A 115,343-nucleotide genomic window follows, 5' to 3' on the forward strand; every position below is an offset into this window, starting at 1 on the left:
AAAAAAAGAGGAAATACCCATGGCAAAGGCCAAGTTTGAACGTCTAAAACCACATGTTAACGTCGGCACCATCGGACACGTTGACCACGGTAAAACCACCCTTACCGCTGCAATCGCAACCGTAGCTGCAATCACTTCAGGTGGCGAAGCCAAAGACTACGCGTCTATTGACTCAGCACCAGAAGAAAAAGCACGTGGCATCACCATCAACACCTCACACGTAGAATATGACACCCCATCACGTCATTACGCTCACGTTGATTGCCCAGGTCACGCCGATTATGTTAAAAACATGATCACTGGTGCGGCTCAGATGGATGGCGCAATCCTAGTTGTATCAGCAACTGACGGCCCTATGCCACAAACCCGTGAGCATATCCTGCTTTCACGTCAGGTTGGCGTACCGTACATCGTTGTATTCATGAACAAATGTGACGTTGTTGATGACGAAGAATTGCTTGAACTCGTAGAAATGGAAGTTCGTGAATTATTAAGCGACTATGACTTCCCAGGTGATGACACCCCAATCATCCATGGTTCTGCAACTGAAGCCCTAAAAGGCTCACAAGAAAAATATGGTCAACCAGCCGTTGTAGAACTATTAAACGTTCTTGACACCTACATCCCAGAGCCAGAGCGTGACATCGACAAAGCATTCCTAATGCCAATCGAAGACGTATTCTCAATCTCAGGTCGTGGTACTGTTGTAACTGGCCGTGTTGAATCTGGTATCGTACGCGTTGGCGACGAAATCGAAATCGTCGGTATCCGTGACACTCAAAAAACCACCTGTACGGGTGTAGAGATGTTCCGTAAACTGCTTGACGAAGGTCGTGCAGGCGAAAACTGTGGCGTACTACTACGTGGTACTAAGCGTGAAGACGTACAACGTGGCCAAGTACTTGCTAAGCCAGGTTCAATCACTCCTCATACCAAGTTTGACGCTGAAGTATATGTGTTGAGCAAAGAAGAGGGTGGTCGTCACACACCATTCCTAAACGGCTATCGTCCACAGTTCTACTTCCGTACCACTGACGTAACTGGCGCAATCCAATTACAAGACGGTACTGAAATGGTTATGCCTGGTGATAACGTTGAGATGGGCGTAGAGCTTATCCACCCAATCGCTATGGACAAAGGTCTTCGCTTCGCTATTCGTGAAGGTGGCCGTACTGTAGGCGCTGGTGTTGTTGCTAACGTATTAAACTAATACTTAACGCTGTCAGAGTAATCTGATTGTTGTTAATCATTAGTCAAAAGCCATCCTCGAAAGAGGGTGGCTTTTTTGTGGGTATGGTTTGCTAATAGAATGACAGTGTCGACAATCAACGATAATATGATTGATATTAAAGCCAACAAATAAAGGGGCGCTGATGTTCGATATAAAAATACTAGAAGATAAGCAAGTAACAACGATCCAAGCAGTTGCTACTATCGAAGCTATGATTCAGCGACAAGACCCTTGGACATCTCAAACAATAGGCGACCTGCTCGAACAGGATAGTATCAGTCTGATGGTTGTTACTGATAATTCTGCAAACGAATTGATTGGCTACTGCTTATACCAATTATTGTTTGAGCAAGCAGAGATTTTACGCATTGGCACTCATCCTGATTATCAGCGTCAAGGTATAGCATCACGAGTTTTTATTAGACTAGATGAGGCGTTAAAGGCCAATCAAGTAGAGAGTCTTTTATTAGAAGTGCGAGCAGACAATACTGCTGCGATCGCGTTATATGAGCAGCAAGGATTTACTGTGATTCATACACGTAAAAGCTACTATCAAGCAGCGCATCAACCGGCAGTCGACGCGCTAATCATGCAGCGTATTTATAATTAATCTTAAAAAATATTAGCAGCTTTTATTATTTGAGATTTAAAACAATAACAAATAATAAATGCGGTGTGGTATCGAGGTTTCCTTATCAGGATAAAGGCAGTGTCTTTTTACACACATCAATGTCGAGTTTATAATCACTATCAGACTTCATATGCTGAAGAATATCAATGCGTTCGGTCAACATCTCTATCATCAAACTGATGGTCGTTTGTTGTTTTCTGATTTGAATCAGTTTTTGCTGGGTAATGTTCAGCTGTAAGTCAATATCAAGCTGCCCATCATAATAATCATTGAGGCTGTCTTTGATTTCAGTCAGGGTAAAGCCAATTGCTTGTGCGCTTTTAATTAATTCGATACGTTCAACACATTCTGGATGAAACTCAGTATATAGCCGCGAACCTGCCTGACGCTTACGCGATTTTAGTAGTCCCAATTGATCATAGTGACGAATCGTATCTTTAGTGGTGTTGGCTTTGGTTGCCAGCTTACCTATTAATAAAAAAGAGGTATCAGGTGCCATAATGTACTCATGATCGTGATAGGTAAGTTACTGATTTATGAAAACATTGCTGATTAAACGTAATAGTAATAATCATACGTACTCAATCGAGTCGCGCTATTTTAACTCTCGATTAGCCAGATCAACTTTAGATTTTAAAATAAAGTAATAAACTAGAGGTTTAATTGCCAAGGTTGCAAACTCCCTAACAGCGATACCGCTAGAGGCTTATGCGAGTTTTTGTGCCAATTATCTGAACTATTAGATATTAATATATCTAGTTGAGCCAAAAACTCAGTACGTGACAAGGTGATAGCACCTAAACTCATGAGATGATCGTTAGGGAGTTGACAGTCGACAAGATTAACATTGCTTTGCTCACATAAGCGCATCAAGCCCCAAAATGCTAGCTTTGATGCATTAGAAGCGATATGGAACATCGATTCACCAAAATAAATACCACCTATTTTTAAGCCATATAAACCACCAACGAGCGCGCCTTTATCATCCCAAACTTCAATACTATGCGCAAAGCCTTGAGCATGTAGCTCGCTATAGGCTTCAATCATCTCATCATGAATCCAAGTATGTTCGCCTTCAGGCTGACTTTCATTAAGATCGTCATTAACGCCATTACTACGCGGTAAACTACAAGCGTGTATGACTTCAACAAAAGCTTGATTCAGCGTCAACTGCCAACGACTACGGTTTGCTTGCTTACGTAGCGATTTACTCGGCTGATAGTCTGTCGGCTGCATCACACATCTGGGTTCAGGGCACCACCAAGCAATTGGCTCATCGTCATTAAACCAAGGAAATAGACCCTGTGCGTAAGCAGAAATCAGCGTCTCAGGAGCTAAATCTCCCCCGATAGCCACAATACCCATGCCTTCAGGATCTACTATCGCTGGCTCTGGAAAGTCATAATGCCCAAGACTCTTGATATGTTGAACAAAAGCCTCAGGCGTTATGCGACTATCATTAACAAAATCGCTCATTTATGCTTCTTTGTCAGCTGTCAACGTTGAAGCATAAGTATGATCTTGAGCGACCGTTTCGCCTATTGCATCTAGGTACTTTTCAGCATCAAGTGCTGCCATACAGCCCGTACCAGCAGAGGTGATCGCTTGACGATAGACATGATCTGCGACGTCACCTGCGGCAAAGACACCTTCGATACTGGTTTGGGTAGCATTACCATTGAGACCGCTGTTGACGATCAGATAACCGTCTTTCATCTCTAACTGACCTTTAAATAAGTCAGTATTCGGCTTATGACCAATGGCGACAAACATACCAAACACGTCCAGTTGCTTGGTGCTGCCATCAATCATAGATTCAATAACAACGCCATTAACGCCCATCTCATCACCAACCACTTCTTTTACGCTGTGGTTCCACTCGATTTTGACATTACCATTTTTGGCTTTTTCAAATAGTTTATCTTGTAGGATTTTTTCTGAGCGTAAGCTATCACGACGATGGACTAAAGTGACTTCAGCGGCGATATTTGATAAATACAGCGCTTCTTCAACGGCCGTGTTACCACCACCGATAACTGCCACTTTTTGGTCTTTATAAAAGAAGCCATCACAAGTTGCACAAGCAGAAACGCCAAGACCACGGAATTTGGTTTCTGACTCTAGACCTAGATACTGTGCTGATGCGCCGGTTGAGATAATAAGAGCATCACAGGTGTAATTGCCGTTATTACCGGTTAGCTCAAAAGGACGCACATTTAAATTCACAGCATTAACATGATCATAAACCAGTTCAGTACCAAAGCGCTCGGCATGGGCTTTCATACGCTCCATTAATGCAGGACCAGTCAAATCATGTGCATCACCCGGCCAGTTATCGACTTCGGTCGTCGTCGTGAGCTGTCCGCCGACTTCCATACCGGTGACCATAACAGGCTTTAGGTTGGCGCGTGCTGCATACACAGCAGCAGAATAACCAGCAGGACCTGAACCTAAAATAATGAGTTTTTCGTGGCGTGGAGCAGTATTATCAGTTGCCATAAAATTTCCTTGCTAGAGCAATAAATGTGAAAAGGTTCAACGTTAAAATAATAAGTAGATATTATAAGTATTATAAAAGATAAGCGTAAAAATGACGACGTATCTGGTTATTATCGTTGCTATGTGATAATAACATAAGGGCTAAAAGCAAAAAGTGCAAGTTTGCTAAAACAAATATGGGTATCATTAGAACTAAAGTATCTGAAGCTTGAAATTTTAGTACCAAAAATGAGCCCATATTCAAATATAGTCAGTGAAATGTGATATATAAACGTCATGTACTGCTGGTATTAATTTGTCTTGCTTGCTGTACCTACGCAGACAGAGGCTATAAAAAATTTATATCAGCAGTAACGTAGAGCTTTAATATATTTTGGTTAGATGCTAATGCAAAAAGAACAGGCATCATTTTTTACTAGCTGCATTTTTGGCTAAATCACTACTGGATTGATTTTCTTATGCGCTTTATTGATAACACGGTCGCCATGGCAGCTATGTATTTGTTATTATAAGAAGTTGTATGCCGCGCACAAAACAAAAACAGCAATGCGGTCAATATTTTGTCGTAGTATTTTAGATAAAGTTTTTGTGTTATTACGCCACATCAGTCGTAACCTATTACAGCAGTTTCTATCAGGAATTTATGTCAGCATGATTAAGCTTAATCATGGTTTGACGACTATTGAGTATTCATGACGAGTATTAACAACAAGGCAGATCTTACGTGATATCAGCACCAATTATTGATTACTTAAAAAAGGGCATATTTACCCTACTGGGATTACTCCTCGCGGTTTATTTGTTCGTCATTTTGATGACTTATACCGGTAATGATCCTAGCTGGTCGCACATCAGTAGTGATATGACGACCATTAATAATATGGGCGGCGAGATGGGCGCATGGCTCTCAGATTTGCTGTATAGCTTCTTTGGTTTTGGTGCGTGGTGGTTACTGGCGTTTCTGGTTTATGAGTCAGTACTGATTTGGTGGGACAATAAACCGACGTTTTGGTTATTACGCTTGGTTGCTTATGTGTTTTTAATATTGAGCAGTAGTGCATTATTTGCCCAACTGATCGCATTGGTACAGCAGGTAGCAGATCCGATGTCGTCAGGTCTCAAAGGCGTTGCTGGCGGTATTATTGGTCTTGAGCTACAAGCGAGGCTAGCACAGCTATTATCGCAGTGGGGGAGTGTGACGTTTTTGGCAGTGTTTGTCGCTATTACGACCACCTTTGCCTTTAATATTCATTGGATGAGTATTTACGAAAAATTCAAAACTTTGTCTTGGTTTGGGTCAGGTGTCAAAAACCTTGATAGCAGCCTTGATGTTAGTCAAATAACACAAGAAGACAATGCTACTAGTGCTGCCGATAAACAAGGTCGTGATACAGCAATAAGTGAGACTGATACTCCAGAATATGAGCAATTGCCTCTTGAGTTGCAAGTGGATGAACAGGTTAAAAATAAACAGAAAGACAATAGAAGTGGTCGTTTTAATAGCGCATTGACAGACTTTTTATCGTCTTCAGGATTGGGTGCCAGTGTAAAAGCCTCTATGGTAGCCGCTGCGCAAGTTGCCAGTGAAAGTACCAAACGAGAAGAGCAGCTGCAAACTGCAGCCGCTACGACGACTAGCAATAGTGCTTTTAATCTAAATAAAACATCAGTACCTGCTACCAATGCTACGCCAATGCCTATCAGAAAGGTTGAGCCAAGTTTTGCATGGAATGATGCCAATACCGTCGATGATTTACTGGCAAATCAGATAGCAAATGAGCAAGATACGATCCCTTACGATGTCGTAAACGCTCCCTATTCGGATACGTCAGCAACTGCCTCTTTGGACAGCTCAAATACTGAAATTGCTTCTGCAAGTCCTGTTCTTGATATCATTCAAGAGGAGGCTCAGCAACAAGCAGCACATTCGTTAAACGATTATGCACCGAACATGTCAACTACGCAGCCAAATACTCCTGAATCAGCGCTTAGCGTCGATAGCTTAGTGGATGCGTGGTTGGCAGAACATGCGGCAGTGCCGGAAGCAACTGATTTTAGCCATGAACAAGAATTATCTGCCGTAGAGACATTAACAGAAACTGCCGCTGCACCTGTTCAGCAGCAAACTACTATCTCACCAAACGACACTACTGACGACATTCCTAATAATGCTGCAAATGACTTGTTGAACGATTTGGAGTCTTTTTCTGATGCTGATGTAGAGAATACATCAGAAATAATAAATATGACACCGACCAATACCCCGCCTGCAAATCCAAAAGCACTACCAATAGCAGAGAGTACGGCTACCATATCAAGTATCGAGTCAGCCACAGTAACCAAACCAACTATGAGTTTTGCAGTCCCAGAAGGTGATAGTAGCAATCATATTACGGATATGATGCCAGAAGACGACAATGTTTATGATAGCACTGACGAGATTGATGCTCCCGTTATGCCTCATATTAGTGATGATATTGCATTCAGTCAAAAATCACGCTCGATGCAAACGGCTGCCTATCGTAGTAGTCTGTCGCCGATTCCAGAGATGTCGATCTTAGATAAGCCAGACCCCAATCGTCAGCCAAGCTATACGCTTGCTGAGCTTGAGCAGTTATCAGAGCTACTGGAAATAAAATTACAAGAGTTCAATGTCAAAGCAAATGTTGTCAATGCGATTCCAGGACCTGTCGTCACTCGCTTTGAAGTAGACCTAGCGCCTGGGATAAAAGCCAGTAAAGTCACAGGGATTTCACGCGATTTGGCACGCTCATTATCAATGGCATCTTTACGTGTGGTTGAGGTTATTCCTGGTAAACCCTATATTGGCATTGAAGTGCCCAATAAACAGCGCGAAATGGTGCGTTTGATTGAGTTGTTGGATACCGAAAAATTTAAAGATCCTAAAGCACAAATCAGTATGGCGATGGGTAAAGATATTGGCGGTAAAGCTATTATTACGGATCTTGCACGAGCGCCGCATATGTTGGTCGCTGGTACGACGGGTTCTGGTAAATCAGTCTTGGTCAACGCGATGTTACTATCGATGCTGCTAAAATATACGCCGAACGAGCTGCGAATGATTCTTATCGATCCTAAGCAGCTTGAACTTGCCAACTATAATGATATTCCGCATTTGCTGACCCCAGTCGTTACCGATATGACTGAGGCGGCAAGTGCCTTGTCATGGTGCGTCGCAGAGATGGAACGTCGTTATCAGCTTATGAGCTTGCTAAAGGTGCGTAAACTAAATGAGTTTAACAAAAAAGTGATCGCTGCTGAAAAATCAGGCAATCCAATGCTTGACCCATTATGGCGACCCAATGACAGTGTAAGTATTAGCCAAGCACCAAAGCTAAAAACCTTACCGATGATTGTCATCGTTGCCGACGAGTTTGCCGATATGATTATGCAGGTCGGTAAGCAGGCAGAAGAGTTAATTACACGCTTGGCGCAAAAATCGCGGGCAGCAGGGATTCATTTAATCCTTGCGACTCAGCGTCCTTCAGTTGATGTGATTACTGGTTTGATTAAAGCCAATATTCCGGTACGAGCAGCGTTACGAGTCAACTCAAAAGTCGATTCACGGACTATTTTGGATAGCGGCGGCGCCGAAGATATGCTTGGTAATGGCGATATGCTGTTCTTAGGGCCTGGGCAGATTGAACCTGATCGTGTCCATGGCGCTTATGTCAGCGATGAAGAGGTCAATAGCGTCTGTGATGCATGGCGTGAGCGCGGTGCGCCTGATTATATCGACAATATGGCAGGCAATTTTGAGTTGTCTAGTCCTAGTGGCGGCTCTAGTGCTGCCAATGCTTCTGGCGAAGACGATGATCTTTATAATGAAGCCGTTGGTTTTATTATGGAGACTCGTAAAGTTTCCGCTTCTAGTATTCAGCGTAAATTTAGCATTGGCTATAACCGCGCCGCACGTATTGTTGACTCGATGGAAGAGGCTGGACTGGTCAGCTCAATGGGTAAGAGTGGTAAACGCGAGCTATTAATGTAAAAATTTTGTTTGACTGGATGGTAAAAAGACGATTTACGAAAGTAAATCGTCTTTTTTGTTGAAAATATTAAAGAATTTTATGTATTAAAAAGTGTTAAGAGCATGATTGTTAGGCTATCAATTGCCCCTATCAAATAGGATTATAAATATCGTAAATGACTAATGAGTTTGTTTATTCATTATAAACAGTAAGGTTTTATACTAAACTGGATACTGTCTATAAATCGGATACATATTAATCTTTTCAAAATTTTAATTTGATTATTCTCCAAGGAAGGTCGGTTATGTTTAAAGAATATACCCAATACGATGCATTAGCACTCGCGGCATTGGTCAATGCTGGGGAAGTCAGTGCCAAAGAGTTGCTGGATGCAGCAGTCTATCAAGCCAATCAGCTCAATCCTAAATTGAATGCTATAATTCATCGTTTTGACGAGCGCGCTTATGCTGCAGCGCAGGCGGGACTGCCAGCTGGTGTATTTAACGGCGTCCCTTATTTGTTAAAAGATTTGTCATTTAGCTTCGCTGATGAGCCGATTACGATGGGCAGTCGTAGCGTCAATATCATGTCAAAAAGCGATAGCGAAATCGTCAAGCGTATGAAAGCTACGGGTGTGAACACCTTTGGTAAGACCAATACCCCAGAATTTGGTTTGATTATCACCACTGAGCCAAAAGCGCATGGCGTGACACATAATCCTTTTAAAAAAGGCTATAGCTCTGGGGGCTCATCGGGTGGTAGTGCGGCGGCAGTGGCAAGCGGTATCGTACCGATGGCAGGCGCTGGTGATGGTGGTGGCTCTATTCGTTTTCCTGCCGCGTGGTGTGGTACGTTTGGACTCAAACCCAGTCGTGGACGTAACCCAATGGGTCCCTTATTTGGTGAAGGCTGGGAAGGGGCAGTAGCCGATCATGTAATTACACGTAGCGTGCGTGATAGTGCCGCGATGCTTGATGCGACTAGTGGTGCTGAGATTGGGGCGCCTTATGTCATAGCGCCGCCTAAAGGTACTTTCTTAGAAGCGGCGATGCGCGCTCCACGACAACTGACCATAGCCTTGCATCAACAGCCATTGGTCGCTAATACTATGGTCGATAAGGAAGTGCTTACCGTATTAGAGCAGACAGCTAAGCAGCTAGAAGCCATGGGTCACCGCGTAATACCGGCTGAACCTAATATTAATATTGAACAATTCTGGCATAATTTTTTAGTCGTTGTTTGCGCGCATACTGCGTTTACTATTGATAATATTGAGCGTTGCTATGGTGCGCAGCATATACAAAATCTTGAACCGCAAACGTATAATATGGCAATGTTAGGACGTTCATTATCGGCTGTTGATTTGGCGCACGCCAAGCATGGCTGGCATGATAGCCAATATCAAACCGGTCTTCTGCTAGAGACCTACGATATGATTTTGTGCCCAACCGTTCCAACACCGGCAGTAAAACATGGCATATTACCACCAAGTCTCATGGATGAAATGCTGATGCGCAGTGCTGGTTTGCTAAATAAAGGCATAGATATGGGCAAATACGCTTTTAGCTCAGGCATGATTGAAAAGTTAAGCTCGCCAGTGCTTGGGAAGATGGGTTTTACCTTATTGGGTAATATTACAGGCTTGCCAGCCATGTCGTTGCCTGTCGGTATGAGTAAAAAAGGTCTGCCGATCGGTATGCAATTGATTGGGCGTATGAATGATGAGACGACGTTATTGAGTGTAGCAGGCGAAATGGAGCGTGCAGGTTTATTTACTAAACTTGCTTTTGAAAAGTAGTGTGGTATACCCGCATATATCTGACGCTTTGATTGAGAGCCTTTAATCAAAGCGATAGATATCCATGCCTAAGCTATGATGCGCCATACTTTGATGCACGACTGAGACACGTTGACCGGCACCTAAGGCAAAAAATAGCGGCAGTAAATGCTCATCACTTGGATGGATATCTTTATAGTCAGGATATTGCTGCCAGTCTAAGGCGCTTGGGATGTCGGTTTTGAGCTGTTGTAGTAGCCAAACTTTAAAATCTTTTGCGGTTTGGTCGATACTGTCTGCTTGCCAGCGTAGCGCTTGCAAATTGTGGGTGATATTCCCTGAACCAATAATCAGAATTTGCTCATCACGCAGCCGTGCCAGTTGCGCGCCCAATTGATAGCAAGCGATACTGTCATAATACTGTGGCAAGGATACTTGTACGATAGGAATATCAGCCTGTGGATACAGGTGTAAAAGTGGCGCCCATACCCCATGGTCACTGACACGTAAGGGATTGACCCTACAAACAATACCACGGGCACTCAGTTGCTGCGCCAAGGTCTCAGCAAGTGCCGGATGACCAGCAGCAGGATATTGCAGCTCATATAGCTCTGGAGTAAAACCTGAAAAATCATGCCACGTTTTTGGCTCAGGATTGCTGCTGATCTCAAGTTTCGCTGACTGCCAATGCGCGGACATAATGACGATGGCACGAGGTTTGGGTAAGTTTTGTCCTATACGAGCTAGCGCGCTCGTCGTAGCAGATTGCTCGATAGCCAGCGTCGGTGCACCATGCGATATAAACAGCGCCGGTAACTTAGGGCGCTTTGCCGCGCTCGATATGATAGGCGTATCTGTCCAAGCCGCCGCCGCTGTAATTGTCGTCGGTATCAGTGGGCTATGCAAATCGTCGCGATTATCATCGCGTTGCGGATTGATACTTTGGGCATTGGGTGTTGCAGGTTTAGGATGTCTCATGTGGCATTTATTAGGGCGCGCGTTCATTTTTCAATCTGTTGTGTCACTGTGATTGATGATGTTTTCCTACTGGATAGTTTTCTATTGCTACTTTAATTACCACGGTGATAAGGATGGTTATGATTGATACTCATCGCGCGATATAGTTGCTCCATGAGGACAACGCGCACTAAAGGATGCGGTAGCGTAAGCGCCGATAAAGACCATTTTACATCAGCTTTCGCTAACACTTCGGGCGATACTCCGTCAGCACCACCAATAACCAAAGCGATATCATCACCTTGCTGCATACCCTCTGCCAATTTATCTGCCAAATTTTCGGTCGATAGCATCTTACCCTTGACATCAAGTACCCACAATTGCTCACGTCCTGCTACAGCATGAGCGGCTAAGATCGCCTGACCTTCTTGCTCACGGTATTGAGCTAAATTGGCATCTGATGGATTCTTAGCACGTTTTGCCGCCGCAATTTCAACGACTTCGGTAGTGAGCATAGGCTGAATACGCTTATGATATTCATCGAAACCGGTTTGTACCCACTTAGGCATTTTATTACCTACGGTCAAAATTCTTACTTTCATAACAGCTACCATTTTAAGAAGTGGTTAAATAAATGTAATAAGAAAACCTGTTAAATACTAGATTCTTTACTCAAGGCATGTTTGATAAATAATTATTCTGTATGATTTTAATGCTTTCAAAGCCCACTTACTTACTAATAGTCCAACAGCCACCTAAAAAGGATAGAGTAAGACAAAGAGAAGAGTCATGCTGCTCTATCCTTTTTAGAGCTGATTAAGTTTTTAGTAAAAATTTTATCAACTGTATTACATGAGCGGAGCAATCGTCTCTGATACTGTATCATCCGCTTCTTGATTATTGCTATAAGAAGGACTGGGCTTTGGAATAATAGTCAGTTTGGCATCGGACTCAAAAACCACCGCTTCAACCTCATCAAAATTGTGAATACCCTCAGAGCGCATGGCACATTCAATTTCTTGACGAGTCAGACGCTCATCACGCATGGCATCGGGCAAAAACTGACCTTGATAAAAGACAATACGCGGCTCAGATAAAATAAAGCTGCTAAATTGCGGCGAAATAGAGGCGTATTTGGTGACCAAAAACTGTAATAAATACAGTGAAAGAATAGCCGCCATACCTTCGATAATCGGAATGTCTTTGAGTAAAATCGTACTGGCACTTAATGACCCAATCATCACTGTGACAATCCAGTCAAAATTATTTAGCTGAGAGGTTGAGCGTTTGCCTGAAATTTTAGTAAACGTAACAATCAAAACGTAGACCACGACCGTAGTCAGAATAATACGTCCAAGCTTATCAACATTGTCAAAAAAAATCATTTCCATGGTCTTATCTCCTATTCATCAAAGTTCATCAGCGTAAATACAGCGTAACGGAATTTAGAGATGAATAGGGCAAAAACTTTGTAGTTGCTTGTTTATAACGTTCAATTGTTGAAAGTAAGCAATTAAGCGCCCTTGCGATTGGGATCAAGCAAGTGGTTAATTGCCCAAATGCTGATACGTGCGCTCACCAAACTCAGCACCAATATCATGATCAATGCAGAAATTAGCGGTAAAGGCTGCTGCATGCTCATCTCAAGCAGCACTTCACGGCTGATGGAATCGAATAGAAATACCCATATCCCCAAAAAGTAAACCATAGTGAGTAGCCAAACCACGATCACGCCGCCAAACATTAAGCGGTTGATCTCGTCTCTATCTAGTGCACGCTGTTGGTGCTTGATAAACTTATGCACGGCAATATAAGCGCCCAAGACAATAGACAGCACAGTGACCAATTGCGCATTGAGAGCAAGCTTGGTTTGAATCATCATAAATACAGCGCTGGCAAGCATATAGCCAACGGCAAAAAACCCAATATAGAGCATCAATTTGGGTTGAGTGGCAGTTGTATTTAAGTGTGATCCTTTACGTCCTGATGGGGTGATAGGTTTGCTAAGTGACGCGGGCTTACGTGACATAAAATGTCCTTTATAAAGTAAATAATCTGGCGTAAAAAATTAATGCTGCGCTGTCCAATCTAGCATGGCGTCCAGTACCGTTCTTGCTGTATAAGTATTTAGCGCTTGCTCATTATTGATCAGTCCCACTACCACATAATCCTGTCCTGATAAGCCTTTGACATAGCCTGCCATTGAAGTGACATTGTTTAAAGTGCCCGTTTTTATCCAAGCTCGACCAATGGCGTTTGATTTTGGTAAACGCTCGCTATGTGTCAAAATGGTGCCACTGACGCCAGCGATACCTAACGAGTTTACGTAAGCACCGAAGCTTGGGTGAGCGTAAGCATAAGTCAGCAGCTCGCTTAGATTAGCAGCGCTGATGGTACAATCACGGCACAACCCAGAACCATTGGTCAGATGTGGCGGCGGCGTACTTAGATGCGTTTGCCACCATTCGTTGATGGTTTGTAAGGCAGCAGGGTAGCTCGTTGTCGCAGGCTTACCAAATTGATATAAGCTGTGCTGACTATTAATAGCTTTATCGACGTTTTTATTAATGGTTGAATTAACGGTTTCATCTCTGGGTTTATGATAAGCACCTATTGATAACGCTACTTGCTCAGTCATCACATTATTAGAGAAATGATTGATATCATATATTTGCTGCGTTAAGTTTAGAGAAGGATAACTAACAATTGGTAAAGGCGACATTGGTAGAGCTGCCAAACCGCGCGCTGATATGGATTTCTTATTCTTATATGGTGTTTCTTGAGCGACAACGTTGCCCCTTAGCGTATTATCCAGTGCTTGCCATTTGGCTTTGATCACGCGCGCCGCAAAATCTTTGGCATCAGGATAAGCGACATAAAAAGCATGGTTGCCGCAGTTATCGGGTAAAGAGGTATCAAAGGTCAGCTGAGTTGCTTGCCACTGCGGCGCTAAACTATAACGTGCTTGACCACAGGCAGAGGGGCGTATATTTATCTTACGTGGCAACTTATAATCTGCCAGCTGCGGCATATAAGTCAGCTGTGCTTGGGCATTATCTAATGGATAGCTTTGGATACCAATAGTACTGAAATTTACCAAAAAACCATCGGGACTGGCGTTATAAGGACGTAAAGGCGCGTTATCAAATGCCGCAGGATCTTTAGTGACATGGTTAAAAATAGTGCTATCTACAATGATATCGCCATCGATATGACGGATGCCTGCTGCTTTCACTTTATAGAGCAATTGCTGTAAGCGCTCATGGGTCATTTTTGGGTCGCCACTGCCTTGAATTATCAAATCACCAAGCAATGTATTACCAATGATAATACCAGTATGATAAACGCGCGTATGCCAGACAAAGTCAGCGCCTAAGATATCTAAGGCAATAAAGCTAGGAACGAGTTTCATCGTGCTGGCGGGCGTACGTGCTATGTCAGGCTGATGATTGAGTAATGGCGAAAACGATATTTTTATTGAGGTCTCACTGTCAGATTTTTTATTGTCGCTGTTATTATTATCTGCGCCATTAGCACTGATATTGTCGTTCTGATGGGAAGAATAATTAGCAGTGTTTAATACGTTTTCTGGCAGTAATGACGGAGTACTCATCAAGCTTTGATGGGTATAAGGATCATCGGTATAAGCGTGTAATTGTCTGTCGTGCTGTCTGATGGTTTGCTTTTCGATGGTTACTAACGCGCTTTGGTAATTGACTAACGGCTTAGGGCTCGGCTTGTTTTGCACCAGTTTTTGCTTGCTGTTATTGGCATCAGTATTTATCTCGTCTGAGCTTGCAGGCTGCAATTGATTGACCGCCTTTTTACTATCGATAACCTGAACAACAGAGGGCAAGCGGCTGGCGTTTTTATCTCCCACAGGTGTGATAACGATACTGATGTCTGCTGCGCTTAAATGGGCTCGCGCTAATGCGGTCTCAATCTCTTGCGGTAAGGCAGCGTGCAGCGGTAATGGCGCTAAAGTAGGAGCAACAACTAGTACCAATAAAGATAGACGTTGACCGATATTTTTCGGCGTTTGCAAATATTGGCTAATGGCTGTTGTGCGTATAGAAGAATTATGAGTTCTAAGTAGAGTTGGTTTTACTAAGGAGCGCATGAGCAGCCTATCATCAGGTGGCAAAAACAGGATATGGTAACATGAGTTACTGTTTTCGCGTAGCTGTAGCATGTAGTTGTAAGCGTGCTTTTATCTTAAAGCCTTGTCTAAATAATGCATTTTAGCCATTATATTAGCGCATATGCAAAAATGCCATCGCCGTCATGATGGCATCATTATAAGCATCGTGGGTGCCAAGCTCCGGAATATGATAATGCGCCAAGATACTATTCAAATGCTGTGCTTGGCTTGAAAGCCCTTGGCTGCGACCCATCATACGCCGGCTATAAAGGGGGCGGATATCGATAATCTCATTGGGCAAATGAGTACCCATATAATGCTTTACTAAAGGGTTTAAGAACCCGACGTCTATTTGCGGACAAAACCCCACAAGCGGACGATTACCAATAAAGGGCAATAGTAATGCCAGCATCTCATCATAGCTCATCGCATGCTCAACATCGGCGGTGCGCAGTCCATGAATGACGATGGTATCGCCCTCAGGCATGACAGGCGGTCTGCAAAGCAGATGCAGCCCATTTCCTGTATCAATCTTGTCGCCATTGATATGAATGGCAGCTACCGATAATAGGTGATGCTTCTTTGGATTGAGTCCGGTCATCTCACAATCAATCGCAACCCATTGTTCATCGACAGGTGCCGTAAACATTGATGCCAGTTCAGGTCGCTGTAATTGGTTTTTTTGCCAAGCAGTAGACAGCTGTTTTAGCCAGTTCATAGTCATCTATCTCCAATGCTAACCGGTTTACCTTAACCAAATTCAAGCTGATAATATCGGCTTAATTGGTCTTTAAAGCTTTTTACTACCGCCAAACACTCTTTTAATAAATCACGCTCAAGGGCCGACAAGGTCGTTGGATTGACTTCTTTTGCATGCTTATTATCTGTCAATAAAGCAACCGATAGGCGCTGCGCCATAAAGAACTCTAATGCCTCAAGTAAGGTGTCGGCACGCTCTTGGGTTAAGGCCCGCGCTTGAACCAAAGCTTTCAGACGACCTTTGCTGCTAGGATCGGTAAAGAGATCGTTTTCTAACGCCAAGGTACGGATACCATGTACCAAGGGAAAGATACCCGCTTTTTTGAGGTCAATAGTATAAGCGCTTGGTTTACCACCTAATAACGGTACTAGCCTTTGCCACCATTGATTGATATCGCCAAACTGTAGGGCTGCTCGTGCAAATTGGCGCACGAACATCAAGTCTGACTGCCTATGGGCCGTCTTCAGATGTTCACGAACCTGCGTCAATAGCGTTTCATCACCGCAGACATATTCACCATCAAATATAGCGGATAAATAAATACTGTGCATCGGGTCAGTGTTTTTAAACCATAGACTAATCTGCGCTTTAAACGCTTTTAATGGTTGCCGCCACATGGGATTATTCATCATAATGTTGCCGTCGCATAGCGGATAGCCAAGTTCTGCTAAGTGCTGGTTAAAGGTATCGGCAAATTGTGCCAGCTTAGGGTGGTCATAACCATCACGCATGATGAGCGCATTGTCTTGATCGGTACGCATGATTTGCTCGCCGCGACCCTCTGAGCCCATGACGATAACACAGGTATTCTCCATTACTTCATCAGGAACGATGAGTTGCCAAAGTTTGGTAAATACTTGCGCGTTAAGGGTTTGTACCATGCGGCTGACGTTGCCCATTTTGATACCGTTTTGATGTTGCGCGCGAATATAGCGTCCGATGAGCTCAACGGCAGTCGCCAAACTTGGCAAATCTGTGGCTTGATTAATTTGAATACTAATCAGCTGAGAATGATGACCAATGTGAGCAAGCATATCGCCTTGTGCAAGCACACCGATGACCTTACCATTAGTATCTATCACTGGTAACCTGTGAATGCGATAGCGAGTCATGGTCAGTAACGCATCACCAATCTCATTATCAGCGTTAATGGTTCGCAGATTAAAACTTGCATAGTTTTGACAAGGCGTTGTAACAGTGTTTTGTTGGTCGCTGACGGCGCGGCAGATATCATTATCGCTGAGTATACCCAAGGTACGATCGGAGCTGTTTTTATCTTGTAAATGTCCTGGTGGGCGTATCAAAACATGCTTCAATCCAGCCTCAGTCATGGTACGTGCTGCTTGATATAGACTATCGTCTGCGTCAACGATATGGACTGGTAGTAAAGTAATATCAATCACCGGCTGTAGCATGATTTGCTGTACTTCCTGAGGATCGTCATAGCTGGTAGCGTCAAGTTTTTTTCCACCATGCCTCAGCTGTAAAGCTTTTAAACGCTCTGGCAGATTTTCTGACAATAATTGGCGTACGAAATGGTTTTGGGCACCGATTTTATCAATGGTTACCCCATTTACTTGCAGCAATAAAGTATCTTCGACAGCGCGAAACTGATAAGCAGCCGGCTGCGAATCAATGTTTTTATGTTCTTGCAGCCCATCTTCTATGAGCGACTCTGGTGAGCGTCTGCTATCAAACCAATCATTACTATTAAGATGGGCAGTATGGTTGTTGCCCAAATAAGAGGCGAAAAAATCACCATCTAACAACTGCTCGACATGACCTTTAAGCACCACATAAAAGTACTGCAAATCATCCGCTGGTAACATCTCATCTTTGGCAAGATAACGCACTTGGGTATTTTTTTTGATACTTTGGCGTTCAGCGGCACTTAATACATCAAATGGTGGTTGGGTAAAATCAAGATGGGGCATGGCATCATCCTTGATGGCATAAGCAATAAGAGGGATGTAAGTATGATAAATACAGCGTCAAATAACAGTGCTGTATTATCTGAATATAAGATTTACTATAGCATTCTTTAACAGAAAACCGCCAATAACCATAATATTATTGTGGTTATTGGCGGTTTGTTAAGCTTAATGCGTTTTAAATAGCGATTTTAAGCACCGAGTAATTGACGAATGCGCTTGATTGCCTCGCGACTTTCCTCGACGCTTGCCACCAAAGCAATACGCACATAGCCTTGCCCCGGATTTTTACCATTGACCTCGCGTGATAAGTAACGTCCGGCAAGCGCGTGAATATTAGCATCCTCATAGAGCGCTTTGACAAAACGCTCATCATCACCACCGAATTGCTCAGGCGCTTTTATCCAAAAGTAAAATCCTGCCTCAGGCATACGTAACTCCAGTAATTCTCCAAGCTCCGACATCCAGAGTGCAAACTTTTCTTGATACAGCGCTCGATTGTGTGCCACATGCTTCTCATCTTCCCAAGCGGCGATCGACGCCAGCTGATGAGGTATTGGCATCGCGCAACCCTGATAGGTGCGGTATTGTAAATAAGCCTGCAAGATAGCGGCATCGCCTGCCACAAAGCCTGAGCGCAAACCGGGTAGGTTTGAGCGCTTCGATAAAGAGTGAAACACCAGACAATTTTTGAAATCGTGTCGACCAAGGGCCGCGCAGGCTTGCAACAATCCTATTGGCGCTTTATCAAAATATAGCTCGCTATAACACTCGTCGCTGGCAATGATAAAGCCATATTGGTCTGATAGGCGCAACACTTGCTCCCAGTCATCCATCGTCATCACTGAACCGGTTGGGTTGTTTGGGCTACAGACAAATAAGAGCTGTGTACGCGTCCAGACGTCTTTTGGCACACTACGAAAATCACCCTTAAAGCTGTTGTCTGAGGTGCAAGGGATAAAATAAGGCGTTGCTTGCGCTAATATCGCCGCCCCTTCATATATCTGATAAAAGGGATTGGGCATAACTACTATAGGCGTAGGCGATTGGTTGAGCGTTGCCGTCTGACTAACAGTCTCTGGCTCGTGATTAATCACTGCCTGCACGATACTAAATATTGCCTCACGTGTGCCCATTACTGGCAATACTTGCGTATTAGGGTTGAGGTGATTTAAGAAAAAGCGCTTCTCAAGCCAATGAGCAATGGTTTGACGCAGCTCAAACAGTCCATTTGTGGTCGGATAATGACTTATTTTGTCCAAGTTTTCGCGTAGTACGTCCAGCACAAAGGCTGGCGGCGCGTGTTTTGGCTCACCAATACCCAGTTTGATTTCATCATAGCTATGGGCTGGAGTACTATCAGCCAGTAAAGTGGCCATCTTAGCGAAGGGATAAGGGTGTAGGGACGTCAAGTTGTGATTCATAGGCAGGCTAACTATAATAGACAGTTAATAATAAAGTTATAAAGAAAAATTACATTTAAGCAGTGTAGCACTTCTCTTATTTTTTGTCTTTTTCTTCTTATATTTCCTTATAGTGCTTTGTAAAGGCTTGGCTAGAGGATATTTAAGCATTGTTATTTTAACTATATGGCTGTGTAAATAGGTAATCATGTGACTATATCGTAACGCGTTATTATAAAAGCGATGTGATGTCTGTATTACTAAGTAAAGATAAATGCTGGCTTTTCTGACAGCGTATTTTAGGAATAATTTGATATGTCTAGTATGTTAAAAACGGACAGTCTCGATGCTAAGGATATCAATGAAAAATACTTTGATAATCATGAAAGCCTTGACATTTATAAGCAGTTAAAGCAGCGTGAACAGTCTTGGTGGAAATCACGCCAGCAGTTGACACTGTTACGAGAACGTCAAATGTTTTGGTTTGGCGATAACAGTTTTATGATGTGGCTGCTCTGGCAATTGGTCAGCTATATAGTCGTTGCCATGGTACTCATGCTGCTTAGCAAGTTGCTAGATATATCGTTACCTCTGTGGCAATACATCGCTTTATTTGTCATACAAACCTTAATTTTTATTGTCATGCTGAGTTTTAAAGACAGACTTGCTAGGCAGTTGCAATATAAGATCAATCAAGCCGATTTGTCGCGTGAAGAGATGCTTAATGAGATGACTATCTTGGCTTCTGATAGCTTGTATCGCGATGTCCACGCCAAAGCCCCTATTACTTTGAAGCAAATCTACCGATACTATAATGCAGAATTTCGTTTGGCCAGCTTGCACCGCCTCCTACAAAAGGAGGTCGATGCGGGACGCTTGATGTATGGTGACCAAAAGGTAGAAGCCGATATATTGCCTCTAGAGCTTGCCGATGATGCGCTGAAGGAATATGCACGTGGCATCATCTACAAAAGCTTGATATAGAAAATAAGCTAGACTCTATCATTACGGACACTAAGACTGTCTATCAGTGCCGTTTTTAATGTCTTAAGTTTATCAGCGCTCAGTGCTTGATCATTTTGATCGCTGATATAAAACATATCTTCTGCACGCTCGCCAAGCGTAGTAATACGCGCGGCATGTACCTCAATCTGCTGCTGCAAAAATACTTGTCCAACACGGGCAAGTAAACCTGGCTGATCAAGGGTCTCTAAGCTCATGATGTGCTGACTTGAGGCATCATTGAACTCAAAATTGATCGTCGTTGCTACATCAAAATGTTTGAGCTGGCGTGGAATCCGTTTGTGCGTCAGTTTGGGCGCGGTCGGATTTTTAAAGGCATCAATCAGTCGCTGCTTAAGCTCTTGTTGGCTGTCGCTATCGACCAGTAAAGTACCGCTACGGTCGAGTAGTACATAAGAATCCAACGCAAAATCACGGGTCGCTGTGATAATACGGGCATCCAATACATCAAGATTCATCTGATCGAATACGGCCATAGTAACCGCAAACAAATTGACCTGATCTTGGGTATAAACAAAAACCTGTACTGCATCAAGCGCCAGCTCTCGATGCTCACGTAGAACGACTAATGGCGGACTATCAGCATTTGACGCTCGACCTATAGGCGGATGATTCAAAATCGCTTCCGTATGCCATAAGATATCTTCTGCAATTTCACGCAAAAAATACTCATCGCCCAAATCATCCCACAATCTCAACACCTCATCGCGATTCATATGCTGATTGTCGACGTTATCTAGCATCACTAGTGCTTGCTTGCGTGTGGCACTAATCATATCTTGACGATTGGTTGGGGCATCAATATCCGCCCGCAAAATACGGCGCGTTTGCGAATATAGCTGCTTCATAAGTGTCGCACGCCAGCTGTTCCAAAGTTGTGGATTAGTGGCGTTCATATCAGCAACGGTTAAGACATACAGATGGTTTAGATGAGTGACGTTACCCACCAAATCTGCGAACAGCGTCACAACCTCTGGGTCTGAGATATCTTTTTTCTGAGCTGTCATTGACATCAGCAGATGATAACGGGTCAACCAGCCAACCAGATTGGCGTCGGCAGTACTCATACCATGAGCCAAACAAAACTCAATCGACTCAATTTCGCCAAGTTGACTATGGTTGCCGCCACGACCTTTGGCAATATCATGAAACATCGCCGCTAATACCAAAATCTCTTTGCGCTCGATGCGCTGAAAGATGGAGCTCACGAGCGGAAAATCTTCATAAAAATGCGGATCCGTAAAACGGTGCAGAATACGAATCAAAAATAAGGTATGGGCATCGACCGTATAACGATGGAACAAGTCATACTGCATCAAACCAGTGACTTGAGCAAAGGCGGGAATATAGTTGCCAAGCACGCCATAGCGATTCATGGTACGCAGGCGATGAAAGAGATAATTCTGCTCTTTTAAATTGGCTAAAAACAAGGTTTGATGCGTAGGGTTGTCGCGATAAGCCTGATCAATACCACGCGCTGCAATTTTTAGCGCGCGCAAAGTATGGGTACGGACATTCTTGATGCCATACTGACCCATAAGTAAAAACATCTCTAAAATCGACTCGGGATGCTGCGCAAATACTCTGTGATGCGCCATTGCGATTTGGTCGCCGACTTGGTTAAAGCGGGCATTGATAGGCTGTTTTTTTGGGCGTTCTTCATCAGGCAACTGTGCCTCGATGATGGTTTCGTAATAGTGATTGGTTAGCATTTCAGACAATGTTGATATTTGCATCGCACAGCGGTAATAATCGCGCATAAAGCGCTCTACCGCAGCATTTGGTTGATCATCTGTCTGGGTATCATAGCCCATCAGTTGAGCAATCTCACGCTGATAATCGAATAACAGCTTGTTTTCATTGCGACCAGTCAGTTCGTGCAGGTAGTGCCGTATCTGCCATAAATAGTTTTCTGAAAAGCTTAATTCATCGAATTCCTTTTCAGTCAAAAAGTTCTGTTGTACCAGATCATAGAGCTTACTGACCCGAAAATAGCGTTTGGTCACCCAGCCAATAATATGGATATCGCGCAGACCACCAGGGGCGGTTTTTATATTGGGCTCAAGATTATATTCTGTGGCATTGTGCTGTAAATAACGTGCTTTTGCCTCATCGATTTTTACGTCATAAAACGAGCGCGGGGACCATTGATTGTTTACTATTTGGTGCGGGACATTTTGCAAGGCGTCATTGCCTATTAATAGGCGAGCCTCTAATAATGCACTGGCAATAGTATGGTCAAGCGCCGCCTCCAAGCAGTCACTGACGCTGCGTACTGATAACGCAGGCTCAAGTCCAATGTCCCATAAGAGTGCCACCAAGTTATCAATTTTACTACTGGTATCAGCGTCAATATCATGTGGCATCAGTAGCAAAATATCGATATCTGAATGTAGCGATAACTCACCGCGACCATAGCCACCAGTTGCAAACAGTGCCAAATCCGTCTTATCAAGCCCAAAGCATTTAAATAATTCGATCAATAAATCATCAATCACGCAAGCACGCGCGCTAACCAGTTGCCGGATATTGACGCCACGTTCGAGTGCGCGGCTGATATCATCATTTATTTGAAGCAACCATTCAGGAATACCAAATAGCGATTTTTCTACCACGCTCGTGTCTGTTGATAAAGAGGCAGTTGTTATATTGTCTGCTGAAAATAAAGGCATCGGTGTCAAATCAATAGCGGTGACATCACAGTTAAACATGAGATTTATCCAGTTAAAAGTTTGAAGTCTAGTTCAGTAAATAAGGAGCGCTAAAAATAAAAAGGGATCAATAATATAGAGAAAGTATAAAGATAAAAAACCATCAAGAATAGTGGGGGACAACCATTAATAATAGACGAAAAAAAAGACCGCCTAAGCGATCTTTTATTGTATTACTGAGTCAAAAAACTCAAATCTTCTTCAGGGCGCGTGGTAAATACTTCACAGCCATTGTCCGTTACGACCATCGTGTGCTCCCACTGGGCGGATAGCTTGCGATCTTTAGTGATAGCAGTCCATTCATCCGGTAAAATCTTAGTCTGCCATTTGCCTTCGTTAATCATAGGCTCGATGGTAAAAGTCATGCCAGTTTTTAGCTCAAAGCCCGTACCTTTTTGTCCATAGTGCATGACTTGCGGCTCATGGTGGAACTCATTACTGATACCGTGACCACAGAACTCACGCACGATACTAAAACGCTCAGGCTCGACCACTGCTTGGATAGCCGCACCAACGTCGCCCAAACGCGCGCCGTTTTTAACCACGCTCATGCCAGCATATAGGGCGTCTTGTGCTACTTTGCAGATACGCTGCGCCATGATAGAGCCATTGCCGACGATCCACATTTTTGAGGTATCACCATAATAGCCATCTTTAATCACGGTCACATCGATATTGATGATGTCGCCGTCTTTTAGCAATTTATTTTCGGATGGAATACCGTGACAAACCACGTGGTTAATCGAGGTGCAGATAGATTTTGGAAAACCATTGTAGTTAAGCGGTGCAGGAATAGCTTGTTGCACATTAACGATATAATCATGGGCAATTTGGTTCAGTGCTTCAGTACTGATGCCCACTCTGACGTGCTCATCAAGCATCACAAGGACATCGCTGGCAAGTTTACCAGCCACGCGCATTTTTTCTATGGCTTCAGGAGATTGAATAAGAGATTTTTTAGTCATCATCGTCGTACTTATAGTTATAGAATTTAGGTCATCAATTATAGCATAAACGCACAAGTTGCTGCTTGAATGCAAGTTATTGAATATTTCAATCGTATTGATATTAAATGACTTTATATACGCTAATGTGACTATATAGTCACTAGGATATAGCTGCTAATGTCAAAAAAAAGTTGAATGTTACAGCGTATATAAGTATTGTAATTTTGTTCGCTAAATGATTTAGCAGACCTCTTTATAGCTTTGTGCAGGATGCAAGAGATAAGGCAATATAAAGATAGAATCACGTTTACAATAACAAGGATGTTGTTATGACTCTAAAACCTTCTCTACGCGCTGTGCTAACGCCGAGCGCATTTTTACCGTCATTAGGTGCCATTGTCACCGGTGCGTTTTTGATGACTATGCAAGCCACCTCTGCTCAGGCAGCTGGACAGTATTATAACTGCGCCAATGCTGACGGTTGCCAGCTCGTAAGTAGTCAATATTTCACCTCAGACCATACCAAAACCAAATATCCAGTAGTACTCGCACATGGTATGGCAGGGTTTACTAAGATGTTCGGCTTGGTTGATTATTTTTATGGTATTCCTGAAACGCTCATGAGCGGTGGCAGTCAAGTATATACCACAAAAACTTCCTCTTTTAACAATAGTGAAATTCGTGGCGAGCAGCTTTTACAGAAAATAAAAACCATCAGTGCCATTTCAGGCAGCCCAAAAGTGAACTTATTGGGTCATAGCCAAGGTGGTATTGATATTCGTTATGTCGCTGGCGTGGCACCAGAATATGTCGCTTCTGTCACTGCGATTGGCAGTCCAGAGCAAGGATCAAAAACGGCGGATGCTGTTATGCGAACGCTTTCTGAGGATAGCTTGGCTACCCAAGCGGTATCTGTGTTCTTTCAGCTATTCGGTGGCGTTACGGATGTCGGTTCAGGTACGAGCCCGACAGAACTCAATAAACAAGAAGCTTGGAATACAGCTGTCGCGTTATCAACTGATGGTGCTGCCAAGTTTAATGCTAAATTTCCTGCGGCGATGCCGACCAGCTATTGTGGACAGCCTACTGGCACTGAAGCCAATGGTATCAAGTACTACTCATTTAGTGGTGTTGGGCAAATAACCAATGGTCTTGATCCTAGTGATTATATGCTCGCGCTGACAGGAACAAGTTTTGACAATGATCCAAATGATGGCTTGGTATCTGCCTGCTCAAGCCGACTGGGTTATGTGATTCGAGATGATTATCGTATGAATCACTTAGATTCAGCCAACCAGCTTTTGGGTTTGACCGCATGGGGGCAGCCTGACCCAAAAACCTTGTATCGTGATCAAGTCAATCGCTTGAAAAAAGCCAATTTATAGCATTCATAGATGAGTTAGCAGGTTCACAGCTTTTATGATTCATAGCTTTTATAGAAAAAGGGTCAATACTAAAATGACCCTTTTTCTTTATCCATTTTTATTTATCATAAATCTCTACATAAACCGATTGATTAAATAAGATATTGTCGTTATGTCAAATAATCGCCGTTCACCCTTATTGTCCATTATTATTGCTGTGATAGTCGTTCTAATAGTAGCGATTATTTGGTGGTTCAAGCCTGTTAATAATAGCAACGCTTTTTCTCAAGCGGATTCTATAACGCTAGACAATCAAGCTAACACTAATACCGTAAATAAAGCGAGCTCTGATAGCAATATGAGCCAACAATCGAATCAAAACATAATTAAATTTACCACAGGACTTGAGAGTCTACCGCGTTCCTTGCAAGGGACAGATGTCGATGGTGAGATTATTATTGATGAAAACAAGCAACTGGTCATCACAGAAGGCTTAAGGCGTTTGTTTGATTATTTTTTATCAGCGCTTGGTGAAGAAGAGGCATCAGCTATTTACGCTCGCGTAGAGAGTTATATCCGCAGTCATACGCCAGAGCCAGCCGCCAGTCAAGCGGTGGCTATATTTGATCATTATGTGGCTTATCTCAAGGCCATACCTGAGATTGAGAAAAAATACGGTACGCTGCAATTGCAAGCGACCCAAAGTGGCGAGCTGGATTTAAGTGTCGTCGCTCAGCAGAAACAAGATGTCGCTAGATTGCGCCAACAGCATTTTGATAAAGAAACCATTACCGCCTTCTTTGGGACAGAAGATGAGTATAACGACTATAGTATGGAGATGGTCAGAATCAGTCAGAATTCCCAGCTGTCTGATGCGCAAAAAGATGCCGCAAAACAAGATTACATCAGCCGTATGCCAGACAATGCAACCAAAACCAATATCGCCCAGCAAGCCAATCTAAACGAGCTGATGACGCGTACAGAGCAAATGCAAACAAAAGGTGCCACACCTGAAGCGCTGTATAATATGCGTCGTGAGCTGGTCGGTGCACCAGCGGCAGCACGCTTAGCGCAAGTAGATCAAGCAGACGCTAGCTTTGATAAGCGTTTCAAGCAGTACCAAGCACAAAAACAGCAGATTCTAAAACAAAGTACTAGTCAATCACAAACGCAATCACAAGCTCAAATCAATCAGATTGAAAGGCAATTGTTTAACGACTCTGAACGCAAGCGTTTAACAGGCTATGCCGCCCTACAGCAGCAGAAAGCTGCCGATACAAATTAACCAAAAAGACAAGCTATAGATATGAATTTAAAGGTAAGTAAAAACCGTAAATATAGCTTGATAGGCTTTTAGGCAGTAAAGCAATTCTTAAGAATCAGACAAAAGATTATGTGTTAGCAGTTAATAACTGGCTTAACAAGGCATGTTAGCAAAAATACCGTAAAATGGTACAAATATAGCGTTAATTGGTACTCAATCTATAATGATAGGCTTATGAGAAATGGGCATAATAGCCCCATTGTTTAGAATAAAGAAAACAACAAATTGATCAGAGCAAACGCTACTGATTAAAAAATAAACAATGAATATTTTATTTTGTATATTAATATTTGAAACTTATAGGAGTTTATATGAAAAACATGACTAAAATGATGATGGCTGCTACCCTTGCTGTAGGTACATTGGCTGCTGGTTGCCAAACTGCCCCTATCGTAACGGCACCTGTGACTCAACCAATTACTGCTAATGCACTACAAGCATATGATTGGCAGCTTGTTGATGCAAAGCGCGCAAATGGCGATAAAGTCACTCAGTTATTCTTTGATCCAGCCAAACCACTTACCCTAAAATTCTTCAAAGACAACGGCAATGACCGTGTTGCGTTTGTCAATACTTGTAATAACATGGGTTCTAACTATAATGTTGTGAATGGCAATGTTGTATTAGGCAATGTTCTATCTACTATGATGGCATGCCCTGAGCCACAAGCCAGCTTTGATACAGCGACGCTTGCTACAGTACAAGGTAAATATAGCATCAGCACCAATGCAAACAACACGCCTATCTTGACCATCAAAAATAGCAGTCAAGTCGCTCATTTTAAAGCGGTTGCTAAATAATAGAGACAGTCAGTTACTATCGTTATACTATAACCGTATATAAAAAATGCCTCACTTAGCAGTGGGGCATTTTTTCGTCTAAAGTTTTTGTTTAAAAGAAGAGACCAATCTGCGTTACACTAGCGACATCACTGTTCCTGATGACTTATATTTCATTCAGCACTCTTCTACTTGATATTATTAATAGTAAGTTGCACGTTTTAAATAGCTCATATCGAATGGATCTATAGGACTTTATCTTATGTTAAAAACCACTCTCTTAAAACCGACTGTTAATATTCATAGGCTAAACAGTACTGTTCCTATTATCATGCTTTCAATGCTGGCGGTATTAACAGGCTGCCAGACCATGCCAACTGCTTTGTCCAAAGCGCCTAGCGCGATGGCTATGAATAATCCGCTCACTATTGGCATGCCAGTAATAGATCGACAAGGCTATATTGCTTATGTAGAGGAGCAAGGCGTGGGTGCTGCCAAGGTCTCGACGCTATATCGTATCCGCCCCGATGGTAGCGGGCGTCAATTGATTGATCAGCTAAATGGCTATATCTACGCGCCTACGTGGTCAGCGGATGGTCAAATGCTCGCTTATAGCAAACAAGCCGCGCGTCAGCATCCAAAGATTTATATTTATGATGTCAGAAGCGGTAGTCATAATTTGGTCGTCAATGTAGAAGGTAGCAATTTATCACCGTCATTCTCACCGGATGGCAAAAAGCTGCTTTATAGCTCAACTGTCGGCGGCAATGCCGATATTTATGAGATGCGTTTAAGCGATGGCGATACCAAACAGCTCACCACGCTACCGAGTACTGAAGTGCAGCCAAGCTATGCCAGCGATGGGCAGAGCTTTGTCTATACCAGTGATAAAGTCCGCGCTGGTCGCCCAAGCATTTATCGTTATATCTTTGCCACGGGCAACGCCGCGCTTATATCGACGGGAGCCTATGCTGCTAGTCCTCAGCTTAGCTTAGATAGTCAACGTTTGGCATATCTTAATGGTCGCAAGGCGTCAGTAATGATGCTTACCACCAGACAAGTCATCAATCTGGCAGAAACGGGACTCGATGAGCCAGCGCGACTGTCGCCTTCTGGACAATACGCCCTCTATCCAACACGTCAGTCAAATTTGGGTGGACAAGTAGGCGGTCAAAGCAGTCAAAGTGGCGGCAGCTTGGTTATCCATTCTCTAGAAGGGAATACCAGTTATGCAATTAGCAGTAAAACGGGCGGAGTAGTGCGCTCACCAATTTGGGGTCGTTAAGCGATTTTTTTAACTTAAAGGTAAATATCATGGCGCATAAAAAGAAGAACGTCCGCAAAAAACTCTGTCCTGTCTGCGAGCGCGAATTTAGTTGGACTAAAAAGTTGGATAAAAACTGGGAGAGCATGGTCTATTGCTCCGACCAATGCCGCCGCGTGAAGAAATATGAAGGATTGGATCATCAAAAAGAAGATAAATAGGCAGTAATAACTAACCATAGATATTAGATATACGGCACAAGGGAGCAGACGATGGCACACAAAAAAGTAAACTTACCGCAAAAAACCTGCCCCGTCTGCCAGCGTCCTTTTGCCTGGCGCAAGAAGTGGGAGAAGGATTGGGCACAGGTGATTTATTGTTCGGAGAAGTGTCGGCGGGGGAAAGATAAACATAGTGAATGAATAAAAAGCCAAATATCAATGTTTGATATTTGGCTTATCAATAATGATAAAGTTTGTATGCTAAATAGATATCTAAATCATTAGTAACCTACAAATTTGGATTCAACCACTTCTCAGCCGTCTTCATATCCCAACCTTTACGCTCAGCATAACTCTCTAACTGATCACGACTGATCTTACCGACGTTAAAGTACTCACTATCAGGATGTGAGTAATAAAAGCCGCTGACTGATGACGCAGGCCACATCGCATAGCTTTCAGTCAAGGTCGTACCGATAGCCTCAACCGTACCAAGCCATTCAAACAGTTTGCCTTTTTCCGTATGTTCAGGGCAGGCAGGGTAGCCAGGTGCAGGGCGAATACCGACGTATTTTTCTTTAATCATATCCTCATTGGTTAAGCTCTCATCAGCCTGATAGCCCCAGTATTCTTTGCGAATCAGCTCATGCAGATGTTCGGCAAAGGCTTCGGCTAAGCGGTCAGATAATGCTTGTACCATAATGGCATTATAGTCGTCACCAGCCGCTTTATACTTCTCAGCCAGCGCTTCTGTTCCAACGATCGAAACAGTAAAGCCGCCAAGATAATCCGTGTGCGTATCCGATGGTGAGATAAAATCTGCCAAGCTAAAGTTTGGCTTGCCGCTGGCTTTGTCACTTTGTTGACGTAAATGTTCAAATTGATATTCTGCTATGCCGCCCTTAGTCGGTGCTTTATCATAAACGGTGACGGTATCCGCGCCAGTACGACGAGCTGGCATGAGTTTAAACACGCCTTTTGCGACGATTAATTGCTCATCAATCATCTTTTGCATCAGCTCATTAGCATTATCGAACAAATCACGCGCCGCTTCGCCAACCACATCATCTTGCAATATTTTTGGATATTTGCCAGCAAGTCCCCAAGAGATAAAGAAGGGTGTCCAATCGATATAAGGCAGCAGGTTAGTGATAGGATAGTCGTCAAAGATCACTTGCCCTAATTTATTAGGCGTCGGTGGCACATAGTTGTCCCAATCATACTGAAAGCCAATCTTGACCGATTCGGCATATGTGACCTTCGCCGCCTTTGGTTGGCGCTTAGCCAGACGCTCACGCACCTTGATATATTCTTCGCGGGTTTCATCAATGAGACCTTGGCAATGCTCTTTTGACAGTAGCTTGGTCACTACGCCGACAGAGCGTGAGGCATCCGCCACATAGATGACACCATTGTTTTGGTATTGTGGTTCGACTTTGACCGCCGTATGTGCTTTTGAGGTCGTTGCACCACCGATCATCAATGGCAAAGTCATGCCACGCTCTTGCATTTGCTTGGCGACATAGACCATCTCATCAAGGCTTGGGGTAATCAGACCTGATAAGCCAATAATATCGACTTTCTCAGCTATCGCGGTATCGAGGATTTTTTCACACGGCACCATGACGCCCAAATCAACAATGTCATAGCCATTACAACCAAGCACCACGCCGACGATATTTTTACCGATATCATGGACGTCACCTTTGACCGTTGCCATGAGGATTTTACCTTTCTTTTCACCCTCGACTTTTTCAGCTTCAATGTACGGGTTTAGCCACGCGACGGACTGCTTCATGACGCGCGCAGATTTCACGACCTGCGGTAAAAACATTTTTCCGGCACCAAATAAGTCGCCGACGATATTCATACCGTCCATCAGTGGTCCTTCGATGACCTCAAGTGGGCGCGGATATTTCTCCCACGCTTCTTTAGTATCCGCTTCGATAAAGGTGGTAATACCTTTTACTAACGCATGAGCAATCCGTTCTTCGACCGTACCTTCACGCCATTTCATATCGACGGTACTGTCTTTTTTCTTACCGCCATCTTGATAGTTTTCAGCGATGGTCATCAGCCGTTCGGTGGCATCTTGACCTGTCTCGCCTTGATTGCGGTTGAGCATCACATCTTCGATGGCATCGCGTGCTTCCTTTGGAATATCATCATATAGCTCAAGCATAGCTGGGTTGACGATACCCATCGTTAAGCCGTTTTGAATCGCATGATAAAGGAATACAGAATTGATGGCTTCACGAATCGGGTTACCACGGAAACTAAACGAGACGTTAGAGACACCGCCCGAAACCATCGCATTGGGCAGGTTTTCTGTAATCCATTTGGTGGCGTTAATAAAGTCGGCACCGTAGTTATTGTGCTCAGTGATACCGGTAGCAACCGCAAAAATATTGGGGTCAAAGATAATATCTTCAGAGGGGAAGCCTACTTCATCGACCAACACATCATAGCTGCGTTTACAAATTTGAGTTTTACGCTCAAAGGTATCCGCTTGTCCATCTTCATCAAATGCCATGACGATAATAGCGGCACCATAGCGCATACAGAGCTTGGCACGCTCGACGAACTCAGCATGACCTTCTTTTAATGAGATAGAGTTGACGACACACTTACCTTGGGTGCGTTTAAGACCTTCTTCGATAATGTCCCATTTCGATGAGTCCAGCATCAACGGCACACGGCTAATGTCTGGCTCGCCTGACACCAAGTTAACGAAGTGAATCATTGCTTGCTTGGAGTCAAGCATCCCCTCATCCATGTTGATGTCGACGATTTGCGCGCCGCCTTCGACTTGGTCACGGGCAACGTCAAGCGCCTCAAGATAAGCTTCGGTTTTAATTAAGCGTAAGAATTTCTTCGAACCCGTAACGTTGGTACGTTCACCAACGTTGACGAATAGACTGTCTTTATTGATAGTAAATGGCTCAAGACCAGATAAACGGCAGGCAGGCGGAATCTCAGGAATGATGCGCGGTGGGTACTTTGCTACCATGTTAGCGATTTGACGGATATGCTCAGGTGTTGTACCACAACAGCCACCGACGATATTTAGAATGCCTGCTTTGGCAAAGCCTTCAAGCAGTGCAGCTGTTTCATCGGCAGTTTCATCATATTCCCCAAACTCATTAGGCAGACCAGCGTTTGGGTGCGCAGAGACATAAGTATTGGCAATATTCGATAGTGTTTGGATATGGGGTCTAAGCGCGTCCGCACCGAGCGCACAGTTAAAGCCAACTGATAGCGGTTTGGCATGACGAATGGAGTTATAAAACGCTTCCGCCGTTTGACCCGATAATGTCCGACCTGACGCATCCGTAATCGTGCCTGAAATCATAATTGGCAATTCAAAACCAATATCATCAAAGACGCCTGTGACGGCAAATATTGCTGCTTTGGCATTGAGCGTATCAAAAATAGTCTCAATCAAAATGATATCAACGCCACCTTCCATTAGCGCCAAGGTTGCTTCGCGATAGTTCAGCACTAATTCATCAAAGGTAATATTACGAAAGGCGGGGTCATTAACGTCAGGTGATAGCGAGCAAGTACGCGATGTCGGACCAATAACCCCAGCGACAAAGCGTGGTTTTTCTGGATTCTTCGCAGTGTATTCGTCAGCGGCTTCACGTGCGATTTTAGCAGCCGTTTTATTTAGCTCAGGCACGAGATACTGCATATCGTAGTCTGCCATCGACAGCCGCGTACCATTAAAGCTATTGGTCTCGATAATATCAGCGCCGGATTCCAAATGCGCCAAATGAATCTCTTTAATCATATGCGGCTGCGTCAGCACCAATAAATCATTATTGCCGCGGACATCTTGCTTAATATCAGCAAAGCGATCACCGCGATAGTCCGCTTCCTCTAATTTATAGTTCTGAATATGCGTGCCCATGGCACCATCTAGCATCAAAATCCGTGCTGCCATTTGCTCCGTGATACGTGCGCGTGCGGTTAGCTGCTGATCCTTATAAGGGAACACAGCAGGCGGCGTTAATATAAAGTCATTGGGATTGGCATTTGGGTTACTGGTATCAGTTAGATTGGTTGAAGAGGTATCAGTTTGAGAACGGGCTGTTGGAGTCATAGGAGCGCTGCTTATAGAGTCAATGTTATAAAAAAGAAGAGGAAAAAGTCGTTATAATTTTTAATAGAGAAGACGTCAAAACCATCAATGCCAGTAAAAAATAGTAAATAAATACAGATGATTTTAGCAGAAAATATATTGCCAATGTCAGGTTATCAAAGTCTATTGCATAAAGCGTGTGAGCACAAATGAATATCATTTATCTTTAGGGTTACAGAAAGCTTTACTTATGATTATAAACGTAAAAGTATCACTTTATAATGCAAATACAGATTACATGCACACCACAAAAAGTAGCGTAAATAGCCGTTTACGCCACTTAAGGATATGTTAATTTAATTTCAGAAGGGTTGATGTTTCATAAGCGGTGCTTATTAGTAAGGGTTGATGATTTTATTTGCAAGTTTGCCTATATATTATTTTTCATGGCTAATCATGCACTATCAAATCAGTAATTAGATCGTTAAGCGTTGCTGCTAAGGAAAGCCAATCTCATCTGACCTACCAGATAAAAACCAACAGACTATAGATATTTACTCATTAAGGATAATGTTATGAAAATCATCAAAATCGCTGCTATTGGTACTTTAGCTGTTTCAATTGCAGGTCTAAGTGCTTGTAACAATATGATGCCAGCCAAAAGCGCTCCTATGAAAGCGCCCATGCATAGCCAATCAATGGCAAAAATGAATGTAGTACAAATTGCCCAAAGCAATCCTGACTTCTCTGTACTCGTAGAAGCTGTCGTTGCCGCTGATTTAGCGGGCGCGCTCTCTAATCCTAATGCCAACTATACGATTCTTGCGCCAACCAATGCTGCCTTTATGCAAGCGTTACAAGAAAATAACATGAGCAAAGCACAGCTCTTTGCCAATAAACCACTATTGACTAAAATCTTAAGCTATCACGTGATTAACGCCGCAGCACCTATTTATGCCAAGGATGTTAGACCAGGCAATATAACTATGCTAAGCATGGACACGCTTATGGTGACAGCCCAAGGCAAATTGATGGATGAAAGTGGACGTACAGCAAATCTCTTAAAAACGGACATTACTGCCAGTAATGGTGTGGTACATGTGATTGATAGAGTTCTAATGCCTAGATAGTATTTTGGTAAGGTTTTAAAACTAGCCATTATATGCGTATAGGATCAATCTTTTAAGAGCTGTTCTATGCAGCTCTTAAATTCGTTATAGATTCAGATAACGAAACGCCTGTGTTATATACGTGATTGCTACAGTGCTACTACCTAAGAATATATCAATTAAAAATCAATCAGTTAATATTGTAGATGATTTCAGATAACGTCCCTTTAAAAGATGTCATATTCTAAACAGTATTGTGCATTTTAAAAAAACTGTTTATGCAAAAATTATTACTTATCGAATCAGTACTTATCAAATTGTTATTCACTCAATAGTTATTAATATCAAAGGAATGTCTTATGTTAAAAAAGAACTTACTATCTATCGCCGTCGTGGCGGCAGCAATGTCATTAGCAGCTTGTAACGATAAAGAAGTCGTTGCTGAGCCAGTTGAGCCAGAAGCAACCACTGATGTAGTCGTTGAGCCAGAAGCCGCAGCTGAACCAATGGTTGAAGCGGATGTTGCCCCTGAAGCAGCAGCTACGCAGACTATTGGTGAGATGGCAGCTGGCAATAAAGACTTGACCATCTTGACCGCTGCACTACAGGCAGCTGGACTTGATTCGATGCTGATGGCTGAAGACAAGTACACAGTATTTGCACCTACTGATGATGCCTTTGCTGGTTTATTGACTAAGTTGAACATTACCAAAGAAGAATTACTTGCTGATCAAGCGACGCTAAAAAGTGTGCTTCCATACCATGTCGTACCTATGGTTGTAAAAGCCGCTGATATTCCTTACGGTACTGCGATTGAAACGGCGAATGGTCAAACCATCACGATTAGTGATGCCAATGTCATTACAGATTCAAATGGTAATACCGCCAATATCGTTGGCACTGATATGATGGCAACCAATGGTGTAGTGCATGTAATTGATACAGTTTTATTGCCTAAATAAGTTTTGGTTAATAGACTTACTAAGTCTTTCTTGTAAACAGTAAATGATGTAAAAATACTTAAAGCCCAGCCATTGAGTTGGGCTTTTTGCTGCCTATTAATTGTTGCTAATAATTTGAATCGATGCAATTTACAAGGAATCCAGTAGTACCTTATAACATTTGTATTTCTTTTATTTAGGACCGAATATAGTAGAAAAGAGGCAAGAGCGCACATACAAAAAAGCCCAAGACAATGGTCTCGGGCTTTTTTAATAACTGGCTAGTAGGCAAATACTTTACAGAGGATTAACGATGCTCTTTATTTAAAGTGTCCTGTGCCGCTATTCTTTGTTGCTCTTTTAGATGACGCTCTTCCCAATAAGGCGCGTTTTTGATACCGAATTTTGCAGGATCAAATGTATAGCGCGTTACGCCAGCTTTACGCTGTGCTTCATAGTCTTTAAGCATGGTAAGCGTCGGACGTGCCACAAAGAAGATAACAAGAATACCAACAATATTGAGCCAAGCCATAAGACCAACACCAATATCACCAATTGCCCAAATATAACCGGCTGAGTTAAGACCACCATAGGCAACCATTACCATGATTAGGACTTTAACTAAAAATAGACCAGTTTTATTGGCACCGCGACCGATAAAGCGCGTCAAGTAAGCAACGTTCACTTCAGCGATATAGTAGTAAGCCAAGATGGTTGTAAAGGCAAAGAAGAAGACGGCAATAGCGATAAAGGTATTACCAAAACCACCATAGACAGATTCCATTGCCATTTGCGTAAATGCTGGAGCGTTGATTTCAGTCGTAGCCGCTACATTCTGGACGATGAATTGACCATCGGGTAATGTACCTTGGATGTTATAAGTACCCATCGTTAAGATCATAAATGCAGTAGCAGAACAAACCAGTAACGTATCAACGTAAACCGAGAAGGCCTGTACCAAACCTTGCTGTGATGGATGCTCAACTTCAGCAGCAGCAGCAGCGTGAGGACCTGTACCTTGACCGGCTTCGTTAGAGTAAATACCACGTTTTACGCCCCAACCAATCGCTGCACCAAAACCTGCTTGAGCAGTAAACGCATCACCAACGATTAAGCCAAATACTTCTGGAATCATCTCAAAGTTAGCAAACATGATGATCAGTGCAAGGATAATATAGCCGATTGCCATGAAAGGAACCGCATACTCGGTAAACGTTGCGATACGCTTGATACCACCGAAGATGATGATACCTAATACCACAAGAATAATACCCAATGCTACTAACCGCATAGAGCCGACTTCTAAGGCTCCAATATTAACGATAGAACCTTCACCCATTACCTGCGCGAAAGCACTGATAACGCCGTTTGCCTGTACGCCTGGTAGGAACATACCACAAGCAAGGATAGATGAGATTGCAAAAAGGATGCCGTACCATTTTTGACCAAGTGCGCGCTCAAAATAGTAAGCAGGGCCACCGCGATATTCGCCAGTGATTACATCTTTTTCTTTGTAAATCTGAGCCAGTGTCGACTCAACATAAGCAGTAGATGCGCCTAGGAAAGCAACTACCCACATCCAAAATACAGCACCAGGACCACCGAAGCCGATAGCGGCTGCTACCCCTGCGATGTTCCCCATACCCACACGACCAGCAAGCGAGACGGCAAGTGCCTGAAACGATGAAATGCCTTGTTCACTAGATTTACCAGTAAATAGCAATTTGATCATTTCACCGAATAAACGTACTTGTACAAAGCGCGTCATGATGGAATAAAATAGACCTGCGCCCAAGCATAAGTAAATTAATGCAGGGCTCCAAATAATTCCGTTTACTAAATTGACTAAACCTTCCATATATCTATTCCTTCAACTGTCTCAAAATGACTATATATGGGGATGCATAGAGTGAGTTAACGGTTTAATATCCTTATTAAAGCCAACCACTCAAATTATCTGCATGTACTTAAAACAATGATTTAAGCTTCATATGTACATAGTCACCAAGAATGGACTGTAGTTGTCTGTGTTTATCCGCTTGGTTTATTATCAAAGTTTGGCTGTATTTGCTCATCTCTTGATATCATTTATATATAAATATCAATCGATTGGCGATGGTTGCCATCTTTTTACTGTCTCTTTACTTTGGTAATCCGTCATCCTGCCATAAACATAAACGCTGTTATAAATAAACCAGTGGATAAAACAGGCGGTTATAATTTTAAATACCCATCATCGCGATGGCATTCAGCTTACTATGAGCGGTATCGGCTAAGTACAATTGCGTAATAGAGTCATAAAGCGATGATTTATCTGTCTATTAATCCTTTTAAATGATAAATAAACGAATCGCTAGTACTATGAAGAAAATAAGTCCACTACCAAATGTATGCAAACCGTACAGCTACGTAACTGCAATTTGCCATATTTTTTACCCAATTACTAGAAATTTCTTCTTAGCGGCAGCTATATATATGTTATGGCAAGCTTTATTATGGCAACAAGTACCGTAGAATATGGCATAAGGTCGATTTATCTCAGTTTGGATGATTTTTCAATAATTTATGTTATATAGATACATAGTCAAAACAGAGCGAGAGATTATGCTACAAGTCGTTGCTTGCGGTTGTGTTTTGGTAACGATGAATTGTAAAAAAAGCGTTATAGCGCCATTATTAGCACAACATATTGTAGGCTACAAAATATAAGCTTATATAGTCATAGTATTGAAGTCAGTATCAAAAAAAGCAGTCAAAAGCCATTTTAAAATTTTGTTATCAGTTGTTTGATATTTATCATTATTAGGAGAATCCACAATGACCCGTAAATCCATTGTAAAACCCATCTTGCTATCAGCGGTATTAGCCACATCTACTGTCGGCTTGACAGGTTGTGGTTATAATAATCTTCAGGCTCAAGACGAGCAAGTGACGGCTTCATGGTCAGAGGTGGTCAACCAATATCAACGTCGCTCGGATTTGGTGCCAAACTTGGTAAAAGTAGTACAGCAGTATGCCAAGCAAGAGCAGGAAGTCTTTACACAAGTGGCTGAAGCCCGCTCACGCGCTGGTGGTATTACCGTAACGCCAGAAGTACTCAATGATCCTGAAGCGATGGAGCGTTATGCGGCGGCGCAAGAACAGATGACGGGTGCACTATCACGTTTGATGGCAGTGTCTGAGCGTTATCCTGAACTGAAATCTGATGCGCTATTCCAAGATTTGCAAGCGCAATTAGAAGGTACTGAGAACCGTATCGCCGTTGCTCGTAACCGCTATATCCAAGAAGTACAGGGCTACAATACGACTGTACGTCAATTCCCAACCAATATTACGGCAAAAGTATTTGGGATGAGTGCTAAACCAAACTTTAGCGTCGCGAACGAAAAAGAGATTTCTACTGCACCAAGCGTGGATTTTGACAATGGCGACTCAAAGACGGCTCAATAGCAGCAAATCAATAATGATGAATCATGCGTTTATTTCACGCTGGTATGCTTCATCTATTGAACGAATTGTGTAGCCGTCTTAGCGTTTCTTACTGGTATGAATAGGGTTGCGTCTAATATTAAATATAAGCGTCTCTTAAAGCCTATTTATATCGTTAAGCCATTAAAAACAGGTAGAGCATCAAGTACTGATTAATTAAATACTTACTGATTGCCGCTCTACCTACTAATTTAGTAAAGATCTGACTTGAGGTGGTATACAGTTAATGACTCATTTAAAAACACCCCTAGCAGCGTTGTTATTCGCCCTTACTATGAGTAGCGCGTCTACATTGCATGCGGCGCCCGATGACAGTACGCTTGCTGCCGATAGCACCACGCAAAATCGCAGTGTGGAAGACTTAGTGGCTATTGCAAAAGCCGCTGAATCCAATGAAGCTATTGATGATGCTGTTTTAGGTAATGAGGCGATTAACGAAACCATACTCGGTAATGAAGATATCAATCCTAATGCATCCAATAATGAGGGCGTGGCAGAGGCAAATGCGACCAAACGTCCCCCTGTTAAATCAACTGCTGACAGTGTCGATGCGGACAAACTGATTTTGAACAGTCCTGTCATTGATCAAGCTAATATCTTAAACCCACAAGAGAAGCAGCGCTTAGAAGCACAGCTACGTACAATTTATCAGCAAGGTTTGGCACAAGCAGCAGTGGTGATTGTCCCAACTACCAATGGCATGCCTATCTTTGATTATGCCTTGCAAGTTGCTGAAAAATGGCAGCTGGGTAGTAAAGACATCGATGATGGTTTGCTTGTGGTTGTCGCTGTCAATGACCGTGATATGTATATATTGACAGGTTATGGACTCGAAGGTGTACTGCCAGATGCGGCGGTCAATCGCATCATTCGAGAGGATATTACCCCGTTATTTAAGCAAAATAATTATGGCGCAGGGATATTGGCAGGCGTCACGGCCTTACAAAGTCGTTTATCTGCTGATCCTGAAGTGCTTGCTCGTGCCGATGCGCAGGCAGCTGAACGTACTACCCAACAAGGCTCAGACGAGCTGCCATCTCCTATTTTTCTATTCATCATGGCGATGATATTTGGTAGCTTTATTACCAGTATATTTGGTCGAGTATTCGGTTCTGTACTGACGGCCGGTGGTTTTGTTGCAGGCTCACTAGCATTGGGCGGTGGTCTATTTATGACCATCATCATGGCGATATTTTTATGGCTGTTCTTGATTTCACGCGGCGGCGGTAAAGGCGGGTCTGGCGGCGGTAAAGGAGGTAGAGGCGGTGGTATGATATTCCTGCCGGGTATGGGCGGGGGCGGTGGCTTCGGCGGCGGTGGTTTTGGTGGTGGCGGCTTCGGCGGTGGCGGCTTTGGTGGTGGCGGCGCTGGCGGTTCTTGGTAAGCATTAGCCCGTTGTTTTTCAGTGGCTTCATAGCTGCCTAGCAAAGACACTAAATAACCATTAGTAATGACGTACTTGAGGAAATAGTATCATGGCAGAGAATAACGCTTCAAAATCCAGCTTTGCCCGCTGGTGGCGCCAAGTCTTATTTATCCCCGTTTTGCATAGTAAATGGTTAACGCCCGCGGCAAAAGCTCGATTGACAGAGCGGGTGACACTTGCTGAGCAAGGTCACCGCGGCGAGGTATTTTTGATCGTAGAAAATCATTTGCCTATTCAAGATGCCTATCATAGCGACTGCCGTGACCGTGCGATTGATTTGTTTAGTGAGTATCGAGTATGGGACACCGAAGAAAATACTGGTGTGCTGATATACGTCAATGTTTGCGAGCACAAGCTTGAAATCGTTGCTGATCGCGGTATCAGTGCCCATGTTAGCCCAACAGTTTGGCGCGCAATGTGTGACAAAGCGGTAGTCGGTATTGCCAATCAGAAGACAGAAGAAAGCTTGACTGAATTGCTAGATGAGGTTGGCCAAGTACTGCGCCAGTATTATCATCTGGAGCAAAACCCATCAGGTAATGAGCTGTCTGATACGGTGGTTTTTTTAAAATAAACCCTGACGGCCATCAGCATGAAAGATTACACTAAACACTTATCGCTATATTTAATAAATAACCGATATACAACGCCAATACTGGAATATTATGATTGATCTAATAAAAAGACTGCCAAAAGCAGAACTGCATTTACATATTGAAGGCTCGCTCGAGCCTGAGCTTATGTTTAGATTGGCAAAAAAGAACCAGATAGAGATTCCTTATAAAGACATAGAAGATGTGCGTAATGCTTATAACTTTACCAATCTGCAGACGTTTTTAGACATCTATTATGCCGGTGCCAATGTCTTGATTACGCAGGATGACTTCTACGATTTGACATGGGAGTATATTCTCAAATGTGTCGAAGATAATGTCATTCATACAGAGATATTTTTTGATCCGCAGACGCATACGGCAAGAGGCGTGGCGTTTGAGACAGTCATAACAGGTATCAAACGTGCACTGGCTGATGCCAAAGCACAATATGGTATTACCTCTTGTATTATCATGTGCTTTTTACGGCATTTATCACAAGAAGAAGCGTTTGAGACGTTAGAGCAAGCATTGCCATTTAAAGACGATATTATCGGTGTCGGTTTGGATTCTTCAGAATTAGGCAATCCCCCATCGAAGTTTATAGAGGTATTTAAAAAGGCAAAAGAGGAAGGCTTTAAGTTGGTTGCCCATGCTGGCGAAGAAGCGGATTTCTCTTACATTTATGAAGCGTTAGATTTATTGGATATCAGTAGAATCGACCATGGCGTGCAATCTATCAAAAGCGCTGAGCTGATGCAGCGTCTAAAAGATGAGCAGATGCCGCTCACCGTGTGCCCGAATTCTAATATCGAGTTGAGAGTATTTGACAACTATAAAGAGCACAACATCAAAGAGCTGCTAGATTATGGTCTAAATATCACTGTCAACTCAGATGACCCTGCTTATTTTAAAGGCTATATTAACCAAAACTTCATCAATATCAGTGAGAATTTGCCATTAACAGAAGATGATATTATCACCTTGGTAAAGAACTCTTTTAGATCGTCATTTATCAGTGATGAGCTAAAGCAGCAGTATTTGGACAAAGTCGATCAAGCGGTAGGTTAATGGTTTGTCTATTATAGTACGCCCATTCTTTTTACTAACTCTGGCAGGATGACACCAGCTTTTGCTGCCAGAGTAATATCGACTAGCGTATTCGGCGTTGGATAAGGGTTTATCTCGATAATTTTGGCACCGTTATGTTTTGCCGATTGTGCCAGTCCGGCAGCGGGATAGACGAGGCTGGAAGTACCGATACTAATAAATACATCACAATTCGCGGCAGCTTCCTCTGCTGTCTGCCATGCCCGCATCGGTAACGACTCTCCAAACCACACAATATCAGGTCTGATATAACCATCACAATGCTGGCAAGTCATTAGAGCTTCATCAAAGCTGATGCTATTCTCGCTGTCATAAGCGCCTTTTAATTGGATTGTATAAGGTGTCTGACATTGACTGCATCGATTACGCCATAGATTGCCATGCAGGTGGGTAACAGCGCTGCCTGCTTGCTCATGCAAATCATCGACATTTTGAGTAATGAGGGTCAGTTGCTGATTAGTCGATTGACTGTGATACTGCCACTGTGCCAATGCTGTATGGGCAGGATTGGGTGTTTTACTAGCCACTAGTTGTCTGCGCCATTGATACCATGACCAAACCAGCTTTGGGTCGCGGGCGAAGGCATCTGGTGTCGCCAAGTCCTCAGCCCGATAATTCTCCCACAAGCCAGTTTGCTTATCACGAAAAGTCGGAATGCCGCTTTCTGCTGAAATCCCTGCGCCAGTTAAAAGGCAAATATGCTGTTTCGATTCTAATAGTTCAGCAGCACGCTCTACTTCTGCTATTAACGCTGATGATAATTCTGCTAACATAAGCTAACCCTTGCTAATAATGGATATCCTTTCTTATGATAGACGGAATTTGGTGGCTTGTCATATTGACGGCAGTTATCGTTGGATTATGGTTTTTTGCAAAATCACGTGCGCCAAATAACTTGCATGATACAAAGTCAAAAGATAAGAAAAAACCGATAAATGACGCCTTACAAAAGACGGCGGAGATGATTAAGCAGTATTTTCCTGATTATCGAGTGACACGAAAGGGCAGTCATTTGCTCGTTACTCGACAAAATATAAAAATTGCGATGATTACGATCGACCCCAAGCTTGCCGCCAGTCAACGCCGTTTGGGTGATATACCAGTGATTAATTATCAGCGTGTACCTAGCCGTGCGCAACTAGATGCCAATTTGCAAGATGCAGAGTAGATTGGTACGAATACCTAGCTAGGAGAAGTAATACTCCGTCATAAGTCAGCATAAAATGGAGTTAACAATAATATATACAACATTTTATAGGTATTAACAGACGAGCTTATTAATGATAAAAACTTCAAGGTTTTGTTTTAAATGGTCTTATAGATTTGAGGTAGTGCTGAGAAATGGCGCAATACGATGATTGGTGCGCTCGGCGGGAATCGAACCCACGACCCTCGGCTTCGGAGGTCATGAGTCTAACAAAGTTAATTTGTAACTTTATGTTAATAATAGTAAGAAACAGCAATAAATTACACTATCAAAGAAACAGCATCAACGTATTGAGCGTAATCTAAATGTGCATAACGCATCGTAGAATCGATGTCACCGTGTCCTAGCAAATCTTTAATGGTGTATATACCCACACCCTTTTGAATGAGCCATGAAGCGTAAGTATGACGCAAATCATACATAGTACACTGAACACCAGCCCTTTTTTTGCATAGATTGAAACCTTGTGACAAGCTTTGATAACGATCATTAGTTTTCATATTCATAAAAACATAATCACCTTGCCGCTGTCTGTCCAATAACACACTGAAAGCAACATCATTCAAATACTTATACATGGTGCGCTTAGTCTTACTATAGTAATTCCTGACAATAAATTGTCTTTTATCCAAATGCACATTTGACCATTTCAATGTTAGCAGCTCTATAGGTCTACAGCCTGTCATTGTCAGCAATACAATAAAGTCATGCAATGTTTGATTTTCTGTCTCCAATGCAGACTTAAGCAATCTTTCATATTGTGATCTATTCAGGTAGTTAGGTATGTAATCAGTTTCTACAAACTTAACTTTCTCAAATGGATTATTGAGTTTAATCTCATAATCTTCTATCACTCTATTAATTGCAGCCTTCGCAAAGCTAACCTCACGATTTATTGTGCCATTGGATACAGTGACACGCCTAAGTTGTCCGTACTTTTTAACATCCTTTTTTCTCAAATCCTTTAAATCGTAGGCATCAAAAAAGCGGAGGTTATCCGCTCTGTATTGGTACTTATGCTTTGTTAAATGATATTCCTGATAATACTCGATGACTTGACTTAGTTTATTAAACATTGTGATTAACTCGTTTGTCTGTGCCAAATTGCACAAACAAATGTTAAATAGCCCTTAAATTTAGAGGAATAAATAAGTTATACCGGTTGCAACATATTATAAGAAAAACCAATAAAATCATGTAAATATAAAATTTGAGTACTATAGTACTTGACGTTATTTATAATTATGAGTATAATAGTACTCATGAAAAGGCAATAACTTAAAGTCATAGGGAGAAAAAAATATGAAACCAATTAAAGTAAATTACAAAGATTATAGAATGAAAAGAACATCAACTACGATCAATGAAACGATAGCTTGGCATCTCTTCATGAAACTAAGAACAGAGGAAGAAAGAATACAAATAAAAGAGCATCCAGAACCACTTAGTAAAAGCTACACAGAAATGATGCATAGTCTGGTACAAAAAAAATCACAAAAATTCGTTAACAATTTAGAAAAAGAAGACGGAGAAAACTTTTCAGGACTAGAAAAAAGAGACATAGAAGAACATATGATGATGAAAATCAGATACTAAAATTATAATTGCCTAACAGAATCAGGAAAAGGATTGTCAACAGTCTTAACAGCAGGTTCTGCGGGAGAAGCAGGAGCAGGTTGTTGAGGCTGATTTGATATAGATGTAACAGGCTGAGTTGAAACATTAGCATTACGAGATTTTGGCATCATTGTAGGATCATCAATCATCAATAAACATAAAGAATGGTCAACGTTTAAACGCTCACCATATTTGTTAGTGGCTATACAAGTATCTCTATAAGAAACGATAGAAACAGGTATTAATTCGTCTGATTTAGTCATTTCAACGATATGAGGTGCTAGATACTTTTGTTTAAGTAGGTCTATTTCTTGCTGTAAATCCGCTATTTGCTGTTTATCAGCTACTGATTGATTAGGTTCACCAGTAGCAGGGGTATCAGGTTTTGCATCTGCAGTATCAACAGTTTCAGAAGCGCCATTAGTACCACTAACGGTTTTCTTGAGAAAATTATCTGTACCAAATAAGAGCTTATAACAAACGGCAATACCACATAGCACCAAAAAGACAATTAGTAAAAACTTCTTTGGTATACGTGCTTTATGAGTGTGTACGGTTGCAGATTTATAGTATTGAAATAAGTCTTTTGGATAACTAAAGCGAAAACTATTTTCAGCAAGGCTTTTATTACTTGGTGTATTGGGCGCAGTAACACAATATGCCCACTGATAGACTGTGGCAGCAGCTAAACCCCAACCTCTGTGCAAATGCCAGTGTATGCCAACAACAGCGTTAAAATTAGCGTGTAGAAGGATAGGAAATTGAGTTATGCCGTATATGTCATGACCTGTATGTCTATGGACCTGCAAAGCGTTAACAATGTCATTATCACCTTTGGCTTTTTTATATGCGTCACGTTGCTGTATTTCATCATAGAAGATGATAGAGCCGTCAGGGGTATCACGCCAATCATCAGGTGCAGGTTCGACACCTTCTATATCTAGACCGTCAATATCAGAATATATTTGACGTGGTGCTTCGCCTTTTTCTAACAATGCTTGGTTTTGTTTATGATATGCCATTATCAAAGAAACAGCATATAAGGTTTTGCCCGAACCTGGTGTACCAGTAATCAAATGTATCATGTTTAATCCTTATCAGCTCCTCCGCCTCCTCCGCCTCGGTGCCTCGTTGTCGTCGTTGTCGTCTCTGAACGTCCTTATTTAGATAGTTTTGATAACTGTAGACCTACACTATTTAAGGCTATGCGAGTGACTACAGCACTTAAAATGATGCTAAGCGCATAATCAAGGGCAGATAGATGCAATATAGCTAGAAGCTCAGAAGATAAGCCACCAGTCGATGTACGCAAGTTATCAATGTATGAGTTAACCAAAACAGTGACACCAGCTGTGGAAGCAAGACCAAGACCAGCCCCAGTGAGGGCTTTTTTTAAGAAACCTGAACTGGCAGAATCAACCGTCTTAGATAAAATCGATGATAGACCCATTAGGAATTTCCTTGTCTTATACCAGCTATTATGAAAATAGCAGCAATGGTTGCACAGATTTTTATGACTGGATTAATCATAATGGCAACTTCACACATAGGCGTAAAAGGGACAGAAGGTTTAAAAGTTTGGTTATAAATTTTATATTCAAAGGTAAGAGGCGCAGGGCAAGAACCTACAAAATCAATAGCAACCTGAACAGGAGTGACAGGGAGAACAGGGGTATCAATAGTATTGTCTTTGTCATTAGGTGGAGCATCTTCAAAAAGCCAGTCTTTCAAAGCAGTGAAAGTAAGTGTAAATTCTAACCATTGTTGTTTAGACCAATCTATAAAGGTGCAGACTGGAGAAGCCCAAGAGCAAAAAGAAGGCAGAGAAAGGGATTTTTGACCAGTGGTGGGATCGGTAGTTGTAATTGCATCAGTTTGAGCATCTACAGCATCAGCGACTTTTGTTGCATCGGCTTGACCAGCTTCTATAGATTTATCTATTGAGTCACTAACAACATCTTGTGTGGCTTTAGCATTAGCATCATCGTTTGTAAGAACACGATCAACAGCATCATTAATAACTTGACCATCTAAGGTATTACCTTCGATTGCTTCAATAGCTGCAACAATGCTAGCAGTGTCAGTGTGACCAGCAGCAATAACCTCATCGACAGCAGCATTAATAACTTCGCCAGTGAGCATGTTGCCTTCTAAAGCTTCAATGGCAGCGACAACATCGCCAACCTTTGCACCAGTGGCATTATTAGCAGCTACAACGTCAGCCATACCATCATTGATGACACGTTTAGTATCGGCAACATCGGCAGACAAAGTATCTATTTTTGCATCAATTAAACCTAAGTCAGTTGCAAACGTTTCCATTTTTGCGCGCATAGTAGAAAAACCGTTATCGACAATTGATTTTAATGAGGCTATGGCAGCAAGAATAGATGAAGGGTCAAAAGGGATTGCAGGATTATTAGGGTCGTTAGGATTGGCAGGGTCGTAAGGAACGGCAGCATCATCAAGCCTTGCATCTACAGCACCATTGTTAGCATCAGCAATAGCAACAGTTTTTATTAATGCTTGACTTGGAGCGTGTCCAGCTTCGGCATTTGCAACAACTTTTGCTGCAACAGTAGAGATAGGGATAGTTTTATCTTCATACTTAACGCCAGAAGGCAAACCAGTATCAGTAGATTGAATAGAACCGTAAAGCCCTTGTGTGCAATTAATATAAAAAATTCCAACCCTACCAACGATAGAAGTAGGAACATTAAAATTAGGAGGCTCGGCAAAATTAACAAAAGAACCTTTACCAATAGATTGGCAATATTGATTTGCAACAACAGAAGCAGAAGAACCGGTAAAATCACCAGCTTTAAAACTAAATTCATTAGTACCATCGTGCGGTAATGCGGTTTTATATTTAACAGTATTATTAGCAGGATCAAGAACCCAATCAACACCAGCGCCAATCAGTTGACTAATTGCATAAATAGCAGCAACACCGCCACCGATTTTTATAATCTCTTTTGCAACATTGCCAGCAGGTGCGATATATTCGACAGTAGAAGCTAAAGCACCTGAGCTAGTATTTTTTATGGCATTAATGATGGTAGATGAACCGTAAGTTGTAGCACTTTGAACAGTCCAACCAGCAGGAGAGGCAGCGTAAGCGCTTAAAGTAGTGCCAAAAACTATAACGAGAGATAAGAATATATGTATTATTTTTCTCATTATATTTCTTACCTTGTGATGATGAGCACCGCAATAACAGGTACAAAAAAGTAAATCCAATTAAACAAACTAGGAACTTCGGTTACAGCATCCATTACCAGCGACCTCTACGACGGTAGTTTCTACTGTAATAGCGTCTACCTGATGAACGTCTAGAGTAACTACTGTTTTGTTTATTCCAGTTTTTATAATCACTAACTGAACCGCCAAAATCACGATTCCATTTCTCAAAAGCCTTTGAGTCAAACTTATGAGCACGATTGAACCAAGCGTAGGCTAGGACGATGCCAAAAACGTTAATCAAGACAGCAAAGACGGCTTGAATGGCTAATTTTGCACCATTGATTTCAGGCATTAATATAGATACATAATCAACCATTTCAGAGCCTCTTTATATATGAAGTTATTTAGTAATTGAACCTAAGTTGCCTTAAGTCCAACGGTAAAAAACCTAGAGATTATCGAGCACCAGAGCGGAAGGTACGCCAAGCGAGAACAATACCAGTAACGGTCAATAAGATACCGATAAGGGCAACAATACCCGCTTGAGCACCGGTCAATTCAGCAGTAGCAGCGGTAAAATCAAGCTCAGCAGCATTAGCAACGTTTGCCATTGCAAAAGTACCAGCGACTAGACCAACTTTGCCTAGCTTTTCACGAACAGAAGTAGTTTGTGTTTTGGCTTGGACAACTTGTAACGATTGAGTAGAATTTTCAGACATGGGAATCACCTTTAATTGAGTTAAGTTATTTAAGAAAACTACGTTCCACCAGTTTGTAGCAGTAGGCGATGATAAATATCGTTACTACTGCTGATGCCAAACCATAAGCCTGAGATTGGGTGATCTGTAAAGACTCAAGGACAGACGGTGGGTTTTCTATCCATTGGATACAGTTATTAGCTGCATCTAAGGTTTGGCACACATAAGACATGGCTATGCCTTAATTCGTTTTCGGTGCGACAGATGCGACAATGGGCTGAACATCGGTAACAACCATTTTTGAATTTTTACCACTTGTCACAATATCCATCTCAACTTTTGCTTTGAGAGGAAAATCTAAATCTTTTAACTTACTGAAATTACTAGAGTCACCCCAGTTATATTCACTGGTAGCAAACCCAACCATTTCACCGCTTTGGTCATTCATCTTTGTTTGAACATAAATCTTGGTAGAGTCATAAGAGCGACCCTCATATTCACCAGATGAAGATTTAGCGCCAGTAATAATCATTTCTTGTAACATGGTAATAGTCCTTAAACAGGTATTTCGCACCGACTGCGTTGATCTGCCCATGGTGCGTAGGTAGGCGGATTCTTAATAAACTTTTCACATACTTTTAGACGTGGCGGGTAGTAGTCAGCTTTATCAGTCACTAGCATGTCTAATATTTTTGTGTCGTCAGATACTAGATTGCCGTTGGCATCTTTTTTCATGAACAGCTCACGATAGACGGCAAGGTAACGACCAGCTTGTGTTTTCCAAATAGCAATAGACTTGTCGACAGAGATTTCAGACTCTTTTTGCACTGATGGAATACGTGATACATTCTCAAATATTTCACCTTTGGCAGCTTCGACGACTTCAAGGCAAAAGGGATAAGCACCAGCAAAGTACTGTGTAGGGCTAATCAACATCTGTAATTCGAGCAAGTGACCAGTAGAGCCAAACTCGACCTCAGAGCGAAACCAAGGACTTTCAGCATCACCGAACTTTTTACCTTTCTCATAACCACGGTAAAGCTTGCCGTTTTCACGTTTGCCAATCTGCAAGGTACGACCACGCCCTTTGTGACGCTTCCAATCGCCTAAGTGCTGAACACTTGGCAAATTATTGGTAAGGGCAAACATACCTTGACTATCAGCGTCATTAGCTATCTCAGGTGATGAATAAGCACCGTTAAAGTCATCATGGGCGTAATCGATACGTGTGAGCTTAGAGCGCTGTGCGTCATATTTGAGCCAGTTGTAAAGATTGTATTCCCAGTATTCATTGCCATATTGGCAGCCAGTGCCCGTTATCATTACTAGGATGGTATTATTTTGACCACCGAAACAGATATGACCGAGCTTGGCATCGTGGTCACCAATGGTGAAAGCAAACTCATAAAAATTGCGACCAGAGCCGTTATAAGTAATATTGGAAAAATCACTACCAAAAATATCTGCTAACTGTGCGGAAATATGGAAAGCAAACTCATGAGCATGGGATTCTTTTTCTTCGTGCGTAAGCTGTGGATCATTAAAAATATTTGAATAAAAATCACCGATGGTTTCTACACCGAAAACAAAGTTACAAGCATCTACGATGACTTGCTCAGAACCACAAGGAATACGAACAGGTACTAATAAATCATTCCCTTTTTTGTCTTTTACTAATAACTGCTGGGTAGAGGCGATTTGATTAATCTTTTCTCTATAACCTGCGGTGTCATGAATAAGACCGAGAGATTGTGCTTGTTCCTGAAAGATTGTGCGTAAGCATGGTTGAGCTTGTGAATCAGACATCCGTAACCCCCGTGTTACTATTGGGGGTCTTGAAACTTCCGTCCCCCCGATATAATTCGTTTTTCTATTGGTCAAATATGTTTAATAATTTTTGGTTGTGCTCTGAAATAATGTCTGTATATACGTTAATGTTAGAAGGCGTTAAACCATTAAAAACAGCAACAGATTCAAGATAGGTAAGCGTTTCTTGACCAACGTCTGCGACATTGCCAGTAGCGATGGTCTGACTGGCTTTCTCAGAAACTAGGCGAGCAACAGTGTCTATAGAAGCCTGTAAGAACTCGATGTCGGTTGTAAATAATCTAGTAGCCATAAAGCAACCTATACAGTGATTAGCCTAAGTACAGCCCAAAAACATTCATGAAACTAAAGGGATTGGACGTGGGCTGTGGGTCAGTCATTAACCTTAAATAACGAGGGGATGTTATCTAAGGTTAATAACTCGACCTTCTAAAGAAGAAGGTCGTGGTTTATCTATTCATTAGTAGCAACCATATAAGGGCGTTTCTTTGGTGGTTGTCTTAACACCTTGTAAAGACTAAATAACGAAATATGCAAAGCCATCAAAAGGTAAAAACAAAGGACTAATAAAAGAATAAGGGTTGGTAAAAGCTGGTGTAATTCAGATATTAATTCGTCAGAAACTAGTAGGTTCATTTCTAGAAATGGTTGGTAGTTCATTACTCACCCCTATCATCTGAAGGGAAAAAGCAGTCATAACATGAACCTAAATCATCACGAAAAAATGTAGAACCACATTCACAAACAGGTACAGATTCTTTTAATAGCTCATGACGTGCAAGGATGCCCCCACCAACTTCCAAAGAGGAAGTTTCAGGAGGGCAGGGACAAAGAGTTTCTTCACGGATTGAAGTATCTTGGTTATTTTTAGGATAAGAACGAGATTTACTACCAATTCTATTGCGTCGAGCATAAGCAAGAAGCAAAGGCAAAGAAGTATAAGAAATCAACTTTTCATGATGAATAGGGAGTAAATGATAAATAGTATAAACAGGTGTACCGTGTATGATAAAAGTCAAAATAACGCGAGAGTTACCCAGTTCGGTCTTATCAACCTCAACCGTTCTATATCTAGTTCTAAGCTTAAAATTCTTCATAATAAACACCCCTGAATAGTGTTGATAAATAAGGAAAAAACATGGAATTATTAATAGTTGCAATAATTTTTATACCTATATTTCTATTCGTATTTGTATCAATGAATAAGAAAAATAGTGATAGAGATAGTTATAAACATGATTACGAATATGAAAGAGAACCTGATAATCGTAAAAGTAATAGAACACCAATCAAATCTAGCTATCTAATGAGCGCACACGAAAAAACGATGTTTGGTGAATTGAAACAATCAGTTCCTGAATGTCACATATTTGTTCAAGTGGCATTAGGTGCGATACTTTGGACAAGTAGTTATTCAACTAGAAATAAATTTAGTCAGAAAATTGCTGACTTTGTTATTACTGACCAAAACTTCAAAATACTTGCAGTCATCGAATTGGACGATAAGAGCCATAACGGTAAAGAGAGTAAAGATGCAGAACGAGACGAGATGCTGAGAGAAGCAGGATATAAAGTATTGCGATATCCAGTAATGCCACCTAAGGATCAGTTACGTTCAGATATACTTTCTTAGATTAATTAGTGTAAGATTAAACTAACGAAAATAACTATCTGTTCTCATATTGTGAATTTATAACAATAATGAGAATTAAGCAAGCGTAGGAGAAGACCATGAAACTAGAAATGCTCATAGCAAGGGCGAAACATTTTGAGAAATCACAGAAGAAAATGGCAGAAAAGCTAGATACGTCACCAAGCAGATTTAGCGATTGGAAGACGGGAAGGATAAAACCAACGCCATTTGAAATCTTCCGTATAGCAGAAATGGCAAGGGTTGAGCCTGAAAAGACGTTCTATGATGTGATGACAGAAATTGACAAAGAAAATGCAGATTATTGGTGCGCTCGGCGGGAATCGAACCCACGACCCTCGGCTTCGGAGACCGATACTCTATCCAACTGAGCTACGAGCGCAAAAGTGCCTAGAAATAAAGACCGCTTAGTCTAACAAATAAAAGTCATAAAGCCAATGAATGAAGCCAGCTATTGAGGTTTTTTAAGAAAAAACAGCATAGTCCGCAAACAGGCATGGCAATCTACCCGTCTTTTCCCTTATAATGTCAGGGAGAATCCATATTTATAATCACCGATTACAAGTGCGCTCGCATGCGGGATGGCTGTTTGCTATTGACAACGGTTTGTTGTCAAAGGAGGACAGACAGAATGTCTAAGTCATGCTGACCCTTGTATACGTAATAAGAGAACGTGACGAATGAGAAAAGTAGTTATGTTATCGGCAGCTGCCATTCTAGGAATCGCTAGTATCGCTGTGAGCCAAGCTGAAAGTGCTATAGATACACCCGTTACTATATCTGCTGTCGCAGAAGGCAAAGAGGTTGTCGAAAATGCCCCTCAAAAGCTAGGTGATGAGCCTCAAGCGGCGGCTGACACTACGGATGGCGCTGCTTCTGCTGATGCAACTGCACAAGCAGACGCGACAGCAACAGATGCACCAGCCGAGGCAACTGCGGCAGCCGCACCAGCTGCTGTCGAAGAGCCAATTCCACAAGATACGCCGCAAGTAAAAAAGCTGATTGCGTTATATCCGAACCTGATTGCTCGTATTCAGCCTGTTGCCAAAATATGTTTTGAAGAAGATGAAGTTTGTGACGTGACGGCTCGTTCTGCTGGTCCAGCTGCAGGCGATGGTCCTCGTGATGGTAAAGCAGTCTATAACGCAGTATGCCAAACTTGTCATGCGTCAGGGCTGCTCGGCTCTCCTAAGTTAGGTGATGCGGGTGCTTGGGGACCTCGTATAGCAAAAGGTAAAGATACCCTATATACCCATGCTATCAATGGTTTCAATGCTATGCCTGCCAAAGGCGGCGCAGATATTCCTGATGAAGAAGTGCAAAATGCCGTTGATTATATGGTTGGTGAAGCCAGCTAGTTTTTATTGCTAAGGTGCTTTAATATCGCACTTTAAAAGGCAATAAATAAAAAGCACCTATCTCATAGTGAGGTAGGTGCTTTTTTATGTATGATTGATAGGACTCATGTCGTCGTTATGATATTCCACCGTTGAAATAGCTTCCCTTCAGCCTCACATTAATACACGACAGCAACGATTATAAGAATTGGCATGCTGATACAGCATTTTTTAGATTAATCATTCATAAAGAGGTATTCATGTCTGAAGTACCAGCACTATCGATTCAGAATTTATCCAAAACTTATAGCAACGGATTTTCGGCATTAAAAGATGTCAGTCTTACGGTTCCGCAAGGGGGATTTTTTGCGTTACTGGGACCAAATGGTGCTGGTAAGTCAACGATGATTGGCATCATCAGCTCGCTCTTTAAACCAACAGCGGGTAGTGTTCATATCTTTGGTACGGACTTGTTATCTGATCCCTCAAAAGCCAAGCAATTTTTGGGCGTAGTACCGCAAGAGTTTAACTTTAATCAGTTTGAAAAAGTTGAAGACATTCTTATTACTCAAGCAGGCTATTTTGGCATTGCAGCAAAAGAAGCAAAACCGCGTGCAGAGAAGTTGCTTAAAGCTTTAGGACTTTGGGACAAACGTGACAGTAAATCGCGTGAGCTCTCAGGTGGTATGAAGCGTCGATTGATGATTGCACGGGCGCTCATACATAAGCCACGTCTATTGATATTAGATGAACCGACTGCTGGTGTAGATATTGAGCTACGCCGCTCAATGTGGGAGTTTATGGAACAGATTAATATTGAAGAAAACACCACCATTATTCTAACTACGCATTATCTTGAAGAAGCTGAGCAGCTGTGTAAGCGTATCGCGATTTTGGATCACGGTGAAATTCGTATCAATACTGAAATGAAAGATTTGCTTGCGCAGTTATCGGTTGAGACTTTTGTCTTTGATGTGGCGACTCCGTTAACACATCAAATAGTATTAACTGGTGTGACGGATGTCGTGCAGCCGGATGATTTGACGATTGAGGTAACATTGACAGAAGGTGAGTCGTTAAATGGTGTCTTTACTCAATTGTCTGAGCAAGGTATTACGGTCGCGAGTATGCGTAATAAAGCCAACCGTTTAGAAGAGCTGTTTATGCGTCTGGTAGATAAAAGCCTACATGAACCTTTAAGCTCGTAGCTCTTTAGCATTAGCTACCTTTGAAAGTTGGGCTTTATAACGAATTTTTATGAATAATAAGACCGTATTAATAAGTCTTCATTCAATATGTATATTAAATAGAATAATCAGATAGGCAACTCTGTTTGCACTAGAGACTATTTACTCTAGCAAGCATAGGCGCTTAGGAGAGATACCGCATGAACTTTGCACAACGCTGGATTGCATTTCGCACTATTTTGGTTAAAGAGGTGCGCCGGATTCTACGTATTTGGCCGCAGACGTTATTGCCGCCAGTCATTACCATGAGCCTGTATTTTGTCATCTTTGGTAAGATGATTGGACCACGTGTGGGTGAGATGGGCGGTGTGCCGTATATGCAGTTTATCGTGCCTGGTTTGATTATGATGGCAATCATCACTAACAGCTATTCTAATGTGGTCTCAAGCTTTTTTAGTGCCAAATTCACCGCCAGTATTGAGGAGCTTTTGGTCTCGCCCGTATCAAAACATGCTATTTTGATGGGCTATATCAGCGGTGGTATTTTCCGCGGATTAGCGATTGGTGTCATTGTCTCGATCGTGGCGCTGTTCTTTACTGATTTGGGTATTGAACATTTATTTGTGACCATATTTACTGTCCTTGGTACCTCGATTCTGTTTTCATTGGGCGGCTTTATCAATGCAGTATTTGCCCGCTCTTTTGATGATATCTCTATCATTCCAAGTTTTGTATTAACGCCGCTGACCTATCTTGGCGGGGTGTTCTACTCGATGGAAAACTTATCACCATTTTGGCAAAATATCTCATTATTGAACCCAATCGTTTATATGGTCAACTCATTCCGTTATGGGATTTTGGGCTATTCTGACGTCAATGTCTGGTATTCAATGGGTGCTATTTTTGCTTTTTGTGCGATATTTTATACCATTGCCTATCGACTATTAAGTGACGGCTCGCGCGTACGTCTGTAGGAAAATTAAGGTTTATATAAATCTTTCATCCCGTTCGAGCACTTGAACTGGTTAATAATCTTACTAAGACTTTAAATATTATTTAATTTCAATCATTACTATTAGGAAATACCAATGAGTATCCACGGTATCTTGGGTGAACAAACCACTGATTATCCAACTGAGTATAGTCCAGAGACGTTATATCCGATTGCTCGTAGTATGGGGCGAGAGGTCATTGGTTGGCAGGATGATAAGCTAGAGGTAGGTATCGATTGGTGGCAGGCATTTGAGCTGTCATGGTTAAATGAGCAAGGTATATCGCAGGTCGCGATAGCACGCTTTGGCATTCCGGCAAGCTCGTCATTTATTGTTGAATCAAAGTCATTGAAGCTTTATCTAAATAGTATCAACTTTACTGAATTTGGTAGTTGGGAAGCAGTACAAACGCTGATAGCGACAGATTTGTCGAAATGCGTACAAGCTGAAGTTAACGTTGAATTGTTTGACTTAGAGGATGAGCATTCAGGGCTATTGATCGCTCAGCCTGATGGCATTTGTATTGACGATGCACTAGCGGACAGTACTGAGAAAGTAGCATTAACGCTGCATCCTGATGCGTCATTATTAGAACGTAATACAAGTGATGCTAAAATATCAGAGGGTAAAACTTTTAGCTTTTATTCTAATCTATTACGTAGTAATTGTCCGGTCACCAATCAGCCAGATTGGGGGACATTGGCAGTTTCGATAACCAGTAATAAGCCAGTTAATAACGCAAATATGCTGCATTATATATTAAGTTTCCGTCAGCATAATGGCTTTCATGAGCAATGTGTCGAGCAGATATTTGCTGATTTGAGTCAATACTATGAGCCAAGTGAGCTCATGGTTCGTGCTTGGTATACACGTCGAGGTGGTATTGATATCAATCCTTGTCGTGTGAGCGATATTGCGTTATTGCCTGTGCCTAGTCGTTTGATTCGTCAGTAAGAAAAGCATTGTGAATGGTTTTTAAGTAAATCTCTAATTATAAAAAAAGCGCCTATCTCATATAATGAGATAGGCGCTTTTTATGGTACTGATTTTATCGTTGCACTATTTACCGCTGACTTTAGCTACTACTTCATCACGGCTAAGTAGTTGCTTCTCACTATCACGGCGATTGACGTACTCGTATTTATCTTCTGCCAAGTTACGGTCAGATACTACGATACGATGCGGAATACCAATCAGCTCAAGGTCAGCAAACTTCACGCCTGGGCGCTCATTACGGTCATCAAGCAATACATTGATACCAAGAGCTTTTAGCTCCTCGTACAATGCCGTTGCTGTTTCCATAACGGTGTCTTCTTTTGATTTCATTGGCACGATAGCGACTTCAAAAGGTGCTAAAGAATCACTAATATCTGGGGTTGATGGCCACATAATGCCGTTTTCATCGTTGTTTTGCTCAATAGCAGCAGCGATAATACGGCTGACGCCAATACCGTAACAACCCATCATCAAAGTGACCGGCTTGCCATCTTCACCTGATACCGTGCAGTTCATCGCTTGCGAGTATTTATCACCCAACTGGAAGATATGACCGACTTCGATACCGCGTTTGATCTGTAGCGTACCTTTACCATCAGGAGAAGGGTCGCCTTCGTGTACATTGCGAATATCAACAATACGGGTGATATGCGCGTCACGCTCCCAATTCATACCCGTCGTGTGCTTATTAATTTCATTGGCACCAGAGACAAAGTCGGACAATGCTGCTGCTGCACGATCAACAAAGACTGGCATATCAAGCTCGACGCCGATATAGCCTTTATGCAGACCAGCGGCTTTTAGCTCTTCTTCCGTTGCCATCATTAAAGGAACATTGGCTTCTTCAATTTTTTCGGCTTTTATGGTGTTTAGCGTATGGTCACCGCGTAATACCACAGCGATAAGCTGCGGCTCACCTTCTGGCGTATGACCTTGCACAATCAATGTTTTGACAGTTGTAGCAAGCGGAACGTTTAAGTGCTCAGCAACGGCTTCACAGGTTGGCATATTGACGGTATCAATATTCTCGCGAGCCATCGTCGCAGGCTGGCGTTCTGCCGTACTCACAGATTCTGCAAGCTCAACGTTGGCAGCATATTCAGACGAATCAGAGAAAGCAATATCATCTTCGCCGCTGTCTGCTAGGACATGGAACTCGTGAGAGGCAAAGCCACCTATTGAGCCAGTGTCGGCTTGTACCGCACGGAAATCAAGACCTAAGCGCGTGAATATGCGTGTATAAGCGTCATACATCTCATCATACGTCTTTGCCAGTGACGCTTGGTCAACGTGGAACGAATAAGCATCTTTCATAGTAAATTCGCGTGCGCGCATCACACCAAAGCGTGGACGAATCTCATCACGGAACTTATTTTGAATTTGAAAGAAAGTAATCGGTAATTGCTTATAACTGCGCAGCTCGCCTTGGGCAAGATTGGTGATGACTTCTTCGTGCGTCGGTCCCAACACAAAATCGCGGTCATGACGGTCTTTAAAGCGTAGTAGCTCAGGACCATAGTCGTTAAAACGTCCGGTCAGCTGCCAAAGCTCAGCAGGCTGAGTCATCGGCATAAGCACTTCTTGAGCGCCGATATTTTGCATCTCTTCGCGAACGATACGCTCGACTTTTTGCAATACGCGCAAACCCATTGGCAACCAGATATATAATCCAGAAGCGATTTTGCGAATCAGACCGGCTCTAACCATTAATTGGCTTGAAGCGATATCTGCATCACTGGGTATTTCTTTTAGCGTGGCAAATAAAAATTGACTGGCTTTCATAAATAAAGCGGAACCTTATCGACGATAAAATAAATAAGAAATAGTAGGATGTTGAGCGTGTGGTTTGATAGCCGACGCAAGATTACCTGTTATTACTTGGTAATAGTGTAGGACATGCCCTAGCTAGAAAGTACTACAACAGACAGTACGCTAGTGAGCAGTGCGTTCGTAAACAGCATTTAAAAAAGGATATAACATATTATTTTGTATAAAAATATCAGACTTCATCGAGCACTGTCTTTAGCATAAAGCTCGAAAAATACCTGTATACCGATATTTTAAGCATACAACCTGACTATGTTAGGTAAAGTTAGCCTAAGACGCAATGACTTTTTGTTTTTTCAGAGCGAAGGTTACTTAAAGGGTTGAATCAGACGGCTATAACTCGATTATTTACCAGTTCTAAATGTATTTATAGCAAATGAATAAGTGGTTTTTTGAAAAGTGTATTATTGGTAATTATGTAGAGTATTGGTAGTCATTACTTGAAGTTGCTGCTTAAAAACAGCATTTATTATTTAGTACGTGATTTTTTGTGTAGTTCTAATAATAGGTATAGTGAATTCAGCATTAAAACAATATAGCGGGACTGAAATGAATTTTACGCAGCCTCTGTCAGCGTAGGCATAGCATGCCAGAAAAGTTTACAGCAGTTCCGCGTTGGAATATAACGTATCTGTTCTATTTGGAATCGACTATAGTTATAAAAATAATCGATAAAATTATGATAAAACCATAAAGGTGTTTATATGAACAGTTCTGATAATCGAACTCCTCTTGATACGACTGATTCAAAAGCGAAAAAATCTATCGCTATGATGTCGTGGATCGTATTGCTTGCTGGTCTCACAGCCATCGTTTTCGCTATCTATACTGTGCAGAATATTACCAAAGAAGAGCCCATAGAAACCATCACTCGTGAGGGTGTGGTGACACAAATTCAGAACTTGAATCGTTTGGAGACGGTGGCATTCAGCGTTGATACGGTGATTACTAGTCAGCGTTCAGGCAGTTGGATGAAGCTATGGCAAGATGAGCAAAAGGCGCTATTTATTGCTCGTGGTCGCGTAGAGGCAGGCATTGATTTGAGCGCATTGACACCTGAGATGGTACAAGTGATACAGCCTACCGAGTCGGAAGTAAATGATGCTGAAAACGCTGATGTTAATGCCTCCGTTTCTACTATGCCAAAAATTAATATTACGCTGCCGCCATCAGAGATATTTTCAGTCTATCTAGATGATATCGAGATTTACGATTGGCAAACGGGGGCTTTTGGTATGATGCAAGTCGATCCAAAAATTCTAAAACAAGCACAAAGCATGGCAAAAGCCGAGGTGCTTGAACGTGCTTGCCGCGGTGATGTCATGACAATGGCGTTAGATAACGCGCAAACTCAGTTACAGCAGTTATTTGCATTAACTGGCGCAGTAGTGACGGTCACCACGCAAGGCGCTGGTTCATGTCAGTTGCCTTCAGTCGCTTCAGCATCGGCAACTGCTACGGTTAACAAATAATTAAACCCATTCTCAGCAGATAATGGTTGTATAGTCAGCGAAAAGTAATATCGATACATCAAGTACTGCTGATATTAATTTTCCTTGCTTGCTGTGCCTACGCAGACAGAGGCTACAAAAAATTTATACCAGCAGCACTGTAGCGTTTTTGAGATATTTTAACTATAGATATTACTCTTTTTTAAATTCAGCAATCGCTAATTGGCGTGCCAGTTTATGCTCAATGATTGGCACAGGATAATCAATATCTGCAAAGGTACCATTCTTGTTCAGTGCCTTGCGCATTTTGTCTTCGCTATGCAAGATGCTGGTAGGAATCGGTTTTAATTCAGGTAGCCAAGTCTTAATGAATATTCCCTCAGCATCATGGCTTTTAGCTTGGCTAAAGGGATTCATAATACGAAAATAGGGCGCAGAATCTGTACCTGTTGATGCGCTCCACTGCCAGCCACCATTATTAGACGCAAAGTCACCGTCTATCAGCTGCTGCATAAAGTAACGCTCACCCCAGCGCCAATCAATCAATAAATCTTTAGTCAAAAACATCGCGGTAACCATGCGCAAGCGATTGTGCATAAAGCCTGTCGCATTAATGCAGCGCATCGCTGCATCGACTAATGGCACACCCGTTTTGCCCTCACGCCATGCTGCAAAAGCATCTTCATCATATGACCAGTTGATTTTCTTATCAGTCTCATATTTATACGCTTGATGGCGGATAAGCTCAGGTTTATAGTCTAAAACATGGCGATAAAAATCTCGCCAAGCCAGCTCGCTTATCCAGCGGTTGATGTCGTTATTGTCACCGTTGTCAAAGTTGTCACCATCATTTCCATGTAATTCCCCTAATGCCTGAGTAGCTTGTAAATAACACACTCTAGGACTGATTGTTCCAATAGTAAGGTAAGCGGATAGCTGACTGGTCGCCTGTAAGCTTGGCACATCGCGGCTCACATCATAGTTATTGATATTATCCGCGATAAAGTGCTCTAATCGATGACAAGCAGCAACTTCGCCAGCAGGATAGGCAAGGCGCGCTTGGCTAATTTGCTTGTCCGTATCTATATTTTGATAGGGTTTATGAGTTTGTAGATATTCTTGATAGTCGTGTACAGTTTTTTTGCACAATGCCTCTATATCTTGAATAGTGTTTGCACTGTTTTCTGATAATGTTAAATTAACTTGTTTATTATCTATGACGGCAAGTGCTGTATGAATTTGTATGTCACTAACCTCCAAGGTATGCCGCCATTTTTTATAAAATGGGGTAAACACTTGATACATGCTGTCATCATTGGTAGTGATACTTTTCGGTGGTAAGATACATTGGTCATGCCAGCGGATAAACTCAATATCAGTCTCGAGGAGCTTTTTGGTTAATTGCTCATCACGCGCAACCTCATTACCTTCGTACTCATGATTTGCCATCACGCAGCTGATATTATTTGTCTCACATAATGCGCTCAACGCAGCTATACAATCAGTAAAATTAGGGCAGATTTGCAAGGTTAAAATGATGTTCAACTGGTGCAGTTTTTCTGCGAGGATAGGGAGTGTTCGCGCAATATGATCAAGCTGTGTAAGCGACATGTCATGTGCCTGCCACTGCTCAGGGGTAAGAAAAAATACCGCGCTGAGCTGAGCATTGTCTTCGTTTGCACGCTCACACATGGCAGCCAAAGCAGTATTGTCATGAACGCGTAGATCACGGCGAAACCACATGAGATAATGCAACTGATGAATATCCTCGACTTTGTTGTGTGAATTATTTTTTATCGCTACCGCCGTTTTAGACATTCATCTATTCCCATATTAATCAATCGCAATCATAAACAAAACTATGAATAAAAGTATGCTAGGATAAGTTTTTGGATGCAATTGATTTGCTCCTTTATTAACAAATCATCATATTCAGTCTTTCGCAAGGTCACCTCATGCACGTTAAGTTTTGTGGATTTACTCAACTTGATGATATTAAAGCTGCTGTTAAGCTCAATGCGGACGCCATTGGCTTTGTGTTTTATCCGCCAAGTCCTCGTGCGGTTACAATCGAGCAGGCGCAAATATTGAGTGCTGCAGTACCGGCTTTTATCAGTGTAGTGGCTTTGGTCGTCAATATGCCTGAAGATGAGCTTATTGAACTGGCAAATCATGTCTCTTTTGATATTATCCAATTTCACGGCGATGAAACGCCCGAGCAGTGCCGTCAGCTGGCAAGCAGCGTCAATAAACGCTGGATTAAAGCGTTGCGTGTCAATGCTGAGCAAGATACGCTCGATAGTGTAAAGATGCAAATTGACAGTTTTGCCGCAGCAGGGGCGAGCAGTATATTACTAGATGCCTACCATCAGCATAAGTATGGCGGCACAGGCGCACGCTTTGACTGGAGTTTGATACCGAATGACAGCTCACTACCGATTATCTTAGCGGGTGGGCTTGATGCTGACAATGTCGCTGCCACAATAGAGCTGCCTATTTACGCAGTCGATGTCAGCGGCGGTATTGAGATTGATAAAGGCAAAAAAGACCCCGCTAAGATTCGCGCCTTTATGAAAGCGGTAAAACGCGACCGATGGCAAAACGAGACGCTTGGCGAACCTTCGAATATAAATAGTTAGCTTTACTGCTGCCACATTGCCAAAGCAAACTATATAAACAGTTTTCCCTATAGTTATTCCAAAAAACAGCTATCCTAAAAAATACCACTTATTACAGTAGGAATTACCATGAGTCATGTCGCTAACAAAGATGTATCTGCCACCGCACACGCTATTAATAGCTTTACCAATCCAGAAAGCGTGCAAGATTTTAACCAGTATCCTGATGCGCGAGGACATTTTGGCGTCCACGGCGGACGCTTTGTCTCTGAAACCTTGATGGCAGCGTTAGAAGAGCTAGAAACGTTATATAACACAGTCAAAAAAGACCCTGCGTTTTGGGAAGAATATCACAATGATTTGGTCAACTATGTTGGACGCCCAACGCCTCTCTATCATGCCAAGCGTCTAAGTGATGAGATTGGCGGTGCGCAAATTTACTTTAAGCGTGAAGACTTAAACCATACTGGCGCTCATAAGGTCAATAATACTATTGGTCAAGCGCTCCTTGCCAAAATGAGTGGCAAAAAACGTATTATTGCAGAGACTGGAGCAGGGCAACATGGCGTTGCGACGGCGACGATTGCCGCGCGTTTGGGACTAGAGTGTATCGTTTATATGGGCGCGGACGATGTTGAGCGTCAAAAGATGAACGTCTACCGTATGCGCTTATTGGGTGCGACAGTTGTGCCGGTAACATCTGGCTCACGCACTCTTAAAGATGCGATGAATGAAGCGATGCGTGACTGGGTTACCAATGTGGATAGCACATATTATATTATTGGTACGGTTGCAGGTCCGCATCCTTATCCATTACTCGTACGCGACTTCCAAGCAATTATTGGTAAAGAAGCGCGTGTGCAACATCTGCAAATGACGGGTAAATTACCAGATGCGCTAGTCGCTTGTGTTGGCGGCGGCTCAAATGCCATTGGCCTGTTCTTTGACTTCTTAAATGATAATGACGTTAAAATGTATGGCGTGGAAGCAACAGGTGATGGTATTGAGACGGGTCGTCATTCTGCACCATTAGCTGCTGGTCGTATTGGTGTATTACACGGTAACCGTACTTACTTGATGGCTGATGATGAAGGTCAAATCCAAGAAACCCATTCTATCTCCGCAGGTCTTGATTACCCTGGTGTTGGTCCTGAGCATAGCTTCTTAAAAGATATGAAGCGTGTTGAGTATGTTGGTTGTACCGATAAGGAGTCGTTAGAAGGTTTCCATGAAGTCACGCGTAAAGAAGGCATCATTCCGGCGCTTGAATCTGCTCATGCGGTCGCTTATGCACTGAAGCTGGCTAAAACGATGACTCCTGATCAAACTATTATCGTCAATATGTCTGGTCGCGGCGATAAAGATTTGCATTCGGTGATGAAGGCAGAAGGGATTGAGCTTTAGAGTCATTTTCTAGCTTAAAAATTATTAGTATATTATTCATTAAGTTTCATAATGCCCTCTATTAAATCTAATAGAGGGTTCACAATATAAATTTATATTATTCGATTTTGAAAAACGCGCTAGATAGCCTATTAAGAAGGGTTTTCCATTATAGAATTTTTTGAAAAAGCAGAGGGTTAGCAAAATGGCAAAAGTCACACCTTCTATGGCAAAAAATCAGATTAAACGTAGCCTATTACAAGTTATAGACACTCATCCTAATAAGTCCCAGAAGCAGCAAGTTTGGAATTACTTTGATAATAAATGTGCTTACTGCAATATAGTTATTGAGCCTAATAGTCGCAAAGGTCATCTTGACCACCTGCATGCTGTAAGAGATGGAGGTAGCAATGACGTTTATAACTTTGTGCTGGCATGCAATATTTGTAATGGTGATGAAAAAAGAGAAATGCCTTGGCGAGAATTCTTAGTTATTAAATGTCAAAATCTACCCAATTCGGTTTATGTAGAACGCTTAGCATATATTGAGAATTGGCATCAGAAATCTCTTATTAGTCAGTTAGATGCTGACTTAGTCTTTCAAGTCGATGCCATTATAGAAACCGCCCAAGCAAGTTTTGAGAATTCTATTAAACAGATGCGTGCCTTACGCGATTCAATGACAACAAATTAATTTTAAAATTATAAGAGACCACTATGACCCGAATTGAAAGCACCTTTGAAACCCTAAAAGCACAAAATAAAAAAGCACTCATCCCTTATGTGATGGCAGGCGATCCCAATCCAAGCAACTTTGTTGGCTTGCTGCATGATTTAGTCAAGCATGGCGCAGATATGATTGAAGTGGGCTTACCATTTTCTGACCCAATGGCAGATGGTCCAACTGTTGCGTTAGCAGGCGAGCGTGCATTGGCAGCGGGTACAAGCACTCGTGATGCGCTAAAGATGGTTGCAGAATTTCGCCAGCAAGATACGCAGACGCCAATTATCCTGATGGGTTACCTCAATCCAGTAGAGATTATCGGTTATGATAACTTTGTTGCGCTATGCGAGCAGTCAGGCGTCGATGGTATCTTGATGGTTGATTTGCCACCAGCAGAAGCGGGTAGCTTTACCCAGCATTTGACTGAGCACGCGATGAATGAGATTTTCTTATTATCACCAACTACGCTGGCTGAACGTCGTCAGCAAGTATTGACTCATTGCGGTGGTTATATCTATTACGTGTCTTTAAAAGGCGTGACGGGTTCAGCAACGCTAGATACTGACGATGTTGCAAAGCAAGTACAGGCCATTAAAGCAGAGACGGATTTGCCAGTATGTGTGGGCTTTGGTATTCGTGATGCAACTTCTGCCAAAGCAATTGGTGCTTATGCGGATGGTATTATCGTCGGTAGTGCATTGGTACAGAACTTTGCTGATATCGATGCCAATGATATCACTGCAGTCGCTAATGCTCAGCAAAAAATTATGGCAAAAATGGATGAGTTACGCGGCGCACTCGATAGTTTATAAGCACCCGCTCAAACAGTTGGGTAAATTATCGTCACAATATTTATGAGGGTATTTATAACAATGTTTATAAAGACACAGGCAAATGGCTTTGCTAAAGTTAGTTTACGTGTGTAAACTAACATCACATATAAATGGTCACAGTTATGCATTAGCGTGCCTTATAATTGCTAAAGTCATGAGGATATGTGACGATTAAACTGATTCTTATAAATGGACTCTTACGGACAAGTGCACAAGTGAGCTTGCCAATAAGCCTTAGATAATGGCGAATAATATGACTGATACGATGACAAAACCTGATATAAATAATGATAGTACAAGCCTGCAGCAGAATGGCAATAAAGCCGGTCAATCATGGTTTGAGCGCCCGATTCCGGGTATCAAACAGCAATTAACGGCGCAATTGACCGCTGTAGAGACAGAGCCTTCTACAAAATGCAGCAGCTGCCATTCGATCATTACCAATACAGCGCTGATTTTTAACTGTTACGTGTGCCCGCATTGTGACCATCATTTACCGATGAGTGCTCGTGAGCGCTTGAACTGGCTGCTTGATCAAGTAGAAGGCGAGCTTGGGCAAGAGTTTACCGCCAAAGACCCGCTAAAGTTTGTAGACAGTAAGCCGTATCCAAATCGCATGGCAGAAGCACAAGAAAAAACGAAAGAGAGTGAAGCGTTGATTGTGCTACATGGCAAATTACGCAATCTCGATATCGTAACTTGTGCGTTTGACTTCCGATTTATGGGTGGCTCTATGGGCTCGGTGGTTGGCGACCGTTTTGTTCAAGCTGCCGAAAAAGCCCTCGCAGATAGAGTACCTTTGGTCTGTTTCGCTGCCTCTGGTGGTGCGCGTATGCAAGAAGGCTTGCTATCACTCATGCAAATGGCAAGAACAGCAGCAGCAATTGAGCGTTTGAGAATTGCTGGCGTGCCATATATCGTGGTACTGACCAATCCTGTTTATGGCGGTGTGACCGCATCTCTTGCGATGCTTGGTGACATTCACTTAGCAGAACCAAAAGCCATGATTGGCTTTGCTGGTAAGCGTGTGATTGAACAGACAGTACGTGAGACACTAGAAGAGCCGTTTCAACGTGCAGAGTTTTTGCTAGAGCATGGTGTGGTTGACGAAGTGGTACATCGTCATCAAATGATTGATACTATTTATCGTCTGCTGGCAAAACTGTGTAGCGTACCCAACGTTGATGCTCAGTAGGTAGTAAAAATAAAAACACGTGGGTTAGATTCAAGCAGCTGTTTTATAATTTCACTGCATAATGATCGAGCGGCGTGCTAATATCTGCCAAATATGTAAAACTAATGAATAGCATTTATCGTGAATAACGGTAAATGCTATTTTTGCTTTGTAGCAAGCTAGTTATACTCTCTTTATTTTTTTATATAAGTTTTATCTTTTATCTCAAACTTTGATATAGGTTCTGTCCATGTCTGATTCTTTAGCGTCTCATAGCCCCAGTAGTACCCCTGACAACCAAGCCTCTTTAACCGAATGGCTGAATTATATGCAGCAGATTCATGTCTCGGCGATAGATATGGGGCTATCACGAGTACTACCAGTTGCTGAGGCATTGGGAGTCATACAATCAGCCAAAGATGACGCCTATGTATTTACGGTTGCAGGTACTAATGGCAAAGGCTCGACGACTGCGGTCATCGCGCAGATGTGCCAAGCCGCAGGATATAAAACTGCTTTATATCAATCGCCGCACTTGAGCGTTTTTAACGAGCGGGTACGGATCGATGGCGAGATGGTCAGCGATGAAACCCTGATTGCTGCCTTTAGCAAGGTAGAAGCGGCACGGTTGCAATGTGATTTAACATTGTCATTTTTTGAGATGACAACACTGGCCGCATTGTTGATATTCGCGGAAGCGGATTGCGATGTTTGGGTGTTAGAAGTAGGGCTGGGCGGTCGCTTAGATGTGGTCAATATCATCGACCCTGATATGGCAGTGATTACCAATATTGCCATCGATCATGTTGATTGGTTGGGTGATAATGTGGAAGCCATCGGAGCGGAAAAAGCAGGTATTTTACGTGATGGGATTAGCGTCATTTACGGTGCTACAGAGATGCCAAATAGCGTACAGCAAGCGATAGATAAGCATCAGGCGACTTGTTATCAAGTCAGTAAAGAGTTCAGCTATTGTGAAAATAATTCGACTACGTGGCAATATAGCAATGCCGCTGTCACTCTACAATTGCCTCAACCCGCACTGTCATTGACCAATACTGCCAATGCTCTGTCAGCAGTACTTGCAAGTCCCTTAGACGTCGATACCAATGCTATAGAGCAAGCGCTAAAAACAGTTAAGCTTGCCGGTCGCTTCGATTATCGTGAAGTCCATGAGCGTCATTGGCTATTTGATGTGGCGCATAATGATCAAGGCGTTGAGTTTTTATTGGCGCAATTATTACCGCTTTGGCAGCAGCATTTAACACAGCAAAGTACATCTGAACAAGTTAATCAAACTTCAGGTGAACCTGCTACCATTAAAATGTTGTTTTCTATGCTAGGTGATAAAGATATTAATAAAGTGGTGCAGCGTTTGACGACAGCAGGCTTACCAATCAGTGATTGGTTCATCGCTGAAATTGATTATCCACGTGCTGCCACTACGGAGCATTTGCAAGGTATCTTAGCGAGCTATGTCGATGATGCTCAGATACATGAGTTTGCGCGTTTGCAAGAAGCCACTCATGCGATTATAAATGCCAGTCAGCCACAAGATTTGATTGTAGTCTGTGGCTCTTTTCATACGATTGGAGAGGCATTGTCTACGCTTGAAACGCGATAATTTACGTTAAAACATTGACTGTTTGATGTTAGTCTTAGTAATAGCGTGGTGGCAGACAGCATGAAAAATATGCTTTATAATCAAAGTGATTAAAACCTAGCGCATTAGTATTAACACGGATGGAAGCAACTGGCGCTAATAGCTTGCTGATTTAAGCTATCTATAATATAGTTTAAAACAATAACCGCGCCGCCCAATCAACCTTATTACTAACTAAGAGACGTAAACGGATGAATTTTTCGAGACAAGCCTTATTGGGCATTGGGATGATTATCGGTGGTAGCGTGATGCTATACGCCATGGTACAACAAATTGGTGATACCAATAAATCACAGCCGGGATCGGCAATGATCAATCAACCGAGTGCTGAGCCTACGTCTGTACAACCACTGACAACAGATATCGAAACAGAAAAACGTATCTTGGCACAAAAACAAAAAGAGCGTGCCGCTCGCGTTGCAGAACAAGAAAAGCGTGCTCAGCAGTTCTTAACTGAACAAGAAGCGGCAGAGGCGCAAGCATTGGCAAAAGCACGCGCTGAAAGTCAGCAATATCTGGCGAGCACCACACCAAGTATCGAAGATAACGTTGATACTAACAGTACTAATAAAGAGGCGACGAAGAACACACTTGCAACACCTATATCAGCGCCTTCTAGTGCAGAGACGTCCACTGATGGTGCTGAAGCAAAGAAGAAAGCACTAGCGGAGCAGCAGGCAGCTGAAAGACAAGCAACTATTAGAGAGCAAGCTGCTGCTAAGAAATTAGCAGATAGCAAAAAAGAAGCAGACGTTAAAAAGCAGGCTGAAGCGCAAGTAGCTGCGGAAAAAAAGCGCGAGGCGGATGAAGCCGCAAAAAAGACCCCACCTAAGTCGCCCTCTGACTATCAAGTCAAAAGAGGAGATGGGCTGATTAAACTGGCACGCCAGTACGATATGCCGGTAGAAGTCTTAGCTCAAGCCAATAATCTCTCACCATCAACATCGCTAAATCTTGGTCAAACCATTACGATTCCATCGCGTAAGCAAGTAGAGCGTTTAGAGCGAGAAGCGACGGCGGCTGAACAGGCACGTGAAGAAAAGCGTCAAAGAGAAGAAGCTTTAGTGAAAAAGTCAGCAGACGCTAAACGTGATGCTCAGCAAAAACTCAGTGAAGCCCGTAAAGAAGTCAAAGAAACCGATGCTAAAGGTAGCTTTGGGGTACAAGTAGCGTTAGCAAACGACCAATCCAAAGCGGATGAGATGGCAAAAAAATTCCAATCTGCAGGTTATCAAGTTAAGACCAGCCCGACGAGTCGCGGTGTACGGGTTATTGTCGGTCCTGAGCGTGGTAAAGTAGCCGCTTTAGCCTTGAAGGATAAGATCAATAGTGACCCCAAAGTGAATACCACCAGCGCTTGGGTATTATATTGGCGCTAGATATTGTTAAACTGCTAAACGTATGATAATGAATGTGGACCTACAATCTTAGTGAGAGTACTTTCAATTATTATCATTTGATGCTTTATAATTAAAACACGACATCTATTGTCGTGTTTTTCGTTTTAGTGTTTGTCCATTTGCTCATACTTAGTTACCATGAGCACCATTTTTGTTTCTCTCTGTATAACCTGTTAGCCCATAAGGGTCGACCTGCTGCAGTTAAAGGTAGTTTGTTATGTTAGCTAGGCTAGCATATAGGCAAGCTATCTAACTGCTTAGATATTGTATAAGGTAAAACCATGTCATTTGGCGCTATATTTTTAATATTGGCAGTTGGCTTTTTGGGGCTGATTACCTTACCAAAATTATTTTCTAATAAACAAGCTGTTGCACCAGATCCGCCACCTGTACGCGGTGATGAGTTGGCTATTTGGCCGTTTGCGCCGATGCCTATCATGACCCCTACTGAAGTGATATTTTTTAATAAGTTAAAAAATGCATTACCGGAATATCATATTTTTGTGCAAGTACAGCTGTCACGGATTATTGAAGCGAACAGTAATGAGACGTCTGAGCGCAGTTTTTGGTTCAATCGTATCTGCCGCCAAAGTGTTGATTATGTGATTGTTGATATTGATGCGCAGACTACCTTGGTTGCCATCGAGCTTGATGATTGGACACATAGCAGTAAAGCAAGGCAAAAAGCCGATGACAAAAAAGACAAGGCGCTTGCCAGTGCGGGCATTGCTATCGTGCGTTTTCATGCGGAGCGCATGCCGAGTGCCGACATGCTGAGATATGAGCTGATGCAAGTGATTGAGAGTTATTAAAAGTTATTAAGATGATGATAAAAGCTCAAAGTTTATTTTCTACTTGTTCGGTCTGCTTAGGATAAATAACAATAGGTCTATCGCCTGCAAAATATAAACCTGTTTTTAATATATCGTTTTTAGAATTGTTCAGTGGCGACTGACGGTCATCATAAAAGTCGCGTTTACTAAACCATTCAATATAATGAGCAGCGCGTAATGTATCAATATCAATCATCGAAAGATTTGCGCTATCAGTCTTATCGCACCACTCATGCATAGGAAAGCTTGGTGATAACCAAGATGGATAAGTAAAATTACAGGTGTTGATTGGCAAAAAGAATCGCCCTTTTATCACGCCATAGCGCTTATCAATTTTAATTTGCCCATGTTTCTCCGTATTGACCCAAATGCTATCAAACTGCTTGGTTTGCATGTGGGTTATTTTGCGCTGTAGATTGTCCTTGGAGTTGATGCCAACCCAGTTCTCCGGCTCAAACGGTGCTGATCCCATAAAGAACTTAATAGCCAGCTCCCAATGCTCGACCAGATTTTCTGCATGATTATATAAGATTAAATCCAGCTCACCAGTCGTCTGCTTGCCGTTAAATAATTGTACATTATTAGCGAGTGTTTCATATGGATGCAGCTTACGCGCAAACGCATCCTCTAACCAAAATGACAGTAACCCTTCAAAGTGAAAACCCAAACGATTGGGACTTGGACGCGTTAGTAAATAGCGGGTTAGCGCCTGATAGTCATTGGTGGTATCCAACTCTTTTAAACGCTGCTGATATCCTGCGAATTGCTGTTGCCAAAAACTTGCGCTATGTACGGAAATAGCATAAGTGTTTTGGTAAGGCGCAACGTCAAGCCATTTAGTCAAAACGTTTGGGCAAGCAAGCACATACGCCAAATCACGCACATAAGGTCGCTGGTAAGCTTCCCAAGGTGCGTCATTTATAAGGTAAGTCGAGAGGGGCTGAGCGATAGGCTCGGGCATAGGATAAACCATCGTAACGTTGTAGCATTTACCCTAACGGCTCGCTCTATAAAAGTCTATAGGACACGAGTATCAGCTAGGGTAGTGCTCAGTTTATTGACTTTAAAACAGGATATTAATGTGATGAATATGAATGCTGATATCAGGCGGTGATAGTAAGTAAGGCAAAAGAATGCTAAGTATCATTTTTAGTATTGGCAGTAGCCGTTTTGATAAGTTGCTAGGCGCGTTATGCGGTGGCTGTTGTTCTAGATTAGGTGGGATATGATCTTGCTGTGTCATGTTTAGCTCCATGTTATGCCGTTACACAACGGTGAGTAACGGTTCATGGATTTATGTTATAGGTTGTATGGTTATAGCTAAATACTTATGCATGCATAGCGTGTTGTATGCCTGCATACCACAGTATGATAGGTTATGAAAAATCGCCTTTGTTGGCTTGGCTTAACCATCGTTTGATAGTGTCATAAGATGGTTTTTTATCTGTTTCAATGTGCTGTTTAATATATTCGGCTGTTTCAGCAAAAGTAGTGAAGTTCTGTTGATCCATAATTTCTAGGTATAGTTTCTTTTTTTCAGGTCTGGTTTGATTGTGTTTTGACCATCTTTTATTCGCTTTTGTCTTGTTGGACTTTGATAGTTTTTTTTGAAAATCGTTATCACCTCTAACTTCATTTGTTCCTGCACCAAAAACATAGCCAACTAAGTTGATACAGTCAAATAGTTTATGAAAGTTCAAGCATTTAAGCTCCTTTGACTCTAAGTAAATATCTTTGTTACTGAGCATAATATGAACAGATAATCCTCTATACATAATAGATTCTTCTTTCTCAAAATCTACACGATAACCCTGTTCTTCTAAAAGTCCTTTGCAGTCTTCAATAGCAATATTCTCTATCTTTTCTATTAGCTCATGAATGATTGATATTCTCTTCCTATCTTTATAACCTACGTCAAAAAAATGACGACTTAGTAAAAAATTAGGTGGGCTATCTAGTAATTCTTTTATAAATACTGTGGGTATAGTTGTTCTATGTTGCAATCTTTCAAACTCTATTCGTTCGGCTTGTTCGAGAATTTTTTGAAGGTCAGCATCTGAAAAACCCTCTCTAGAATTAACCATAATTTACACCTTTACACACCCTTAAATTATAGTAGTTGCAAGTCAGTACCAGCCTAAAGGTGTGTGGCTGGCTGGCTTTTGAGTAATGAATCCTAGCCCTGCTCAAATTTTACTATTTCTTTCTTTAATTATCAGCCAAATTTATCACAAAAAAAAGCCAACCATTGAAAACAATGATTGGCTTCTCTCTTTACTACTATGTTTGGTCGGAACGGCAGGATTTGAACCTGCGACCACTACACCCCCAGTGTAGTGCGCTACCAGACTGCGCTACGCCCCGAATGACTGACTATTTTACGCAAAATTATGTATATTGCAAGAGCTATTTATTTCAGCCAAAATCTACAATGGCATTTTATATATCATAGCCAGTATAACCAATGAGCAGTCAACCTTAACCCAGTAACTCTTTCAGAATTTGGTTGACTTGCTGTGGATTGGCACTACCGCGACTGGCTTTCATTACTTGACCAACTAAACCATTGAAGGCTTTTTCTTTACCGCCGCGATACTCTTCAACCATCGCTGCATTTTTAGCAATGACGTCTTCAACGATGGCTTTGATAGCGCCTGTATCGGTTTCTTGCTTAAGACCTTTTTCCTCGATGATTTTATCTGCTGCATCATCAGCATCGCCGCCTTCGCGCTCATATAAGGCACTAAATACTTTCTTAGCCAATTTGCCAGATAGAGTATCGTCTTTTATGCGTGATAGCATACCAGCCAATTGCTTGGCGCTGATAGGGGAGTCAGTAATTTCCTTATCATCTTTATTCAACGCACCGAGTAGGTCGCCCATTACCCAGTTAGCTGCCATTTTGGCATCTGCTTGCCCAACTTCTGCAACCACATTTTCAAAGTAATCAGCAATTTGACGGCTACCAGTCAAGATACGAGCGTCATATTCTGACAGACCAAGCGCTTCTTCAAAACGCGCACGGCGGGCAACCGGTAGCTCAGGCATCGCTGCACGAATGCTATCAACCGTATGCTGCTCGATACGCACAGGTAGCAAGTCAGGATCAGGGAAATAACGATAATCATTGGCGTCTTCTTTGGTACGCATAACCCGAGTTTCGTCGCGCTCTGGGTCATAAAGCATCGTTGCTTGCACAACTTTACCGCCGTCTTCTAAGATGTCAATTTGACGCTCGATTTCGCGATTGATGGCACGCTCGATGAAGCGGAATGAGTTTAGGTTCTTAAGCTCAGTACGTGTACCAAGCTCGCTTCCAGGCTTACGGATAGAGACGTTACAATCACAGCGGAAGGAGCCTTCTGCCATGATAGCGTCTGAGATACCCAGCCAAGTCACCAGCTGATGAATGGCTTTGATATAGGCAAGCGCTTCGTGAGCCGAGCGCATATCAGGTTCAGAGACGATTTCGATTAATGGCGTACCAGCGCGGTTCAAATCCACACCAGTCATACCATCGACGGCATCGTGTACTGATTTACCAGCATCTTCTTCTAGATGCGCGCGGGTAATACCCATGCGCTTAGGATATTCATTCTTTTCACCTTCATTGACCACGACATCTATATAGCCTTCGCCAACGATAGGATTGGCCATCTGGGTGATTTGATAGCCTTTAGGCAAGTCTGGATAGAAGTAGTTTTTACGGTCAAAGGTATTGAATAACCCCAGCTCAGCGTTGACACCGATACCAAATTTTAGCGCACGATCAACCACACCAGCATTTAGAACTGGCAAGACACCCGGTAAGCCTAAATCTACAATACTGGCTTGGCTGTTTGGCTCGTGACCAAAGTCAGTCGGCGCGCTCGAGAATATCTTACTTTCTGTGTTCAGCTGGCAGTGAATCTCGATACCGATGACCACTTCATAACCATCGACGAATAGCTCTTTACGAACATCGTGTTTGCGAACGGCGTTGTTATCAGTAGTAGTTGCTGTATTCATTATACCGTCTCCTTCGCGATGGTAGAGTGTTGCAGATGATGATCTGTATGCTGCTGGAATAAATGAGCAGTAGAGAGCAATTTGCTCTCTTGCCAATATTGTCCAATCAATTGCAAACCAATAGGCAAGCCTGCTGAGGTTAAACCAACTGGCTGACTAAGCGCAGGTAGACCCGCTAAGTTGACACCAATGGTATAAACATCACCTAGGTACATCGTTGCAGGATCAAGGTCTTCACCAAGTTTATAAGCCGCTGTTGGCGCCGTTGGACTGGCGATCACATCACAGTTGGCAAAAGCATCTTCGAAGTCTTTGATAATTATGCGGCGCACTTTTTGGGCCTTAGTATAATAGGCATCAAAGTAACCAGCAGATAGCGCATAAGTCCCTGACAAAATACGGCGCTGTACTTCAGGACCAAAGCCTTCAGAACGCGAGCGCGTATATAAGTCAATCAAGTCTTTAGGGTTTTCACAGCGATACCCAAAGCGCACACCATCGAAGCGTGATAGGTTTGATGATGCTTCAGCTGGTGCGAGCATATAATAGGTAGCAAGGGTGATCTCTGGATCAGTGATTGTCACCTCTACAATGGTCGCGCCAAGTTCTTCGTATTTCTTTAACGCTGCACGAGCTGCTTGTTCGACTTCAGTATCAAGTCCTTTACTAAAATATTCTTTAGCAACGCCAATACGTAAACCGGCAAACGGTTTATCACCAGCGCTGGTAGCAGCGTCATTTAAATCTTGTACATAATCAGGCATTTCGTATTTGATAGAAGTCGCATCGCGTGGGTCATGACCAATCATTGGCTGTAATAGGAAGGCACAGTCCATGGCACTGCGACCCATACTACCAGCTTGATCAAGACTCGAGGCATAAGCAATCATACCAAAGCGCGAGACGCGACCATAAGTAGGTTTGATGCCCGTTAAGCCGCAAAATGAGGCAGGCTGACGAATAGAGCCACCGGTATCACTACCAGTCGCAACGGGTACAAATCCTGCTGCAACGGCTGCTGCACTACCACCTGATGAGCCACCAGGCACATGCGCTATGTTCCAAGGGTTGTGCACCGCACCATAATATGAGCTTTCATTGTCTGAGCCCATCGCAAACTCATCCATATTGAGCTTACCAAGGCTAATCATTCCAGCTTTATCAATGTTAGTGACGATGGTCGCATCATAAGGAGAGATAAAGTTATGCAGCATTTTAGAGCCACAGGTCGTCAATACGCCTTGAGTACAAAAAATATCTTTATGCGCCATGGGTACGCCAAGTAATGGGCGTTTGTCCCCTTGTACACGCATCTCGTCCGCCGCTTTTGCTTGCGCGCGCGCTGTCTCAGAGGTATGAGTGATAAAACTGTTGATCTTGCTATCAAGCGCGTTGATACGTTTGATGTAGTGGTCAGTCAGCTCAAGGCTGCTAAATTGTTTGTCTTGCAGACCAGTAATGAGCTGCTGGGTACTTAATAAATGAAGTTCAGACATAAGGTGTCGTCCGTCAAAATGTTAATAGCATAAAGTAAGATACGAAATCAGAGAGCGACAGCCGCCTATTCAATCACTTGCGGTACCAAATACAAGCCATCTTCGACAGCAGGGGCGACCGATTGATTGCGTTCACGATTGATATCGTGTTTAGCGACATCAGCACGCAAATCTTGGCAAGCTTCATGAATGTTTGATAAAGGTTTGATATCAGTGGTATCGACATTACCAAGCGTGTTCATCAGCTTAAGTATTTTAGAGATATCAGCAGCATAGCTATCGGCAGTATTTTCATCGACACCTAAACGGGCAAGGTTGGCAACTTCTAGGATTTCTTCACGGCTGACAGTGTTGTCAGACGTTAATGGTTGCTGTGACATAGTGTCTCCAGTTACGGACAGTTTTTGTTAGAGTAGAATATGACTAAAACAGATAAGCACTAAAATAAGCGACTTATATAAAGATGTAAGTATACAGTGGCTTTATTATAAAGCATCTGACCGAAGTTTACAGAGTAGGACACTTGATTACAGCACAATCTTTACTCACAAGATTGCTTAAAAGGGCTTTATTCACGACTCTTCTATTAAAAAAGGCTCAACTTAATAAGCAATTATGCAAAGCTGACTGGATAGTAAAAAGTTGATGGTCAATAGCTCCCCATTTAATGACGAAATACGTTACAGTGGGTAGCTGCTGCTAAGCAAGTTATCAAGCAAATTACTTAGTAAATATCATAAGACGGTAGCTGCTTGTTAGTGATTGAATTAAAGGCTGTTTCATCAAAGCGGCTGGTATGGTCTGCGATTTCAAACTTTGTAACAACTTTTAGCGCATAAGCGCAAAATCCTAGCGTACTGATGCAAATATCTGTGTTTTTTTTGAGCCAAATCGGTATAATTTAGCTCAGTTTTTTCATTTCATCATTATAGCTTCGGTTTGACTTGTTACGATGATAAACTCTCGCCACGGGTAATGTCTAAAGACGACCTGCTCAATACTGACGAGTAATCCCTCGGTCACTCTCATTTGCCTCATTCGCCTCATTTGTAATACGCTGGAAATATTAGTCATGAACCTGTTTGGATTTTTATCAAATAATATCGCAATCGACCTCGGTACTGCGAACACCCTTATTTTTATTCCTGGTAAAGGCGTGGTGCTCGATGAGCCTACGGTGGTCGCTTTAAGAAGCAATCGCACACAGAACCCTACCGTTGCTGCTGTTGGTATTGATGCCAAGCAGATGCTGGGTCGTACGCCTGCCAATATTACGGCTATCCGCCCATTAAAAGACGGCGTGATTGCTGACTTTGAAGTGACGCAAAAAATGCTTAAGCATTTTATCGCCAAGGTAAAAGCTAAGCGTTTTATGGCACAGCCTAATGTGGTGGTTTGCGTGCCTTGTAAGTCTACCCTTGTCGAGCGAAAAGCGATTCGTGAAGCGGTATCGTCAGCGGGCGCCAGCAAAGTATTGTTACTAGAAGAGCCAATGGCAGCAGCGATTGGTGCTGGCATGCCGGTTCATGAAGCCAGCGGTTCGATGGTCGTTGATATCGGCGGTGGCACTACTGAGATTGCCGTTATTGCTTTGTCAGGTTGTGTCTATGCTGAGTCTATCCGTATCGGTGGCGATATGTTTGATGATGCCATTATTACCCATGTACGTCGTATTCATGGCTGCGTGATTGGTGAAACTACTGCTGAGCGTATCAAACAAGAAGTTGGCTCTGCGCTAAATGAAGACAGCCAGTTAGAAGTAGAAGTACGCGGACGTAGCATGGCAGAAGGCGTACCAAAAACCTTCACTGTCAACTCAGAAGAAGTGCAGAAAGCTTTGAGTGATCCGTTAAGTGGTATCGTCAGCGCGGTAAAAGCAGCACTTGAGCAGACGCCACCAGAGTTGTCATCAGACATCGCTGAACGCGGTATTGTCTTGACCGGTGGCGGCGCACTATTACGTGACTTAGATAAGCTCATCTCAAGAGAGACAGGCTTACCAGTTACAGTCGCTGAAGATCCATTAACTTGCGTGAGCCGTGGTGGTGGTATTGCGCTTGATTTTATCAATAACAAAAGCCTAAATATGATTTTTGTATAAATCACTGTTTATCAAGCATTGTCATACTAGCAATGTTAGATAAGGCTGAAGTTAACGATAAATAGGCATGAGAAAGGGTAGATGAATAACATTGAAGGTAGCCAAAAAGGTTGCCTTTAATATTATCAATAAAGGCAATCAATATCTGATAGATACTGAGCTTTTTTTGATATCAACTGCCTTTTATATAGTGCTATTCAGTGCTGGCTAATGCTCACATTAAAACCTCTACATTAGACGAACTATGACTCCAAGTATTTTTGCTCGCCAGCCACTCGCGCTTCGTATGACTGCTGTTTTATTAATAGTGGCATTGATATTGATGTGGTTTGATAGCAAAAATCCAGAATGGTTCAAGCCTATACGCTCAACGAGCCACGCCGCAATGCAGCCTATTTACGAGCTGTCATTATTACCCAGTTATGCAAAACACTGGTCAAGCGGCAGCCTACAATCAAAAGAAACGCTGCGCCGCGAAAACATGCAGCTCAGATCTCAACTTATTCACGCGCAAGCTAAATTGCAGCAGCAAGATTATATCTTGGCGCAAAACGCTCGCCTGCAAGGTATTCTATCGACCACGCGCCCTGAACAATTTGATTTAAATCTGGCACAGGTAATTGGTACTGACACCAATCTACTGCGTCAAATTGTGGTGTTGAATAAAGGGGAGCAAGATGGGGTACAAGTTGGGCAAACGGTCATTGATGAAAACGGCATTTTAGGTCAGATTATCAATGTCTATCCTAATACCAGCCGTTTACTGCTTATTACTGATGAGCAGCAGTCCGTTGCCGTTACTGTCAAGCGGACAGGTCAGCGCGCTATTGTCACCGGTCAGGGTATACCTACTTCATTGAGCCTTGAATATGTCTTTAAAACCTCAGATGTACGCGTCGGGGATGAGCTGGTCTCGTCTGGATTAGGTGGGCGTATCCCTGCAGGCTACCGTGTTGGTCGTATCACCCATATTGAAGACACGCAAGCGGATAATTTTAGAAGCATTGATGTCACACCTGCCGCAAACTTTGTCGATAATGCTTATGTGCTGATACTGCAAGACAAGCTGGCTAATAAAAACAATATTGGCATCAATGAGTCTTGATGGTCATTGTTAGAGATAATCATTGCCCGATAATCAGCCGCTATTCTATTTAAGTGCGCTGTTTTACTCCTCTTTTTTTATTCCCTGCAATGCTGAATTCATTATTAAGTAGCTGCTAAACATCCGCTAAAGGTACGTATTCATGGCATATCCTGATTCTGATCATGCAAATGGGCTGCTGCATGCCGTGATTGTACTGAGTTTTATTATTGCCTCATCGCTCAGTGTTTATCCATTAAGTCCTAGTATGGCCACATTGCGTCCTATGATCATGATCATGGTATTGATTTTTTGGTTATTGTTTCAGCCGCGTTATGTAGGCATTTTTAGTGCCTTTGCTATTGGCCTTATTGCTGATTTACTGATGGATACTCATTTAGGACAGCAGGCTTTTTCTGCTGTGGCAGTGGCGCTGATGATAAAGGTGACCAGTATCTATATCAGACAGCTAAATACGATTAGTGCATGGATAATAGCGAGTTTAGGATTATTTGTATTTCAAGCGAGTCTATGGATGCTACAGATGTTTGTACAAGATGTCTTTGTTGCCCAATCTACTTTTTCTTTATTGATGAGTATTATTAGCTGGCCATTGGTACTATTGACGTTACGAAAATTTGTGCGTTAATCAGGTTGGTTACATCGATTATCAATACAAGTATTTTCATCACACATGGTCTTTACAAGCATCTACCATAGACGACCCTCGTTTATTTATGACTAAACCTATCAATATCAAGTTTCTACATAATATAGAGAGTAGTGATGGATATTATCTTAGCATCCGGCTCGCCGCGTCGTCGCGAGTTACTAAGTAGAGTGCAACTAGAATTTACGGTCATCAGCGTGGATATCGATGAAACGCCTTATCAAGATGAGTCGCCCAAAGATTATATTGTCCGTATGGTCGCCGCCAAATCAGAGGCAGCAACCGCGCAGCTAAATAGACAGTTAAAGAATAACGACGCTCACTTATATCAATCACTCTTGTCGAAGCCCATTATTTTATTGACCTCTGATACCATTGGGGTATTGCCAGATGGCAAAACAGTCTTGGTCAAACCAAATAATCGCGAAGATGCTTATCGTATGTGGCAGCAAATGTCTGATAGTACTCATGAAGTATGGACGGCGGTACAGGCAACGCAACTCTCATTACAGCCTAAACGTTCTGATGGGTTCGATAATGAGCAAGTATGGCAAATCATCAATCAGCAACAAATCATTGAACGCACAGAGGTCACCTTTGTAGCGCTTACCCTAGAGATGATGAGTGATTATTGGGACAGCGGCGAGCCTGTAGACAAGGCAGGTGGCTATGGTATTCAAGGTTTGGGTGCGGCTTGGGTTAGCCGTATCAATGGCAGCTATACCAATGTGGTAGGCTTACCGCTTGCCCAAACGCTGGCATTGATTAAAGAGATGAATGACACTGATACGCTTTAAAATTTTGATGCCTAAATAGATAATACCTAATAAAGCTTACATGCTCAAAACGTTTAGAGCAGGGGTATGGATTCAGCAGTGCTTTAAGATGAAGCTTGATATTAAGCCATCTGCACATAATGACACGCTTGTGTCATGGGCAAAAGCAAGTGGCATTTGTTACACTGTTAGGCTACCAAACTATGAATGCTTCACCAGAAAGCTAAGTGATAAGAGAAAATACTATGTCCGAAGAGCTGCTGATTAATATTAGTCCCATGGAGTCCCGTGTTGCCGTACTAGATAACGGTATCTTGGGCGAGATTTATATTGAGCGTCATCATAAACTGGGTTTGGTTGGTAACATTTACTTGGGTACAGTGGTACGCGTTCTGCCGGGTATGCAGGCAGCCTTTGTCGATATTGGTCAGTCACGTACTGCATTCTTACACGTTAATGATATGCAGCGTGAACCTCGTCCAGCTGCCAAAAGCAGTAAAGTCGAAAAGACTGATGATAAGCGCACTATTGTAGAGGTAACCGCTGACGATTTAGCCATTACGCCGCCTGTAATAAGTACGCAGAACACAGAAGTTGTACCAGTTTCGAAAACTCTCATCCAGCATCGCCTACACGAGAGCCAACGTATCTTAGTTCAAGTCACTAAAGATCAGCTGGGCAGTAAAGGCGCGCGCTTAACCACCAATATATCACTGCCATCTCGCTATCTGGTCTACTTGCCATCGAGTGAGCATATCGGTATTTCGCAGCGTATTGATGGTGAAGAAGAGCGTACCCGTCTCAAGACTGAGCTTACTAGCCTGATGCAAACCGTCAATCTCAAGGGCGGTCTTATTGCACGTACAGCGGCAGAGCGTGTCCCCGTTGATAAACTTGAAGAAGACATCTACTATCTCTTGCAACTATGGCGAACGATATGTGCTCGTCGTCAAGAAATGAAGCCTAATCAAAGCTCAGAGCTTATTTATCAAGAATTATCGCTACCGCTGCGTTCTATCCGTGATTTGGTACACGCTGGTACCGAAAAAGTCGTGATTGATAATTCGCAGATATATGAGCAGGTTAGATACTTTGCCAAAGAATTTGTGCCTTTTGTCTATGATCGCATAGTACATTATACCGCTGAGCAGTCGCTGTTTGATGTGCACCGCGTCGAAGATGATTTACGTGATGCCCTCAAACGCCGCGTTGATTTAAAGTCGGGCGGCTATCTGATTATTGACCAAACCGAAGCGATGACCACTATTGATGTCAATACTGGCTCATTCGTTGGTGGGCGTTCATTAGAAGATACCGTTTACAAAACAAATCTAGAGGCAACACACGCGATAGCCCGTCAACTGCGCTTACGTAATCTAGGCGGTATTATTATCCTAGACTTCATCGATATGCTTGAGCAGCAGCATAAGGATGATATCTTAGAGAGCTTGCAGTCACAGTTAGTACAAGATTATGCCAAAACCAAAATCACTCAAGTCAGTGAGCTTGGTTTGGTTGAGATGACCCGTAAGCGTACCCGTGAATCGCTTGGTCAGCAACTATGTGAGCCTTGCTCGACCTGTCAAGGGCGCGGCTTTGTCAAAACCGCTGAAACGGTCTGCTTTGAGATATTTCGTGAAATCATGCGCTGTGCTCGTACTTATAACTCTCCAAAGAAGTTTACGGTGGTCGCTCATGCGGCAGTGATTGATTTATTACTGACGTCAGAATCGGATACCGTGGCAGATTTAGAGTATTTGCTTGGTAGAGTGATTACCTTTGATGTTGAGAATTTATATACCCAAGAACAATATGATATAGTATTAGATTGAACGTCAAGGCGGGATCTGAATAGTAAGCAATTGGTTAAAAGTTAAGAGAATTTGGTTTAAAAACCAATATTTATATCAAACAGTTGTGTATATCATTGTAAATAATCCCCTTGCAATCATCTGATTATTATGTATAATACAGACCACTGAATTATATATGCGCAGCCAATCAAACAGCTGGCGCTATGACAGCTAGAGCATCGTTTCTAGCACTATTTCATTATGCCTTTGCTGACATCCTACAATGGAAGGGTCGGCGGGGCTTTAAACTATTTTGCTTTTGGCACGCTATAAGTTCGGATAAAGAACTCATTCTGGTTTAGAACAGAAGGCCGCTTTAAGTGAATATTTAACCAAACGGCTTTTGCTCATATCCTTGCAAAGCAAGAATGACAAAAGCACATATTAGGAGCTTGCTGGCATGGCTAACCAGAGAATCCGTATCCGTCTTAAGTCTTTTGATCATCGTCTGATTGATCAATCTGCACAAGAGATTGTTGATACTGCAAAGCGCACCGGTGCGCAAGTTTGTGGTCCTGTACCGTTGCCGACTCGCATTGAGCGCTTCAACGTTCTAACTTCACCACACGTAAACAAAGACGCTCGTGATCAGTACGAAATCCGTACTCATAAGCGTATGGTTGACATTGTTCAACCTACCGATAAAACTGTGGATGCGCTAATGAAGCTTGACTTAGCGGCGGGTGTTGACGTTCAAATTGCTTTGGGTTAATGCACATAAACACCCAACCCATTAATATAAGATATAAAGAGGTCTAAAATGGCGATCGGTTTAGTCGGTAAAAAATGCGGCATGACCCGTGTCTTCACTGAAGCAGGCGCATCTATCCCTGTAACAGTGGTTGAGATCAGTGCTAACCGCATTACTCAAGTAAAAAATACTGATGTAGATGGCTATCAAGCCATCCAAGTTACCACAGGCACCCGTCGTGACAGCCGCGTAACAGCAGCTCAAAAAGGTCACTTCGCTAAAGCCGGCGTTGCCGCTGGTCGTGGTGTTTGGGAATTTCGTGCCAATGATAGCGATCTTGAAGGTCGTGAGATTGGTGGTGAGATCCTAGCTGACTTGTTCGAACAAGGTCAGATGGTTGATGTCACAGGAAACAGTAAAGGTAAAGGCTTTCAAGGCGGCGTGAAGCGTCACAACTTCAGCATGCAAGATGCCACTCATGGTAACTCAGTATCTCACCGTGCCATTGGTTCAACTGGTCAAAACCAGTCACCAGGTAAAGTCTTCAAAGGCAAAAAAATGCCAGGTCAGATGGGTAACAAACGCGTTACCGTTCAAGGCCTAGAAGTGATATCGGTTGATGTTGAAAATGGGTTACTTGTCATCAAGGGTGCTATCCCAGGTGCCACCGGTGGCGATGTCATCGTACGTCCGTCAGTCAAAGCCTAAGCAAGGGGATTAACGTGGATTTAAAAACAGTTACAGGGGCGGCAGTTGAGCTTTCTGATACGGCTTTCGGTCGTGAATTCAACGAAGCACTAGTGCATCAAGTCGTCACCGCATATCTTGCTGGTGCTCGCCAAGGTACACGCGCTCAAAAGACCCGTGCCGAAGTTTCTGGTGGTGGCATTAAGCCATGGCGCCAAAAAGGTACTGGTCGCGCTCGTGCAGGTTCTATTCGTAGCCCAATCTGGCGTGGGGGCGGTCGTGCATTCGCGGCTAAGCCACAAGATTGGTCACAGAAAGTTAACCGTAAGATGTATCGCGGTGCTATGCAGTGCATCCTAGCCGAATTGATTCGCCAAGAGCGTCTGATTTTGGTTGAAGAGATAAGCGTTTCTGGTCCTAAGACCAAAGAGCTGATCGCAAAGTTAGGTGAGTTAAATGCATCACGTGCATTAATCGTCACCAAAGAAGTTGACGAAAACTTATACTTAGCTGCTCGCAACATCCCACATGTCAATGTACTTGATACAAGTGAAGTGGATCCAGTGAGCTTGATCGCTTTTGATAAAGTGATCATGACAGTCGAAGCTGCGAAACAATTTGAGGAAGCACTAGCATGAATAACGCAAGACTTTATCAGATCCTAAGAGGACCTGTATTCTCAGAGAAATCTCAAATGCTTGGCGACTCACTTGGTGTGCAGGTATTTAAAATTGACTCTAAGGCTACTAAGCTTGAAGTTAAAAAAGCAGTTGAGATGATGTTTGAAGGTGTTGAAGTTTTAAAAGTAAACACATTGAACGTTAAAGGTAAGACAAAGCGTTTTGGTAAAAGTATCGGCCGTCGTAACGACTATAAAAAAGCCTATGTTACCTTAAAAGCTGGTCAAGATGTACAAATGGCTGATGCTGGTGAAGAGGTCGCAAATACGACTGCTTCTACTAGTGAAACAGCGAATAACGAATAAGGATTACACTCATGCCTATCGTAAGAGCAAAGCCAACATCACCAGGCCGTCGTTTTGTTGAAAAAGTAGTGCATCCACACCTTTATAAAGGTCGTCCGTTTGCAGCGCTTCTAGAATCAAAAAGCAAGACCGGTGGTCGTAACAATAATGGCCGTATCACTACTCGTCACATCGGCGGTGGTCATAAGCAACATTATCGTATTATCGATTTTAAACGTACTAAAGACAATATCCCAGCTACAGTAGAGCGTATTGAATACGATCCTAACCGTACTGCGCATATTGCTTTACTTAAGTACGCTGACGGCGAACGTCGTTATATTATCGCTGCTAAAAAGCAAGCAGTTGGCGATACTGTAATGTCAGGTGAATTATCACCAATTCGTCCAGGTAACTGTTTACCGCTAAAAAACATACCACTAGGTACTGTGATCCATAATATCGAACTTAAAATCGGTAAAGGCGCACAGATGGCTCGTGCTGCGGGTGCTAGCGTTCAGCTACTAGGTCGTGACGGTATTTATGCAATTCTTCGTTTGCGTTCTGGCGAAACTCGCCGTGTACACGTAAATTGCCGTGCTGTTATCGGTGAAGTTTCTAATACTGAAAACAACTTGAAATCACTTGGTAAAGCCGGTGCTTCACGTTGGAGAGGTATTCGTCCTTCTGTTCGTGGTGTCGCTATGAACCCGGTTGATCACCCACATGGTGGTGGTGAAGGTCGTAACAAAGGTCGCCATCCTACTAGCCCTTGGGGTCAGAAGTCTAAAGGACTTAAAACGCGTCACAATAAGCGTACTGACAACATGATCATCCGCCGTCGCGCCAAGAAGAAATAAAGGAAGAATTTCATGCCTCGTTCATTGAAAAAAGGTCCATTCATAGACGCGCATTTATTTGCTAAAGTTGAAACTGCATTAGAAACCAACTCACGCAAGCCAATTAAAACTTGGTCGCGCCGTTCAATGATTCTGCCACAAATGGTTGGCCTAACTTTATCTGTTCACAATGGCCGTACTCATGTACCGGTTATCGTAAGTGAACAGATGGTTGGTCATAAACTAGGTGAATTTGCCCCGACTCGTACATATCGTGGTCACGGCATTGACAAGAAAGCTAAGAGATAAGGTGCTTACCATGGAAGTAACTGCAAAATTACGCGGTGCCGCCATATCGGCACAAAAAGTTAGACTCGTTGCTGATGAAGTTCGTGGCAAATCTATTGAGCGTGCTTTGGATATCCTAACGTATAGCAATAAAAAAGGCGCGGTTTTTGTTAAGAAATGTCTTAACTCTGCCATCGCCAATGCTGAAAACAACAACGGTTTAGATATCGATACTCTTAAAGTATCAACCATCTACGTTGATGAAGGCATTACGCTAAAACGTATCCTACCACGTGCTAAAGGTCGCGCTGATCGTATCAGTAAGCGTACCTGTCACATCACTATAAAGGTAGGGGAATAAGTTATGGGACAAAAAGTACATCCAATCGGAATTCGTCTTGGTGTTGTAAAAAAGCATAACGCAAACTGGTATGCTAGCCCTAAACAATACTCAGAATACCTAATTAACGACATTCAGGTTCGTGAATATCTGCGCAAGAAACTTGATAGTGCTATGATTAGCAAGATCATGATTGAGCGTCCTACTGGTGCTGCTAAGATTACCATCGCCACTGCGCGTCCTGGTATTGTTATCGGTAAGAAAGGCGAAGATATTGAAAGACTTCAAAAAGAATTGACCAAAATTATGGGCGTACCTGCTCAGGTCAACATTGAAGAAATCACCTCGCCTGATCTTGATGCTCATTTAGTAGCGGAAGGCATCGCAAGTCAGCTTGAGCGTCGTGTTATGTTCCGCCGTGCTATGAAGCGTGCGGTACAGAACAGCATGCGTTCTGGTGCTAAAGGTATTAAAGTTGAGCTGTCTGGCCGTCTTGGCGGTGCTGAGATTGCTCGTACTGAATGGTACCGTGAAGGTCGTGTGCCACTGCATACACTACGCGCTGATATCGACTATTCGTCAGTACGTGCGGAAACCACTTACGGCACCATCGGTGTAAAAGTTTGGATCTTCCGTGGCGAAATCCTTGACGGTATGAACAGTGTATACAATCCCGTTAAAGAAGAGCAGACTCGTGCGCCAAAACGCCGTGGTCGTGGAAACGGAAACCGTCGAAACACAGACAGAGGTTAAACTATGTTACAGCCAAAACGTACCAAGTTTCGTAAAATGCATAAAGGTCGTAACACTGGGCTAGCTCATCGTGGAAGCACCGTTGCATTCGGACAAATTGGTCTAAAATCTTTGACTCGTGGTCGTATGACTGCCCGTCAAATTGAAGCAGCACGCCGTACCATCACTCGTAAAATTAAGCGTGGCGGTAAAATTTGGATTCGCGTTTTCCCAGACAAACCAATTACCAATAAACCATTAGAAGTACGTATGGGTAAAGGTAAAGGTCCTGTAGAATATTGGGTATGCGAAATCAAACCTGGTAAAATACTATATGAACTTGAAGGGATTTCAGAAGAGCTTGCTCGCGAAGCGTTAACGCTTGCTGCAGCTAAACTGCCCTTTAAAACTACCATTGTTAAGCGGACGATAATGTAATGAAGATCAGTGAATTACGTGATAAATCATTAGAAGAACTGACCCAGTTACTTGATGAAAAGCAACTTGATGCTTTCCGTATTCGTATGGCTAAAGCAACTGGTCAGTTGGGGAATACCCATGAAGTACGTGTCAATCGTCGTGCGATTGCTCAGCTTCAGACTTTGATTAACGAGAAACAACGAGGCGACTCATGAGCGATAACAATCAAGCAACGACCAATGCTAGTGTTCTGACAGGACGAGTTGTCAGTGACAAGATGGACAAGTCCATCACGGTTTTGATTGAGCGTCTGGTTCGTCATCCTTTATATGGCAAGCAGCTTCGTCGTTCTACTAAAATCAAAGCACATGATGAGAATAATGTTTGCCAACAAGGCGATCTTGTCCGCATCAAAGAAACGCGTCCAATCTCAAAAACCAAGTCTTGGACTTTGGTTGATGTGGTTGAAAAAGTAGAAAAAATCTAAGTAAATTGCATTAAAAGCCAGAAGCTGTTAAAATAGCTGCCTTTTTAAGGATACTGATTGCGCCGAGCGTATATCACTCACATTAAGAGTAGCAGCGGTTATTAATATTAAAATGCCGACTACTCATACTGTGCTAGCGGCAGCAACTGGTTTTTATTGCTCATACGTGTGGAGTAACGCTATGATTCAGGTTGAATCTATGCTGGAAGTTGCAGATAATAGCGGTGCAAGACGAGTTCAGTGCATTAAAGTACTGGGTGGCTCTCATCGTCGTTATGCATCAGTTGGCGACATTATTAAAGTAACGGTTAAAGAAGCCATTCCTCGCGGTCGTGTTAAGAAAGGCGACGTGATGAATGCGGTAGTTGTACGTACCAAAAAAGGCGTTCGTCGTCCTGATGGTTCGGTATTACGTTTTGACGACAATGCTGCGGTATTGTTGAACCAAAACAAAGCGCCGATTGCAACTCGTATTTTTGGACCGGTAACTCGTGAACTACGTGGTGATCAGTTTATGAAAATTGTATCACTAGCACCAGAAGTATTGTGAGGTAATCCATGTCAAAATTACGTAAAGGCGATACAGTTATCGTGATTGCTGGGAAAGACAAAGGCAAGCAAGGTACTGTACAAGCTGTAAAAAACGATCGTATTAAAGTTGAAGGCATTAACATTGTCACTAAACATCAGAAGCCAAATCAGGCAACTGGCGTTGAAGGCGGCATTCTTAAGCAAGAAGCTTTTCTGCATATCTCAAATGTCGCAATCTTAAATGCGCAAACCCAAAAAGCTGATCGTATTACTTATCAGTTCGGCGAAGACGGCAAGAAACAACGCCTGTATCGTTCGAACGGTGAAGTAGTGGCGACTGCGTAAGACACTAAGGGTGTAATGGTAATGGCAAGATTAAAATCTTTATATAACGAAGAATTAAAACAGCAAATCAAAGAAGAACTTGGTTTGGCGAATGTGATGCAAGTGCCAAAAATCACTAAAATCACACTAAATATGGGTGTAGGCGGCGCGTCTCAAGACAAGAAATTGCTTGAAGGTGCTGTAGCTGATATGACTGCTATTGCTGGTCAAAAACCTGTAGTCACCAAAGCGCGTAAATCAGTTGCTGGCTTTAAAATTCGTGAAGAATGGCCAATTGGCTGTAAAGTAACGCTACGCGGTGAGCAAATGTACGAATTTTTAGATCGTCTCATTGCCATTGCAATTCCTCGTATTCGTGATTTCCGTGGTTTTTCTCCTAAAGCCTTTGACGGACGTGGTAACTACTCATTGGGTATCAAAGAACAAATCGTATTCCCAGAAGTAGACTTTGACAAGATTGATCGTATCCGTGGTATGGATGTGACAATTACTACGTCAGCTCAATCTGATGAAGAAGGTCGTGCGTTGCTTAAAGCTTTCGGCTTCCCATTTAAATAAGGTAAAGACGTTATGGCAAAGAAGAGCATGATTAACCGCGAATTAAAGCGCGAAAAAATGGTTGCTAAGTACGCTGATAAGCGTATCAAGCTAAAAGAAACTATCAGTGATATGACTGCAAGTGACGAAACTCGTATGGAAGCGATGCTAGAGCTACAAGCTTTACCACGTAACGCATCACCAGTACGTCTGCGCAATCGTTGTGCTATCACGGGTCGTCCTCACGGTTACTTCCGCAAGTTTGGCTTATCACGCAATATGCTGCGTGAGCGTGTCATGCAAGGCGATGTGCCTGGTGTTCGTAAAGCAAGCTGGTAAGGGGTAACTATATGAGTATGCAAGATACCGTTGGGGATATGCTAACCCGTATTCGTAACGCACAAATGGCTAATAAAGTATCGGTAGCAATGCCGAACTCTAAGCTACGCAAATCAATCGCTGATTTGTTGGTTAACGAAGGTTATGTTGCTAGCGCTGTTGTTACTGAAGAAAACAACAACAAAGCAACTTTGACCATCGTATTAAAATACTTCGAAGGCAAAGCTGTAATCGAGACGATTCAACGTTTTAGCCGTCCTGGTTTACGCCAGCATCGCGGTAAAGACGCTATCCCTACTGTTAAGCAAGGTATGGGTGTTGCTATTGTATCAACTAGCCAAGGCATCATGACTGATCGTGCTGCACGCGCTGCTGGTATCGGTGGTGAAGTCGTCGCATTTGTAGCGTAAGCTACACGACGATAAAGTCTATTTGACGCTGTTAGGCTTCTCTCAATGTGGTAGTGATAAATTATTTAACATTGATAGGTGTCTAACGCGGTCAACTATGCTAAACTAACACGCTTTTTAGCCTGTTAGTTTTTTCGCTAATATAAAGAAGTTAATTTTCTAAGGAATATTCCTATGTCTCGTGTGGCTAAAGCCCCAGTGACGCTGCCAAACGGCGTAAGCGTTACTTTGAACGATCGGCAGGTCGAAGTTAAAGGCAAGAACGGCAATATGTCTTTACGCCTGCATGAATTGGTCGAGCTGAAACAGGAAGATGATGCAATCATTTTCTCACCTACAGTCGATTCAAAAGAAGCGATGATGCATACTGGCACCATGCGCTCTTTACTAAATAATTTAGTAATAGGCGTTAACGAAGGCTTTGAAAAACGTCTTCAGTTGATTGGTGTTGGTTACCGTGCTCAAGCTGCTGGTAATAAAGTAACGCTAAACGTTGGTTACTCACATCCAGTAGAATATACGTTACCTGAAGGTGTATCAGCTGAAACCCCAACGCAAACTGAAATCGTTTTAAAATCAAACGATAAGCAGCAGCTTGGTCAAGCAGCAGCCGATATCCGCGGTTTCCGCCCACCTGAGCCTTACAAAGGTAAAGGTATTCGTTATAGTGACGAGCATGTGATTCGCAAAGAAGCCAAGAAAAAATAAGGTGAGTTGAAATGTTTGATAAAAAAGCAGCTCGTCTACGTCGAGCTAAGAAAACCCGTGCACATATCCGTTTTTTGGGCGTTCATCGTCTAACGGTTAATCGTACGCCAAGACACATCTATGCCCAGATTATCTCTCCGAACGGTGGTGAAGTGATTGCTCAGGCATCTACCTTAGACAGCAGCTTGCGTTCAGGCGCGACTGGTAACGCTGATGCAGCGACGTCTGTAGGCCAAATGATCGCAGAACGCGCAAAAGCAGCTGGCATTACTAAAGTTGCCTTTGACCGTAGTGGTTTTAAATATCATGGTCGAGTAAAAGCTTTAGCTGAAGCTGCTCGCGAAAACGGATTGGAGTTTTAATCATGGCTAGAAATGATAAAAATGATAAAAATGAACAGACTGACGGTCTAGTAGAACGCTTAGTTACCGTTGATCGCGTTGCAAAAGTTGTTAAAGGTGGTCGTATTTTCTCTTTCACTGCGTTGACCGTAGTGGGTGATGGTAATGGTCGTGTTGGTTTTGGTCGTGGTAAAGCACGTGAAGTGCCAGCTGCTATCCAAAAAGCACTAGAAGCTGCCAAACGTAATATGATTACTGTTGAGCTAAATGATGCAACTTTGTATCATCCGATCAAAGCACGTCATGGTGCTAGTAAAGTCTATATGCAACCTGCATCTGAAGGTACTGGCGTAATCGCTGGTGGCGCAATGCGTGCTGTATTAGAAGTTGCTGGTGTCAAAGATGTTTTGACTAAATGTTATGGTTCTACCAACACTGCTAACGTTGTTCGTGCAACGTTTAACGGTTTACGTGATATGTCAACTCCAGAAAAGATGGCAGCAAAACGTGGTAAATCTGTAGACGAAATCTTGGGTTAACTTAGACTAGGTGAGTTACGATGAAAAAAATGAAAGTCACTCAATTCAAATCGGGTGCCCATCGCCTCAAGAGCCACAAAGCATGCTTGAAAGGATTGGGTTTACGCCGTATTAATCATTCTGTTGTAGTAGAAGATACTCCTTCAACTCGTGGTATGGTCAATCGCGTTAACTACTTGGTAAAAGTGGAGGAAGCGTAATGGGTCTTAGATTAAATGAATTATCACCAGGTGTTGGCGCAAAGAAAACTGCCCAACGTCGTGGTCGTGGTATCGGTTCAGGCCTTGGTAAAACTGGTGGTCGTGGTGTAAAAGGTCAGAAATCTCGTTCAGGTTCTAGCATACGCTCAGGATTTGAAGGTGGTCAAATGCCTTTATATCGTCGTCTACCAAAATTTGGTTTTACCAGTAAAATGGCTATGACGACTGCTGAAGTTCGTCTGTCTGAACTGAGCCAAATTGAAGGCGATGTCGTTAGTATTGAAACTTTGAAAGCTGCTAACCTTATCCGTCGTGACATGAAGCGTGCGCGCGTTATGTTGTCAGGTGAAGTCACTAAAGCTTATACTTTTAAAGGTATCAAAGTGACTAAAGGCGCTAAGCAAGCAATCGAAGCTGCTGGTGGTAGCATCGAGGAGTAGTAACGTGTCAAAGCAATCAATGTCATCGACTGGTATACCGCTTAATCCTTTTGCCTTTATACGTAAGTATGATGAGCTATGGACGCGTTTGTTATTCTTAATCGGCGCATTGATTGTTTATCGTTTTGGGTCGCATATCCCAGTACCGGGTATCAATCCGGTTAACTTGGCTGATCTGTTTTCGCGCAACGAAAATACCATCCTGAGCATGTTTAATATGTTCTCAGGTGGTGCACTAGAGCGTATGTCCATCATGGCACTTGGTATTATGCCATATATCTCAGCATCGATTATTGTACAGATGATGTCTGCGGTATTGCCATCGCTTGAAGCTCTCAAAAAAGAGGGTGAAGCGGGACGACGTAAGCTAAACAAGTATACCCGTCAAGGGACACTTGCATTAGCTCTAGTACAGTCATTAGGGATGTGTGCTGGCTTAATCAGCCAAAATCTTACTTTATCTTCTGGTCTGACTTTCTATATTCCAGCGGTTACTTCATTGGTAGCTGGTGCTATGTTCTTAATGTGGCTTGGTGAGCAGATTACAGAGCGCGGCGTAGGTAATGGTATCTCAATGCTCATTTTTGCGAGTATTGTGGCTGGTACGCCAGGTATGATTTCGCAGTCTATTGAACAGGTCAACCAAGGTCAAATGAACTTGATTGTCCTCTTTATCTTTGCACTGTTAGGTGTCGCGGTTACTGCGGGTATCGTCTATATTGAACGTGCTCAGCGCCGTGTTCCTGTCAATTATGCGCAAAAACAACAGCAAGGTCGCAAGATTTACGCTCAGCAGCAATCACATTTGCCGTTGAAACTAAATATGGCAGGGGTTATTCCTGCTATTTTTGCTAGCTCATTGCTATTGTTTCCTGCAAGTTTAGGGCAGTGGGTTGGTCAATCGCCTGATCCTACCTTGACGCAAAAGATATTGCAAAATATGGCATTGGTGTTGTCCCCAGGACAGCCGCTGTATCTCGTTCTATTTGGTGCAATGATTATCTTTTTCTGTTACTTCTACACGGCATTGGTATTTAGTCCGCGTGAAGTTGCTGAAAACCTTAAACGTAGTGGTGCGTATATCCCAGGTATTCGCCCAGGACAACAAACTCAGCGTTACCTCGATCATGTATTAAACCGATTGACCTTTATTGGCGCGATGTATATGACGGTTATTTGTTTAATGCCAATGGTCGTGCAGTCATCGTTTGGTGTGCCGTTTCAACTTGGTGGTACGTCGTTACTGATTATGGTGGTTGTGGTAATGGACTTCATCTCGCAGATTCAAGCGCATTTGATGACCCATCAATATCATGATCAGACGTTAATTCAATCGCCCACTCAACCTTAAATGAGCGGTACGATATCTCAAAGGAGTATGCTATGAAAGTTCAAGCATCAGTTAAAAAGATTTGTGGTAGCTGTAAAGTTGTGCGCCGTAAAGGCCGTGTACATATCATTTGTACCGCAGAACCTCGCCACAAGCAACGCCAAGGTTAATAATTTAAGCAAGTCAGTTTTAAGTGATTGGCTTGCTTATTAAATTAATACTTGAAAAATGACGGCGGATGCGATATCATCCGCCACTTGCCGTAGTTTATGCAAAATCTTTTATGAAATGATCAATGAATAGATTGGTTTACCAACTCGAAGCAGCGATAATAATTATAAAAGCTTTAGTATTGACAGCAACAAATCTGAAAAATAACACCTTATTTTAATGAATAAGGGTATTTTTCTTTAATGGAGAGAAATCAATGGCTCGTATTGCCGGCGTAAACATTCCGGATAATAAGCATGCTGTTATTTCACTAACTTACATCTTTGGTGTAGGTCGTACCACTGCTCAGAAAATCTTAGAAGCAGTTGGCATTGCCCCTAGTACTAAAGTCAGTCAGTTAGATGATACACAGTTAGATGCTATCCGTGCACAAGTTGCAGAATACATGACTGAAGGTGATCTTCGTCGTGAAGTGTCAATGAATATCAAGCGCTTGGTTGATCTTGGTTGTTACCGTGGCATCCGCCATCGTCGTAACTTACCAGTCAGAGGTCAAAACACCAAGAACAACGCTCGTACTCGTAAGGGTCCGACACGCCCTCTCAAAAGATAATTAACTTAGGAAGCTAAAAGATGGCAAAAGACACTCGCAGTCGCAAAAAGGTGGCTCGTCGTTCAGTATCGGAGGGCATTGCCCATATCCATGCGTCTTTTAATAACACCATTGTTACGATTACCGATCGTCAAGGTAATGCATTGGCTTGGGCCACTTCAGGTGGACAAGGCTTCCGTGGTTCACGTAAATCTACACCATTTGCAGCTCAGGTTGCAGCTGAAGTCGCTGGTAAAGCGGCTCAAGAATATGGTGTTAAGAACATCGATGTTTTGGTCAAAGGACCAGGACCGGGTCGTGAGTCTGCGGTAAGAGCACTAGGTGCATTGGGTTATAAAGTCAACAGCATCTCTGATGTAACCCCAATCCCACACAATGGTTGCCGTGCGCCGAAAAAGCGCCGCGTCTAATATTAAAGACGAAGCTTTTTATAATAGAAGCTTATAGGAGACATAACAATGGCCCGTTATATTGGACCAAAACTCAAATTATCACGTCGTGAAGGCACTGACTTAGGTCTTAAGTCTGGTGTTAAACCATACGACGTAAAAACGAAAAAATCGGCTCGTCCACCTGGTCAACATGGTGTTAGCCGTAACAAAAGCTCAGAGTACTCTCTACAGTTACGTGAAAAACAAAAAGTTAAGCGTATCTACGGTGTATTAGAGCGTCAGTTTGCAAACTACTACAAAGAAGCTGCTCGTAAGCGTGGCGCTACTGGTGAAAACTTGTTAGCAATGCTTGAGAGCCGTCTTGATAACGTAGTATATCGTATGGGCTTTGGCTCTACGCGCGCTGAAGCACGTCAGTTAGTTAGCCATCGTACTGTTATGGTGAAAAAAGCTGGCCGTGATGAGTTTATTCGTGTGAATATTCCATCAATTCAGTTGCAAGATGGTGATGTCATCGCTATCCAAGAGAAGTCTCGCGAGCAATTACGTATTAAAAACGCAATTGAGCTGGCTACCCAACGTGGTATTCCAGAATGGCTAGATGTTGATCACAGCAAGCTACAGGGCACATTCAAAAAAGCGCCTGATCGTATTGATCTACCTGCTGAAATCAACGAAAGCTTAATCGTTGAGCTATACTCTAAGTAAGTAACGTACTGCTCGATGCTGTTCACATGGCATTGAGCAATTAACGTTAATTAAACCAGTTTAATAAATCGAGGTGACATCATGATGCTAAATGCAACTGAGTTTCTAACGCCGAACGCCATCAACGTGGATACGGTTAATGAAACGATTGCGAAAGTCACGCTCGAACCGTTAGAACGCGGCTTTGGGCATACCTTGGGTAATGCCTTACGTCGCATCTTGTTATCTTCATTACCTGGTGCTGCAGTCATTGAAGCTGAGATTGATGGTGTTGACCATGAATACTCAACGCTTGAAGGGCTACAAGAAGACGTGCTTGATTTGCTTTTGAACTTAAAAGGCTTAGCAATCACCCTTCATGACCAAAATGAAGTATTTTTGACCTTGGATAAACAAGGTCCAGGCACTATCACTGCTGCAGACATCACGTTACCGCACAATGTAGACATCATCAATCCAGAATTGGTATTGGGTACATTGAGTGACCGTGGTCATCTAAAGATGCGTTTGCGCGTAGTGATGGGTCGTGGATATGAGCCAGCAAACCAGCGCCGTGAAGATGGTGATACTAAAGCAATTGGACGCTTAAAGCTTGATGCAAGTTTTAGTCCTGTGCTTCGTGTTGCTTATCAGGTTGAGAACGCACGTGTAGAACAACGTACCGATCTTGATCGTCTTATCATTGAGCTTGAAACAAATGGCACTATAGATCCAGAAGAAGCAATTCGTAAAGCAGCCACTATATTACAACAACAGATTTCTATCTTTGTTGACCTAGAAGCTGAAGAAGCGCCTGAGCCTGTGAAAGAAAAAGAAGAGGTTGATCCGGTGCTATTACGCCCTGTGGACGATCTTGAACTAACGGTTCGCTCAGCCAACTGCTTAAAAGCTGAAAACATTTACTATATCGGTGATTTGGTACAGCGTTCAGAGACTGAACTTCTAAAAACCCCAAATCTTGGTAAGAAATCATTGACAGAAATCAAAGACGTACTAGCGTCTAAAGATTTGGAGCTTGGTATGCGCCTAGATAACTGGCCACCAGCTGATTTACGTGTTGATGATCGCTTTTCTTATCGTAGCCGTTAAACTTTAAGGATTTTTGACTATGCGCCATCGTAAGAGTGGAGTCAAGCTGGGTCGTACCGGCAGTCATCGTAAGGCAATGTTTCAGAACATGACCAACTCATTATTTGAGCATGAACTGATTAAAACAACTTTACCAAAAGCAAAAGAGTTACGTCGCGTTGCTGAGCCATTGATCACTATGGCTAAAGAAGACAGCGTTGCTAACCGTCGCTTGGCATTTAGCCGTATGCGTAGCAAAGCTATGGTAGGCAAATTATTTGGTACTCTTGGTCCTCGTTACCAAGCTCGTCCAGGTGGTTATTTGCGTATCGTAAAATGTGGTTACCGTGATGGTGACAATGCGCCTATGGCTTATGTAGAATTGGTTGATCGCGACTAATTTTACAATAACCAAAATATGTACATAAAAAAGCTCCAATTCAATTGGAGCTTTTTTTCGTTTAAATTTTTGTATGATCGTTAGGGAAGTGCATATTTAAATACTTACAGTATGTCTATATCTACAGCAATGAGCTTACATCAGCAGCACCTTGCCGAATGATTTCTGGCTGGCTACTAGTCATATCGACGATGGTCGTGAGTTTGGTGGTTTTAATGCCAGCATTAATGAGCCCATCTATCTGATTGCCTAATAATTCTTCGATCTCGAAAGGGTCATCTAATATATCATCACGATTCGGTAGTATTAATGAGCTGGTCAAAATAGGTTCATCCATCGCTTCTAATAAAGCTTGGGCAATAGCATTACTTGGAACACGAATACCAATGGTTTTTTTCTTTGCATGTGCCAGCTTCTTAGGTACATCTTTGGTGGCGTTTAAAATAAAGGTAATTGGTGCTGGTGTATGCGCTTTGAGCTGTTTAAATTGTACATTGTCTACTGCAGCATAATTCGCAATCTCACTTAGATCACGGCAAAGTAGGGTGAATTGATGTTTATCATCAAGTGCGCGTATTTGTTTTAGTTTCTCCAAGGCATCTTTTGCGCCCAAGCGACAGCCGAAAGCGTAACTGGTATCAGTCGGATAAATAATCAATTGATCTTTACGTAATAAATCTGCTACTTGCTCAATCAGCCGTGGCTGTGGATTTTCTGGATGAATATAAAATACTTGCATAATAATTCCTTATTTTATAATTATTAGAATTTGATTGATGAACTTTGCTTTTTGTACTAAAGATTAAAATACGGCTTTATCAAGTAGTATAGCGTAAAGTAAATATAAGTTTATGGGCAAGGCGTTAACGTGAGTATAAAATCGTTAACAATAGCCAGTCGTGTAATGAGTTTTGATGACAATAATAAAAATCTTACATTGTAGGTTTAGCTAAGATACGGCGCAGATAGTGAGTAAAGCTTGTAGCAAGGTTTTAGCATCAGATGGTAAGGTATCTGGTTTAGTAATATATGTTTGAACTTGTTGATAAACATCTTGAGCAAAAGTACTACCACTGGTATCAAAATCTGCAAATAAATTGTCTTGTGATACTTGAAAAGGTCGTCCACAAGCTAAGGTAAACAAACACTCTATAGCTTGTGGCTTAACCTCAACACGTTCGAATGCCTGCTGCTGAGCCGCTGAGCGTCCGTCAGGTGCATACCAGTAGCCAAAGTCAGGTAGTTGTCTACGTCGTTCACCTGCCATACAAAAATGGCTGATTTCATGCAATGCACTAGCAAAAAATCCATGAGCAAACTCAATTCTTGCGGGTTGATTGCTCTGGGCAGGAAAGTATTCGGGCTCGCCAGTGCTACGAACCAAGATAACCTGTTTGCTGATAAATAAATGATTAAATAGATCAATAAGCCAATCAGTCAGTGCTTGCTCAATACCTTCAAACGATAATTCATTTTGTAAATTAAGATCGGTTAAACTGTTTTGAATAAATTCGCATACTTTGATAGGCTCAATGATCTCTTTAGCAGAATGAATCAAATAGTTATTAGCCAAATATTGCCACTGTAATGACAGTTTTTTTAATGAGGCATCTGCCTCAAGATTGATACTGTGTTCAGTAGGATTTGTTTTCTGACTTTGCAATTCATTCAAACGGTGTAATAAATTTTTGGCATCAATAGTAGATAATAAATTGGAAAAATCAGGAGAAACGGTAGGCGATATCATAAATAAAACTTTAACCAAGTAAAGGATGATAGAGCAGGATGTCCTATCTCTTTAGGTAAACAATGACAAGGAAATTGCCAAAAAATATTAACATACTAGCGCTAGCGCAACAGGGCGCTTTCCGTTAGTATGGCAGGCAATATTATACACCGTTTTTGATCAATGAGGCCGCGTATGTCAAGCACCCAAGATAACAAGCCGTCAGCGCTTCATGCTAGTAACGTACAAGTGCCTACGTCAACCAGCATGCCTGATAACATCTCTTTAAATAAGTGGGAAGACACTGGCTTTGAATGGGCAGGTGAAGAAGCTCCCAGCTCTTTTGAGCGTCTTGCGACTATTTTAGCTAGCGAGCATAAACAATCAAATATTGTGCTAAATACCACTCTGTATCGTCGTAACAATGTACTGCATTTGGCTTTCACATTGACTGGTGAAGTCTGGCTGACTTGCCAGCGCTGTCTGCAACCGATTGCTATTGATTTGAGTGATGAGTATGATATTGCGCTTCTTGATAATGAAAGCCAAATACGCCTAGTTAATGAAGAGCAAGATTATTTATTGTTAGACGAAATTGTCACTGAGCAATCGCCAGAGCGACTATTACCATTCAAAAAATTAGTAGAAGATGAAATTTTGCTCAAAACGCCAATGGCGCCAAAACATGATGACTGTGAAATGAGTGTTGAGCAGTTTGGTGAAATACCTGAAGAAGAAGAAACCGAAAATCCTTTTGCTGCTTTAGCATCTTTGAAAGGTAACTTATAACGCTATAAACGGCATTTATAAAAGATATGTTCTATTATATTTTTGCCCGCTTTATGCAGAAGAGTGAAAAGCAGGGCTTTATTAATCCGTTAAACATGCGTATAATGTCCCGTTTATTGCATTCTAGCAATCTGCCATTGGCAGAGAGAAGCTAACCTTGCAGACTAACTATAGATTTTAGACGTAATCAACACTTTAATACGTGGCAATCTATTTAACTAATGATGCGTAAGACTTAGGTTGTTGTGATTATATAGCCTCTGTCAGTGTCGATTAAAGCTGAATTTCAAGCTTATCCCTTTTAAGTATAGGAGCTATATCATGGCCGTTCAAAAAAGTCGTAAAAGTCGTTCACGTCGTGACATGCGCCGTTCACATCATCGTATGGAAATCGCTGAAATAAGCGTTGATGCTACTACTGGTGAAAAACATCGTCGTCATCACATGACCAAAGATGGTTTTTATCGTGGTCGTCAGTTGTTTAAAGTAAGTCAAGACGCTTAATTTATTGTTATTTGATGGCTGCTAAAGATGATGATGGTTTTTATGACTGTCGATGTTCTTTATCAGGCTATTATTCAGCAATTGGTTTGAGCTAATGAAAGCCAAGTTATTTCGCTATCATATATTATGTGGCTAGATAACTTGGCTTTTTGCTATGGGTTTTTTAGTAATAGTTTTCATTATTAGTTTTTAGTACTGTTTATTGACTGATAGCTGTTGACGGCTGTTTTAATGCATCAGTTATGAAGAATTAGCTATTTTAGCTATCTAGTATAAGTCACATCAAAGGATTTATCGAAGCGAGATAAACAATTAACTTTTTAGCGGCTTTGTTAATTACCGATGTCAGTGTATAGTTTCATAAGAGTATGCTGTCTTAAAGGACTAGTGACAGTAACGGCTCTATAAAATTAATATCCTATTATAGTCTTTAACTCTACGATTAGCCCCATTCACGCTAGGGGTGTTTCCAATCAAATAAGGAATATTGGTTATGGGCTCTGTACCCGATATGATAAAAAAACAACCAACCCGTATTGCAATACTGTTTCCTGGGCAAGGCTCGCAAGTCGTCGGTATGACAAGCGAGCTTGCTGATGCCTATCCTGAAATTCTTGAAACCTTTACTGAAGCAAGTGCGGCATTAGGCGAAGATTTGTGGGCAATCTGTCAAGATGAAGAAAAACTTAATCAAACGCAATATACACAGCCTGCGTTATTGACCGCTAGTATCGCTATTTGGCGCATCTTACAACAAAAAATAAAGGATAAGCCTTGTTATCTAGCTGGTCATTCCCTTGGCGAATATAGCGCCCTTTGCGCAGCTAACGTGCTGTCACTTGCTGATGCCGTAAAACTAGTACATAAGCGTGGTCAATTGATGCAAGACGCTGTAGTGGGTATTGATACGGCTATGGCAGCAGTACTAGGTTTGGAAGATCACCGAGTCGAAAATTTGTGTGAGCAAGCAACCGAGCATGTAGATGATGCGATTGTTGGTGCAGCAAATTTTAATAGCCCAGGGCAAGTGGTGGTTTCTGGTAATGCTGCAGGCGTGAATGCCGTCATTGATAAAGTGCAAAATACTGGCAAAAAAGCCATTCCATTAAAGGTAAGTGTGCCGTCACACTGCGCTTTGATGGAGCCGGCTAGTAAAGCGTTGGCAGCAGAGCTTGCCGCCATTAAGTTTGATCAAGCAACGATTCCTGTGATTCAAAACCGTCATGCACGTGTTGAAACCAGTGCGGCAGGTATTAAAGAGGCATTAACCGAACAATTAAGTCAGCCAGTACTATGGTCAAAAACCATGCAAGAGCTGGCAGATAAACAAATTAATATTTTAATTGAGTGTGGTAGTGGTAACGTCTTGAGTAATTTGGCGAAGCGTCAAGCGCATCCAATTATGAGCTATCCGACTGACAAGCCCGCTCGTCTAGATAAATTGCTGGAGGTATTATCATGAGCCGTACGATCACATTAGTCACAGGCGCAAGCCGCGGTATCGGCAAAGCCGTCGCCAAACGCTTTGCTAAAGAAGGACATTTTGTCATTGGGACAGCCACCACCGAGAAAGGGGCTGCACAGATTGATGACTATCTAAATGATAGTGGCGGTATTGGTCGTGTTTTAGATGTACGCGATACTGCGCAGATTGACAAGCTGTTTGAAGAGATAGAAAGCGTTTATGGTGCTGTTCAAGTATTGGTAAATAATGCTGGTATCACTCAAGATGGCTTATTGATGCGTATGAAAGATGAAGATTGGGACAATGTGATAGATACCAATCTAACTTCTGTCTATCGTATGAGCAAACGTGCTATCCGCGGCATGATGAAAGCACGCCGTGGTCGTATTATCAATATTACCTCTGTGGTTGCTCAAATGGGCAATGCCGGTCAATCTAACTATGCGGCGACTAAAGCTGGCGTAGAGGGTTTTAGCCGTACGCTCGCGCGCGAAATTGGTTCACGTCAAGTAACCATTAACTGTGTCGCGCCAGGTTTGATTGAAACAGATATGACTGATGAGCTTGATGAGCGTTTATTGAACTCCATGTTAGATGCTGTACCTATCAGCCGTTTAGGTCAACCAGAAGATATCGCTGCTGCTGTACTGTTTTTAGCCAGTGACGAAGCCAGTTATATCACAGGTGCTGTTTTGCCGGTCAATGGCGGCATGTATATGTAGCAGTTTGCTGTCGGATTTTTCCTACATGCGATAGCAATTAGTGCTGAATCCCAAGTGTTACATACTTATAATAAAAAACTGTGTGAACGAGTGTAAACTATAATAAAGGGTGCTATAATGTCGAATACTTTTCAGTCAAAGCCATGTATGATAGCAAGGCTTTAATAGATATTAGTACAGAATGTATAACTTGTTATAGTACACTCAGATGGCTATATGGATCTGAAAATCCCATTTATATACAATGCTATAGTGGCTAACCACGTGATTATAGTAGTTTGTCAAAATAATAGATCAAAAAGGAGAAATCTACATGAGTAATGATACCGAGCAAAGAGTTAAAGCTGCCGTAGCTGAGCAACTAGGTATGAATGTTGAAGACATCAACAATGATGCTTCATTTATGGAAGACTTAGGCGCTGATTCACTGGATTTAGTTGAGTTGGTTATGTCATTTGAAAGCGATTTTGGCATCACAATTCCTGACGAAGATTCAGCAGAATTAACGACTGTTCAAAAAGCAATCGACTACGTACAAGCACAGCTATAATTAGCGACTTGCTCAATAGGTTCGATATGACCGCTTATCTTAATAGATAGGCGGTTTTTTTTATGTTTGTCATTTCTCTTTATTATTACACTTATAACAACTTATTTAATATTAGCGTTAACATTGGCTACGCCAAATCAACATTACTCAACATACTCTTACTGTTTATCGCTCATGCCTTTGCTTATACTCATAATGGTAAGTAAAAAAGGGTGATAACCGATATGCGTTATCATCGAAACAACAATGATGCATAATAATTAATAATATTTTAAGGAGCAGTTATATGGGTATGTTCAGTTTTGCAAAAGACATTGGTGATAAAATCTTTAATCGTGATGACGCCAAGCATGACGCTAAAGTAGAAACCAAAGCAGACGCTAATACACCAGTACAGAGTACTGAGCCTTCAGCGCAATCAGTAGCCAATATTTTACTTCGTCGTATTCAGCAGCAAAATCTAAATATTAGTGATTTAAAGATTAAGTATAATGGGTCAACCGATACTGCAGAAATTAGTGGTAAAGCTAAGACTCAAGCTGATCGTGAAAAAGCTATTATTGCCATCGGTAATGTACAAAACGTGGCTAAAGTCATTGATAATATCGATATTGAAGAGCAGTCACCTGAATCGACTATGTACACTGTAAAATCTGGTGATAGCTTATCTAAAATTGCAAAAGATGTTTATGGTTCAACTGGTGATTATATGAAGATATTTGAAGCCAATAAGCCGATGTTATCTGATCCAGACAAGATTTATCCTGGTCAAGTACTACGTATTCCTAAATAGTTATCATTTTTTAAGTCATTATAAGTATCGAAACACTCATAGTATTTTGGATACTTAGAATATGGCTGAATAAAAACACCTCAAAATATGAGGTGTTTTTTTATGTATAAAATATAGAGTTAAAAATTAGGCTTCTAATTATTAATAAGTAAGATATCCAATTTATGACGCTGTTCGGCGATCGCCCAATCTATATGTTCGTCAAGCATAGTGTTATGTAGCCCCAGTTTTGCTTGTAATGCTTCGATGTTTTCTTGGCTACCAATGGCATTGCCAAGACCGATAGTGATATTACGCAGAAAATTCACATAACCGGTGCGTCTAAGTGGGCTACCTTCGGTCTTTTTCATAAACTCTGCTTCTTGCCATTGCCACAATTCAAGCAAACTACTGCTATCAAGGCGATGCCTTGGCGCAAAATCCTCTACGGGCGTCAGATTGGCGTAACGGTTCCATGGGCAAATTAGCTGACAATCATCACAACCAAAGATACGATTGCCAATAGCGCGGCGGTATTTTTCATCAATAACACCGTCATGTTCAATCGTAAGATAAGAGATGCAAGCTGACGCATTAAGCTCATAAGGCGCGACAATGGCTTGAGTGGGACAGATATCAATACAGGCGCTGCAACTGCCGCAATGCTCTTTAACTGGCTCATCTTCAGGTAGTTCAAGGCTCATAAACAGCTCTCCGAGCACAAAGAACGAGCCGGCTTGTTTGTTTATTAGTAATGTATGCTTGCCAGTCCAGCCAAGACCCGCAGCATCAGCAATCGGTCGCTCAAAGATAGGAGCTGAGTCACTAAAAGGTCTAAAAATAAAATCTGTGTCAGCGCCAATATCTAGATGTCGCCATTCAGGAAGCATTTCCTCGATTTTTAACGCCAATTGCTTTAGCCGACTACGCATGATTTTATGATAGTCGCGCCCTCTCGCATAACGCGCAATGATACCTTGGTTAGGATAATCATTGTCAGTCACAGCGCGCGGTGTTGGGGTTTGAGTGAGATAGTTCATACGCACACTAATAATGGTTTTTGCGCCTTCTACCAGTTGCTCAGGGTGCGCACGCAGATGATGATTGCTATGCATAAACTGTAATTGTGCTTCATAGCCTTTTGCCAACCACTGCTTTAACTGTTCAGTCTGCTTAACAAACAGAGGGTGATGTACTGATAAAAAGCCGCAATCTGCAAACCCTAACGATTGCGCTGTCTCTTTAATCCAGCATTTAATATCTGCTGTAGTAGTAAAATCATGCGTATTATTGATAGCAATCTTCTTAGCAGAGACGCTAGTAGGTAATGATGGCATCTGCGTTTGAGAGTTTGTTTGAGATTTATTGCTCATGTCTGACGATCAATGATAATGTGAATATGGATATGATAAGCCAGTGAGCGAAGAGCGCAAGTATCAAAGTGAATAAATCCGTATAAATATAGATTTATATGGATTAAACCTAATTAATTGACCTTAAAGTCAATAGCAGCAAATACATACATCAATTTTGGTTTGTACTGATAATAAGTCAGAAGCTTAGCCAAATCTTACAATAATAATCGAGGGTTAGTCATGCCAACGTCAAATGAATTGTCATCGAAAACTACCATGCCTGTCGCTCTATATAGCAGCAAGCAGCTCTATGCGATGGAACAAGCATGGTTTGCACAAGGCAATAACAGCTTTGCTCTAATGCAACAAGCGGCTTGGCAAATGGTGAAGCATATTGAGATACTTTATGAAAAAAAATGTTTGAATGAGCAATTAGCAAAGCAGGGCATTGCCTCTCGTCCTGTTAATCGTCCGTGCCGCGTCAGTGTTTGGGTCGGAAAAGGTAATAATGGTGGCGATGGGTGGCTTGTTGCGTATTATTTACAGCAGAGAGGCTGGCAAGTACAAGTCATTACAGTTGGCTTTGAGAAACAAGATTTTGTTATAGAAGATAATATAGAAAGTTTTAATGAAGATAATAAAAACCCAATTGCTGATGCGACAAAGGCGTTACAGCTGGCACTATCTGATGATTGTAAATATCGATGCTTTGAAAATATCGATGGTAGAAGCATGAGCGCTTTGCCGGCGGATGTTTATATCGATGCGATATTTGGTATTGGATTCAATCGTGCAGCGAGCGATATTTATCAGCAAGCAATTTGCGCTTTTAACGAAGTAACAGAACATGTTAAAGCATTGGTCATCGCGGTTGATATCCCAAGTGGCTTGGTTGCCTCTACTGGTCAGGTATTTGAGCGTGTTGCGATAGCCGCAGATGTGACCTTATGTCTGATCGCACGTAAATTTGGTCTGCATACCAAAGACGGGCTCGATTATAGCGGCACCGTGATTGATATACCGCTGATACCTCATCTAGCAAATAATAACGCGCTTATTCCTATCGCCACCCTTATTAATTCGCCTTATCGATTAAAGCCACGCAGACAAAACAGCCATAAAGGCAGCTATGGGCATGTATTAATCATTGGCGGCAATCGTATTGATAACTCACAAGGCATGGGCGGAGCAGCCATATTATCGGCATCGAGCGCGATGGCGACGGGCAGTGGTAAAATAACAGTTGCCTGCCATAAGGCTTACCATGGGGCTTTATTAACCTCGCTACCAGATGCAATGAGCATGGATTTGCATGATACCAAAGGAGTAAAACGCCTAATTAAAGAAGCCAGGGTGATTGCTATTGGTATGGGCCTGGGGCGTGATGAAAAAGCAAAATTGCTATTTACTGAATATCTGCAGGCTGCGGTAGCTGAAGGTAAGCCCATAATCATTGATGCCGATGGTCTTTATCATTTGGCTTCATTGCATCGGGAAAACCATATGCTGATAGCTGAGCTAAAAACACATAGTAAAAATTATCAAGTGTGTTTAACGCCACATAGTGGGGAAGCTGCTAGATTATTAAATAAAAAGGTAAATGAGATAGAAAATGATAGATTGGCTGCAATAACAGGGTGTGCATCAATTTATGGCGGTAATTGGGTGTTAAAGGGAGCAGGGTCGTTAATTCTGGAGCAGCAATCAGCGCAAGCGCATGTTTATGTATGCGGTGTGGGCAATGCTGGCATGGCGAGCGCTGGTATGGGTGATGTACTTGCAGGTGTCATTACTGGACTATGGGCACAAGATGATTTAAAACATGAACTACGCAGTTTGCACCAAGCAGTCATTATCCATGGATTAGCAGGTGATGTTTTAGTCAACCAGACGAGAAATAACGATAATCATTTATTATTGGTAGGGCAGCGAGGTCTGCAAGCTCAAGATATGCCAGCAGCTATCCGTCATGTGATGCATCTCATAACAGATAGCCTTTAACGATTTAATTTTACCTCAGCCAAATGTGTTTAAACACCAAATTGAAGATTAGCCACAATACTGGGTAATGGCTTGTTGAACACGTTCACGCTTAAGCTCAATCTCACGACCATCTAGATATTGACGTTTGCCATTGGCATCCATCTCATAAATACGTCCGCCCACATTTAGATTGGTTAAATTATTGCGTAACGATTGACAACGCTGGGCATTCGCTTGGGCTTCTTGCTCTTTGATGCGTGCTTCTAATTGGGCAACGCGCTGTTCTTCTGCGCTTTGCGGCGCACTTTGATTGGCTTCGGTTTTACCTGCCAGCTGTCCAGCATTGCTCTGTCTACCGTCACTACGAAACTCGATAACTTCGATATTCCTACCATTTTGCGGCGCATATTGGCTGTACTTGACTTCGCCATGTGCGCCAATAGATTTGTATACCTGAATGGCATGAGTGGCGCTCATTGGTAGCATAAACATACACGCAGTGCTGACACTGATAAGTAGTTTGGTAGCAGTGCTTATCGTAGACGCTTGTGCCATAGTAACAGCCCTCTTAATGGGTAAAAAATACAGCTATCGTTCAGTTAAGCATAAGGGTTAATAGAATCGATAACAATATAAATACATAATGGCTTGATTCTAGCAAATAATACTTATGAATGTACATTGTTTAATAACCAATAGTTGGGGATAGGGTTTAGAAGTTTTTCTTGACAATAGCTCACAAACCATCGAATATAATAGCAGTTGATTGGTCAGTGAGCGGCTTTTATGATATTGCCGTGGCACTTGAAAATAAGGACTACGGGTTGCTTATCGGTAGCTTGCTTAGCCTTATTATCTTTGTGACAATGATATAAAATAAATAGCGCTTGTAATAATGCTATTCAAATCTATATTTATTGTCTCCGGACTTATCTGTCTACAATGACTAAGATAAACTTATTATTACTGTGTCTCGTAAGATTTTGCTGTTGTAAAAATAGAATGTCATGTGTGTTTTTAACATCTCCTCATCAAACAGGTTATAAGATTTCGTAATCATATAACATGATATAAGCTATAAAATATAAGCTTTGAGATTTGTTCTATCATTCTGTATCCGTCTATTTGTCATTAGCGCAACCTTGTATGCACTACAAATAATAAGCTTCTTTTATAGATGCACTCGCATCTTGTCACTGTATATCGATAAAACCCTGTCGCAAAGCTGACCTTAAATATATTGCTATGTTTGAGTAATATGCTGTCCTATAACACAGCGTAACTTAGACGTAGCGGGCACATATTCTTGCCACAAAAAAAGGTGACGACAGTGACGCAAACCACGCAAAGTCCGAATATGACTGGACATACCCAAACGGGTCATGCTGCCAAGAATTTCCCTGAAAAGCAGCAACGCCTTGCCGAAGGAAGCAATGAGCCTGTCATGCTATCTGGTGCTGAGATGTTGGTGCAAGCACTAACGGATGAGGGCGTCAAATACATTTTTGGTTATCCAGGCGGTGCGGTCCTTCATATCTATGACGCCTTATTTCAACAAGACAATGTTGAGCATATTCTGGTACGTCATGAACAAGCCGCAGGTCACATGGCAGATGCTTATTCACGAGTAACTGGCAACACGGGTGTGGTGCTAGCGACTTCAGGTCCTGGTGCGACCAATACAGTGACAGCTATTGCCACTGCTTTTATGGATTCTGTACCGATGGTGATCATCGCAGGTCAGGTGCCTAGTAGTCTGATCGGTGAAGATGCTTTCCAAGAAACCGATATGATTGGTGTATCACGCCCAATCGTGAAGCATAGCTTTCAAGTGCGCCATGCTAGCGAAATCCCAATGATTGTCAAAAAAGCCTTTTATATTGCCCAGTCTGGACGTCCGGGTCCTGTTGTCATCGATGTGCCAAAAGACATGACTGCGCCTAGCGAAAAATTTGCTTATGAATATCCAAAAGAGGTATTTATACGCTCATATCAACCGTCATTAAAAGGTCATAGTGGTCAAATCAAAAAGGCGGTTGAAACCTTACTTGCGGCTAAGCGCCCGATTATTTACTCTGGTGGCGGTGTAGTTTTAGGTAATGCCTATAAAGAATTAACGGCGCTTGCTCATCGTTTAAACCTACCAGTCACCAATACCTTAATGGGTTTGGGTGCTTTCCCTGGCTCTGATGAGCAGTTCTTGGGTATGCTTGGTATGCATGGCACTTATGAAGCCAATATGACCATGCATCATTCTGACGTTATATTGGCAGTTGGGGCTCGCTTTGATGATCGCGTGACCAATAACGTCAAAAAATTCTGTCCAAATGCGACGATTATTCATATTGATATTGACCCAACCTCTATCTCAAAAACGATCTTTGCTCATATTCCTATCGTTGGCGATGTGAAATCAGTGCTTACTGACATGATAGACATTATTGGCGAAGATAAAGAGTTAGACCAACCGGCGTTGTTGGATTGGTGGTCACAGATTAATGAGTGGCGCAAGCGTCATGGTTTGCGCTATGACACCAGTACCGATAATGGTATTAAGCCACAAGCGGTCGTTCAAGCTTTAGATAAAGTGACTAATAGTAATGCGATTATCACGAGTGACGTGGGTCAACATCAGATGTTTGCCGCGCTTTACTATACCTATAATGAGCCACGTCAATGGCTGAACTCAGGTGGTCTTGGTACTATGGGCGTTGGCTTGCCGTATGCGATGGCAGCCAAACTTGCTAATCCTGAGCGTGATGTGGTTTGTATTACTGGCGAAGGCTCTATTCAGATGAATATCCAAGAACTGTCTACCTGTTTGCAGTATGATTTGCCAGTTAAAATCCTAAACTTGAATAATGCACAGTTGGGTATGGTAAAACAGTGGCAAGACATGCTATATGAAGGTCGTCACGCACACTCTTACATGAATTCTTTACCAGACTTTGTCAAGCTTGCTGAAAGCTATGGTCACGTCGGTATCAAGATTACTGATCCTGCGACCATGGAAGCACAATTGGCTGAAGCCATGGCAATAAAAGACAGGTTGGTATTTATCGATGTTTACGTCGATCGTAATGAGCATGTATATCCGATGCAAATCGCTGGGCAAACGATGCGTGATATGTGGTTAACAAAAGGGGAGCGTACCTAATGCAACAACAACATCTGATTTCGGTATTGATGGAAAACGAAGCGGGTTCGTTGTCGCGTTTAGTCGGCTTGTTCTCACAACGTGGCTACAATATCGAAACGCTAAACGTCGCGCCTACTGATGATCCAAGTATTTCACGTCTGACAGTAACGACAGTCACGTCACCTGAAAAAATAGAACAAATCACCAAGCAATTGCATAAATTGATCGAAGTGGTTAAAGTGCTTAATCTCTCAGATACCGTACACGTCGAACGTGAGTTGATGCTAATAAAAGTACGTGCGACGGGCGGTGTACGTGAAGAGATCAAACGCAGTGCCGATATTTTTCGTGCACAGATCGTTGACGTCAATGCCAACTTATATACGATTCAAATCGTCGGCGATAAAGCTAAGCTCGATGGTTTTATTGATGTTATTGGTCGCGAACGTATCATGGAAGTAGTACGTTCAGGCGTCATTGGTATTGCTCGTGGTGACAAAACGCTAAGCCTATAATCAGCGTTTATGATCTTCAAAATATAGTATTTCAAACTTATTTATTCAACATCAACATAGCGCTTATCTCACCAATCACTTCGATAAGGTGACTATAATTTAAGTGTTTATTTATCCATGGTACGCCATGATTTAGGAAAAGGACTCTGTTTATGAACGTTTATTATGATAAAGATTGTGATCTATCAATCGTCCAAGGTAAAAAAGTCGCCATTATTGGTTATGGTTCACAAGGTCATGCGCACGCGCTTAACCTACAAGATTCAAACGTCGATGTGACCGTTGGTCTACGTGCTAACTCTGGCTCATGGAAGAAAGCAGAAAATGCTGGCTTAAAAGTTGCTGAAGTAGAAGAAGCGGTAAAAGCTGCTGACATCATCATGATTTTGACGCCTGATGAATTCCAAAAAGAGCTTTATAACGATGTGATTGAGCCAAATATCAAGCAGGGCGCGACACTGGCCTTTGCTCATGGTTTTGCGATTCATTATAACCAAGTTATACCACGTAGCGATCTTGACGTCATCATGGTGGCACCAAAAGCACCAGGTCATACCGTTCGTTCAGAATTCGCCAAAGGCGGTGGTATCCCAGATCTTATCGCTATCTATCAAGATGCGTCAGGTCAAGCCAAGCAATTAGCACTATCTTATGCTGCTGGTGTTGGTGGTGGACGTTCAGGTATTATCGAAACGACCTTTAAAGATGAAACTGAAACTGACCTATTTGGTGAGCAAGCGGTTCTTTGTGGTGGCGCAGTAGAGCTAGTAAAAATGGGTTTTGAGACCTTAACTGAAGCGGGCTATGCACCAGAAATGGCTTACTTTGAGTGCTTACATGAGCTAAAGCTTATTGTCGACTTGATGTATGAAGGCGGTATCGCTGACATGAACTACTCAATCAGTAACAACGCTGAATATGGCGAATATGTGACTGGTCCTGAAGTGATCAATGAGCAATCACGTGAAGCCATGCGTAATGCGCTAAAACGCATTCAATCTGGCGAATATGCAAAAATGTTCATCAGTGAAGGCGCAACCAACTATCCATCAATGACTGCTCGTCGTCGTAACAATGCAGAGCATCAAATCGAAATCACGGGCGCTAAGCTACGTGGTATGATGCCTTGGATCGGCGGCAACAAAATCATCGATAAAGACAAAAACTAATTTGCTATTGAGTAATTAGTAAAAAAAATAGTCTAAAAAAGCCCATGTTATCAGTGATAGCATGGGCTTTTTATTTTTAGTAGGCGATGTTTTATAAAATATTTTTATCATCGCCAGTCTGTGTTGGTTGAAAATCTGACTTCGCTGCCTAATATAGGCAAGCATTATCATATCTATTAACGGCTTACTCGGTTAAATAGGTATTGCTATTTTTATTCTTGCAATATAAATGCCAAGGATTCTTTTATTCTATAGATTATAGGTTGTCTGTTGTGCAAATATCTTATCCTGATTGGCTAACACCGCAATTCATATACATTACTCTGAGCGCTGTCGTTGCCGTTTTGATTTGGATCGAAGGGGAGATGCTCAAAAAAACCGGCGGCAAACTACCCAACTCTAAGTTCTTTCAAATCAGCTCAATTCTAGATACCTCATGGTTTTTCATCTCAGTAGTGATGCTATATACGATTGATTTGACACCACTAGCCGTTGCTGTACCAGCGGCTTACGGTCTTTATACGACCTTTGGCTGGATCTATGGCGCACGTTTATTGAAGCGTAAAGGCATTCCTGACTCTCCGAAAGACTTGGTCATACCTGCTAAATATATCGCTTATAGTCAGTCATTTTCGCTGATATTTTTTGCGCTATGTTTATTGGTATTGAGCTCACCGTGGCTACCAATTTTTCCATAGTTTTTTTTCAATACAGTAGCAAATATAATTCTTATCACTGTGATTTTTCGAAAGCGATATCTAAGTCCATAGTAAATCTCGAAAGGTAAGTGGTAAAAAAGCATTCTATATCAACGTATTAAGTCTCAAATAATTAATAGTAATAATTATTTAAAATTGACTTGAGTAGGTTACAAAAATCATAAATTTAAGCTGTTGCGCTTAAAAAAAGCTGTTATAATCAGCTTGTACTCAAAGGATTTCGGGTAAAAATATTAAGATCTCTATTAGAGGTTTCAATGATTTTACCCACGCATTCTGCAAGAAAAACTTAGGTATATATCAATTAATCGGTGATGACACACGTCTCGCCAACAGTTAAAGAGTTAGGAAAATTTATGTCAGATAAAGTTGAAGGCACTGTAAAGTGGTTTAATGAAGCTAAAGGTTTTGGTTTTATCGCGCAAGACAACGGCGGACAAGACGTATTCGCTCACTACAGCGCTATCCAAGGCGGTGGTTTCAAAACTCTAGCCGAAGGCCAAAAAGTGTCTTTCATCTTAGGTGATGGCAAGAAAGGCCCACAAGCTGAGCAAATCGAAGCTATCTAATCTCATTTGACATTGAGTAAGCTGTTCTTCAGCGCGCTTAATGACAGTAAGATTATCAATATGCATTGATGCCTTTGTTTGTTAAAACAATAAAAATACTGTTTAGACTTTAAAAAAGAGCAACCTCTGATCAGGTTGCTTTTTTTATGATCTTTTTTTGATTCAATTCTTATAATAACGAGATGGTATTGGTTTGTATTAACGGTTATAAACGACTTAGATAGCTTGTAGAAATCAGAAAATAATAAGAATAATGATAAGAAAATGGTGTGAATAGGCGCTTATAAACTGTTTATTGTAGAATGGTGACAAATTTATGACGCATTATTCACGGCGTTGTCTTGACCTTAAGGCTGAGCTCACGCAAGATACATAGGTCTGATAATAACGGTTGGCTTAGCTTTGGCAGATTTTATAGATAGAGAGTGTGATGCCAGTATATTGTTTATGGTCTGATATTTTTTATTACATTATAGATGCTGACGCAGCAATCAACCTTGAGTACTATTTCGAACGACGATTTTAAAAAAATGAACCTTTGGTTCTTAACTGGCAATTTTAATTCATAACATTAATAAACGAGGAACGTATGAAAGCATTAGTAGCGGTCAAGCGTGTCATTGATTACAACGTAAAAGTTCGTGTAAAAGCTGATAATTCTGGCGTAGATTTATCTAACACTAAAATGTCAATCAACCCTTTTGATGAAATTGCAGTAGAAGAAGCGGTTCGTCTTAAAGAAGCGGGTGTGATTGATGAAATCATCGTTGCCTCAATTGGTCCAAAAGAGTCACAAGAGCAGATTCGTGCCGCTTTAGCACTGGGTGCTGATCGTGGCATCTTGGTAGTAACTGATGCAAAACCTTATCCTCTACAAATCGCTAAAATCCTGAAAAATATCGCTGAATCTGAAGCTACCGATATTATTCTACTAGGTAAACAAGCGATTGATGATGATAATAACCAAACGGGTCAAATGCTAGCGGCATTGATGGGTATCGGTCAGGGTACATTTGCATCAGAAGTAAAAGTTGAAGGCGATAAAGTTAATGTAACGCGTGAAATCGATGGTGGTTTGCAAACGGTTGCGCTTGATTTGCCAGCGGTTATTACGACTGATTTACGTTTGAATGAGCCACGTTATGCAAAATTGCCTAACATCATGAAAGCAAAGAAAAAGCAGCTTGATGAAAAAACACCTGCTGATTTCGGTGTTGATATGGCATCTAAGCAAGAAATCATTAAAGTTGTACCACCTGCTGAGCGTAAAGCTGGTATCAAAGTGGGTTCAGTTGATGAGTTGGTCGATAAGCTAAGAAACGAAGCAAAAGTCATTTAATACTTTGCTAATGCCTATCTACTGCAAAGCCATGACGTCCTAAATAAGTTTTATTGAACTTGGACATAATAGGGCTTTGTGTACCAACAACCTCATGAATAGATGATACGAATAAATAAAGGACAAAAACAATGGCAATTTTGGTATATGCAGAACACGACAATGCCAGTCTAAAAAAGGCAACTTTGAATACGATCGCTGCTGCTCAGCAAATTGGCGGTGATATTCATGTATTGATCGCTGGTAGTGGTGCGCAAGCAGCAGCTGACGAAGCGGCAAAAGCAGCAGGCGTCAGCAAAGTATTGCTAGCAGACAACGCAGCTTATGAGCATCAATTGGCAGGTAACTTAGCTCTGTTGGTCGCTGATATTGCTGGTGAGTACAGTCATATTCTTGCACCTGCTACAACAACTGGTAAAAATTTCTTACCACGCGTTGCCGCATTACTTGATGTAAGCATGTTATCAGAAATCTCTGCTGTGGTAGATGCACAAACGTTTGAGCGTCCTATCTATGCTGGTAACGCGACAGCAACGGTTAAGACGACAGAAGATAAAGTGGTATTAACCGTACGTACTACTGCTTTTGATCCAGTAGCAAGTGAAGGTGGTTCAGCCACTGTTGAAACTCTTGACAATGTGCAAGAGCTTGGCAAATCAAGCTTTGTTAACGAAGAGATGGCTAAATCTGATCGTCCTGAATTGACGTCAGCCAGCATTGTGGTTTCTGGTGGTCGTGCCCTAGCAAATGGTGAAAACTTCACTAAATATATCGAACCATTGGCTGATAAGCTTGGCGCTGCTGTTGGTGCATCACGTGCCGCTGTCGACGCAGGCTATGTACCAAACGATATGCAGGTTGGTCAAACGGGTAAAATCGTTGCACCAGACTTATATATTGCAGCTGGTATTTCAGGTGCTATTCAGCATTTAGCGGGTATGAAAGATTCTAAAGTCATTGTTGCTATCAACAATGACCCAGAATCACCTATTGCTAGCGTTGCCGATTACTTCTTAGAAGCTGATTTATTTGCAGCCTTACCTGAACTGACCAGTAAAATCTAAGTACTTGTTAGTGAAAGTAAAATAAAAAACCCGCTATCATTGATTGCGGGTTTTTTTATATTCGACTTAAAAATCGTCTTGCTGATTCAGTTAAATGATATTAGCTATAACTTCTTTGACGCAAGGTCTCATACAAACATAGCGAGC

General features: G+C 42.2%; 120 protein-coding genes, 2 tRNA genes and 1 pseudogene (1 of these 123 running past the window's edge). 81 read left to right on the top strand and 42 right to left on the bottom strand.

The features are described from left to right. Positions 1 to 19 precede the first annotated feature (19 nt). Positions 20 to 1,210: an elongation factor Tu gene (gene tuf / locus H0262_RS10945; protein ID WP_011512793.1), complete on the top strand. Its 1,191-nt coding sequence runs from the start codon at positions 20 to 22 to the stop codon at positions 1,208 to 1,210. A gap of 163 nt (positions 1,211 to 1,373) precedes the next feature. Further along, on the top strand, positions 1,374 to 1,841 hold the full coding sequence (gene rimI / locus H0262_RS10950; RefSeq protein WP_133105471.1) for a ribosomal protein S18-alanine N-acetyltransferase: 468 nt from the start codon (positions 1,374 to 1,376) through the stop codon (positions 1,839 to 1,841). A gap of 85 nt (positions 1,842 to 1,926) precedes the next feature. Here the strand turns inward: rimI and H0262_RS10955 are convergent, their stop codons facing one another. The 3 genes from H0262_RS10955 to trxB form a co-directional block, all read right to left on the bottom strand. After that, on the bottom strand, positions 1,927 to 2,361 hold the full coding sequence (locus H0262_RS10955; RefSeq protein WP_133105470.1) for a MerR family transcriptional regulator: 435 nt from the start codon (positions 2,359 to 2,361) through the stop codon (positions 1,927 to 1,929). 152 nt (positions 2,362 to 2,513) lie between these two features. Beyond that, entirely contained in the window at positions 2,514 to 3,338 is an 825-nt protein-coding gene (gene aat, locus H0262_RS10960; RefSeq protein ID WP_181210783.1) for a leucyl/phenylalanyl-tRNA--protein transferase, read from the bottom strand. Further along, complete coding sequence (gene trxB / locus H0262_RS10965; RefSeq protein WP_149409953.1) at positions 3,339 to 4,361, bottom strand: thioredoxin-disulfide reductase; 1,023 nt, start codon at positions 4,359 to 4,361, stop codon at positions 3,339 to 3,341. It lies immediately after the preceding gene. Positions 4,362 to 5,085: 724 nt separating this feature from the next. Between trxB and H0262_RS13250 the strand changes: the two genes are divergently transcribed. Then, a complete protein-coding gene (locus H0262_RS13250; RefSeq protein WP_181210784.1) occupies positions 5,086 to 8,373 on the top strand; it encodes a DNA translocase FtsK in 3,288 nt (1,095 codons plus the stop codon). Positions 8,374 to 8,657: 284 nt separating this feature from the next. Continuing rightward, on the top strand, positions 8,658 to 10,151 hold the full coding sequence (locus H0262_RS10975) for an amidase (RefSeq protein WP_181210785.1): 1,494 nt from the start codon (positions 8,658 to 8,660) through the stop codon (positions 10,149 to 10,151). A 42-nt stretch (positions 10,152 to 10,193) separates the two neighbouring features. Here H0262_RS10975 and H0262_RS10980 read toward each other — a convergent pair whose 3' ends face one another. From H0262_RS10980 to dapC, 8 genes are all read right to left on the bottom strand, one after another. Beyond that, entirely contained in the window at positions 10,194 to 11,108 is a 915-nt protein-coding gene (locus tag H0262_RS10980; RefSeq protein WP_259275459.1) for a class III extradiol ring-cleavage dioxygenase, read from the bottom strand. 92 nt (positions 11,109 to 11,200) lie between these two features. Continuing rightward, positions 11,201 to 11,689, bottom strand: a complete 489-nt coding sequence (gene rlmH / locus H0262_RS10985; protein WP_181210786.1) for a 23S rRNA (pseudouridine(1915)-N(3))-methyltransferase RlmH — start codon at positions 11,687 to 11,689, stop codon at positions 11,201 to 11,203. A gap of 246 nt (positions 11,690 to 11,935) precedes the next feature. After that, a complete protein-coding gene (locus H0262_RS10990; RefSeq protein ID WP_133105464.1) occupies positions 11,936 to 12,478 on the bottom strand; it encodes a DUF421 domain-containing protein in 543 nt (180 codons plus the stop codon). 122 nt (positions 12,479 to 12,600) lie between these two features. Beyond that, a complete protein-coding gene (locus tag H0262_RS10995) occupies positions 12,601 to 13,116 on the bottom strand; it encodes an ABZJ_00895 family protein (RefSeq protein ID WP_149409948.1) in 516 nt (171 codons plus the stop codon). Between the two features lie 39 nt (positions 13,117 to 13,155). After that, a complete protein-coding gene (locus H0262_RS11000) occupies positions 13,156 to 15,279 on the bottom strand; it encodes a D-alanyl-D-alanine carboxypeptidase (protein WP_181210787.1) in 2,124 nt (707 codons plus the stop codon). 61 nt (positions 15,280 to 15,340) lie between these two features. Next, a complete protein-coding gene (locus tag H0262_RS11005) occupies positions 15,341 to 15,952 on the bottom strand; it encodes a 3'-5' exonuclease (RefSeq protein WP_181210788.1) in 612 nt (203 codons plus the stop codon). A 26-nt stretch (positions 15,953 to 15,978) separates the two neighbouring features. Continuing rightward, positions 15,979 to 17,922 carry a DUF294 nucleotidyltransferase-like domain-containing protein gene (locus H0262_RS11010; RefSeq protein ID WP_181210789.1) on the bottom strand — a complete coding sequence of 648 codons (1,944 nt, stop codon included), beginning with the start codon at positions 17,920 to 17,922 and terminating at the stop codon, positions 15,979 to 15,981. Positions 17,923 to 18,110: 188 nt separating this feature from the next. Then, positions 18,111 to 19,343 (bottom strand): succinyldiaminopimelate transaminase, encoded by a 1,233-nt coding sequence (gene dapC, locus H0262_RS11015; protein WP_181210790.1) that lies wholly within the window; start codon positions 19,341 to 19,343, stop codon positions 18,111 to 18,113. A gap of 294 nt (positions 19,344 to 19,637) precedes the next feature. Here dapC and H0262_RS11020 point away from each other — a divergent pair, with 294 nt between their 5' ends. Further along, the gene (locus H0262_RS11020) at positions 19,638 to 20,306 is read left to right on the top strand and encodes a hypothetical protein (protein ID WP_181210791.1); all 669 of its coding nucleotides are present in this window, start codon (positions 19,638 to 19,640) and stop codon (positions 20,304 to 20,306) included. Positions 20,307 to 20,314: 8 nt separating this feature from the next. Here the strand turns inward: H0262_RS11020 and glnD are convergent, their stop codons facing one another. Together glnD and map are read right to left on the bottom strand one after the other, a co-directional pair. Continuing rightward, positions 20,315 to 23,056: a [protein-PII] uridylyltransferase gene (glnD, locus tag H0262_RS11025; RefSeq protein WP_181210792.1), complete on the bottom strand. Its 2,742-nt coding sequence runs from the start codon at positions 23,054 to 23,056 to the stop codon at positions 20,315 to 20,317. Between the two features lie 173 nt (positions 23,057 to 23,229). Further along, positions 23,230 to 24,021 carry a type I methionyl aminopeptidase gene (gene map, locus H0262_RS11030; RefSeq protein ID WP_379607884.1) on the bottom strand — a complete coding sequence of 264 codons (792 nt, stop codon included), beginning with the start codon at positions 24,019 to 24,021 and terminating at the stop codon, positions 23,230 to 23,232. A 311-nt stretch (positions 24,022 to 24,332) separates the two neighbouring features. Between map and H0262_RS11035 the strand changes: the two genes are divergently transcribed. From H0262_RS11035 to H0262_RS11060, 6 genes are all read left to right on the top strand, one after another. After that, the gene (locus H0262_RS11035) at positions 24,333 to 25,388 is read left to right on the top strand and encodes a triacylglycerol lipase (RefSeq protein ID WP_181210793.1); all 1,056 of its coding nucleotides are present in this window, start codon (positions 24,333 to 24,335) and stop codon (positions 25,386 to 25,388) included. Between the two features lie 151 nt (positions 25,389 to 25,539). Then, positions 25,540 to 26,652, top strand: coding sequence for a lipase secretion chaperone (locus H0262_RS11040; RefSeq protein WP_181210794.1), 1,113 nt, complete (start codon positions 25,540 to 25,542; stop codon positions 26,650 to 26,652). Positions 26,653 to 27,002: 350 nt separating this feature from the next. Then, entirely contained in the window at positions 27,003 to 27,491 is a 489-nt protein-coding gene (locus tag H0262_RS11045; protein ID WP_133105455.1) for an META domain-containing protein, read from the top strand. A gap of 241 nt (positions 27,492 to 27,732) precedes the next feature. Then, the gene (locus tag H0262_RS11050; protein ID WP_181210795.1) at positions 27,733 to 28,755 is read left to right on the top strand and encodes a PD40 domain-containing protein; all 1,023 of its coding nucleotides are present in this window, start codon (positions 27,733 to 27,735) and stop codon (positions 28,753 to 28,755) included. 29 nt (positions 28,756 to 28,784) lie between these two features. Further along, on the top strand, positions 28,785 to 28,955 hold the full coding sequence (locus H0262_RS11055) for a DUF2256 domain-containing protein (protein WP_010196547.1): 171 nt from the start codon (positions 28,785 to 28,787) through the stop codon (positions 28,953 to 28,955). A gap of 51 nt (positions 28,956 to 29,006) precedes the next feature. Beyond that, complete coding sequence (locus H0262_RS11060) at positions 29,007 to 29,156, top strand: DUF2256 domain-containing protein (RefSeq protein ID WP_020442779.1); 150 nt, start codon at positions 29,007 to 29,009, stop codon at positions 29,154 to 29,156. A gap of 88 nt (positions 29,157 to 29,244) precedes the next feature. Here H0262_RS11060 and metH read toward each other — a convergent pair whose 3' ends face one another. Beyond that, a complete protein-coding gene (metH, locus tag H0262_RS11065) occupies positions 29,245 to 33,060 on the bottom strand; it encodes a methionine synthase (RefSeq protein WP_181210796.1) in 3,816 nt (1,271 codons plus the stop codon). Between the two features lie 554 nt (positions 33,061 to 33,614). On the opposite strand from metH, the gene H0262_RS11070 reads away from it, so the two are divergent. Together H0262_RS11070 and H0262_RS11075 are read left to right on the top strand one after the other, a co-directional pair. Continuing rightward, positions 33,615 to 34,169 (top strand): fasciclin domain-containing protein, encoded by a 555-nt coding sequence (locus H0262_RS11070; RefSeq protein ID WP_181210797.1) that lies wholly within the window; start codon positions 33,615 to 33,617, stop codon positions 34,167 to 34,169. Positions 34,170 to 34,507: 338 nt separating this feature from the next. Further along, a complete protein-coding gene (locus tag H0262_RS11075; protein WP_181210798.1) occupies positions 34,508 to 35,110 on the top strand; it encodes a fasciclin domain-containing protein in 603 nt (200 codons plus the stop codon). 286 nt (positions 35,111 to 35,396) lie between these two features. Here H0262_RS11075 and H0262_RS11080 read toward each other — a convergent pair whose 3' ends face one another. After that, positions 35,397 to 36,947 carry a sodium:alanine symporter family protein gene (locus H0262_RS11080; protein ID WP_181210799.1) on the bottom strand — a complete coding sequence of 517 codons (1,551 nt, stop codon included), beginning with the start codon at positions 36,945 to 36,947 and terminating at the stop codon, positions 35,397 to 35,399. 959 nt (positions 36,948 to 37,906) lie between these two features. Here H0262_RS11080 and H0262_RS11085 point away from each other — a divergent pair. From H0262_RS11085 to H0262_RS11100, 4 genes are all read left to right on the top strand, one after another. Next, positions 37,907 to 38,539: a LemA family protein gene (locus H0262_RS11085; protein WP_020442783.1), complete on the top strand. Its 633-nt coding sequence runs from the start codon at positions 37,907 to 37,909 to the stop codon at positions 38,537 to 38,539. Positions 38,540 to 38,804: 265 nt separating this feature from the next. Continuing rightward, positions 38,805 to 39,962 carry a YgcG family protein gene (locus H0262_RS11090; RefSeq protein WP_181210800.1) on the top strand — a complete coding sequence of 386 codons (1,158 nt, stop codon included), beginning with the start codon at positions 38,805 to 38,807 and terminating at the stop codon, positions 39,960 to 39,962. 91 nt (positions 39,963 to 40,053) lie between these two features. Continuing rightward, on the top strand, positions 40,054 to 40,578 hold the full coding sequence (locus tag H0262_RS11095; RefSeq protein WP_181210801.1) for a TPM domain-containing protein: 525 nt from the start codon (positions 40,054 to 40,056) through the stop codon (positions 40,576 to 40,578). A 91-nt stretch (positions 40,579 to 40,669) separates the two neighbouring features. Further along, complete coding sequence (locus H0262_RS11100) at positions 40,670 to 41,668, top strand: adenosine deaminase (RefSeq protein ID WP_181210802.1); 999 nt, start codon at positions 40,670 to 40,672, stop codon at positions 41,666 to 41,668. Positions 41,669 to 41,679: 11 nt separating this feature from the next. Here H0262_RS11100 and H0262_RS11105 read toward each other — a convergent pair whose 3' ends face one another. Further along, positions 41,680 to 42,480 (bottom strand): NAD-dependent deacylase, encoded by an 801-nt coding sequence (locus H0262_RS11105; protein WP_181210803.1) that lies wholly within the window; start codon positions 42,478 to 42,480, stop codon positions 41,680 to 41,682. Positions 42,481 to 42,515: 35 nt separating this feature from the next. Between H0262_RS11105 and H0262_RS11110 the strand changes: the two genes are divergently transcribed. Continuing rightward, the gene (locus H0262_RS11110; protein ID WP_181210804.1) at positions 42,516 to 42,875 is read left to right on the top strand and encodes a hypothetical protein; all 360 of its coding nucleotides are present in this window, start codon (positions 42,516 to 42,518) and stop codon (positions 42,873 to 42,875) included. A 299-nt stretch (positions 42,876 to 43,174) separates the two neighbouring features. Here the strand turns inward: H0262_RS11110 and H0262_RS11115 are convergent, their stop codons facing one another. Beyond that, complete coding sequence (locus tag H0262_RS11115; RefSeq protein ID WP_181210805.1) at positions 43,175 to 43,990, bottom strand: site-specific integrase; 816 nt, start codon at positions 43,988 to 43,990, stop codon at positions 43,175 to 43,177. Positions 43,991 to 44,216: 226 nt separating this feature from the next. Between H0262_RS11115 and H0262_RS11120 the strand changes: the two genes are divergently transcribed. After that, positions 44,217 to 44,510 (top strand): hypothetical protein, encoded by a 294-nt coding sequence (locus tag H0262_RS11120; protein WP_181210806.1) that lies wholly within the window; start codon positions 44,217 to 44,219, stop codon positions 44,508 to 44,510. Between the two features lie 2 nt (positions 44,511 to 44,512). On the opposite strand, the gene H0262_RS11125 is transcribed toward H0262_RS11120, so the two are convergent. From H0262_RS11125 to H0262_RS11170, 10 genes are all read right to left on the bottom strand, one after another. Further along, a complete protein-coding gene (locus H0262_RS11125; protein ID WP_181210807.1) occupies positions 44,513 to 45,616 on the bottom strand; it encodes a zonular occludens toxin domain-containing protein in 1,104 nt (367 codons plus the stop codon). A gap of 74 nt (positions 45,617 to 45,690) precedes the next feature. Further along, positions 45,691 to 45,981, bottom strand: coding sequence for a DUF2523 domain-containing protein (locus tag H0262_RS11130; protein WP_181210808.1), 291 nt, complete (start codon positions 45,979 to 45,981; stop codon positions 45,691 to 45,693). Next, a complete protein-coding gene (locus H0262_RS11135) occupies positions 45,981 to 47,711 on the bottom strand; it encodes a virulence factor TspB C-terminal domain-related protein (RefSeq protein ID WP_181210809.1) in 1,731 nt (576 codons plus the stop codon). Before H0262_RS11135 ends, H0262_RS11130 begins: the two co-directional genes overlap by 1 nt. 94 nt (positions 47,712 to 47,805) lie before the next feature. Continuing rightward, entirely contained in the window at positions 47,806 to 48,090 is a 285-nt protein-coding gene (locus H0262_RS11140) for a hypothetical protein (protein ID WP_181210810.1), read from the bottom strand. A gap of 79 nt (positions 48,091 to 48,169) precedes the next feature. Beyond that, entirely contained in the window at positions 48,170 to 48,433 is a 264-nt protein-coding gene (locus H0262_RS11145; protein WP_181210811.1) for a major capsid protein, read from the bottom strand. 25 nt (positions 48,434 to 48,458) lie between these two features. Beyond that, positions 48,459 to 48,644 carry a hypothetical protein gene (locus H0262_RS11150; RefSeq protein ID WP_181210812.1) on the bottom strand — a complete coding sequence of 62 codons (186 nt, stop codon included), beginning with the start codon at positions 48,642 to 48,644 and terminating at the stop codon, positions 48,459 to 48,461. Positions 48,645 to 48,653: 9 nt separating this feature from the next. Then, positions 48,654 to 48,956, bottom strand: coding sequence for a hypothetical protein (locus H0262_RS11155; RefSeq protein WP_181210813.1), 303 nt, complete (start codon positions 48,954 to 48,956; stop codon positions 48,654 to 48,656). Positions 48,957 to 48,967: 11 nt separating this feature from the next. Beyond that, positions 48,968 to 50,218 (bottom strand): replication initiation factor domain-containing protein, encoded by a 1,251-nt coding sequence (locus tag H0262_RS11160; protein ID WP_181210814.1) that lies wholly within the window; start codon positions 50,216 to 50,218, stop codon positions 48,968 to 48,970. Positions 50,219 to 50,282: 64 nt separating this feature from the next. Beyond that, positions 50,283 to 50,531, bottom strand: coding sequence for a hypothetical protein (locus H0262_RS11165; protein WP_181210815.1), 249 nt, complete (start codon positions 50,529 to 50,531; stop codon positions 50,283 to 50,285). Between the two features lie 367 nt (positions 50,532 to 50,898). Next, the gene (locus H0262_RS11170; protein ID WP_181210816.1) at positions 50,899 to 51,336 is read right to left on the bottom strand and encodes a hypothetical protein; all 438 of its coding nucleotides are present in this window, start codon (positions 51,334 to 51,336) and stop codon (positions 50,899 to 50,901) included. 41 nt (positions 51,337 to 51,377) lie between these two features. On the opposite strand from H0262_RS11170, the gene H0262_RS11175 reads away from it, so the two are divergent. Further along, a complete protein-coding gene (locus H0262_RS11175; RefSeq protein ID WP_181210817.1) occupies positions 51,378 to 51,872 on the top strand; it encodes a DUF2726 domain-containing protein in 495 nt (164 codons plus the stop codon). A 110-nt stretch (positions 51,873 to 51,982) separates the two neighbouring features. Continuing rightward, a pseudogene (locus H0262_RS13295) lies at positions 51,983 to 52,129 on the top strand (helix-turn-helix domain-containing protein); the annotation flags it as partial. 66 nt (positions 52,130 to 52,195) lie between these two features. Here H0262_RS13295 and H0262_RS11185 read toward each other — a convergent pair. Next, positions 52,196 to 52,272, bottom strand: a tRNA-Arg gene (locus H0262_RS11185). Positions 52,273 to 52,570: 298 nt separating this feature from the next. Between H0262_RS11185 and H0262_RS11190 the strand changes: the two genes are divergently transcribed. The 4 genes from H0262_RS11190 (at position 52,571) to queF (ending at position 56,360) form a co-directional block, all read left to right on the top strand. Next, on the top strand, positions 52,571 to 53,248 hold the full coding sequence (locus tag H0262_RS11190; protein WP_149492903.1) for a cytochrome c5 family protein: 678 nt from the start codon (positions 52,571 to 52,573) through the stop codon (positions 53,246 to 53,248). 239 nt (positions 53,249 to 53,487) lie between these two features. Next, a complete protein-coding gene (locus tag H0262_RS11195; RefSeq protein ID WP_011512828.1) occupies positions 53,488 to 54,435 on the top strand; it encodes an ABC transporter ATP-binding protein in 948 nt (315 codons plus the stop codon). Between the two features lie 179 nt (positions 54,436 to 54,614). Beyond that, positions 54,615 to 55,388, top strand: coding sequence for an ABC transporter permease (locus H0262_RS11200; RefSeq protein WP_181210818.1), 774 nt, complete (start codon positions 54,615 to 54,617; stop codon positions 55,386 to 55,388). A gap of 114 nt (positions 55,389 to 55,502) precedes the next feature. Next, a complete protein-coding gene (queF, locus tag H0262_RS11205; protein ID WP_181210819.1) occupies positions 55,503 to 56,360 on the top strand; it encodes an NADPH-dependent 7-cyano-7-deazaguanine reductase QueF in 858 nt (285 codons plus the stop codon). A gap of 105 nt (positions 56,361 to 56,465) precedes the next feature. Here queF and H0262_RS11210 read toward each other — a convergent pair whose 3' ends face one another. Further along, positions 56,466 to 58,184 carry a proline--tRNA ligase gene (locus H0262_RS11210; RefSeq protein WP_181210820.1) on the bottom strand — a complete coding sequence of 573 codons (1,719 nt, stop codon included), beginning with the start codon at positions 58,182 to 58,184 and terminating at the stop codon, positions 56,466 to 56,468. Between the two features lie 749 nt (positions 58,185 to 58,933). Between H0262_RS11210 and H0262_RS11215 the strand changes: the two genes are divergently transcribed. Beyond that, a complete protein-coding gene (locus H0262_RS11215; RefSeq protein ID WP_181210821.1) occupies positions 58,934 to 59,701 on the top strand; it encodes a DUF4230 domain-containing protein in 768 nt (255 codons plus the stop codon). Between the two features lie 171 nt (positions 59,702 to 59,872). Here H0262_RS11215 and H0262_RS11220 read toward each other — a convergent pair whose 3' ends face one another. Then, complete coding sequence (locus H0262_RS11220; protein ID WP_181210822.1) at positions 59,873 to 61,498, bottom strand: deoxyribodipyrimidine photo-lyase; 1,626 nt, start codon at positions 61,496 to 61,498, stop codon at positions 59,873 to 59,875. Positions 61,499 to 61,635: 137 nt separating this feature from the next. On the opposite strand from H0262_RS11220, the gene H0262_RS11225 reads away from it, so the two are divergent. The 8 genes from H0262_RS11225 (at position 61,636) to H0262_RS11260 (ending at position 70,287) form a co-directional block, all read left to right on the top strand. Continuing rightward, complete coding sequence (locus H0262_RS11225; protein ID WP_181210823.1) at positions 61,636 to 62,319, top strand: phosphoribosylanthranilate isomerase; 684 nt, start codon at positions 61,636 to 61,638, stop codon at positions 62,317 to 62,319. A gap of 180 nt (positions 62,320 to 62,499) precedes the next feature. After that, a complete protein-coding gene (gene trpB / locus H0262_RS11230) occupies positions 62,500 to 63,702 on the top strand; it encodes a tryptophan synthase subunit beta (RefSeq protein ID WP_181210862.1) in 1,203 nt (400 codons plus the stop codon). Positions 63,703 to 63,886: 184 nt separating this feature from the next. Further along, positions 63,887 to 64,375, top strand: coding sequence for an HNH endonuclease (locus tag H0262_RS11235; RefSeq protein ID WP_181210824.1), 489 nt, complete (start codon positions 63,887 to 63,889; stop codon positions 64,373 to 64,375). Positions 64,376 to 64,398: 23 nt separating this feature from the next. Next, a complete protein-coding gene (gene trpA, locus H0262_RS11240; RefSeq protein ID WP_181210825.1) occupies positions 64,399 to 65,217 on the top strand; it encodes a tryptophan synthase subunit alpha in 819 nt (272 codons plus the stop codon). Between the two features lie 262 nt (positions 65,218 to 65,479). Further along, positions 65,480 to 66,433, top strand: a complete 954-nt coding sequence (gene accD / locus H0262_RS11245) for an acetyl-CoA carboxylase, carboxyltransferase subunit beta (RefSeq protein ID WP_181210826.1) — start codon at positions 65,480 to 65,482, stop codon at positions 66,431 to 66,433. Between the two features lie 229 nt (positions 66,434 to 66,662). Further along, positions 66,663 to 68,036, top strand: coding sequence for a folylpolyglutamate synthase/dihydrofolate synthase family protein (locus H0262_RS11250; protein WP_181210827.1), 1,374 nt, complete (start codon positions 66,663 to 66,665; stop codon positions 68,034 to 68,036). Positions 68,037 to 68,266: 230 nt separating this feature from the next. Next, positions 68,267 to 69,454: an SPOR domain-containing protein gene (locus H0262_RS13255; RefSeq protein ID WP_181210828.1), complete on the top strand. Its 1,188-nt coding sequence runs from the start codon at positions 68,267 to 68,269 to the stop codon at positions 69,452 to 69,454. Between the two features lie 302 nt (positions 69,455 to 69,756). Next, positions 69,757 to 70,287 carry a DUF2726 domain-containing protein gene (locus H0262_RS11260; protein WP_181210829.1) on the top strand — a complete coding sequence of 177 codons (531 nt, stop codon included), beginning with the start codon at positions 69,757 to 69,759 and terminating at the stop codon, positions 70,285 to 70,287. Between the two features lie 25 nt (positions 70,288 to 70,312). Here the strand turns inward: H0262_RS11260 and H0262_RS11265 are convergent, their stop codons facing one another. From H0262_RS11265 to gatC, 7 genes are all read right to left on the bottom strand, one after another. Further along, positions 70,313 to 71,269: a DUF1853 family protein gene (locus H0262_RS11265; protein ID WP_181210830.1), complete on the bottom strand. Its 957-nt coding sequence runs from the start codon at positions 71,267 to 71,269 to the stop codon at positions 70,313 to 70,315. A gap of 102 nt (positions 71,270 to 71,371) precedes the next feature. Continuing rightward, on the bottom strand, positions 71,372 to 71,551 hold the full coding sequence (locus tag H0262_RS11270; protein ID WP_181210831.1) for a hypothetical protein: 180 nt from the start codon (positions 71,549 to 71,551) through the stop codon (positions 71,372 to 71,374). Between the two features lie 133 nt (positions 71,552 to 71,684). Then, the gene (locus H0262_RS11275) at positions 71,685 to 72,392 is read right to left on the bottom strand and encodes a hypothetical protein (RefSeq protein WP_181210832.1); all 708 of its coding nucleotides are present in this window, start codon (positions 72,390 to 72,392) and stop codon (positions 71,685 to 71,687) included. Positions 72,393 to 72,595: 203 nt separating this feature from the next. Further along, positions 72,596 to 72,672 (bottom strand) — tRNA-Pro (locus H0262_RS11280). Between the two features lie 114 nt (positions 72,673 to 72,786). Further along, positions 72,787 to 74,316 (bottom strand): Asp-tRNA(Asn)/Glu-tRNA(Gln) amidotransferase subunit GatB, encoded by a 1,530-nt coding sequence (gene gatB, locus H0262_RS11285; RefSeq protein WP_181210833.1) that lies wholly within the window; start codon positions 74,314 to 74,316, stop codon positions 72,787 to 72,789. Next, a complete protein-coding gene (gene gatA, locus H0262_RS11290; RefSeq protein WP_181210834.1) occupies positions 74,316 to 75,812 on the bottom strand; it encodes an Asp-tRNA(Asn)/Glu-tRNA(Gln) amidotransferase subunit GatA in 1,497 nt (498 codons plus the stop codon). Before gatA ends, gatB begins: the two co-directional genes overlap by 1 nt. A 65-nt stretch (positions 75,813 to 75,877) precedes the next feature. Further along, a complete protein-coding gene (gatC, locus tag H0262_RS11295; RefSeq protein ID WP_011512845.1) occupies positions 75,878 to 76,192 on the bottom strand; it encodes an Asp-tRNA(Asn)/Glu-tRNA(Gln) amidotransferase subunit GatC in 315 nt (104 codons plus the stop codon). A gap of 692 nt (positions 76,193 to 76,884) precedes the next feature. Between gatC and H0262_RS11300 the strand changes: the two genes are divergently transcribed. From H0262_RS11300 to rplQ, 33 genes are all read left to right on the top strand, one after another. After that, positions 76,885 to 77,913 carry a rod shape-determining protein gene (locus H0262_RS11300; protein WP_011512846.1) on the top strand — a complete coding sequence of 343 codons (1,029 nt, stop codon included), beginning with the start codon at positions 76,885 to 76,887 and terminating at the stop codon, positions 77,911 to 77,913. A gap of 244 nt (positions 77,914 to 78,157) precedes the next feature. After that, positions 78,158 to 79,018 carry a rod shape-determining protein MreC gene (gene mreC, locus H0262_RS11305; protein ID WP_181210835.1) on the top strand — a complete coding sequence of 287 codons (861 nt, stop codon included), beginning with the start codon at positions 78,158 to 78,160 and terminating at the stop codon, positions 79,016 to 79,018. A 142-nt stretch (positions 79,019 to 79,160) separates the two neighbouring features. Further along, the gene (gene mreD, locus H0262_RS11310; RefSeq protein ID WP_133105432.1) at positions 79,161 to 79,646 is read left to right on the top strand and encodes a rod shape-determining protein MreD; all 486 of its coding nucleotides are present in this window, start codon (positions 79,161 to 79,163) and stop codon (positions 79,644 to 79,646) included. Between the two features lie 137 nt (positions 79,647 to 79,783). Beyond that, the gene (locus H0262_RS11315) at positions 79,784 to 80,464 is read left to right on the top strand and encodes a nucleoside triphosphate pyrophosphatase (protein WP_181210836.1); all 681 of its coding nucleotides are present in this window, start codon (positions 79,784 to 79,786) and stop codon (positions 80,462 to 80,464) included. Positions 80,465 to 80,688: 224 nt separating this feature from the next. After that, entirely contained in the window at positions 80,689 to 82,275 is a 1,587-nt protein-coding gene (locus H0262_RS11320; RefSeq protein ID WP_181210837.1) for an Rne/Rng family ribonuclease, read from the top strand. Positions 82,276 to 82,696: 421 nt separating this feature from the next. Next, positions 82,697 to 83,008 carry a 30S ribosomal protein S10 gene (gene rpsJ / locus H0262_RS11325; RefSeq protein WP_010196670.1) on the top strand — a complete coding sequence of 104 codons (312 nt, stop codon included), beginning with the start codon at positions 82,697 to 82,699 and terminating at the stop codon, positions 83,006 to 83,008. A gap of 48 nt (positions 83,009 to 83,056) precedes the next feature. Further along, complete coding sequence (gene rplC, locus H0262_RS11330) at positions 83,057 to 83,695, top strand: 50S ribosomal protein L3 (protein ID WP_011512851.1); 639 nt, start codon at positions 83,057 to 83,059, stop codon at positions 83,693 to 83,695. A gap of 14 nt (positions 83,696 to 83,709) precedes the next feature. Then, positions 83,710 to 84,312, top strand: a complete 603-nt coding sequence (gene rplD / locus H0262_RS11335) for a 50S ribosomal protein L4 (protein ID WP_011512852.1) — start codon at positions 83,710 to 83,712, stop codon at positions 84,310 to 84,312. Continuing rightward, positions 84,309 to 84,659, top strand: a complete 351-nt coding sequence (gene rplW, locus H0262_RS11340; protein ID WP_011279789.1) for a 50S ribosomal protein L23 — start codon at positions 84,309 to 84,311, stop codon at positions 84,657 to 84,659. Before rplD ends, rplW begins: the two co-directional genes overlap by 4 nt. An 11-nt stretch (positions 84,660 to 84,670) precedes the next feature. Then, entirely contained in the window at positions 84,671 to 85,498 is an 828-nt protein-coding gene (gene rplB / locus H0262_RS11345) for a 50S ribosomal protein L2 (RefSeq protein ID WP_011512853.1), read from the top strand. Between the two features lie 12 nt (positions 85,499 to 85,510). Beyond that, positions 85,511 to 85,786: a 30S ribosomal protein S19 gene (rpsS, locus tag H0262_RS11350; RefSeq protein ID WP_011279791.1), complete on the top strand. Its 276-nt coding sequence runs from the start codon at positions 85,511 to 85,513 to the stop codon at positions 85,784 to 85,786. A 10-nt stretch (positions 85,787 to 85,796) separates the two neighbouring features. Then, the gene (gene rplV / locus H0262_RS11355; protein ID WP_010196689.1) at positions 85,797 to 86,126 is read left to right on the top strand and encodes a 50S ribosomal protein L22; all 330 of its coding nucleotides are present in this window, start codon (positions 85,797 to 85,799) and stop codon (positions 86,124 to 86,126) included. Between the two features lie 3 nt (positions 86,127 to 86,129). After that, a complete protein-coding gene (gene rpsC / locus H0262_RS11360) occupies positions 86,130 to 86,858 on the top strand; it encodes a 30S ribosomal protein S3 (RefSeq protein WP_011512854.1) in 729 nt (242 codons plus the stop codon). 3 nt (positions 86,859 to 86,861) lie between these two features. Beyond that, positions 86,862 to 87,275 carry a 50S ribosomal protein L16 gene (gene rplP, locus H0262_RS11365; protein ID WP_011512855.1) on the top strand — a complete coding sequence of 138 codons (414 nt, stop codon included), beginning with the start codon at positions 86,862 to 86,864 and terminating at the stop codon, positions 87,273 to 87,275. Next, a complete protein-coding gene (gene rpmC / locus H0262_RS11370; protein ID WP_011279794.1) occupies positions 87,275 to 87,472 on the top strand; it encodes a 50S ribosomal protein L29 in 198 nt (65 codons plus the stop codon). Before rplP ends, rpmC begins: the two co-directional genes overlap by 1 nt. Beyond that, positions 87,469 to 87,744 carry a 30S ribosomal protein S17 gene (gene rpsQ, locus H0262_RS11375; protein WP_011512856.1) on the top strand — a complete coding sequence of 92 codons (276 nt, stop codon included), beginning with the start codon at positions 87,469 to 87,471 and terminating at the stop codon, positions 87,742 to 87,744. The genes rpmC and rpsQ overlap by 4 nt, the downstream gene beginning before the upstream one ends. A gap of 181 nt (positions 87,745 to 87,925) precedes the next feature. Beyond that, complete coding sequence (gene rplN / locus H0262_RS11380; RefSeq protein ID WP_010196702.1) at positions 87,926 to 88,294, top strand: 50S ribosomal protein L14; 369 nt, start codon at positions 87,926 to 87,928, stop codon at positions 88,292 to 88,294. Positions 88,295 to 88,302: 8 nt separating this feature from the next. Further along, the gene (gene rplX, locus H0262_RS11385) at positions 88,303 to 88,620 is read left to right on the top strand and encodes a 50S ribosomal protein L24 (protein WP_011512857.1); all 318 of its coding nucleotides are present in this window, start codon (positions 88,303 to 88,305) and stop codon (positions 88,618 to 88,620) included. A 21-nt stretch (positions 88,621 to 88,641) separates the two neighbouring features. Then, on the top strand, positions 88,642 to 89,178 hold the full coding sequence (gene rplE, locus H0262_RS11390) for a 50S ribosomal protein L5 (protein WP_011512858.1): 537 nt from the start codon (positions 88,642 to 88,644) through the stop codon (positions 89,176 to 89,178). 12 nt (positions 89,179 to 89,190) lie between these two features. Continuing rightward, positions 89,191 to 89,496 carry a 30S ribosomal protein S14 gene (gene rpsN, locus H0262_RS11395; RefSeq protein ID WP_011279798.1) on the top strand — a complete coding sequence of 102 codons (306 nt, stop codon included), beginning with the start codon at positions 89,191 to 89,193 and terminating at the stop codon, positions 89,494 to 89,496. Between the two features lie 11 nt (positions 89,497 to 89,507). Continuing rightward, positions 89,508 to 89,906 (top strand): 30S ribosomal protein S8, encoded by a 399-nt coding sequence (gene rpsH, locus H0262_RS11400; RefSeq protein WP_011512859.1) that lies wholly within the window; start codon positions 89,508 to 89,510, stop codon positions 89,904 to 89,906. A gap of 174 nt (positions 89,907 to 90,080) precedes the next feature. Next, positions 90,081 to 90,614, top strand: coding sequence for a 50S ribosomal protein L6 (gene rplF, locus H0262_RS11405; protein WP_011512860.1), 534 nt, complete (start codon positions 90,081 to 90,083; stop codon positions 90,612 to 90,614). Between the two features lie 11 nt (positions 90,615 to 90,625). Beyond that, positions 90,626 to 90,976: a 50S ribosomal protein L18 gene (rplR, locus tag H0262_RS11410; protein ID WP_011279801.1), complete on the top strand. Its 351-nt coding sequence runs from the start codon at positions 90,626 to 90,628 to the stop codon at positions 90,974 to 90,976. 2 nt (positions 90,977 to 90,978) lie between these two features. Then, entirely contained in the window at positions 90,979 to 91,494 is a 516-nt protein-coding gene (rpsE, locus tag H0262_RS11415; protein WP_010196711.1) for a 30S ribosomal protein S5, read from the top strand. Positions 91,495 to 91,514: 20 nt separating this feature from the next. Beyond that, positions 91,515 to 91,694, top strand: a complete 180-nt coding sequence (gene rpmD / locus H0262_RS11420; protein ID WP_011512861.1) for a 50S ribosomal protein L30 — start codon at positions 91,515 to 91,517, stop codon at positions 91,692 to 91,694. Beyond that, a complete protein-coding gene (gene rplO, locus H0262_RS11425; protein ID WP_011512862.1) occupies positions 91,694 to 92,134 on the top strand; it encodes a 50S ribosomal protein L15 in 441 nt (146 codons plus the stop codon). The genes rpmD and rplO overlap by 1 nt, the downstream gene beginning before the upstream one ends. 19 nt (positions 92,135 to 92,153) lie before the next feature. After that, positions 92,154 to 93,485, top strand: a complete 1,332-nt coding sequence (secY, locus tag H0262_RS11430) for a preprotein translocase subunit SecY (protein ID WP_011512863.1) — start codon at positions 92,154 to 92,156, stop codon at positions 93,483 to 93,485. A gap of 32 nt (positions 93,486 to 93,517) precedes the next feature. Continuing rightward, positions 93,518 to 93,634, top strand: coding sequence for a 50S ribosomal protein L36 (gene rpmJ / locus H0262_RS11435; RefSeq protein WP_010196721.1), 117 nt, complete (start codon positions 93,518 to 93,520; stop codon positions 93,632 to 93,634). 257 nt (positions 93,635 to 93,891) lie between these two features. After that, positions 93,892 to 94,248: a 30S ribosomal protein S13 gene (gene rpsM / locus H0262_RS11440; protein ID WP_011512864.1), complete on the top strand. Its 357-nt coding sequence runs from the start codon at positions 93,892 to 93,894 to the stop codon at positions 94,246 to 94,248. Between the two features lie 20 nt (positions 94,249 to 94,268). Then, entirely contained in the window at positions 94,269 to 94,658 is a 390-nt protein-coding gene (rpsK, locus tag H0262_RS11445; RefSeq protein WP_010196728.1) for a 30S ribosomal protein S11, read from the top strand. A 48-nt stretch (positions 94,659 to 94,706) separates the two neighbouring features. Beyond that, positions 94,707 to 95,348 (top strand): 30S ribosomal protein S4, encoded by a 642-nt coding sequence (rpsD, locus tag H0262_RS11450; protein ID WP_011512865.1) that lies wholly within the window; start codon positions 94,707 to 94,709, stop codon positions 95,346 to 95,348. Positions 95,349 to 95,429: 81 nt separating this feature from the next. After that, positions 95,430 to 96,437: a DNA-directed RNA polymerase subunit alpha gene (locus H0262_RS11455; protein ID WP_011279808.1), complete on the top strand. Its 1,008-nt coding sequence runs from the start codon at positions 95,430 to 95,432 to the stop codon at positions 96,435 to 96,437. A gap of 19 nt (positions 96,438 to 96,456) precedes the next feature. Further along, complete coding sequence (gene rplQ / locus H0262_RS11460; protein ID WP_011279809.1) at positions 96,457 to 96,816, top strand: 50S ribosomal protein L17; 360 nt, start codon at positions 96,457 to 96,459, stop codon at positions 96,814 to 96,816. 121 nt (positions 96,817 to 96,937) lie between these two features. Here rplQ and H0262_RS11465 read toward each other — a convergent pair whose 3' ends face one another. Then, complete coding sequence (locus tag H0262_RS11465) at positions 96,938 to 97,555, bottom strand: L-threonylcarbamoyladenylate synthase (protein WP_020442814.1); 618 nt, start codon at positions 97,553 to 97,555, stop codon at positions 96,938 to 96,940. Positions 97,556 to 97,765: 210 nt separating this feature from the next. Further along, entirely contained in the window at positions 97,766 to 98,563 is a 798-nt protein-coding gene (locus H0262_RS11470; protein ID WP_181210838.1) for an elongation factor P hydroxylase, read from the bottom strand. A 174-nt stretch (positions 98,564 to 98,737) separates the two neighbouring features. Between H0262_RS11470 and H0262_RS11475 the strand changes: the two genes are divergently transcribed. From H0262_RS11475 to lysM, 6 genes are all read left to right on the top strand, one after another. Beyond that, positions 98,738 to 99,331 carry a DUF177 domain-containing protein gene (locus tag H0262_RS11475; RefSeq protein ID WP_181210839.1) on the top strand — a complete coding sequence of 198 codons (594 nt, stop codon included), beginning with the start codon at positions 98,738 to 98,740 and terminating at the stop codon, positions 99,329 to 99,331. A 321-nt stretch (positions 99,332 to 99,652) separates the two neighbouring features. Further along, positions 99,653 to 99,835 carry a 50S ribosomal protein L32 gene (gene rpmF / locus H0262_RS11480; protein WP_011512869.1) on the top strand — a complete coding sequence of 61 codons (183 nt, stop codon included), beginning with the start codon at positions 99,653 to 99,655 and terminating at the stop codon, positions 99,833 to 99,835. Positions 99,836 to 100,328: 493 nt separating this feature from the next. Beyond that, on the top strand, positions 100,329 to 101,297 hold the full coding sequence (gene fabD / locus H0262_RS11485) for an ACP S-malonyltransferase (RefSeq protein ID WP_181210840.1): 969 nt from the start codon (positions 100,329 to 100,331) through the stop codon (positions 101,295 to 101,297). Beyond that, positions 101,288 to 102,022, top strand: coding sequence for a 3-oxoacyl-ACP reductase FabG (gene fabG, locus H0262_RS11490; RefSeq protein WP_226939375.1), 735 nt, complete (start codon positions 101,288 to 101,290; stop codon positions 102,020 to 102,022). The genes fabD and fabG overlap by 10 nt, the downstream gene beginning before the upstream one ends. A 313-nt stretch (positions 102,023 to 102,335) precedes the next feature. Beyond that, complete coding sequence (gene acpP / locus H0262_RS11495) at positions 102,336 to 102,572, top strand: acyl carrier protein (RefSeq protein WP_011279816.1); 237 nt, start codon at positions 102,336 to 102,338, stop codon at positions 102,570 to 102,572. A 286-nt stretch (positions 102,573 to 102,858) separates the two neighbouring features. Then, on the top strand, positions 102,859 to 103,365 hold the full coding sequence (lysM, locus tag H0262_RS11500; RefSeq protein WP_011512872.1) for a peptidoglycan-binding protein LysM: 507 nt from the start codon (positions 102,859 to 102,861) through the stop codon (positions 103,363 to 103,365). Between the two features lie 134 nt (positions 103,366 to 103,499). On the opposite strand, the gene queG is transcribed toward lysM, so the two are convergent. Beyond that, positions 103,500 to 104,717: a tRNA epoxyqueuosine(34) reductase QueG gene (queG, locus tag H0262_RS11505; protein WP_181210841.1), complete on the bottom strand. Its 1,218-nt coding sequence runs from the start codon at positions 104,715 to 104,717 to the stop codon at positions 103,500 to 103,502. 222 nt (positions 104,718 to 104,939) lie between these two features. On the opposite strand from queG, the gene H0262_RS11510 reads away from it, so the two are divergent. Then, positions 104,940 to 106,700, top strand: coding sequence for an NAD(P)H-hydrate dehydratase (locus H0262_RS11510; protein WP_181210842.1), 1,761 nt, complete (start codon positions 104,940 to 104,942; stop codon positions 106,698 to 106,700). Positions 106,701 to 106,748: 48 nt separating this feature from the next. On the opposite strand, the gene H0262_RS11515 is transcribed toward H0262_RS11510, so the two are convergent. Next, positions 106,749 to 107,237, bottom strand: coding sequence for a DUF4124 domain-containing protein (locus H0262_RS11515; protein ID WP_011512875.1), 489 nt, complete (start codon positions 107,235 to 107,237; stop codon positions 106,749 to 106,751). Positions 107,238 to 108,126: 889 nt separating this feature from the next. Between H0262_RS11515 and H0262_RS11520 the strand changes: the two genes are divergently transcribed. The 7 genes from H0262_RS11520 to H0262_RS11550 all read left to right on the top strand — a co-directional run bounded on the left by H0262_RS11520 (position 108,127) and on the right by H0262_RS11550 (position 115,196). Beyond that, on the top strand, positions 108,127 to 109,839 hold the full coding sequence (locus H0262_RS11520) for an acetolactate synthase 3 large subunit (protein ID WP_011512876.1): 1,713 nt from the start codon (positions 108,127 to 108,129) through the stop codon (positions 109,837 to 109,839). Then, on the top strand, positions 109,839 to 110,336 hold the full coding sequence (gene ilvN / locus H0262_RS11525) for an acetolactate synthase small subunit (protein ID WP_020442822.1): 498 nt from the start codon (positions 109,839 to 109,841) through the stop codon (positions 110,334 to 110,336). The genes H0262_RS11520 and ilvN overlap by 1 nt, the downstream gene beginning before the upstream one ends. A gap of 152 nt (positions 110,337 to 110,488) precedes the next feature. After that, a complete protein-coding gene (ilvC, locus tag H0262_RS11530) occupies positions 110,489 to 111,505 on the top strand; it encodes a ketol-acid reductoisomerase (RefSeq protein WP_011512878.1) in 1,017 nt (338 codons plus the stop codon). Positions 111,506 to 111,777: 272 nt separating this feature from the next. After that, complete coding sequence (locus tag H0262_RS11535) at positions 111,778 to 112,203, top strand: hypothetical protein (protein ID WP_181210843.1); 426 nt, start codon at positions 111,778 to 111,780, stop codon at positions 112,201 to 112,203. Positions 112,204 to 112,580: 377 nt separating this feature from the next. Beyond that, positions 112,581 to 112,793: a cold-shock protein gene (locus H0262_RS11540; RefSeq protein ID WP_010196799.1), complete on the top strand. Its 213-nt coding sequence runs from the start codon at positions 112,581 to 112,583 to the stop codon at positions 112,791 to 112,793. Positions 112,794 to 113,382: 589 nt separating this feature from the next. After that, a complete protein-coding gene (locus tag H0262_RS11545) occupies positions 113,383 to 114,132 on the top strand; it encodes an electron transfer flavoprotein subunit beta/FixA family protein (RefSeq protein ID WP_011512880.1) in 750 nt (249 codons plus the stop codon). A 131-nt stretch (positions 114,133 to 114,263) separates the two neighbouring features. Continuing rightward, positions 114,264 to 115,196, top strand: a complete 933-nt coding sequence (locus H0262_RS11550; protein WP_149492935.1) for an electron transfer flavoprotein subunit alpha/FixB family protein — start codon at positions 114,264 to 114,266, stop codon at positions 115,194 to 115,196. 100 nt (positions 115,197 to 115,296) lie between these two features. On the opposite strand, the gene H0262_RS11555 is transcribed toward H0262_RS11550, so the two are convergent. After that, positions 115,297 to 115,343 carry the 3' end of an RNA methyltransferase gene (locus H0262_RS11555; protein WP_181210844.1) on the bottom strand. 748 nt of this gene lie beyond the right edge of the window, so 47 of the gene's 795 nt are visible here — the last part of the coding sequence; its start codon lies off the right edge, out of view; it ends in the stop codon at positions 115,297 to 115,299.

The sequence above is a fragment of the Psychrobacter sp. D2 genome (assembly GCF_013608135.1).
Classification (GTDB): Bacteria; Pseudomonadota; Gammaproteobacteria; order Pseudomonadales; family Moraxellaceae; genus Psychrobacter; species Psychrobacter cryohalolentis.

What these genes read in the sequence shown, in the direction of transcription:
- gatA (WP_181210834.1), bottom strand. Translation starts at nt 75,812, where the DNA reads ATGTCTGAACTTCATTTATTAAGTACCCAGCAGCTCATTACTGGTCTG.
- H0262_RS11225 (WP_181210823.1), top strand. Translation starts at nt 61,636, where the DNA reads ATGCACGTTAAGTTTTGTGGATTTACTCAACTTGATGATATTAAAGCT.
- H0262_RS11210 (WP_181210820.1), bottom strand. Translation starts at nt 58,184, where the DNA reads ATGAAAGCCAGTCAATTTTTATTTGCCACGCTAAAAGAAATACCCAGT.
- H0262_RS11550 (WP_149492935.1), top strand. Translation starts at nt 114,264, where the DNA reads ATGGCAATTTTGGTATATGCAGAACACGACAATGCCAGTCTAAAAAAG.
- gatB (WP_181210833.1), bottom strand. Translation starts at nt 74,316, where the DNA reads ATGAATACAGCAACTACTACTGATAACAACGCCGTTCGCAAACACGAT.
- H0262_RS11175 (WP_181210817.1), top strand. Translation starts at nt 51,378, where the DNA reads ATGGAATTATTAATAGTTGCAATAATTTTTATACCTATATTTCTATTC.
- rplP (WP_011512855.1), top strand. Translation starts at nt 86,862, where the DNA reads ATGTTACAGCCAAAACGTACCAAGTTTCGTAAAATGCATAAAGGTCGT.
- rplW (WP_011279789.1), top strand. Translation starts at nt 84,309, where the DNA reads ATGAATAACGCAAGACTTTATCAGATCCTAAGAGGACCTGTATTCTCA.
- H0262_RS11455 (WP_011279808.1), top strand. Translation starts at nt 95,430, where the DNA reads ATGATGCTAAATGCAACTGAGTTTCTAACGCCGAACGCCATCAACGTG.
- rpmF (WP_011512869.1), top strand. Translation starts at nt 99,653, where the DNA reads ATGGCCGTTCAAAAAAGTCGTAAAAGTCGTTCACGTCGTGACATGCGC.
- rpmD (WP_011512861.1), top strand. Translation starts at nt 91,515, where the DNA reads ATGAAAAAAATGAAAGTCACTCAATTCAAATCGGGTGCCCATCGCCTC.
- mreD (WP_133105432.1), top strand. Translation starts at nt 79,161, where the DNA reads ATGGCATATCCTGATTCTGATCATGCAAATGGGCTGCTGCATGCCGTG.
- H0262_RS11260 (WP_181210829.1), top strand. Translation starts at nt 69,757, where the DNA reads ATGTCATTTGGCGCTATATTTTTAATATTGGCAGTTGGCTTTTTGGGG.
- H0262_RS11195 (WP_011512828.1), top strand. Translation starts at nt 53,488, where the DNA reads ATGTCTGAAGTACCAGCACTATCGATTCAGAATTTATCCAAAACTTAT.
- rpsD (WP_011512865.1), top strand. Translation starts at nt 94,707, where the DNA reads ATGGCCCGTTATATTGGACCAAAACTCAAATTATCACGTCGTGAAGGC.
- H0262_RS11135 (WP_181210809.1), bottom strand. Translation starts at nt 47,711, where the DNA reads ATGAGAAAAATAATACATATATTCTTATCTCTCGTTATAGTTTTTGGC.
- rplX (WP_011512857.1), top strand. Translation starts at nt 88,303, where the DNA reads ATGTCAAAATTACGTAAAGGCGATACAGTTATCGTGATTGCTGGGAAA.
- H0262_RS11470 (WP_181210838.1), bottom strand. Translation starts at nt 98,563, where the DNA reads ATGATATCGCCTACCGTTTCTCCTGATTTTTCCAATTTATTATCTACT.
- H0262_RS11465 (WP_020442814.1), bottom strand. Translation starts at nt 97,555, where the DNA reads ATGCAAGTATTTTATATTCATCCAGAAAATCCACAGCCACGGCTGATT.
- H0262_RS11155 (WP_181210813.1), bottom strand. Translation starts at nt 48,956, where the DNA reads ATGTTACAAGAAATGATTATTACTGGCGCTAAATCTTCATCTGGTGAA.
- H0262_RS11275 (WP_181210832.1), bottom strand. Translation starts at nt 72,392, where the DNA reads ATGGTTAATTCTAGAGAGGGTTTTTCAGATGCTGACCTTCAAAAAATT.
- H0262_RS10975 (WP_181210785.1), top strand. Translation starts at nt 8,658, where the DNA reads ATGTTTAAAGAATATACCCAATACGATGCATTAGCACTCGCGGCATTG.
- H0262_RS11145 (WP_181210811.1), bottom strand. Translation starts at nt 48,433, where the DNA reads ATGTCTGAAAATTCTACTCAATCGTTACAAGTTGTCCAAGCCAAAACA.
- rpsJ (WP_010196670.1), top strand. Translation starts at nt 82,697, where the DNA reads ATGGCTAACCAGAGAATCCGTATCCGTCTTAAGTCTTTTGATCATCGT.
- trpA (WP_181210825.1), top strand. Translation starts at nt 64,399, where the DNA reads ATGACCCGAATTGAAAGCACCTTTGAAACCCTAAAAGCACAAAATAAA.
- H0262_RS11040 (WP_181210794.1), top strand. Translation starts at nt 25,540, where the DNA reads ATGTCAAATAATCGCCGTTCACCCTTATTGTCCATTATTATTGCTGTG.
- rplE (WP_011512858.1), top strand. Translation starts at nt 88,642, where the DNA reads ATGGCAAGATTAAAATCTTTATATAACGAAGAATTAAAACAGCAAATC.
- rplB (WP_011512853.1), top strand. Translation starts at nt 84,671, where the DNA reads ATGCCTATCGTAAGAGCAAAGCCAACATCACCAGGCCGTCGTTTTGTT.
- H0262_RS11075 (WP_181210798.1), top strand. Translation starts at nt 34,508, where the DNA reads ATGTTAAAAAAGAACTTACTATCTATCGCCGTCGTGGCGGCAGCAATG.
- H0262_RS10990 (WP_133105464.1), bottom strand. Translation starts at nt 12,478, where the DNA reads ATGGAAATGATTTTTTTTGACAATGTTGATAAGCTTGGACGTATTATT.
- ilvC (WP_011512878.1), top strand. Translation starts at nt 110,489, where the DNA reads ATGAACGTTTATTATGATAAAGATTGTGATCTATCAATCGTCCAAGGT.
- H0262_RS11320 (WP_181210837.1), top strand. Translation starts at nt 80,689, where the DNA reads ATGTCCGAAGAGCTGCTGATTAATATTAGTCCCATGGAGTCCCGTGTT.
- H0262_RS11105 (WP_181210803.1), bottom strand. Translation starts at nt 42,480, where the DNA reads ATGTTAGCAGAATTATCATCAGCGTTAATAGCAGAAGTAGAGCGTGCT.
- rpsC (WP_011512854.1), top strand. Translation starts at nt 86,130, where the DNA reads ATGGGACAAAAAGTACATCCAATCGGAATTCGTCTTGGTGTTGTAAAA.
- H0262_RS11540 (WP_010196799.1), top strand. Translation starts at nt 112,581, where the DNA reads ATGTCAGATAAAGTTGAAGGCACTGTAAAGTGGTTTAATGAAGCTAAA.
- H0262_RS11170 (WP_181210816.1), bottom strand. Translation starts at nt 51,336, where the DNA reads ATGAAGAATTTTAAGCTTAGAACTAGATATAGAACGGTTGAGGTTGAT.
- rpsQ (WP_011512856.1), top strand. Translation starts at nt 87,469, where the DNA reads ATGAGCGATAACAATCAAGCAACGACCAATGCTAGTGTTCTGACAGGA.
- rpsK (WP_010196728.1), top strand. Translation starts at nt 94,269, where the DNA reads ATGGCAAAAGACACTCGCAGTCGCAAAAAGGTGGCTCGTCGTTCAGTA.
- H0262_RS11010 (WP_181210789.1), bottom strand. Translation starts at nt 17,922, where the DNA reads ATGCCCCATCTTGATTTTACCCAACCACCATTTGATGTATTAAGTGCC.
- rimI (WP_133105471.1), top strand. Translation starts at nt 1,374, where the DNA reads ATGTTCGATATAAAAATACTAGAAGATAAGCAAGTAACAACGATCCAA.
- H0262_RS10995 (WP_149409948.1), bottom strand. Translation starts at nt 13,116, where the DNA reads ATGTCACGTAAGCCCGCGTCACTTAGCAAACCTATCACCCCATCAGGA.
- H0262_RS11080 (WP_181210799.1), bottom strand. Translation starts at nt 36,947, where the DNA reads ATGGAAGGTTTAGTCAATTTAGTAAACGGAATTATTTGGAGCCCTGCA.
- rplC (WP_011512851.1), top strand. Translation starts at nt 83,057, where the DNA reads ATGGCGATCGGTTTAGTCGGTAAAAAATGCGGCATGACCCGTGTCTTC.
- rpsH (WP_011512859.1), top strand. Translation starts at nt 89,508, where the DNA reads ATGAGTATGCAAGATACCGTTGGGGATATGCTAACCCGTATTCGTAAC.
- mreC (WP_181210835.1), top strand. Translation starts at nt 78,158, where the DNA reads ATGACTCCAAGTATTTTTGCTCGCCAGCCACTCGCGCTTCGTATGACT.
- H0262_RS11005 (WP_181210788.1), bottom strand. Translation starts at nt 15,952, where the DNA reads ATGACTATGAACTGGCTAAAACAGCTGTCTACTGCTTGGCAAAAAAAC.
- rpsM (WP_011512864.1), top strand. Translation starts at nt 93,892, where the DNA reads ATGGCTCGTATTGCCGGCGTAAACATTCCGGATAATAAGCATGCTGTT.
- H0262_RS11545 (WP_011512880.1), top strand. Translation starts at nt 113,383, where the DNA reads ATGAAAGCATTAGTAGCGGTCAAGCGTGTCATTGATTACAACGTAAAA.
- H0262_RS11085 (WP_020442783.1), top strand. Translation starts at nt 37,907, where the DNA reads ATGACCCGTAAATCCATTGTAAAACCCATCTTGCTATCAGCGGTATTA.
- secY (WP_011512863.1), top strand. Translation starts at nt 92,154, where the DNA reads ATGTCATCGACTGGTATACCGCTTAATCCTTTTGCCTTTATACGTAAG.
- H0262_RS11160 (WP_181210814.1), bottom strand. Translation starts at nt 50,218, where the DNA reads ATGTCTGATTCACAAGCTCAACCATGCTTACGCACAATCTTTCAGGAA.
- rplO (WP_011512862.1), top strand. Translation starts at nt 91,694, where the DNA reads ATGGGTCTTAGATTAAATGAATTATCACCAGGTGTTGGCGCAAAGAAA.
- H0262_RS11110 (WP_181210804.1), top strand. Translation starts at nt 42,516, where the DNA reads ATGATAGACGGAATTTGGTGGCTTGTCATATTGACGGCAGTTATCGTT.
- H0262_RS11315 (WP_181210836.1), top strand. Translation starts at nt 79,784, where the DNA reads ATGGATATTATCTTAGCATCCGGCTCGCCGCGTCGTCGCGAGTTACTA.
- tuf (WP_011512793.1), top strand. Translation starts at nt 20, where the DNA reads ATGGCAAAGGCCAAGTTTGAACGTCTAAAACCACATGTTAACGTCGGC.
- H0262_RS11130 (WP_181210808.1), bottom strand. Translation starts at nt 45,981, where the DNA reads ATGGGTCTATCATCGATTTTATCTAAGACGGTTGATTCTGCCAGTTCA.
- H0262_RS11100 (WP_181210802.1), top strand. Translation starts at nt 40,670, where the DNA reads ATGATTGATCTAATAAAAAGACTGCCAAAAGCAGAACTGCATTTACAT.
- H0262_RS11045 (WP_133105455.1), top strand. Translation starts at nt 27,003, where the DNA reads ATGAAAAACATGACTAAAATGATGATGGCTGCTACCCTTGCTGTAGGT.
- H0262_RS11520 (WP_011512876.1), top strand. Translation starts at nt 108,127, where the DNA reads ATGCTATCTGGTGCTGAGATGTTGGTGCAAGCACTAACGGATGAGGGC.
- H0262_RS11475 (WP_181210839.1), top strand. Translation starts at nt 98,738, where the DNA reads ATGTCAAGCACCCAAGATAACAAGCCGTCAGCGCTTCATGCTAGTAAC.
- H0262_RS11515 (WP_011512875.1), bottom strand. Translation starts at nt 107,237, where the DNA reads ATGGCACAAGCGTCTACGATAAGCACTGCTACCAAACTACTTATCAGT.
- rplQ (WP_011279809.1), top strand. Translation starts at nt 96,457, where the DNA reads ATGCGCCATCGTAAGAGTGGAGTCAAGCTGGGTCGTACCGGCAGTCAT.
- H0262_RS11215 (WP_181210821.1), top strand. Translation starts at nt 58,934, where the DNA reads ATGAACAGTTCTGATAATCGAACTCCTCTTGATACGACTGATTCAAAA.
- H0262_RS11270 (WP_181210831.1), bottom strand. Translation starts at nt 71,551, where the DNA reads ATGACACAGCAAGATCATATCCCACCTAATCTAGAACAACAGCCACCG.
- H0262_RS11265 (WP_181210830.1), bottom strand. Translation starts at nt 71,269, where the DNA reads ATGCCCGAGCCTATCGCTCAGCCCCTCTCGACTTACCTTATAAATGAC.
- rpsS (WP_011279791.1), top strand. Translation starts at nt 85,511, where the DNA reads ATGCCTCGTTCATTGAAAAAAGGTCCATTCATAGACGCGCATTTATTT.
- H0262_RS11055 (WP_010196547.1), top strand. Translation starts at nt 28,785, where the DNA reads ATGGCGCATAAAAAGAAGAACGTCCGCAAAAAACTCTGTCCTGTCTGC.
- H0262_RS11190 (WP_149492903.1), top strand. Translation starts at nt 52,571, where the DNA reads ATGAGAAAAGTAGTTATGTTATCGGCAGCTGCCATTCTAGGAATCGCT.
- H0262_RS13255 (WP_181210828.1), top strand. Translation starts at nt 68,267, where the DNA reads ATGAATTTTTCGAGACAAGCCTTATTGGGCATTGGGATGATTATCGGT.
- rplN (WP_010196702.1), top strand. Translation starts at nt 87,926, where the DNA reads ATGATTCAGGTTGAATCTATGCTGGAAGTTGCAGATAATAGCGGTGCA.
- queG (WP_181210841.1), bottom strand. Translation starts at nt 104,717, where the DNA reads ATGAGCAATAAATCTCAAACAAACTCTCAAACGCAGATGCCATCATTA.
- rpmC (WP_011279794.1), top strand. Translation starts at nt 87,275, where the DNA reads ATGAAGATCAGTGAATTACGTGATAAATCATTAGAAGAACTGACCCAG.
- rplV (WP_010196689.1), top strand. Translation starts at nt 85,797, where the DNA reads ATGGAAGTAACTGCAAAATTACGCGGTGCCGCCATATCGGCACAAAAA.
- rpsN (WP_011279798.1), top strand. Translation starts at nt 89,191, where the DNA reads ATGGCAAAGAAGAGCATGATTAACCGCGAATTAAAGCGCGAAAAAATG.
- H0262_RS11035 (WP_181210793.1), top strand. Translation starts at nt 24,333, where the DNA reads ATGACTCTAAAACCTTCTCTACGCGCTGTGCTAACGCCGAGCGCATTT.
- H0262_RS10955 (WP_133105470.1), bottom strand. Translation starts at nt 2,361, where the DNA reads ATGGCACCTGATACCTCTTTTTTATTAATAGGTAAGCTGGCAACCAAA.
- H0262_RS11165 (WP_181210815.1), bottom strand. Translation starts at nt 50,531, where the DNA reads ATGGCTACTAGATTATTTACAACCGACATCGAGTTCTTACAGGCTTCT.
- H0262_RS11150 (WP_181210812.1), bottom strand. Translation starts at nt 48,644, where the DNA reads ATGTCTTATGTGTGCCAAACCTTAGATGCAGCTAATAACTGTATCCAA.
- rpsE (WP_010196711.1), top strand. Translation starts at nt 90,979, where the DNA reads ATGGCTAGAAATGATAAAAATGATAAAAATGAACAGACTGACGGTCTA.
- lysM (WP_011512872.1), top strand. Translation starts at nt 102,859, where the DNA reads ATGGGTATGTTCAGTTTTGCAAAAGACATTGGTGATAAAATCTTTAAT.
- H0262_RS11050 (WP_181210795.1), top strand. Translation starts at nt 27,733, where the DNA reads ATGTTAAAAACCACTCTCTTAAAACCGACTGTTAATATTCATAGGCTA.
- aat (WP_181210783.1), bottom strand. Translation starts at nt 3,338, where the DNA reads ATGAGCGATTTTGTTAATGATAGTCGCATAACGCCTGAGGCTTTTGTT.
- glnD (WP_181210792.1), bottom strand. Translation starts at nt 23,056, where the DNA reads ATGTTTAACTGTGATGTCACCGCTATTGATTTGACACCGATGCCTTTA.
- map (WP_379607884.1), bottom strand. Translation starts at nt 24,021, where the DNA reads ATGACTAAAAAATCTCTTATTCAATCTCCTGAAGCCATAGAAAAAATG.
- H0262_RS11120 (WP_181210806.1), top strand. Translation starts at nt 44,217, where the DNA reads ATGAAACCAATTAAAGTAAATTACAAAGATTATAGAATGAAAAGAACA.
- H0262_RS11300 (WP_011512846.1), top strand. Translation starts at nt 76,885, where the DNA reads ATGAACCTGTTTGGATTTTTATCAAATAATATCGCAATCGACCTCGGT.
- fabD (WP_181210840.1), top strand. Translation starts at nt 100,329, where the DNA reads ATGGGCTCTGTACCCGATATGATAAAAAAACAACCAACCCGTATTGCA.
- H0262_RS11510 (WP_181210842.1), top strand. Translation starts at nt 104,940, where the DNA reads ATGCCAACGTCAAATGAATTGTCATCGAAAACTACCATGCCTGTCGCT.
- H0262_RS11220 (WP_181210822.1), bottom strand. Translation starts at nt 61,498, where the DNA reads ATGTCTAAAACGGCGGTAGCGATAAAAAATAATTCACACAACAAAGTC.
- trxB (WP_149409953.1), bottom strand. Translation starts at nt 4,361, where the DNA reads ATGGCAACTGATAATACTGCTCCACGCCACGAAAAACTCATTATTTTA.
- rpmJ (WP_010196721.1), top strand. Translation starts at nt 93,518, where the DNA reads ATGAAAGTTCAAGCATCAGTTAAAAAGATTTGTGGTAGCTGTAAAGTT.
- H0262_RS11115 (WP_181210805.1), bottom strand. Translation starts at nt 43,990, where the DNA reads ATGTTTAATAAACTAAGTCAAGTCATCGAGTATTATCAGGAATATCAT.
- accD (WP_181210826.1), top strand. Translation starts at nt 65,480, where the DNA reads ATGGCGAATAATATGACTGATACGATGACAAAACCTGATATAAATAAT.
- H0262_RS11060 (WP_020442779.1), top strand. Translation starts at nt 29,007, where the DNA reads ATGGCACACAAAAAAGTAAACTTACCGCAAAAAACCTGCCCCGTCTGC.
- H0262_RS11020 (WP_181210791.1), top strand. Translation starts at nt 19,638, where the DNA reads ATGTCTAGTATGTTAAAAACGGACAGTCTCGATGCTAAGGATATCAAT.
- H0262_RS11200 (WP_181210818.1), top strand. Translation starts at nt 54,615, where the DNA reads ATGAACTTTGCACAACGCTGGATTGCATTTCGCACTATTTTGGTTAAA.
- H0262_RS11125 (WP_181210807.1), bottom strand. Translation starts at nt 45,616, where the DNA reads ATGATACATTTGATTACTGGTACACCAGGTTCGGGCAAAACCTTATAT.
- metH (WP_181210796.1), bottom strand. Translation starts at nt 33,060, where the DNA reads ATGACTCCAACAGCCCGTTCTCAAACTGATACCTCTTCAACCAATCTA.
- queF (WP_181210819.1), top strand. Translation starts at nt 55,503, where the DNA reads ATGAGTATCCACGGTATCTTGGGTGAACAAACCACTGATTATCCAACT.
- H0262_RS11000 (WP_181210787.1), bottom strand. Translation starts at nt 15,279, where the DNA reads ATGCTACAGCTACGCGAAAACAGTAACTCATGTTACCATATCCTGTTT.
- H0262_RS10980 (WP_259275459.1), bottom strand. Translation starts at nt 11,108, where the DNA reads ATGAGACATCCTAAACCTGCAACACCCAATGCCCAAAGTATCAATCCG.
- rplF (WP_011512860.1), top strand. Translation starts at nt 90,081, where the DNA reads ATGTCTCGTGTGGCTAAAGCCCCAGTGACGCTGCCAAACGGCGTAAGC.
- H0262_RS11090 (WP_181210800.1), top strand. Translation starts at nt 38,805, where the DNA reads ATGACTCATTTAAAAACACCCCTAGCAGCGTTGTTATTCGCCCTTACT.
- gatC (WP_011512845.1), bottom strand. Translation starts at nt 76,192, where the DNA reads ATGTCACAGCAACCATTAACGTCTGACAACACTGTCAGCCGTGAAGAA.
- H0262_RS11095 (WP_181210801.1), top strand. Translation starts at nt 40,054, where the DNA reads ATGGCAGAGAATAACGCTTCAAAATCCAGCTTTGCCCGCTGGTGGCGC.
- H0262_RS11235 (WP_181210824.1), top strand. Translation starts at nt 63,887, where the DNA reads ATGGCAAAAGTCACACCTTCTATGGCAAAAAATCAGATTAAACGTAGC.
- H0262_RS11070 (WP_181210797.1), top strand. Translation starts at nt 33,615, where the DNA reads ATGAAAATCATCAAAATCGCTGCTATTGGTACTTTAGCTGTTTCAATT.
- dapC (WP_181210790.1), bottom strand. Translation starts at nt 19,343, where the DNA reads ATGAATCACAACTTGACGTCCCTACACCCTTATCCCTTCGCTAAGATG.
- rplR (WP_011279801.1), top strand. Translation starts at nt 90,626, where the DNA reads ATGTTTGATAAAAAAGCAGCTCGTCTACGTCGAGCTAAGAAAACCCGT.
- acpP (WP_011279816.1), top strand. Translation starts at nt 102,336, where the DNA reads ATGAGTAATGATACCGAGCAAAGAGTTAAAGCTGCCGTAGCTGAGCAA.
- ilvN (WP_020442822.1), top strand. Translation starts at nt 109,839, where the DNA reads ATGCAACAACAACATCTGATTTCGGTATTGATGGAAAACGAAGCGGGT.
- H0262_RS11140 (WP_181210810.1), bottom strand. Translation starts at nt 48,090, where the DNA reads ATGGTTGATTATGTATCTATATTAATGCCTGAAATCAATGGTGCAAAA.
- rlmH (WP_181210786.1), bottom strand. Translation starts at nt 11,689, where the DNA reads ATGAAAGTAAGAATTTTGACCGTAGGTAATAAAATGCCTAAGTGGGTA.
- H0262_RS11250 (WP_181210827.1), top strand. Translation starts at nt 66,663, where the DNA reads ATGTCTGATTCTTTAGCGTCTCATAGCCCCAGTAGTACCCCTGACAAC.